Genomic DNA, 111,809 nt, shown 5'->3' with positions numbered 1-111,809 from the left:
GACAGCACGCCGCCCAACCCGAACGAGAACGCCGTGCGTGAAGCGGTTGCCATGTTCCAGGAGTGTGGCTGTAACGGCATCATTGCCATTGGCGGGGGCTCGGCGATCGACCTGGCCAAAGGTGTGGCCGTGTGTGCCAGGCACGACGGCCCATTGAAAAGCTTTGCGGTGATCGAAGGCGGCTTGGCCCGCATTACGGCGGCAACCGCACCGGTAATCGCCGTGCCGACCACGGCGGGCACCGGCAGCGAGGTAGGGCGGGGCGCCATCCTGATTCTCGACGACGGGCGCAAGGTGGGCGTGATCTCACCCCATGTGGTGCCCAAGGCTGCCATCTGCGACCCGGCGCTGACCCTTGGCCTGCCGGCGCAACTCACCGCCGCCACCGGCATGGACGCCATTGCCCACTGCCTGGAAACCTTCATGGCGCCTGCGTTCAACCCGCCCGCTGACGGCATTGCCCTGGATGGGCTGTGGCGCGCCTGGCGCTTCATCGAAACCGCCACCCGCGAGCCCGGCAACCTGGATAGCCGCGTCAACATGATGAGCGCCTCGCTGCAAGGCGCCCTGGCATTCCAGAAGGGCCTGGGCTGCGTACACAGCCTCAGCCACGCACTGGGCGGCATCAACCCACGGCTGCACCACGGCACCCTCAACGCGATCTTCCTGCCCGCCGTCATCACCTTCAACCGCAAGGCCGAGACGGTGCTGAACGAACACAAGATGCAACGCATCGCCCAGGCGATGGGGCTGGCCGACGAAGGCCAGATCGAAGACGCGATCCGCCACATGACTCGTGCGCTGGGCCTGCCGACCGGGCTGCGCGAGCTGGGCGTCAGCGAGGAGCTGTTCCCGCGCATCATCCAGGGTGCGCTGGCCGATCACAGCCACCGCACCAACCCGCGTGAAGCGTCTGCCGAGGACTACCAGTGGCTGCTTGAGGCATCCATGTAGCTCACTGATCCGCTGTTCAACCAAATAACAACAAAAGTGAACGCCCATGACTACCAAATATGCGCAAGCCGAGCTTGGTCGCGAGCCTGAAGCGATCGCGAGCTCGAACCCGTTCAGGAAGTACCAGGTCATCACCGTCAGCCTGCTGCTGGTGATTGGCATCATCAACTACGTCGACCGCAGCGCGCTGTCGATCGCCAACACCTCGATCCAGCGGGACATGATGATCACGCCCTCACAGATGGGCATTCTGTTGTCGGCATTTTCCCTGGCATATGCCTTTTCCCAGTTGCCGCTGGGCATGATCATCGACCGCCTGGGCAGCAAGATTTCGCTGGGGGCTGCACTGCTGGGCTGGTCGGTGGCGCAGACGGCCTCCGGCCTGATCAACAGTTTTTCCGCGTTCATCGGGCTGAGGGTAGTGCTGGGGATCGGCGAGGCGCCGATGTTCCCGTCGGCGGCCAAGGCGCTGGCGGAGTGGTTCGAGGCCGAGAAACGCGGCACGCCGACCGGCATCGTGCTGTCATCGACCTGCATCGGGCCGTGCATTGCGCCGCCGTTGCTGACGCTGCTGATGGTCAACTGGGGCTGGCGAGGCATGTTCATAGTCACCGGAGTGTTCGGCATCCTGGTCGCCGCTTGCTGGTTCGCCTTCTATAAAAGCAAGGAACGTTACCTGGCCGAGTTGCCTGCCGAGGAGCGTGAACGCCTGCTGGCGGCCCAGGCGCAGAAGCAGACGGTGGCAACGGTCAGGCCGAGCATGAAGGCACAACTGGCGGCATGGGCCGAGTTGTTCCGGCACAAGAGCACCTGGGGCGCTGTGCTGGGCTTCATGGGGGTGATCTACATGCTGTGGCTGCATCTGACCTGGTTGCCGGGCTACTTCGAGCGTGAGCACGGGCTGAGCTTGTACAAGACAGCCTGGGTGGTGTCACTGGCCTACGTTTTCGGCGCCCTGGGCACCATTGTGGCGGGCCGGGTGTGCGACCGCCTGGTGAAGAACGGCGCCAGCGTGCTGGGTAGCCGCAAGCGGGTAGTGGTGAGCGCGTTGTTCGCGGCGGCGGCTTTCACCGTGCCGCTATCGTTCGGCAGCGGCTTCATGCTCAGCGTGGCCCTGCTGTGCTGCGCGTTGTTCAGCGTGAACATGGCCAGCTCCACCGCCTGGATGATCGCCAACACCGTCGTGGATAGCCGGCGCGTGGCCTCGTTTGGCTCCATCCAGAATTTCGGCGGTTACCTTGCGGGTTCGGTGGCACCGATCGTGACGGGGTTCAGCATTCAGCAGACCGGGTCGTTTGCCTCGGCGTTCCTGATCAGTGCGGCAGTCGCGGCGGTGGCGGCGATGGCCTACGTATTGCTGCTGAAGCAGCCGGTGTCTGCTGACAGGTAATCCTGTAGGAGCGGCCTTGTGTCGCGATGGGCCGCAACGCGGCCCCGGGGTTTCAGCGCAAATGCACGCATTGCCGGGGCCGCTTTGCGGCCCATCGCGACACAAGGCCGCTCCTACACGGGATTGCGTCAGGCAGGGTCATAACGGTTTGTGATGCCAGACATCATGACAATATATTTATCCTTATCAATGCCACGCTCTAGCATCTGTTGCCCGCCATCGCCCATCAATCAAGAGGTCTTATGAACAATTCGCTCTTCATTCCCCAGCGTACCGCGGCATTGTTGCTGCAGCACTGGCTTAGCGGTGAGCTGCTGGCGGAACTGCCCGCCAGCCTCAAACCCGAGACGTTGAAACAGGGCTATGACAGCCAGGACGAGTTGTTTGCGGCCGCCGCAGGCCAGCGCGCCGGGTGGAAGCTGGGTGTCGGCAGCCCCGCAGCCATGCGTGCAGCCAATTTGTCCCGGCCCTTGATTGGCCAGTTGGAGGCGGGGCGTTGTCATGCTGGTGGTGTGCATATCCGGTTGCCGGCAGTTACACCGGTAACCATCGAATGCGAGGTCGCCTTCGTACTGGATCGCGATATTCCACCCCAGGTTGGGCGGGTGCCAGCCAGCGAAGATATTCGCGCAACCTGCGTCACCTTCGAAGTGGTGCGCTCGCGCTTCGTCGATCGCAAGATTGTTGGGTGGCCAAGCTTCGTGGCGGACAACGTTGGGTTTGAAGCGCTGGTGATTGGCAACAGCCTGGCAGCAGGCATCGATGTGCCGTTGCTGGCTGACCTGGCCGAAACCACCGAGGTATACGTAGACGGCCAGTTGCGGGCGCGGGGCTTGTCTGGCGATGCGGCGACCGACCCGTTGGCATCGCTGGCCCACCTTTATGCGCATGCCGCCGAACGTGGCCAGACCCTGAAAGCAGGCGATGTGGTGACTACAGGGGCCATGTGCCAGCCATTCGACCTGAACGAAACAGGGCATCAGGTTAGCGCCAGGTATCTTGGCCAGGAGCTGTTGTTTACGCTGTAGCGATGCCCCAGCCTTTTCGCGGGTAACCCCGGCGTTGCGATTGTTTGTATGAGTCACCTTGATGCTTTCCCTTAGCGGTACTAATACTAAGAGACTGCCGGGAGGGGGATGAACATGCAGACGCGCTTTGTTGTGGTTCCCGCTGTGCCGCTCAAGAAAGAGATTTACCCGCGTAGTCTTGGCTTTCCCGCGACGTTAGGGGAGGGTTATGACCTTTATGACACACGAGAAAAGCTGCGCCTGACCTTCAACTACCCGACACGCGCCGAGGCGGAATTCGTATGCGCGTCCCGCAACAGTTGCCGGGATGCCGACGCGGCGGATATCGCCGGGATTGGTTGATGCAGTTGAAGCTTCGCGGAACTTGAGTGCGATGCGGTCCAGGTGGGCGCAATTGACTTGCTCAATTTTTTGAGACGTGCGCGGTCCCTGTGGGAGCGGGTTCACCCGCGAACACCGGCGTAGCCGGTGCCATGCACCGCGTTGCATTCTTCGCGGGCACGCCCGCTCCCACAGGGATCGCGCCTGGCCCAGGGTTGGCGCCATTCCAGTAGAGGCCATGGCCTTGCCCAAGGATCGTGAAGCCTGCACGGGTCGGTGTGGGAGCGGGTTCACCCGCGAACACCGGCGTAGCCGGTGCCACGCACCGCATTGCATTCTTCGCGGGCACGCCCGCTCCCACAGGGATCGCGCCTGGCCCAGGGTTGGCGCCATTCCAGTAGAGGCCATGGCCTTGCCCAAGGATCGTGAAGCCTGCACGGGTCGGTGTGGGAGCGGGTTCACCCGCGAACACCGGCGTAGCCGGTGCCACGCACCGCATTGCATTCTTCGCGGGCACGCCCGCTCCCACAGGGATCGCGCCTGGCCCAGGGTTGGCGCCATTCCAGTAGAGGCCATGGCCTTGCCCAAGGATCGTGAAGCCTGCACGGGTCGGTGTGGGAGCGGGTTCACCCGCGAACACCGGCGTAGCCGGTGCCACGCACCGCATTGCATTCTTCGCGGGCACGCCCGCTCCCACAGGGATCGCGCCTGGCCCAGGGTTGGCGCCATTCCAGTAGAGGCCATGGCCTTGCCCAAGGATCGCGAAAGCCTGCACGGGCCGGTGTGGGAGCGGGTTCACCCGCGAACACCGGCGTAGCCGGTGCCATGCACCGCGTTGCATTCGCCGGGCCGGGGGCTTGTGTCATGCGTGTTTGAGCGCTTCCACCAATTGCGCCTTGGTCATGGTGGAGCGCCCCTTGATGTCTTTGCTGCGCGCTTCCTTCATCAGGCTCTGCTTGCTCTGGGTTTCCAGGGAACTGCCCGATGTGCGGGAATGACCCTGGCGTGACTTCGCCGCCCGTTTGGCCGAGTCCGAGCGGGCAGTTTTCTTCTCGCTGGAAGAGGTAGCCTTGCCCGAGCCGCCTTTCTTCTCGCCACCACCGGACTGTTTGTTGACGGTGGCCCAGGCGCGCGCTTCGGCCTGGTCTTCCGGCACGCCTTTGTGCTCGTAGCTTTCCTCGATATGTTCGGCCTTGCGCTTCTGCTTGTCGGTGTACTTGTCCTTGTCGCCGCGTGGCATGGCATTCACTCCCGTCTGGTTTGCATGAGCGGTTGAATGCCGCGGCAACGCCCGAGTGCCCGGTAATCGACCAGCGGTGCCAGGAAACCTGTCGCCCACTCGAAACAGTCATTCAACCGACACATCGAGGCCTTAGGGTTGAGACAGGAACCCGTCCAGGGCTCTGCTCACTGATGTTGCCGTGATGGCGCCGCCAGACGGCTCTACCGTGCGGCTTGCCATTCATTGGTCACAAAGCTGTAACATTGCTGCTGCAAAGTGTGCCGGCCATCACACGGAGCGCTTTTCGATGATACGCCTGATGAAGTCTGCTGCACTCGCCGTTGCCGTTTCTCTTTGCGCCACTTCGGCATCCTTCGCCGCAGAGAACGTCCGCCTGACCGGTTCCGGCGCCAGCTTCCCGGCACCGATCTACCTGACCTGGTTCAAGGCCTTCAGCAAGGAAACCGACGGTGTCACCGTTGACTACCAGTCCAAGGGGAGCGGGGCGGGTGTTCAGGACTTTCTGAACAAGACCGTCGACTTCGCCGCCAGCGACTCGGCAATGAAAGCCGAAGAAATCGCCAAGGTCGGCGAGGGCGTGCAGTTGCTGCCAATGACCGCCGGTGAAATCGTCCTGGCTTACAACCTGCCAGGCAACCCTAAAGGGCTGAAGCTGCCACGCGATGTGTACTCCAACATCTTCCTCGGCAAGATCACCCAGTGGAACGACCCGCAGATCGTCGCGGCCAACCCTGAGCTGAAACTGCCAGCTACCCCGATCACCGTGGTCGTGCGTGCCGACTCCAGTGGTACCACTGCGGTATTCACCAAGCACCTGTCGGCCATCAACGCTGACTTCAAGCAAGCGCTGGGTGAAGGCAACACCGTCAACTGGCCGGCCAGCGACAAGTTCATCAAGTCGCCGAAGAACGACGGCGTAACCGCCACCGTCCGCCAGACCCCAGGCGCCATCGGCTACATCGAATACGGCTTCGCCAAGTTGGCCAAGGTCGACTTCGCCCAGCTGCAGAACAAGGCCGGCCAATATGTCGTGCCGAACGCCGAGAGCGGTGCCGAGGCGCTGGCTGCGGTGCAGATGCCGGAGAACCTGGTGGCCTGGCTGCCTGACCCGGACGGTGCCAAGTCCTACCCGATCACCTCCTACACCTGGATGATCTTCCGCAAGGACAACGGTAACCCGGCCAAGGCCAAGGCCATGCGCGAAATGGTCGAATACAGCCTGACCGAAGGCCAGAAGATCGCCGACTCGATGGGCTACATCCCGCTGCCAGCGTCGGTTGTCGATCAGGTACGCAAAGCGTCCGCCAACATCCAGTAACACGCCCAGGCGCTCCCGGTGTGGTCTGGCGGCCATGCCGGGTGTGTTTGCCCTCTGTCCCGGAACTTGCCAATGAACACTCCTTTTGCCATCCCGGCTAACCCCGACTCCGCGTGCCAGCCACCGTCTGCGAAAGACTTCCTGGTTGATCGCACCTTCCGTGCGCTTGCACGCATCGGTGTGGTGCTGGTGCTGGCGCTGGTCTTCGCGCTGGTCTACGAAGTGGGCCGCAAGGCACTGCCAGGCATCGAGAAGCACGGCTTTGACGTGCTGTTCGGCAGTGTCTGGGACGTCAACCAAGGCAAGTACGGTATTCTGCCAGCGATCTGGGGCACCCTCTACAGCGCCCTGATCGCCCTGTTGATCGCCGGTTTCTTCGGCGTCAGCATGGCCATTTTCCTGACCCAGGACTTCCTCCCGGCCCGGCTGGCGGCGGTGTTCCGCACCATCGTCGAGCTGCTCGCTGCCATCCCCAGCGTCGTCTACGGCCTGTGGGGGATCTATGTGGTCATCCCGGCCATTCGCCCGCTGACCACCTGGCTGAACAGCGAACTGGGCTGGATTCCCTTTTTCGGTACTTCCCTCAGCGGCCCAGGGCTGCTGCCTGCCGCGCTGGTACTGGCGATCATGATTCTGCCGACCATCGCCGCCGTTTCGCAGGACGCCCTGACCAGCGTGCCGATGAAGACCAAGCAGGCCGCCTACGGCCTGGGCGCCACCCACTGGGAGGCCATCCTCAAGGTAATGGTGCCATCGGCAGCCACCGGCATCTTCGGTTCGCTGGTGCTCGGCCTGGGCCGTGCGCTGGGTGAAACCATGGCGCTGGCCATGCTGGTGGGCAATGCCAACAACATTTCCCTGTCCTTGTTCGCCCCGGCCAACACGCTGGCGGCCTTGCTGGCGCTGAACTTCCCGGAGGCCGGCCCGAACGAGATCGAGGTGCTGATGTACGCCGCACTGGTATTGATGTTCATCACCCTGGCGGTGAACGTGCTCGGCTCGATGATCATGCTCTACGCCCAGCGGGGTAACAAATGATGACCAACCTCACCACCCCTGCAAACGCGTTGCCCAGCCTGCAGCGCAAGCTGGAAGGCCGTTCCCTGCGCAGCCTGGTGTTGACCACGCTGGCATGGTTCGCGGCACTGGTGGCCAGCGTGCCGCTGATTTCCGTGCTGTACATGCTGATCACCCGCGGTGGCGCACGCCTCAACCTGGAGGTGTTCACCGAGCTGCCACCCACCGGCTTCGAGATGGGCGGGGGCTTTGGCAACGCCATGGCCGGTACTTTCGTCATGGTCGGCATTGCTGCCGCCATCGCCGTACCGGTCGGTATCCTGGCCGCGGTGTTCCTGGCCGAACTCGGCCCGGACAGCAAGCTGGCCAACGCCGCGCGCTTCGCCGCCAAGATGCTCACCGGCCTGCCGTCGATCCTGGCCGGCGTGTTCGCCTACGCCCTGGTGGTGATGACCACCGGCACCTACTCCGCCCCGGCAGGTGGTGTGGCCCTGGCAGTACTGATGCTGCCCATCGTCGTGCTGACCGCTGAAGAGTCGATGAAGATGGTGCCCAAGATCATGAAGGATGCCGCCTACGGCATGGGCTGCACCCGTGCCCAGGTGATCTGGAAAATCGTCCTGCCCACCGGCCTGCCGGCCATCCTGACCGGCGTCATGCTGGCCGTGGCCCGTGCCGCCGGCGAGACCGCGCCGCTGCTGTTCACCGCGCTGTTCAGCAACTACTGGATCCTGCATGACGGCGACCTGGCAGTCATGAACCCGACGGCCTCGCTGGCCGTACTGATCTACAACTTCTCCGGCATGCCATTCGACAACCAGCTCGAGCTCGCCTGGGCGGCCTCGCTGGTACTGGTGATGATCGTGCTGGTAATCAACATTCTGAGCCGAGTATTCGGCAAGCCCAAGTATTGAGAAAGGGAGCATCCGACCTTGAACGTATCCACTGCGCCAAAAGCCGCTCCCGTGGTCAGCGAAGCCCCCATCGTCATGGACTGCAAGCTGGACAAGATCTTCTACGGCAATTTCATGGCCGTTCGCGACAGCCATGTGCCGATCCGCAAGAACGAGATCACCGGTTTCATCGGGCCGTCCGGCTGCGGCAAGAGTACCGTGCTGCGTAGCCTCAACCGCATGAACGACCTGGTGAAGGGCTTCCGTTTCGAAGGCCATGTGCACTTCCTGGGCCAGGATGTCTACGGCAAGGGCGTCGACCCTGTGGTGGTGCGCCGCTACATCGGCATGGTGTTCCAGCAGCCCAACCCGTTCTCGATGAGCATCTTCGACAACGTCGCCTTCGGCCTGCGCCTGAACCGCTACAAGGGCGACATCGGCGACCGCGTCAAGCACGCACTGCAGGGTGCCGCGCTGTGGGACGAGGTGAAGGACAAGCTCAAGGTCAGCGGCCTGGCCCTGTCCGGCGGCCAGCAACAGCGTCTGTGCATCGCCCGCGCCATCGCCACCGAGCCGGAAGTGCTGCTGCTGGACGAACCCTGCTCGGCACTCGACCCGATTGCCACCCGCCGGGTGGAGGAGCTGATGGTCGAGTTGAAGAAGGACTACACCATCGCCCTGGTGACCCACAACATGCAGCAGGCGATTCGTGTGGCCGACACCACCGCGTTCTTCTCGGTCGACATCTCCAAGGGCACCCGCACCGGCTACCTGGTCGAAATGGGCCCGACCACGCAGATTTTCCAGAACCCGCGTGAGCAGCTGACCGCCGACTACATCAGCGGCAAGTTCAGCTGAGGCCGTACCTGCCAAGGTGGCCGGGTGTTGCAGTCAGGAAGGCTGCAACACCCGGCCGCATTACCTTCCGCCAAGTGTTACCAGGGATTTCCAATGCCAGCGACGCGTCGTCTTGATCTGTCAGCGGTAGAGCGCGCACTGCGTGAGGTGCAGGCCCGCTTTGCCGAACTCAGCCAGCATTTCACCGAACCGCGGGACCCATTCACCGACGAGGTGCTGCTGAATGTGGTTGAAGGCTATGCCCTGATTGACGACTATGTCGCCCGGGGTGTCGACCTTTTCGACCTTCAGCAGCTGAACCTGATGCTGGAGATCAATGCCACCGTGCTGTGCGGCAGCGACCCGGCACGCAGGCTGGAATTTGCCCCGCACCTGGCGGCGACCGAGGCGCACTTTTTCAATAATGTGGAGGGCGGCATCAAGGACCTCTACAACTGGTATTGCTCGTATGGCAGCGACTCGATCTGGAAGCGTGCGGCGGGTGTCTACGTTCGAATTCTGAGCAAGCCGCAGCTGTTCATCGAAGGCAACAACCGCACAGGGTCGCTCATTGTCAGCTACTTGCTGATGCGCGCGGGGCTACCACCATTCGTGCTGTCGCTGGACAACGCCGAGGGTTACTTCAACCCGTCGTCGGTCATACGCAACTCCGCCAAGCATGGGGTCAAGGCTTTGTACGAACTACCCAAGATCAAGAAAAAGTATGCAGCTTTCCTTGAAGCGCACGCGCCCGAGCCCGGCAAGTTCTTCCTCGGCGGCACATCCATGCCTGCGCGTGAGAGGTGCCGCTGATGCAAAGCCCTTCTCTGTTCCAGCGCGGGCGGCAAGCCATCGAGCGCACGTTCAATCGCCCGCAGGTACGCATTTCGTTCGATATCGACGACACGCTCGCCTGCCAGGCCGACCACGCCGCCGCCGAGCACAGCAAGCTGCCGGCGTTCGTCCACCGCTGGTTGGGTGAACCCCTGCGCAGTGGCACGCGCTCGCTGATCCGCGACCTGCGCCGCCAGGGTTGCAGCATCTGGATCTACACCTCGTCGGGGCGCACGCCGTCCTACATCCGCCGTTGGTTGATGCTCTACGGTATCCGCGTCGATGGCGTGGTCAACAGTGACCGGCACCAGCATATCCTGGCCGTGAACGGGCTTGAGAATGCGCCCTCGAAGTTGCCGTCGGCCTTCGATATCGACCTGCATGTCGATGATTCCGAGGGCGTGCGGCTGGAAGGCGTCGACCACGGTTTTCGCGTGGTGGTGGTGTGCCCCAAGGATGAGAACTGGGCGCAGAAGGTGATGGATGCGGCGGTCGATGTCCAGGCACAGCTGGCCTGGCAGCAACCGCACCGCTATGAAATGCCGGTACGGCAGCGTTCGCAGGCCCTCGCTTCCTGAGGGCTTCAAGGTACTTTTCTGGTTACGCCTCTTCGCTACTTGTTGCCCCCCACCTCCATTCGCGGCTTCCCATTTTCAGCTTCGGCTTGACTCGTGAAATTTTTCATGTAATTTTTCATGAAAAATAACTCTAAAAATTTCACGGCAGTCTCAAACGATGAAGATGCACGAAGAGGTTGAAGCCCTCGCGATCCTTATTCACGACCTGCGCAAATTCAAGAACCTGACCCTGGGCGAACTGGCCGAGCGCATCAACCGCTCGGTCGGCTTCCTGTCCCAGGTCGAGCGCGGTGTTTCGCGCCCTACCGTGGCCGACCTCACCGCCATCAGTGAAGCGCTCGGCGTATCCACCGCGTACTTCTACAACCTGAGCAAGCCGCGCAGCGTCAGCTGGGTCACGCGTCCTCACGAGCGGCGCACGCTGTACCTCGAGTCGGGCATTACCGATGTGCTGGCTTCGCCCACCATCGGCGGCGCGTTCTCCATGCTCGACAGCCATCTCGAGCCAGGCGCCAGCAGTGGCGAGCTGTACCTGACTGACCGTTCCGAGCAGGGCTGTTTCGTGCTCGAAGGCGAACTCACGGTCTGGCTGGACCACGGCGACGCCGTGACCCTGCAGGCCAACGACTGCTTCCAGCTGCACCCCCACGCGCAGTTCCGTTACGCCAACCTGACGGAAAAAGCCACCCGCGTGCTCTGGGTCTTCAACTGAATTCGTTCACCTCACAAGGACAAGAAGATGAGTGTCGTCTTTCCGGATCTGCTGACTGAAGTGCGCTCGTTCCGAGCGCAGCACCCAGAAATACGTTATGTCGACCTGATTGCGCTGGATATTCCCGGGCACTTCTACGGCAAGCGCTACCCCATGGACATGCTGGAAAAAGTCGCAGCCGGCGCGCCGCTGAAGTTGCCGCAGAACTGCGTGCTGCTGGGCACCCAGGGTGGCCTCTACCCGATCGGTGACTACTGCTTCGCCGACGGCGACCCGGATGCCGCCCGCCGCCTGGTGCCGGGTACCCTCAAGCCGGTGCGCTGGGAAAAGGAACCGATCGCGCAGATGCTCATCACCTCCGACGGCACTGCCAAGCCCATCGAGTTCGAGCCCCGTGAAGTGCTGGCCCGGGTGATCCAGCGCCTGGCCAGGCGCGGCATTCGCCCGGTGGTGGCCTTCGAGCTGGAGTTCTACCTGTTCGACCGCAAGCTCGACAACGGCCTGCCACAGTACCCACGCGACAAGGCGACCGACGACCACGACGACCAGCCGAACATGCACATCGAGCGGCTGTCGCGTTTCGCACCGGTGCTGCACGAGATGGTCGATGGCGCCAACGAGCAGGGCGTGCCGGCGAACGTCATCACCGCGGAGCTGGGCCCAGGCCAGTTCGAGATCAACTTCTCGCACAGCGACGATGCCATGAGCGCGGCGGACTGGTCGGCGCTGTTCTGCCGCAGTACCCGCGGGATCGCGATGAAGCACGGCTACCGAGCCAGCTTCATGAGCAAGCCGTACCTCGACGCGCCGGGCAGCGGCATGCATGTGCATGTCAGCCTGTACGACAACGCCGGCAACAACATCCTGGCCGGCGATGACCAGCGCAAGCTGCGCCATGCGGTGGCAGGGTGCCTGGAGCTGCTGCCGCACTGCATGCCGATCTTCGCCCCCAACCACAATGCCTACCGCCGTTACGGCGCCATGGTCAACGCGGCGAGCAAGGCCAGCTGGGGTTTCGAAGATCGCGATGCGTGTATTCGCATCCCCGAGTCCGACCCGCGCAACCTGCGCATCGAACACCGCCTCGCCGGTGCCGACGCCAACCCGTACCTGGTGCTGGCGGCCATCCTGACCGGGATGGAGCATGGCCTGGAACGTGGCGTCGAGCCCATTGCCCCGCTGAACGACAACCGCCAGAGCGGCATCGAGTTCCCCAAGGATGCCTTCAGTGCCCTGGCGGCCATGCGTCACCACCCGGAGGTGAACGAGGGCCTGGGCAGTGAGTTCGTGATGGTCTACTGCGAAAACAAATACCAGGAGCAACTGGACTTCATGCGCCACATCGATGCCCGCGAATACCGCTGGTTCCTGTAGGTGCCGAGGTTGGGGCAGCGCCGCTGCACCCTACCTTTCTACCGTTTCAATACAACGCGCAATATGGATTTGCCGGAGGAAGATATGCCACGTGTGCCCGTTATCGGCATTACCGCATGCACCAGCATGATCGAGCTGCATGCAACCCAGACCATCAGCGAGAAGTACGCGCGCGCGGCGGCCAAGGCAGCGTGCGGGCTGCCCATCGTGATACCCAGCCTCGCAGACCTGATGGACAGCGCCGATATTCTCGACGTGGTGGATGGGCTGATCTTCACCGGTTCGCCGTCCAACATCGAACCGTTGCACTACAACGGCCCGGCCAGTGCAGCGGGCACCCATCACGACCCGCTGCGTGATGCCACCACCTTGCCGCTGATGCGTGCGGCCATCGCCGCCGGTGTGCCGGTGCTTGGCATCTGCCGTGGCTTCCAGGAAATGAACGTGGCGCTGGGCGGCACCCTGCACCAGAAGGTGCATGAGACCGGCATGTTCATGGACCACCGCGAAAGCAAGGGTGAGCCCATCGAAAAGCAATACGGCCCGCGTCACGCCCTGCACATAGAGCCCGGCGGCATGCTCGACCGCATGGGCTTACCGGCGGTTATCGATGTCAATTCCATCCACGGCCAGGGCATCGATGTACTGGCCCCCGGGCTGAGGGTGGAGGCGCTGGCACCCGATGGCCTGGTGGAAGCGATTTCGGTCGAGAACAGCAAGGGTTTTGCCCTGGCCGTGCAATGGCACCCCGAGTACCAGGTCATGGACAACCCGCATTACCTGACCATCTTCCAGTCCTTTGGCAAGGCCTGCCGGCATCGCTCGGTATTGCGCCAGATGCTGTTGAAGTCCGCCTGACAGCGATCTTTCCCAATTACAAAAAAGTACCTGCGTGGCACGGCTGCGCAACGTGATGGAGTGAAGTCAATGAGTGAGCAGAATTCCCAGACCCTCGCCTGGCAAGCCATGAGCCGCGACCACCACCTGGCCCCGTTCAGCGATGTTCGGCAACTGGCCGAGAAAGGCCCGCGCATCATCACCTCGGCCAAGGGCGTATACCTCTGGGACAGCGAAGGCCACAAGATTCTCGATGGCATGGCGGGCCTGTGGTGCGTGGCGGTGGGCTATGGGCGCGATGAGCTGGCCGACGTCGCCAGCCAGCAGATGAAGCAGCTGCCGTACTACAACCTGTTCTTCCAGACCGCGCACCCGCCCGCGCTGGAACTGGCCAAGGCGATCACCGATGTGGCCCCGCAAGGCATGACCCATGTGTTCTTCACCGGCTCCGGCTCTGAAGGCAACGACACCGTGCTGCGCATGGTCCGCCATTACTGGGCGCTCAAGGGCCAGAAGAGCAAGAAGGTCATCATCGGCCGCATCAACGGTTACCACGGCTCCACCGTGGCCGGCGCGGGCCTGGGCGGCATGAGCGGCATGCACCAGCAGGGCGGGCTGATCCCGGATATCGTGCATATCCCGCAGCCGTACTGGTATGGCGAAGGCGGCGACATGACCGAGGCCGACTTCGGCGTGTGGGCGGCCGAACAGCTGGAGAAGAAGATCCTCGAAGTTGGCGTGGACAACGTTGCCGCCTTCATCGCCGAACCGATCCAGGGCGCTGGCGGGGTGATCATTCCACCGCAGACCTACTGGCCGAAGGTGAAGGAGATTCTGGCCAGGTACGACATCCTCTTCGTCGCTGACGAAGTGATCTGCGGCTTCGGCCGTACAGGCGAGTGGTTCGGTAGCGACTACTACGACCTCAAGCCTGACCTGATGACCATCGCCAAGGGCCTTACCTCCGGCTATATCCCCATGGGCGGCGTGATCGTGCGAGATGAAGTGGCCAAAGTCATCAGCGAAGGCGGCGACTTCAACCACGGCTTCACTTATTCCGGCCACCCGGTGGCGGCTGCGGTGGGCCTGGAGAACCTGCGGATACTGCGTGATGAAAAGATCATCGAGCAGGTGCACGACAAAACCGCTCCGTACTTGCAACAGCGCCTGCGCGAGCTGGCCGACCACCCGCTGGTAGGCGAGGTACGCGGCCTGGGCATGCTCGGTGCGATCGAACTGGTGAAGGACAAGGCCACCCGCGCGCGTCATGAAGGCAAAGGTGTCGGCATGATCTGTCGCCAGCACTGCTTCGACAACGGGCTGATCATGCGTGCCGTGGGCGACACCATGATCATCGCGCCGCCGCTGGTGATCAGCATCGAGGAGATCGACGAACTGGTGGAGAAGGCCCGCAAGTGCCTGGACTTGACGTACGAGGCTGTTCGGTAAGGGGGGCTGCTGTGCAGCCCATCGCCGGCAAGCCAGCTCCCACAGGTACTGCGCATGACTTGAAGTCGATGCGGTCGAGGTGGGAGCTGGCTTGCCGGCGATGGGCCGCAAGGCGGCCCCGAATTAAACTGCCGGTTCCCGCAATTCCTTGAAGAATCTTGCTTTGTGAAATGAATCATGTACTTTTCAGGGCATCAATTTTTCCCATCCGAAAGTCGCGATTCAACCATGAAAGTGCACGAAGAGATCGAAGGCCTGGCCGTACTGATTCGCGACCTGCGCAAGTTCAAGGGCCTGACACTGGGCGAACTGGCGCAGCGCATCGGCCGTTCGGTGGGCTTTCTGTCCCAGGTCGAACGGGGTGTATCCCGCCCAACCGTGGCCGACCTCACGGCTATCAGCGAAGAGCTCGGCGTCTCCACGGCCTATTTCTACAAGCTGGACCAGCCGCGCGAACTCGAGTGGGTCACCCGCCCTCACGAGCGTCGTACCCTTCACCTGGCCGGTGGCATCACCGATGTGCTGGCATCCCCCACGATAACGGGCGCGTTCTCCATGCTCGACAGCCACCTGGAGCCTGGGGCCAGCAGTGGCGAGGAGTACCTGGACGACAGCTCGGAGCAGGGCTGCTTCGTGCTCGAAGGCGAACTGACCGTCTGGCTGGATGGCGGCGAGCCGGTAACGCTGCGCGCCAGTGACAGTTTTCAGCTGCAACCCCACGCAAGTTTTCGTTACGCCAACCTCACCGACAAGCCCACCCGCGTGCTCTGGGTGTTCAGCTGACAAGAGAAGCCAAGCCATGCTGGCTTTGGCGTCACCAGGCAATCGGTGTGCCGTCCCACGCCCAGAATGTACCGCTCTGGTCGGGGCCGTGTCGGCTCACCAGCGCTAGGATGCATGTCGCTGCAAATGCCGGCGAGAACAGTTTTCCCGGCGGTACATTGCCCTGAAAGGGTTGGGAAAGGCGGGTGTCGGTGGTCCCGGGATGCAGCAATAGTACCGTGGAAGCAGGGTTCAGTCGCTTGAGTTCGATGCTCGCAGTGTGCAGAAGCTGGTTGAGCGCGGCCTTGCTGGCGCGATAGCTATACCATCCGCCAAGATGGTTGTCGCTGATCGACCCGACCCGCGCCGACAGTGCCACATAGGTCATCGGTTGCTGTCGCAACAAGGGAAGCAAGTGCCTGAGCAGCAGGACAGGGGCGAAACAGTTGGTCGTGAAGCTGGCCAGCAGCCCAGCCATGTCCACCTGTGTCAGCGCTTTTTCGGCCCGTGCGGGTGCCTCTTGCAGCACGCCAAGCGTGCACAGTACAAGGTTCAGCTGGTCGCAGCAGGCGCCCACCCGTGCCGCCAGTGTTTGCAGTGCCACTTCGGAACACGCGTCGCAGTCGATGCGAACCAACTGTCTTGGGTGCTCGGCGAACAAAGCATCCAGCGAAGGGCTGCTGGTGGCATGTCGCGAGACGGCAAACACCCGCCCGATGTCGGCGCGCCCCAGCAACTGCGTGCACAGTGCAAGGCCAATTCCCTGGCTGGCTCCGCAGACCAGTACGTTGGCGGGAGATTGAAGGTCATTGATAAGGTTCACTGAACTGCCTCCTTTTCCTGGCATCACCGTATGTCCGCCTGTTCACCACTTACGCCGACATGTCGCTACGGGGTAGACACTAAAAATTGTACAATATGGCTAAAACCTGTACATAATTACCAATGTTGTACAGGTATTTTGGAGTGCTCGAGGTTACCATGGGGCGCACTGCTCGTTGGACCTGGCTTTGCCTGCTACTGACAGGCCTGTCCGAGGCGGCGGACTGGCGAGCGGAGCTGCCGGCAGCGCAACGGCTGGGCTCCGGTGAGTTCACCTGGTTCGGCCTGCGTCTTTACACCGCACAGCTATGGGCAGCAGGTCCGGTTCAGGACTGGAACCGGCCTTTTGCCCTTGAACTCGCCTATCACCGGACGCTGTCCAGAGACATGCTCGTGAAGGCCAGCCTCGAGGAAATGTACCGCCTGGATCCTGATAGCCTGACGCCGCAGCGGCGCGCGGCGTGGTCCCAGGCCATGCAGCAGGCGTTCGTGGATGTACGCCCTGGGATGCGCATCACCGGCTTGTACATGCCGGGGCAGGGCTGCCGTTTCTACGTCGATGGCAAACTCAGCCGGGCGATCGCCGACCCGGCCTTTGCCCGGGCGTTCTTCGCCATCTGGCTCGATCCACGGGCCAGGGATCAACAACTGCGTCAGCGTCTGCTGGAGGGTGTGCCATGAATCTGCGTAGCGGTAACGTTTACCAGCCTGGGGTAACCTGAACGATGCGCCTGGGCCTGGTATTGGGTGACCAGCTGTCGTTCGACCTGGCAAGCCTGAAAGCCCTCGATCCTGCCCGCGATGCTGTGCTGATGGCGGAAGTGGAAGGGGAGGCCAGGTACGTGCCGCATCATCCGCTGAAGATCGTCCTGATCTTCAGCGCCATGCGGCACTTCGCACTGGCACTGCGCGAGCGCGGTTGGCAGGTGCATTATGTGAAACTTGATGATGACGGCAACAGCGGAACCATCGTTGGCGAGTTGCGGCGCTGGCAGCAAGCCCTGAGAGCCACGCATATTCACCTGACCGAGTGCGGAGAGTGGCGCCTGGAGCAGGCGTTGCGCGATGCCTCACTGCCGCTTGTGTGGCATCGCGACACGCGATTTCTCTGTTCTCGCGAAGCCTTCGCGCGCTGGGCCCGGGAACGCGGCCAACTGCGTATGGAGTACTTCTACCGTGGCATGCGCAAGCGTACCGGTCTGCTGCTGGAGCCTGACGGCAGCCCGGCAGGTGGAACCTGGAATCTCGATGGCGACAATCGCAAGGCCTTGCCCCGCCAGCTGCGTGGCCCCTTCGCCGCGCATTTCGAGCAGGACGAGATCACGGCAGCGGTAATAGCCCTGGTACGCCAACGCTTCAGCGACCACTACGGAGCCATCGACGGTTTCGACTACCCGGTGACTCATGCCGAGGCAAGGCAGCTCTGGCAACACTTTCTGGATTTCGGCCTGGCAGCTTTCGGTGACTACCAGGATGCGATGGCCGAGGGCGAGCCGTACCTGTTCCATGCGCGCATCAGTGCGGCGCTGAACATCGGGCTTCTGGACGTACGTTGCCTGTGCGAGGAGGTCGACAAGGCCTGGCGCGAGGGGCGAGTACCGCTCAATGCAGCAGAGGGCTTCATCCGCCAGTTGATCGGCTGGCGCGAGTATGTGCGCGGCATCTACTGGCTGCGCATGCCGGAGTATGCGGCGCTCAACTACCTGGGCAACGAGCGAGCGTTGCCGGAATTCTACTGGACCGGGCGCACCCGCATGCGCTGCATGGAGCAGGCCATCGGCCAGACCCTTCGCCTGGGCTACGCTCACCATATCCAGCGGCTTATGGTCACCGGCAACTTCGCCTTGCTGGCCGGTATCGCCCCAGCCGCGATTTGTGAGTGGTACCTGGCGGTCTACATGGATGCCTTCGACTGGGTCGAGCTGCCCAACACGCTTGGTATGGTGATGTACGCCGACGGCGGCTACCTGGGGTCCAAGCCTTACTGCGCCAGTGGTCGTTATATCCAGCGCATGTCCGACCATTGCAAGGCGTGCAGTTACAGGGTTGACCACGTGACCGAGGTGGATGGCTGCCCGTTCAATGCCTTGTATTGGCATTTTCTGATTCGCCATCGCTCGGAACTTTCGGCTAACCCGCGTCTGGCGCTGGTCTATCGAAGCCTGGATGGCATGGCGGCTGACCGTCGCGATGCCGTGTGGCAGCGTGGCCAGTCACTGCTGGCACAACTCGATGCGGCGCAGCCGATATGAAAAAGGGTCTTTTGCCCAGCAAGATCTGCGTGGTGTGTGGGCGGCCGTTCAACTGGCGCAAGCGCTGGGCGCGTTGCTGGGCGCAGGTGCGCTACTGCTCCGAACGATGCCGCAGGTCAGCACCGCACCGCGAGGCGCGCGAGCAAGGGCAGGGTAGCGGCCCATATCGGCACCAGTAACAGGCCGGTTTCCAGCGTGCCCATGGGCAAGTCGACATTTGCCAACCTCGCCCCGCTCAGATAGGCCAGAGGGCCGCCAACTGCACCCACCAGCGCACCGAGCCGCCAGTGCCTGCCGGCCCATGCCAGGCTGTGGCGCATGCCGCTGGCCAGCACCAGCCACAGCAGCGCAAGCCACAGCGGCAGTGGCCAAGTGTCGAAACCGAACACGCCCAGCGCGCCCAGCACGCTGTCCAGGACACATCCCACCGGCGTTACGCGCAACAGCGCCTTGACCTCTGCGTGGACGTCCGGGCACAGGCTCAGGTGCACGGCCAGGCCAGGAATCACAAGCAACGACAGGAAGGTTTTTTCGGCCCCCAATACGCATAGCCACCAGCCAGCCTGTAGCCACAAGGCATTGGCAAGCAGCCAGCGACGGCTCATCAGGCACTGCCAGGCAAGGGCGCGCGCCGTGCCTGGGGCGCTGCCCAGAGCAGATGCGCGACACCGATGGCGCGCTCCTCAAAACCGCCTTGGCAGTAACACAGGTAGAACTCCCACAGGCGCTGGAACATGTCGTCGTAGCCCAGGTCCGTCAACTCAGCGCGTGCCTGGCGCAGGTTTTCTCGCCAGTGCCGCAGGGTGCGGGCATAGTCCTGACCGAAATCTTCCATGTGCAAGAGGTTGAGTGCGGTGTGCCGGCTGGCAGTTTCCAGCATCACGCTCAACGAAGGCAGGGCGCCACCGGGGAAGATGTAGCGCTGGATGAAATCGACCGACCGCCGCGCCTTTGCATAGCGCTGATCGCGGATGGTGATCGCCTGCAACAGCATCAGCCCGTCGGGCTTGAGTAGCGAGGCGCACTGGCGGAAATACACCGGCAGGTAACGGTGGCCGACAGCCTCGATCATCTCGATCGAGACCAGTTTGTCGAAGGTGCCTTGAAGATCGCGGTAGTCTTCGCGAAGCACTTTCACGCGCTGCTCCAGCCCCAGGGCCTGAACACGTTGCAGGGTATGGCTGTACTGCGCCTCGGAAAGCGTGGTGGTGGTGACCTTGCAGCCATATCGGGTGGCGGCGTGGATTGCCAGGCTGCCCCACCCGCAGCCGATCTCCAGCAGATGGTCGGCAGGGCACAGTTCCAGCTTCTGGCAGATGCGCTCCAGCTTGTGCAACTGAGCTTGTTCCAGCGTCTGTTCAGGGTGTTCGAACCGGGCTGCCGAATACATCATGGTGGGGTCCAGCAGCCGCTCGAACAGGGCATTGCCCAGGTCGTAGTGCGCCAGGATATTGCGGCGGGCACCGCGCCTGCTGTTGCGGTTGAGTTTGTGCTGCAACCGCAGGGCAGGGCGGCCGAAGCGGGCCAGACCACCCTCGAGGGTGTCAAGTACCTCAAGGTTTGCGACAAACAGGCGAGTCACCAGCGCCAGGTCGGGACTTCGCCAATAGCCGTGGATGTAGGCTTCGCCAGCACCGATCGAACCATTGCCGGCTATCAGGCTCCAGGTGATGTCATCAAGGATTTCCACCTCGGCCTGCAGCGGGCTGTCGGCGTCACCGAAGCTCCATTGCTGCCCGTGGCTGAGCAGGCGCAAATGGCCATGGCGCAGCCTGCCCAGGCTGGCGAGCACGGCGTTTCGTGCCAGGCCACCGAACAACGGCCCGAGGCCGGCGAACTTGCTAACGCTCAGGGTGGGGTTCGACATCATCAGGGTCCTCGCAGGAATGGCCGAGCGCCAGGTCACTCTGGCTGGGCGTGTGGTCATGGATGGGCGTGCGTTTGAACAACAGGCGCAGTGCCTGCCAGTAGATGGCCGCGACGGTGCGCAGGCTCATCCAGGGGAAGGCCAGTACGTATCGGTGCACGGCGGCTTTATCCAGCGGCTGGCGCTGCAGGGCCAGGTCGGCCTCGAACACCTTGCTATCGGCTTGCCAGTTCTCCATGTGGATGCGCACATGCTCTGCGTCCAGGGCAAAGTGCAAGCGATAGTCCATGTGCAGTGGCATGAAAGGCGACACATGAAAGGCCTTGGTGACAGTGAAGGGCCTGGCAAGGTTTTCGCTGACCGGCAGCACGTAATGGAAGCGTTCGCGCCATGGCGTGTTTCGCACCTCCAGCAGGATTGCCGTCAGTCGTCCGTCGCGGTCATGGCAGAAATAGAAACTGACCGGGTTGAACGACAGCCCCCAGCAACGCAATTGCGTGAGCAGGTGCACCGGCCCCTCAGGCATCTCTCCCGTCGCGTTGTGCACCAGCGAACGTGCAGCCTGGGCTAGCGTCTCGCCGCGGCGGGTCCGAGCTGGCAGGTAATCTACCGGGTGCCAGCTGAGCGGCGCCAGACGCCAGCGCCACAGCCAACGTGACAGGCCTGTCAGCAAGGCTTGCTCGTCCAGGTCCAGGTAGAACATGCCGATCCTGTAGCGGAAGGCGTGGGGGCGCGGCGCCAGGCGCCGGTGGCTGACCCAGCCCACGCAAAGGCTGCTGTTCACAGGTGCTCTCCGAAATGCGCGGCCACCTTCAACGCACTGACCACGCCATCCTCGTGAAAGCCGTTGCCCCAGTAGGCGCCGCAGAAGTAGCTGTGGCGCTGGCCCTGCAGCTGTTCCTGGCGCGCCTGCGCGGCGCACGCCGCAAGGCTGTATTGCGGATGGTCGTACTGGAAGCGGGCAATGATCTGCGCCGGATCCACCAGCGCGGTCTGGTTGAGGCTCACGCAGAACGTCGTCGGTGCCTGGATGCCTTGCAGAATGCTCATGTTGTAAGTCAGCGCGGCAGGCGCCTGCTGTGGCCCGCCGAGCCGGTAGTTCCAGCTGGCCCAGGCGCGTTTGCGGCGGGGTAGCAGACGGGTATCGGTGTGCAGCACCACATCATTGCTGGCATAGCCGATGGCGCCGAGCACTTCCCGCTCCTGCACGCTCGGCGCTTCCAGCAGCGCCAGGGCCTGGTCGCTGTGGCAGGCAAACACCACATTGTCGTAACGTTCGGTACCGGCAGCGCTCATCAGGGTGACGCCACCTTCGTCGCGGCTGACCCGGTAAACCTTGCAGTCGAGGCGGATGCGCCCGGCAAACGGTCGGCACAGCGGACCGACATAGCTGCGCGAGCCCCCTTCGATCACGCGCCACTGTGGGCGTTGGTTGACCGACAACAAGCCGTGGTTGCGACAGAACCGCACGAAGAACGCAAGTGGGAAGCCGAGCATGTCCGCGCGGGACATCGACCATATCGCCGAGCCCATCGGTACGATGTAATGATCGATGAAACGCTGCCCATACCGCTGCATCTGGAGGTAGGCGCCCAGGGTAGCGTTGGCATCGATACGCTGGTTATCCAGGTCGGCGAGCGCCTGACGGTTGAAACGCAGAATGTCCCTTAGCATCCCCCAGAACCTCGGGGACACCAGGTTGCGGCGTTGGGCAAACAAGGTATTCAGGTCGTGCCCGTTGTATTCCAGGCCGGTGGCCGGATCATGCACGGAGAAACTCATTTCGGTCGGCCGCGAGGCGACTTTCAGGTGCTCGAGCAAGCGTATGAAGTGCGGATAGGTCCAGTCATTGAATACGATGAAGCCGGTATCTATTGCATGGCGTTCACCCTGCCAGATCACGTCGAGGGTATGCGTGTGGCCCCCGATCCATTGCTCGGCTTCGAAAACCGTAACCTCATGCCTGCGTGACAGCAGATGAGCGCAGGATAGCCCTGCGATGCCGCTGCCGATTATTGCTATACGCATGGATCATCATTCCTGTTCATGACGGGCAAGGTGTTGCCCTAGCGCCAGGCGCAGGCGTGCGGGCAGTGCGCCGAGCAGTCGCAATACCAGGGTGAAAAGCAGGGGGAAGTTGATTTCCAGCGGGCGCTCGGGGAGGCGTCTGGCGATATGGCTGGCTGCACGCTGTGCCGACCATAGCTGGGGCATGGGGAAATCGTTGCGACGGGTCAATGGCGTATCTACAAAGCCAGGGCTGACGAGGGTGACGGCGATGCCCTCGCGGGCCAGGTCGATGCGCTGCGATTCCACCAGGTAGCGCACGGCTGCCTTGGACGCGCCATAGGCACCGGCGCGGGGCAGGGCCAGCCAGGTCACCGAACTGCCCATAACTACCAGGTGAGGGTGCTGACCGGCGCGAAGCAAGGGCAGGGCCGCTGCCAGGCAGTAGCTGACGGCAAGGAAATTGGTACGGACCACGCGCTCGACAAGGGCTGGGTCGAAATGGCCCGGTTCCAGGTACTCGCAGGTGCCTGCATTGAGGATCGCCTGGTCCAGCGCTCCCCAGGCCTGCTCGATACGGGTTGCGATCCCGGATACCTGTACAGGGTCGTCGAGGTCGCCGATGGCCAGCAGCACCTGCCCGGGAAAGTGTTCAGCCAACGGCGCGAGACGATCCGCATTGCGTCCGCCCAAGGCAACCTGGTGGCCTTGCTCCAGCAGGCATTGTGCAAGTGCGGCACCGATACCGCTGCTTGCGCCTGTCAGCCAGCAGCGGCTCATGCGACCCTGCCTTTGAGCCATCGAATCGCACGGCCCATTACCGGAACGTGTTCGTAGAGCAGTGCTGCTGCGTCGAAATAATCCTGGTGAAAATGGACCCGTTCATGCCATTGCAGGTAACTGCATCCCTGCAAGGTGATCTGCTCACCAGCGGCCAGGCGTGGATGGCGGAACTGCAGGGTCCAGCGCAGGTAACCTTGCCCGGGCGTCACTTCGTCGACGCTGGAAAAGGCATAGCGGATATCGTGAGCGTTGGCGTACAACTGCGCGAAATAGGCCCGCAGAGCCCGCAGCCCCTGAATCTGATGCAACGGATCGCGAAAGGTGACATCGTCGCTGTACAGCTTTTCAAGGGTGCCGAGGTTGCCCCCGTCGAGGCGGGTGAAATGCTCGGCGAATTGCTGCAGATACGCTGACATGCTGGGCTCCAGGAAATCCTGTACAGAAATGGCTTGCTGTACAGGTATAGCTGAAGTCTAAGCGTAAATCTATACAAGTCAACGGCCTTGTATAGGTTTTGGTCAGCGCTCCGCCTGGCCCAGTTGCCGGCGCAATTCAGCTACCTCGGCCTCCAGCTCGCGTAGCTTTTCCTCGGCGAAAACCTGCGCTGTAACGTCGCGCTGGATGCCGATGTAGTACGTCAACTGGTCCGCTTCGTTGTGCACGGGCGTGATGGACAACTCGTTCCAGAACAGGCTCCCGTCCTTGCGGTAATTGCGCAGCACCTGGCAGCATGGGAGGCCTCCACGGATTGCCTCGCGGATGCTGTCGAGGCCCGCCTGGTCATGATCTTCGCCCTGCAGAAAACGGCAGTCCTGATACAGGATTTCCTCGGCGCGATAACCGGTCAGGCGCTCGAAGGCGGGGTTGACGTAGATGAGGATGCTGTCGTCGCCTTCTTGCTCTGCGACGACGATGCCATCGTTGGAATGCTCGACCATCAGTTGCAGGAGTTTCGCGTTGATCATGGGGCCCACCTACAGGCATTTGTATGCGAAGTGCGCAGCCTGGCCTGCGTGCAGAAGGCCTCGGCGCCGTTTGTTGCATGATGAACCAACGAGGCTCGCCGCAGAAGGTGCATATGGGTTTAGAATGTGCCACCCCCCAGATAAACCCTCATCATGACTGACGCCACCCCAGCCGATTTGTTACCCATGCGCGATGTGGTCAGCCTGACCGGCATCAATCCGGTGACCTTGCGGGCCTGGGAGCGGCGCCATGGGTTGATAAGCCCGCAGCGCACCGAGGGCGGCCATCGGCTGTACACGGCCCGGGATGTCCAGCGCATACGCGACATCTTGCACTGGACCGGCAATGGCGTGCCCATCAGCAAGGTAGGCGACATCCTCGCAGGTCAGCCAGATGCGCCGGTGCAGCAGCACTCGGGCTTCGACGACTGGCGCGTCGCCGTGGAGCGCGCCACCCAGGCATTCGATACACAAGCGTTGGAAGCCATCCACGGGCAGTTGTTCACCATCCTGCCCAAGGCCAGCGTGCTGCGCCAGGTGCTGATGCCGGTCTGGCATGGCCTGGCTTCAGGCATTGCGCCGGGCCAGCGTAGCCAATGGCTGTTTCTGGACATGTTCCTGCGCGCCCGCCTGCTGCTGCGTCTGCAGATGAACCAGGCCGATGCGCCGCGCGTGCTGCTGGCAGGCACCGAGGGGCAAGCCGAACTGCAGGTATTGTGTACCGGGCTGTTGTTGAGCGGCGAACAGCAACGCATCGAAGTTCTCGGGTGCGGGCAGCCGCTGGAAGAAATCCCCATGCTATGTGCGGCGATGCAGCCTGCGGCACTGGTGATCAAGGTTCAGGTGCCGGTGGACCCTGCCTTGGCCAGGCGCCTGCGTTCGCTGCAAATGCAGATCGCTTGTCCGCTGGCCTTGATTGGCGAGGGGCTGGCCGATTCGCCACCCGCCTGGCAAGGCCTGCCGTTGTGTCTGCTGGACGAGCAACGGGCTGATGCCTCAAGCACGCTAGGCGCGTTGCTCAGTGGTGCCCTGGACCTTTGACCGGGGCTCGCTCCAGTCTGCCGTATTGATCCTCGCCTGCTCCTGTGGGTTACGCCAGAAGTCTTGCCTCTGGGCGTAACCCGGTCCTGGGCCGGAATCATCACGCCCCGCGCGCGGGCCCAAAGCACCTGGCAGCCCCCTCCAAGGCAGCGTTTCTGGCTGTTTGCCAGCTTCTGATAATCGCCTCCGACATCCCGTCCCCGTTTCGGAGCGCGCCATGTACAACAATAAGAATCTGTCCCCACGCTTGCTGGCGGCTGTTACCGTCAGCCTGTCGACCCTTTGCCTGAGCAGCCTCGCCCAGGCCGAGATCATGCTGTACGACAAGGACCAGACGACGTTTTCCACCGACGGCTATATCAACGCCTTCTACGTCAACAGCGATGTCGACCGGCAGGGCGAGCAGTTCGATCGCCGCCAGTCACGGGTGAAGATGGGCTTTCTGCCCAACTACCTGGGCTTCAACATGGGCAAGCAGGTGGATGACCTGAAGCTCGGCGCGCGTGCCTCGTTCTGGGTGACCATCAACGACAGCGAAACCAACGGCACCGACACCGCCATCGACGTGCGCCAGTTCTACGGCACCGTGGCCAACCCCGAGTGGGGCGAGGTGCTGATCGGCAAGGACTTCGGGCTGTTCGCCCGTTCCAATATCCTGCTCGACGAACTGCTGGCCGGTTATGGCCAGGTCAGTGACACCCTGGGGCTGGTGGACGGCGGCGGGGTATCGTTCGGCAACATCGGTAGCGGCTACCCGTACCCGTTCCCCACCTCGCAGATCACCTACCGCACGCCAGTGATGGACGGCCTGCGGGTGGCGGTGGGCATCATGGACCCGGTGGACACCAACGACAGCAGCCCGACCGGCAAGGCCTACCAGGAAAACCCGCGTACCGAAAGCGAGATCACCTACCAGTTCGACCTGGGTGGGGCGCAGATCTACAGCTGGGTCAACGGCAGCTACCAGACCTCCGACAACACCGACCCGGCGGTGCAGTCGGTCACCTCCAAAGGTGTCGGCTACGGTGTGCAGGCGAAGATGGGGGGGCTGTCGCTGACCGGCTCGGGGTTCCAGGCCAAGGGCATCAACCCGTTCTTCACCAACAACGCTGGCGAGCCGACCTTGCGCAATGTCGACAGCGATGGCTACCTGCTGCAGGGCTCCTACAAGGTCGGCAAGAACCGGGTGGCGCTGTCCTATGGCAAGACCAAGGACGATGGCAACGGCGCGGTGGGCAGTGGTGCGGATTACGAGACCCGTGGCGTGGCGCTGTTCCATGACGTCAACGACAACCTCAAGCTGGTTGCCGAGTACAACCAGTTTTCCATCGACGGCCATGAAACCAGTGGCCAGAACGAAGACACCGATACCTTTGCGGTGGGGGCGGTGCTCACCTGGTAGCCCTCGGCCTCGGCTCAAGATTGCTGGGGCTGCTGCGCAGCCCTTTCGCGACGCAAGGCCGCTCCCACATGGGCTTGCGCGGTCGATGTGGGAGCGGCCTTGCGTCGCGAAAGGGCCGCGCAGCGGCCCCGGCAATCTTCAGGAAAAGCTATTACAACCATGGAACCGCCCACCCGCTACCCAAGTAGCATTCGTCCTCGATGATCGCCTTCGTACACTCATCACTCAGCCACCCCGCGCCGGAGACCACGATGCAGCAGGCTCACAACGACGGTGTGGTCAGCGCCATGTCCCAGGCAACCGACGCCCGGCAGGCAGCCCAGGAGCTGGCGGCGCAGTTGCTGCACCCGCACCTGGGCTTCGTGCTGTTCTTCTGCTCCGCCGAATACGACCTGCAAGCCTTGGGCGAAGCCTTGGAGCAGGGTTTTGGCGGCATCCGCCTGGTCGGTTGCACCAGCGCCGGCGAAATCACCCCGCTGGGCTACGGCCGCAATTGCATAACGGCAGTCGGGTTCGATCATCGGCACTTTTCCATCGCCACCGAACTGATCGATGAAATGGAGCGCTTCAGCCTGATCGACGCCCAGCAGATGGTCGAGCGCCTGGTCGGCACCTGCCGCAGCAACACCCTGGCGCCGATCAAGGGCCACAGCTTTGCCCTGACCCTGCTCGACGGCCTGTCCAGCCGCGAGGAAATGGTGCTCGCCGCCCTCAGTGCGGCCCTCGGCGATATCCCGCATTTCGGCGGTTCGGCCGGCGACGACAACTACCTGACCCGCACCCACGTGTATTTCGGCGGCGCGTTCCACCACGGCGCCGCGGTGGTGGTGCTGGTCAATACCTGGCTCGACTTCGAAGTGTTCACCACCCACCACATCCTGCCGCGCCAGGAAAAGCTGGTGGTCACCGGTGCCGACAGTGCACAGCGCCGGGTCTTCGAACTGAATGCCGAGCCTGCTGCCGAGGAATACGCCCGGCACATCGGCGTGCCGGTGGCCGAGCTCGATCATCAAGTGTTCGCCGCCCATCCGCTGGGCGTGCGCATCCATGACCAGTATTACGTGCGGGCGATCCAGCAAGTGCACCCGGACCTGAGTCTGAGTTTCTACTGCGCGGTGGAGAACGGCATCGTGCTCACCGCCATGACCCCGGGCCCGCTGTTGCCGAACCTGCACCAGCTGTTCGACGGCTTGCAGCAGCGCCTCGGCCCGCTGCTGCTGACCATCGGTTGCGATTGCTTCCTGCGGCGGCTGGAGCTCGAAGCCCGGCACGGCCTGGAGCCGATCGGCGCGTTCCTGCGCGAGCAGCGGGTGATCGGCTTCAACACCTACGGAGAACAGTTCAATGGCATGCACATCAACCAGACCTTCACCGGGGTCGCCATTGCCCGCAACCGGCCTCCTGTCGGTCGCTGAACTGCAGGCCGAGGTTGCCCGGCTGCAGCACCAGAACCACAAGCTGCAGCGTATCAACGGCGCACTGATCGAGCGTATCGAGTCTGGCGTCACGCGTGGCAACGACCCTTATGCCGCGTTCCAGCATTCGGTGGTGCTGGCCGAGCAGGTGCGCGAACGCACCGAAGCGCTGAACCAGGCCATGGCCGAGCTCAAGGCCGTCAACCACCTGCTCAGCGAGGCCCGGCAGCGGGCCGAGACGGCACACCAGCACCAGATTCGCCTGATCACCGACCATGTGCCGGCGCTGATCGCCTACCTGAATGCCGACCTGGTCTACGAATTCACCAACAAGGTCTATGAAGAATGGTACTGCTGGCCTCGCGGCGTGATGCTGGGTCAGAGCCTGCGCGAGGCCCACAGCGAGCAGCATTACCAGCGCCTGGAGGCCTACGTGGCGCGGGCGCTGGCGGGGGAGAGCGTAACCTTCGAGTTTGCCGAAACCAACATCAACGGCCAGGAACGCTACATGCTGCGCTCCTACGTGCCGAACCGCCTGGCCAATGGCGAAGTGGTGGGCATCTTCGTGTTGATCCGCGACATCACCGAGCGGCGCAATACCGCACAGGCGCTGCACCAGGCGTATCAGCACCTGGAGCAACGGGTACGCGAGCGCACTGCCGAACTGACCAGCCTGAACGAACAGCTGCTGCGCGAAATCGAGGAGCGCAGCCGGGTGGAATCGCGCCTGCGCGAGGCCAAGCGCGAGGCCGAGCAGGCCAACCTGTCGAAAACCAAGTTCCTTGCCGCCGTCAGCCATGACCTGCTGCAGCCACTGAACGCGGCGCGGCTGTTCACCAGTGCCTTGCTCGAACACCGCGAGCCGCACAACAGTGCTCACCTGGTGCGTAATGTCAGCAACTCGCTGGAGGATGTGGAGAACCTGCTAGGTACACTGGTGGATATTTCCAAGCTCGATGCCGGCGTGATCAAGGCCGATGTCGCCCCGTTCGCCCTGCGCGAACTGATGGACAACCTCGCTGCCGAATACGCCCAGGTGGCGCGCAGCGAAGGGCTTGAGCTGCATTTCGTGGGCTGTTCCGCCGTGGTGCGCAGTGACATCCAGCTGCTGGCGCGGATCCTGCGCAACCTGCTCAGCAATGCCATTCGCTATACCCGCAGTGGGCGCGTGGTGCTGGGCTGCCGGCGCCAGCGTGGCGGCTTGCGGATCGAGGTATGGGACAGCGGGATCGGTATCGCCGAAGAGCACCTGGAAGAAATGTTCCAGGAGTTCAGGCGCGGCGATGTGCAGCGCCCGGACCAGGACCGTGGCTTGGGCCTGGGCCTGGCGATCGTGGAAAAGATCGCCGGCATCCTCGGCCACCGGATTCGGGTGCGGTCATGGCTTGGCAAAGGCTCGGTATTCGCGGTCGAAGTGCCGCTGAGCGCCACCGCGCCCAAGGCCCAGCCGAGCCAGGCAATCAGCGAGCCGATGCTCGAACGCCTGCGCGGGGCGCGGGTGTGGGTGCTGGATAACGATGCGGCGATTTGCGCCGGCATGCGTACCCTGCTGGAGGGGTGGGGCTGCCGGGTGGTCACCGCGCTGTCGGAGGAAGACCTGGCGCGCCAGGTGGACAACTACCATGCCGAGGCCGACCTGCTGATCGCCGACTACCACCTGGACAACGACTGCAATGGCGTCGACGCCGTGGCGCGGATCAATGCCCGCCGCGCCCAGCCCTTGCCGGCGATGATGATCACCGCCAACTACAGCAACGAGCTAAAGCAACAGATCCGCGAGCTGGGCCACACCCTGATGCACAAGCCGGTGCGGCCGATGAAGCTGAAGGCGGCGATGAGCCATTTGCTGGGCAGCCAGGGCTAGCCGCGATGCCAGACAGTCAGCGGTATTGGGGCTGCTGCGCAGCCCATCGCCGGCAAGCCGGCTCCCACAGGTACTGCGCAGGACTCGAGAGTTGCGCAGTACCTGTGGGAGCTGGCTTGCCGGCGATGGGCCGCAAGGCGGCCCCCAGATAGCGGTATCAACGCCGCAGGTAATCACCAAAATCGATATCACCGGCACTGAGGATGGCCTGCACCCGGTTGTGCACGTTGAGTTTGCGCAGGATCGCCGAAACATGGGCCTTGACCGTGGTCTCGGCGATATCCAGGGTGTAGGCGATCTGCTTGTTCGACTCGCCCTTGGTCATGCGCTCGAGCACCAGCAGCTGCTTGCGGGTCAGGGCCTGGAGCATCTCCGGCGGGAAGCTCGGGGCATCGTTAAGGCGCCGGCTGGTGCTGCTTTTCTGGGCACGGATGATGTCGGGCGGCAGGTAGACGTTGCCATTGAGGATCTGCTCGATCGCTTCGATCATCTGTGAGCGGGGCGAGGACTTGGTGATGAAACCCACCGCACCATAAGTGATGGCCTGCAGCACGATCTGCTTTTCCTGCTCGGCCGAGACGATCACCACCGGCGTGGTCGGTGCCTCGTTGCGCAGGGTGATCAGGCCATTGAGGCCATGCATGCCGGGCATGTTCAGGTCGAGCAGGATCAGGTCGAGGTCGTCGTGCTCGTGGGTCAGCGCCAGGGCGCTGTCCAGGTCGGCAGTTTCCATGACTTCGCTGCCCTGGAAGCCATCGCTGATAACGTTGTGGATGGCTTCGCGAAACAGGGGGTGATCGTCGGCAATCAGAATTTTGTACATGGCCTTTTCACCTCGTTTTTATTGGATGGAGCGGGCACGCGTTCGCAGGCGATGAATTCAGGGGAAGGGTTCTGGCTGCGCCGGCTGCAGCGGCAGGTTGGCCTGCTGCCAGGCGTCCAGGCCGTCGCGGTACCAATACAGATTCTTATAGCCCAGGGCTTTCGCGCGTTTTACCGCGTTCCAGCTTAACCAGCAATCGGAGCGGCAGTAAAAGACCAGCGGTTGCTCCGTGCGCCCGGCGGTGGCTTGTTGCAGGTTGCGCACGAAGTAATCGTGCCACGCCGGGCTCAGCTCGCCGTCGCCGGTGTTGGCCAGCCAGCGGCTGCCGGGGATGTTGGCGTGGGGTTCATCTTCGATGAAGCGGCCTTGTAGCCATTGGCGGCGGTAGACGTCGATCAGCACCGGCCTTGGTGTGTGCCCCAGCAGGCCTTGCAGGGTGGCGGTGTCGATGACCTGGCCGCCCTCGACCTGTTGTGGGGTCGGGCTGCGGTAGAGGGTGGTGCGATAGCCGTCGGTGGAGAATAGCGGCGTGGTGTCGGCCTGGGCGATGCCCAGCGTCAGGCTCAGGGAAAGCGCCGCCAGCAATGGGCGTGGCAGCCGGGGCAGGGCACGTGGCATGGGGTTTGTCCTTTTTGTTATAGGCCCATTACATGCCAGTGGCGGTGCATTGTGAATGCGACGATCAGACAGCAAAGGCAGTACCAAAGTAGTAGAAAGCCGGGCGCCTCTGGCCTGATCCTGCCCAATATCTGAATGCATGCGCGATCCCTGTGGGAGCGGGTTTACCCGCGAACACCGGCGAAGCCGGTGCCATGCACCGCGTTGTCTTCTTCGCGGGTAAACCCGCTCCCACACGGACCGTGTTCCTTCAGCGGGTTCGGCGAAGGGGCCGGAGGGAGACAGCTGCCAATCAGCGCGGCTTGCGCAGCGCCGCATGCTGGGGGTTGAAGGTAAGGATCGCCAGCAGGGTGAACAGCACGGTCAGCCCCAGGCATACCGCCAGCGCCAGCGGGTTGAAGCGCTCATACAAGGCAAAGCGCACCAGCTCCACGGCATGGGTGAACGGGTTCACTGCACACAGCCAGTACAGCCACTGGCTGGCCTCGCGCATCTTCCACAACGGGTACAGCGCCGAGGACAGGAAGAACAGCGGGAATATCACGAAGTTCATCACCCCGGCAAAGTTCTCCAGCTGGCGAATCGCATTCGACAGCAACAGCCCAAGAGCGCTGAGCATCAGCGCCACCAGCAACAGCGCCGGCAGCGCCAGCAACAGGCCTGCAGCCGGTGGCTGCACGCCATACAACCAGGCGATGGCAAGGAAGGCGTACACCTGCAGCAGGGAGATCAACGAGGTTGCCAGCAGCTTGCTGCCGAGCAGGAAGGGCCGCGGCAATGGGCTGGTCAGCAACACGCGCATGCTGCCCATCTCCCGGTCATAGACCATCGACAGCGAGCCCTGCATGCCGTTGAACAGCAGGATCATGCAGGCAAGGCCCGGGATGATGTACACCTCGTAGGGGATGTAGGTGTCGTAGGGCTCGATGATCGCAATGCCCAGGGCCGCGCGAAAGCCGGCGGCGAACACCAGCAGCCACAGCAGCGGGCGCACCAGGGCGCTGAGAAAACGGGTGCGCTGCAGGACGAAACGCAGGCATTCGCGCAGGAGAATGCCGTTGAAGCACTGCCAGTAAGCGTTCATCGGGCATTGGCTCCTGTGGGGGTGCTGGTCAGGCGGGCAAAGGCATGGTCGAGGTCACCGCCGTGCTCCAGGCTCAGGGCGTCGGCCGTGCCGCTGGCCACCAGGCGCCCTTGATGCAGGATCAGCAGGTCATCGCTGGGCTGCACTTCGTCCAGCAGATGGGTGGTCCACAGCACACTGAGGCGCTGCTCGCGGCACAGCAGCCGCAGGTGCTGGTTGAGCGCCAGGCGGCTGGCCGGGTCAAGGCCGACGCTGGCCTCGTCGAGCAACAGCAAACGCGGTTCATGCAGCAGCGCGCGGGCAATCTCCACCCGGCGTCGATGGCCGATGTTCAGCGCCCGGACCGGCTCACGCCGCCGTTCATCGAGGCCCTGGCGGGCCAGTTCGGCATCGACCCGAATATTGCCCTGGCGCCGCGACAGGCCATGCAGCGAGGCGTGGTAGCGCAGGTTCTGCTCCACGCTCAGGTCAAGGTCCAGGGTGCTTTGCTGGAACACCACGCCCAGCTGGCGCAAGGCCGGGCGTGTGGCGTTGCGCAGCGAGCAGCCGCACACGCGGATGTCGCCATGCTGCAGGTCGTACAACCGGGTGAGCAGGGCGATCAGGGTCGACTTGCCGGCGCCGTTGGGGCCCAGCAAGGCGGCGAAACGCCCGGGCGCCAGGCTGAAGCCGACCTGCCTGAGCGCCTCGCGCTGGCCGTAGGCAAAGCTCACGTCACTGACTTCGAGGGTATTCATGGCGTCACCACCACGCCCCAGGGGTAGCGGCCGACCTTCACCGACTTGAGCACCTTGAGGTTTTTTGCATCGATCACCGAAACGTCGCCACTGACCCCGTTGGTAGCCAGCAACTGGCTCTGGTCCGGGGTGAATGCCAGTTGCCAGACCCGCCGGCCCACCAGCAGGTAGTCGAGTACTTCGTAGGTCTTGGCATCGACCACCGCCACATGGTTGGCCGGGCCCAGGGCGACGAACGCGTACTTGCCATCGGCGCTGAGCTTGATGCCTACCGGCTGGACCTTGTCCGGGTGCACGCCCTTGATCTGGAAGTTGAGGGTTTTCAGCACCTGGCGGCTGGCCACGTCGAGGATGGTCACCGTGCCGCCGATTTCTGCCGAGGCCCACAGCCGCGAGCCGTCCTGGCTGAACTCGACGAAGCGCGGCCGCTGGTCCACCGGGGTGCTGTCCGCCAGGGTCTGGGTGCTGGTGTCGATCCAGTGCAGCATGTTGGTGGTTTCGCTGGTGTTGACCGCCCACTTGCCATCCGGGCTCACCGCCATGCCTTCGGGCTCGATGCCGACGTCGATCTGCCCGAGTACCTTGTCGGTCTGGGTGTCGATCACTGTCACCAGCGCGTCGTCCTCGTTGGACACGTACAACCAGCGGTCGTTGGGGTGCAGGGCGAACTGCTCGGGGTCCTTGCCGGAGGGCAGCTCCTTGATGATCTTGCGGGTGGCCACGTCCATCACCTGCACCCGGTCCGAATCGCTGGCGCAGATGTACAGCAGCGTGTTGTCGTGGGACAGCAGCAGGCCGCGCGGGCGCTGGCCCACCGGCAGGGTCTCGGTGACTTGCAGGGTCTGCATGTCGATCAGGCTGAGGCTGTTGTCCTTCTCGTTCGACACCCAGGCGGTGGCGGCCACGGCGTGCCCGCCGGCAAGCGCCAGGGCGCCCGACAGCAGGCTGGGGTAAAGCAGTGCCCGGTGAAACGGGGAGCGACGCATGGCGAAATCCTTTTTGTTGTGGTTATCGGGTCAGGGGTAGCCGCAGGTCACTTCGGGCTTGTCGTAGCCCAGGCTGTCCATTTCGTTGAACGGGTGCAGGAAGCCCTCCTGCGGCGAGGTGCTGACCAGGGCCCGCGGCTGCACCAGCGGGATTGGCTGGCGCAGCTCGCCGTTCCACGGGCGGTAGCTGAGCTTGCGGCCCTTGAAACCGTCCAGCGGCAACTGCTCGCTGAGCAGCAGTTGCTGCAGGGCGCGGGGGTCGGCCTGGCGCAGTTTGCTCACTGCGCTGGCGATGCTGCGCACGGCCATCCAGGCGGCGAAGTCGCGGTCGTTCATCCAGCGCCCGGCCTGGGCTTCGAAGCGCTTTTGCAACTGCGCCGCGCCGAAGGTTTCCACGGTCTTGTGCCAGCCGGTGGGGGTCAGGCCCTGGGTGCCGGCCACCGGGCGCGGGTACCAGGTCTGGTAGGGCAGGTACTCGCCGAAGTCGCCGTGCTCGTCGGCCACCAGCACCACGTCGTACTCGGCGGTTTGGGTGAACAGCGGCATGTCGGCCTGGGCGCTGCGGCGCTGGTCGTTGTCGAATGTCCAGGCTTTCTCCGCGACCAGCTGCATGCCAAAGCGCTTCATGGACCGGCGCAGGGCCGCCGCGTAGGCGCGGTCGTCGTCGGTCTGGCCGACGATCAACAGCGCTCGCTGCCATTTGCGCAGCACCAGGAACTGCGCCAGGGCATCGGCCAGCATGGCGCGGCTGGGCAGGCTGTGCAGCACATTGCCCAGGCACTGGCTGCTGCGCAGGCTGTCGTCCGGGCTGCCGGCGTTGAACAGCAGGCTGTCGGGCAGGGCGGCAGACAGCGCGCGCAGGCTGGCGGCGGGGGCATTCACCACGAACAGCCGCAGGCCCTGGTTGTGCTGGGCCTTGGCGGCTTGCAGCAGGGCTTCGGGGCTGTCGACGCTGGCATTGGCCAGGTGGAATTCCTGCTTGAGAAAACGCCCGCTGCTGTTGCTGTCGACAATCGCCAGTTCGGCGCCCTGCAGCCCGGCATCGGTGGGCTCGGGAAGGATGTTGGACAGCAGCGGGCCGGGATCGGGGCGATAGCCGAGGTAGCCGATGCGCACCTGCAACGGTTCTGCGGCCTGGGCCTGCGCAGCGGGCGCCGGGCTCGCAGAAAGCGTCGCGGCCAGGGCCAGCAGGCAGGTCAGGGCAAGGTGGGCAGGCTGGCGCATAAGGCAACTCCACGGCAGATGGCGCCAGCATAGGAAGCCCGCCGGGAGGGGGAAATATGCAGAAAGTAGCGCTCGGCCGGTACCAAGGTAGTAATTCACCACACGGGCCCGGGTTTTACGATGAGCCGCAGCCCCCTGCAGGAGAATTGCCCATGCGCCTTGTCAACCTGTCGGCCCTGTGGCGAATCAACCTCTGGGTCACCTGTTGCTTCGCGCTGGTGACGCTGGCCTGTGCCGGGGTGCTGTTGCGCCAGGCGGTGGCTGATGTGGAGCGGGAGTTGCAATCGGCGCAAGCCGTGGTGGCGTACCTCGGGGACACCGCCGAACGCGCCCCGCAGAGCCTGCAACCACGGCTGACGCAAAGCCTGCGCCATGTGCGGGTGCACTGGCTGGCGGCGGATGAACCTGCGCAGCTGCCACAGGAGGCCGGCCTGGATGGCTGGCTGGGCCGCCAGCTGCTTGGCCAGCGCCATGACAGCAGCCGGCTGCTGGAGCTGGGTGACGGCCGCCGGGTAATGATCGCCGTGGATGCGCGGGATGAAATCGACGAAGTCCGCGACTCGCTGCAGCAGTTGTTGGTCCTGTGCGGCCTGGCGTTGTTGCTGAGCTTGTTGACCATCCGCTGGGCGGTGCGGCGGGGCATGGGCCTGCTGGACGAGCTGCTGCAGGCCTTGCGCCAGGTCTCGGGTGGGCAATTGACCGCACGCCTGCGCGAGGCCGGCCTGCCGGAGGCGCGCCAGCTGGCCGAGCATTTCAACCGCATGACCGCGTCTCTGCAGCAGGCCCGGGCCGACAATACCCAACTCACCCAGGCCCTGCTGGCGGTGCAGGAGCAGGAGCGCACCCAGCTGGCGCAGACGCTGCACGACGACCTCGGGCAATACCTGGCGGGTATTCGGGCCCAGCTCTGCCTGCTGCGCATGGTTGCCGACCAGCCGGCCGTGGTGGCGCAGACGACACGTACCCTGGAGCTCGATTGCGAACGCCTGCAGCAAGGTTTCCGCGCCCTGGTACACGACCTGTACCCGCTGGCGCTGCAGCACATGCCGCTGGCCGAAGCCTTTGGCCTGCTGGTGAGCCAATGGCAGGCCAGCCAGGGTATCGATTGCCGCCTGCGGGTCGGCGAGCAGCTGCCGGCGCTGCCCGGGCCGAGCAGGACGCATCTGTATCGCTTGCTGCAGGAGGCATTGACCAACGTCGCCCGGCACGCCGGCGCCAGCCAGGTGCGGGTGCGCCTGCAACGCAGCGCCAAGGGCTTGCGCCTGCTGGTTCGCGACAACGGTTGCGGTGCCAGCCAGCCCCAGCGCCCCGGGGTAGGCCTGCACTCGATGGCCGAGCGCGCCCGCAGCCTGGGCGGTGAACTGCGCATCCTCAGCCGCCCGGGGGCCGGCTGGGCGCTGGACCTGAACATTCCCATGGAGGTGTGATGAATATCGTGTTGGTCGATGACCACGCCGTGGTCCGCCAGGGCTATGCCAGCCTGTTGCGGGCAGTGCTGCCGACAGTACAGGTGCGTGAGGCTGCCAGTGGCGAAGAGGCGCTGGCCCGGGTTCAGGAGCAGGTGCCCAACCTGGTGATCATGGACTTCGGCCTGCCTGGCATCAGCGGCCTGGAAACCACCCGGCGTCTGCGCCAGCGCCTGCCGCAATTGCGGGTGCTGTTCTTCAGCATGCATGACGAACTGCCGCTGGTGCGCCAGGCGCTGGATGCCGGTGCCTCGGGCTACCTGACCAAGAACTCGGCGCCCGAAGTGCTGATCGAGGCGGTGCAGCGGGTGTTGGCCGGGCATGCCTATATCGAACAGCCCCTGGCCACCCAGCTGGCCTGCACCTCACAGCAGAATGCCAGCGACCCGCGCTTGCAGCGCATGACCCAGCGTGAGCTGGAGATTTTCATGATGCTGGCCAAGGGCACACCGGTGCGGGGGATTGCCGAGCAGCTGTGCATCAGCGCCAAGACCGTGTCCAACCACCTGACCTTGCTCAAGAGCAAGTTGCAGGTCAGTTCCCATGCCGAGCTGGTGCATCTGGGGATTGATCTGGGGGTGGTGCGGGTGGCGGGGTGAGGTTTCTTTGAAGGCCAACATATGACTAATGGATTTAGCAGTGACTCTGTGGGAGCGGGTTCACCCGCGAATGAGGCGACTCGGTATATGGCACCGGCTTCGCCGGTGTTCGCGGGTGAACCCGCTCCCACAGGGGAACAATGTGCCCAAGCACGCTTTGCTCAATTGTCCCAGGTGTCGGGGCACCCCTCGCACCCCTCCATGTTGGCCTCCTGAAAATTCCCGTAATGCTGCCGCGCCCCGCGCAAGTCGGCGCGGGCCAGGTTGCTCTGGCCAAACTTGGCCTCCTGCAGGTTGGCATCGCCGAGGTCGGCCTCTTGCAGGTCAGCCTTGCTCAGCCAGGCCATTTCCAGGTCCGCCGCGCGCAGGTTGGCCTGCTGCATCTTCGCCCCTGACAACCTTGCGAACTGCAGGTAGGCCGCGCTGAGGTCGGCCTTGGCAAATTGCGCACCCTGGGCAAACAGGCCCCAGCCCTGAATGGCCACGAGCCGGCCATGGCTCAGGTCGGCCAGGCGCAGGTTGCTCTGCTGCAGGCTGGCGCGCGTCAGGTTGGCGCCTTGCAGTCTGGCCTTTTCTAGGTTGGCCAGGTCCAGCCGGGCATGGCGCAGGTCGGCATCGCGCAGGTCGGCGCCGGCCAGGTTCATCTTGCGCAGGTCCTGGTTGGCCAGGTTGGCTCCCCGCAGGTCGGCCCCCGGGCACTGGCTGGCTTCGGCAATCACGCAGCCGTTGATGATCAGGGGGGTATCGTTGCCAGCGTCGTCGGCATTCTCGGCCATGGCAGGGGCCAGCACGATCAGCAAGGCAAGTGGCAGGTAGTTCATGGCGAAAGGCTCTCAATGTGAAGTCGGGTATGCACCCTGGGGCCGCAGAGCGGCCCCAGTGATGCGTCAACTCAGGCAGTCAACGCTGTGCAGTCTTGTTGTCCCAGTTGGGGATCTTGAACACCCAGAACGAACCGCCCTGGGCCACCGGCTTGGTCAGTTCGGCCATGTCACCGCCCCATAGCGGCACCGCGCCGCCGTAGCCCACGGTCACGCCGATGTACTGCTCGCCGTCCTGTTCCCAGGTGATCGGCGGCGAGACGATGCCGCTGCCGGTCTGGAACTTCCACAGCTCCTTGCCCGTCTTGGCGTCGAAGGCCTTGAAGAAGCCGTCGCCGGTGCCGGTGAACACCAGGTTGCCCTTGGTCGCCAGCACGCCGGCCCACAGCGGCAACTGCTCCTTGTGCTCCCACACCAGCTTGCCGGTGCTCGGGTCCATGGCGCGCAGGGTGCCGACGTGGTCGTCATACATGCGCTTGATGCGGAAGCCCATGCCCAGGTAGGCCGAGCCCTTCTTGTAGTTCACTTCTTCGGTCCAGTACTCCTCCTTCCACTGGTTGCCAGGGATGTAGAACAGGCCGGTGTCCTGGCTGTAGGCCATGGGGTTCCAGTTCTTGCCGCCAAGGAAGGGTGGCGAGACCTCCACCGGCTTGCCCTTGGTTTCTCCCGGCAGCGGCTTGGCCGGGCGCTGCCCGGGGTTTTCCACCGGGCGCCCGGTCTTGAGGTCGATGTGGCTGGCCCAGGTGATGTTGTCGACGAAGGGGAAGGCGTTCTGCAGTTTGCCGTTGCTGCGGTCCACCACATAGAAGAAGCCGTTGCGGTCGGCGTGGCCGGTGGCCTTGACCAGCTTGCCGTCCTTGCCCTTGTAGTCGAACAGCACCAGTTCGTTGTTGCCGGAGAAATCCCAGGCATCGTTGGGCGTGTGCTGGTAGAACCACTTCACCTCACCGGTGCTCGGGTCGACGCCGACCTGCCCTGAGGTATACAGGCTGTCGAAGTCATGCGGGTTGCCGTCCTTCGAGGTGCGCGCCCAGGTGTTCCAGGGGCCAGGGTTGCCGGCGCCGACAATGATGGTGTTGGTCTCGGGGTCGAAGCTGGCGCTTTGCCAAGGCGCGCCGCCGCCGTGGCTCCAGGCTTCGACCTTGCCGGTTTCGGTGGTGGGGTCGTCCGGCCAGGACGGCGCCTTGACGTCACCGGTCGGCGTGCTGTCCTTGCCGTTCAGGCGGCCCATGTGGCCCTCGACGAAGGGCCGCATCCACACCTCTTCGCCGGTGTCCGGGTCGCGGGCGAACAGTTGGCCGACCACGCCGAATTCATCGCCGGAGCTGCCGTGGATCAGCAGTACCTTGCCGCTGGTCTTGTCCTTGATCAGCACCGGGGCGCCGGTCATGGTGTAGCCGGCGGCGTGGTCGCCGAACTTCTTGTTCCACACCACTTTGCCGGTGCGCTTGTCGAGGGCGATGACCCGCGCGTCGAGGGTGCCGAAGTAGATCTTGTCGCCGTAGATCGCTGCGCCGCGGTTGACCACATCGCAGCAGGGGCGAATGTTGTCCGGCAGGCGGTGGTTGTAGGTCCACAGGCGCTTGCCGGTTTTCGCATCGAGGGCGAACACCCGCGAATAGGAGCCGGTGACGTAGACCACGCCGTCGCTGACGATGGCCTGGGATTCCTGGCCGCGTTGTTTCTCGTCGCCGAAGGAATAGGACCACGCCGGGGTCAACTTGAACACGTTCTTGTCATTGACCTGGGCCAATGGGCTCCAGCGCTGGGCGTTGGTACCCATGCCGTACTGCAGCACATCCTGGGTCGTCAGGTGGTCGTTGGCGATGTCTTCCCACGTCACGTTCTTGCTGGCAGGTGCCGCAGGGGTGGTGGCTGCCGTGGCCACGCTGCCCAGGGCCAGGCTACCGGCCAGCAGCAAGGCCCGCACGCTCAGGGCCAGAGGGGAAAGGGCGGGTAGCGTTCTTGTTGTCATGGTTGCAGTTCCCAGTGGAGGTTTTGGCCTGCACAGGGTGGACGGGGCGGGCGTCGCCGGATACGGAAAATGTCCCGCCCTTGCCGGGAATAGTTCCCGCAGGGCACCTCATTTGGCCCTTCGCCACAAGCCCTACTACCAAGGGAGTAAGGCGCGGCCACCAAAGCAGCATTCGGCCGCCTGCGGGCTGTTTCTAAGATGGCGACACGGCCTCTGTGGTTGAGGCCTTGCGTGCATTCGTGAGGGCATAAAAATGACAACAAAACGCAACGTCTTGCTGGCTGCCGGGCTGCTTGCCAGTACAGTGCTGACCGGCACTGCCTGGGCACATGGCAATGTGGTGCCCCAGGCCGTGGAAACCAAGGGCCTGACCCCGATCAAGGACGCTGGCGTAACCCTGGACGGCGATGGCTGGGCGGCGGTCAACCCGTACCGCAGCTCTCCCGAGCACGACAAGGCCGTGGAAATCGGTGCCTCGGCCTACAACCAGAACTGCGCCGCCTGCCATGGCCTGGAGGCCAAGTCGGGGGGCATCGCTCCGGATTTGCGCATGCTCGATGCCGGCGAGGCCGGGGATGAATGGTTCGTCGAGCGTGTACGCCATGGTGCGGTCCGCGACGGCCGGGTGTACATGCCGAAAATGGCCGACTACCTGAGCCAGGAGGCCCTGTGGGCGGTGCGCACCTACCTGGACAGCGTGCACGTCGAGGAGTGACGGCCATGCGTCTGTTGGCGGTGCTGTTGAGCGGCCTGCTGCTGTGTTGCGCAGCGGCGCAGGCGCAGGTGCGCAGCTACGACGCGATCATCGCCGCTGGCGAACTGAAGGTGGCGGTGTACAAGGACTTTGCGCCCTACAGCTTCGAGGACCACGGCCAGCCGCGCGGTGTCGACGTGGAACTGGCGCAGGCCCTGGCCACGGCGTTGGGGGTGCGCTTGCAGCTGATCTGGGCGCCACCTGGGGAGAAGCTCGACGACGATCTGCGCGACTATATCTGGCGTGGCAGCCCGCTGCGCCACCAGCAACTGGCCGACCTGATGATGCGGGTGCCGTACGACCATGCCTACGCGCAGCGGCGCAATGAGGTGGGCGAGCTGGAAAACGCCCAGGTGGTGATGTTCGGCCCCTATCAGGAGGAGCGCTGGCAGGTCGCCTATGATCGCCGCCGCCTGGCCTCGGTGGCCAGTGTCGCGGTGTTCCAGCAACACCCGATCGGGGTCGAGGTGGACAGCGTGCCGTCGTTCTACCTGACTTCCGTGTTCAACGGCATGCTCAGCGCCAGGACCCATCATTACCCCAATGTGCAGCAAGCCTTCGGTGCCATGCAGGCCGGCCAGGTGGACGCGGTGATGGCGATGCGCGGCGAGGTTGACTGGCAACTGCACCAGGCCGCCGACCCGCAACTGGCCCTGGCGGAAAACGCCTACCCGAACCTTGGCAAGCAGGCCTGGGAGATCGGCATGGCGGTGCATGAAAGCAACCGGCAGCTGGCCTATGCGGTGGAGGAGGCGCTTGAGGCGTTGATTCGCGATGGGCGGATGAAGGCGATTTATGCCAGTTATGGCCTGCGTTACCAGGTGCCGGAAATGTATCAGTAACAAGCTTCGCAGGCTTGTGAGTTTGTAAAAGCAACACATCCCCCTGTGGGAGCGGGTTCACCCGCGAAGAATGCGACGCGGTATATGGCACCGGCTTCGCCGGTGTTCGCGGGTGAACCCGCTCCCACAAGGACCGTGCACTGTCAGCCAGGTTTGCGTTGATCAAAAGGAGTGGGCGATGAACTGGCGAGCGACTTTCCTGCTGGCCTGCTGGGTGCCCTGGGCCGCACAAGCCCAGGCCAGCGAGCCGAGTAACCACAAGGACCCGGTGCCGTCGGTGATGTGGGACTTCTACCACAAGCAGCTGCTGGGCCAGGCCGCATTCGTGTTCGATGACCGGGTCAAGCTGCTGGCGCCGCCGTTTGCCGAGGACGCCCGCCAGGTGCCGCTGGAGATCGACGCTCGGGCGTTCAGCGGCGAAGTGGTGCGGATCATCGCCTGGGCCGAACTCAACCCGCTGCCGCGCATTGTCGACTTCCAGCCCGGCGAGCGCGTGCTGCCCTGGTTGTCGATCCGCATCCGCGTCGAACAGGCCACACCGCTGCGTGCCGCGGTGCTGACCCGCGACGGCCTGTGGCATGTCGGCTCGACCCTGATCGATGCTGCCGGCGGCGGTTGTACCGCGCCCAGCGTGGTACGCACTCAGCCCGGCTGGGAGGAACACCTCGGTGAAGTCCTGGGCGGGCGCTACCCGCGCGGCGACAGCAGCCGCTTGCGCCTGCAGGTGGCCCACCCGATGGACAACGGCCTGGTCAGCGGCATTCCCGAATTCTTCCTCAACCATGCCGAGCTGCAAGGCGCGGACGGCCAGCGCCTGGCCAGCCTGGAACTGTACCCGGCGGTCAGCGAAAACCCCAACCTGGGCTTCGACATCCAGGGCCCCGGGCCGACCCGGTTGGTGTTGCAGGACAACAGCGGCAACCAGTTCGAGGCGGCAGTGCCCTGAACGCGTTGCCCGACTCCATCCCTGACCAGAGGCGCCCGTCATGCGTTGCATTCTGCTGTTGCTGCTGTGCCTGGGCCTGCCGGCCTGGGCAGACCTGGACTATCGGCTCAAGCCCCGGCAGATCGCCGAGGGCACCTGGCTGCTGGAGGGCAGCACCGACAATTTCGCCAAGGACAACGGCGGCAATATCGTCAACACCGCGTTCATCGTCACCGACAGCGGGGTGGTGGTGATCGACAGCGGGCCGTCGAAACGCTACGGCGAAGCCTTGCGCCAGGCCATTGCCGCCACCACCGACAAGCCGGTGGTCGAAGTGCTGCTGACCCATCATCACCCCGACCATGTGCTGGGCAACCAGGCCTTTGCCGATGTGCCCATCGGCGCCCTGGCCGATACCGGCGAGCTGTTGCGCCAGCAGGGCGAGGCCATGGCCGAAAACATGTACCGCCTGGTCGGCGACTGGATGCGCGGTACCGAGGTGGTGCTGCCGACCCGGGTGCTGGAGCCGGGTATTCACGAGGTGGGTGGCCACCGCCTGCGGCTGCTGGCGCTGGGCGGGCATACCGGTGCCGACCTGGCGATTCTGGATGAAAACACTGGCGTGCTGTTCGCCGGCGACCTGGTGTTCCACGAGCGCGCGCTGACCACGCCCAACAGCCCGGGGCTGGAGGTGTGGCTGAAGGACCTGGACACCTTGCAAGCGCTGCCCTGGAAGCAGCTGGTACCCGGTCACGGACCGCTGGCCAGCGATGCCCGGCCGTTTGCGCAGATGCGTGATTACCTGGGCTGGCTGGATGGGTTGATGCGTGACGGCGCGGCGCGTGGCGATGACATGGCCGAGATGATCCGCAGCCCGATACCCGAGCGGTTTGCCGGTATCAGCCTGACCCGATACGAGCTGATTCGCAGTGTCAGCCACTTGTACCCCCGCTACGAGCGCCAACAGCTGCGGCGCGTCGACGCCAAACCCCCAATCTGAGGGTGTAACGCGGCCCCCTGTGGGAGCGGCCTTGTGTCGCGAAAGGGGCGCGAAGCGGCCCCAGAATTTGTGCCGATGGCTGAAATCGCCGGGGCTGCCTTGCAGCCCTTTCGCGACACAAGGCCGCTCCCACAGGGGGGAACCGCGTAGGTTCACTGCTACCAAGGAACTAGAAAACTCAGCACTGCGGGCAATTGTTGGCAAGCAGGTCGGGACCAAGAATTCCCGACACACCGGGAAGTTTTCCCGGATACAACAAAAAAACCAAAGGTAGCCGTCATGACCCGATCCACATGTCGTCCCGTGTTCGCCTTGAGCCTGGTGCTCAGCGCCATGCTGCTTGCCGGTGCAGCCCACGCCGCTGTCAGCAATGAAGAAATTCTCCAGGACCCGAAGAACCCGCAGCAGATCGTGACCAATGGCCTGGGCGTGCAGGGCCAGCGCTACAGCCCGCTGAACCTGCTCAATACCGACAACGTCAAGGACCTGCGGCCGGTCTGGGCGTTTTCCTTCGGTGGTGAGAAGCAGCGCGGCCAGCAGGCCCAGCCGCTGGTCAAGGACGGGGTGATGTACCTGACCGGCTCCTACTCGCGGGTGTTCGCCGTGGACGCCCGTACCGGCAAGAAGCTGTGGCAATACGATGCGCGCCTGCCCGATGACATCCGCCCGTGCTGCGACGTGATCAACCGCGGCGTGGCGCTGTACGGCAACCTGGTGTTCTTCGGCACCCTCGATGCCAAGCTGGTGGCGCTGAACAAGGACACTGGCAAGGTGGTATGGAGCAAGAAGGTGGCCGACCACAAGGAAGGCTACTCCATCAGCGCCGCGCCAATGATCGTCAACGGCAAGCTGATCACCGGCGTTGCCGGCGGCGAGTTTGGCGTGGTGGGCAAGATCCAGGCCTACAACCCGGAAAACGGCGAGCTGCTGTGGATGCGCCCGACCGTGGAAGGGCACATGGGCTACGTGTACAAGGACGGCAAGGCGATCGAAAACGGCATTTCCGGCGGCGAGGCAGGCAAGACCTGGCCCGGCGACCTGTGGAAGACCGGTGGTGCGGCGCCTTGGCTGGGCGGTTACTACGACCCGGAAACCAACCTGATCCTGTTCGGCACCGGCAACCCGGCACCGTGGAACTCGCACCTGCGCCCGGGCGACAACCTGTATTCCTCGTCGCGCCTGGCCCTGAACCCCGACGATGGCACCATCAAGTGGCACTTCCAGAGCACGCCGCATGACGGCTGGGACTTCGACGGCGTCAACGAGCTGATCTCGTTCAACTACAAGGACGGCGGCAAGGAGGTCAAGGCCGCCGCCACCGCTGACCGCAACGGCTTCTTCTACGTGCTGGACCGCACCAATGGCAAGTTCATCCGCGGCTTCCCCTTCGTCGACAAGATCACCTGGGCCACCGGCCTGGACAAGGACGGCCGGCCGATCTACAACGAGGCCAGCCGGCCGGGGGCGCCGGGTAGCGAGGCCAAGGGCAGCTCGGTGTTCGTGGCGCCGGCGTTCCTCGGTGCCAAGAACTGGATGCCGATGGCCTACAACAAGGACACCGGGCTGTTCTACGTGCCGTCCAACGAGTGGGGCATGGACATCTGGAACGAAGGCATCGCCTACAAGAAGGGCGCGGCGTTCCTTGGCGCCGGCTTCACCATCAAGCCGCTCAACGAAGACTACATCGGCGTGCTGCGCGCCATCGACCCGGTCAGCGGCAAGGAAGTATGGCGCCACAAGAACTTCGCGCCGCTGTGGGGCGGGGTGCTGACCACAAAGGGCAACCTGGTGTTCACCGGCACGCCGGAAGGCTTCCTGCAGGCGTTCAACGCCAAGACCGGCGACAAGGTCTGGGAGTTCCAGACCGGCTCCGGCGTGCTCGGCTCGCCAGTGACCTGGGAAATGGACGGCGAACAGTACGTTTCGGTGGTTTCCGGCTGGGGCGGCGCGGTGCCGCTGTGGGGCGGCGAAGTGGCCAAGCGGGTCAAGGACTTCAACCAGGGCGGCATGCTCTGGACCTTCAAGCTGCCCAAGCAGCTGCAAACGGCAAGCGCCAGTCGCTAAGCCGATAACCCGCCGCTTGCTGCAGCAGACCCTGCGGCAAGCGGCCCTACTACCAAATGACGAGAGCCCCGCTGCCAACGATGCATTCGCCCGGCAGGCGGGGCTTTTTACCATCGGCCCATCGCCTGTCGCCGGACAGGCATCGACCCGCAGAGGCTCAGCATGATCTACGCACAACCCGGAACCCCAGGCGCCATCGTGTCCTTCAAGCCACGCTACGGCAACTTCATCAACGGTGAATTCGTGCCGCCGCTGGGTGGCCAGTACTTCACCAACAGCTCGCCGGTCAACGGCCAGCCGATTGCCGAGTTCCCGCGCTCCGGCGCCCAGGACATCGAGCAGGCCCTGGACGCCGCGCATGCCGCTGCCGAGGCCTGGGGCAAGACCTCGGTGCAGGACCGCGCCCTGGTGTTGCTGAAGATTGCCGACCGCATCGAACAGAACCTCGAAGTACTGGCCGTTACCGAAAGCTGGGACAACGGCAAGGCCGTGCGCGAAACCCTCAACGCCGACGTGCCGCTGGCGGCGGACCACTTCCGCTATTTCGCCGGCTGCATCCGCGCCCAGGAAGGCGGCGCCGCCGAGATCAACGAAGGCACCGTGGCCTACCATATCCACGAGCCGCTGGGTGTGGTCGGGCAAATCATCCCGTGGAACTTCCCGCTGCTGATGGCCGCCTGGAAGCTCGCCCCGGCCCTGGCCGCCGGCAACTGCGTGGTGCTCAAGCCGGCGGAGCAGACGCCACTGTCGATCACCATTTTCGCCGAGCTGATCGCCGACCTGCTGCCGGCAGGCGTGCTGAACATCGTCCAGGGCTTTGGCCGTGAAGCCGGCGAAGCCCTGGCCACCAGCAAGCGCATCGCCAAGATCGCCTTCACCGGTTCCACCCCGGTGGGCTCGCACATCATGAAGTGCGCGGCCGAGAACATCATCCCGTCCACCGTCGAACTGGGCGGCAAGTCGCCGAACATCTTCTTCGAAGACATCATGCAGGCCGAGCCCGCGTTCATCGAAAAGGCAGCCGAAGGCCTGGTGCTGGCGTTCTTCAACCAGGGCGAGGTGTGCACCTGCCCGTCGCGGGCGCTGATCCAGGAGTCGATCTACGAGCCGTTCATGGCCGAGGTGATGAAGAAGATCGCCAGGATTACCCGTGGCAACCCGCTGGACACCGCGACCATGGTCGGTGCCCAGGCCTCGGAGCAGCAATACGACAAGATCCTTTCCTACCTGCAGGTTGCCCGGGAGGAGGGCGCGCAGTTGCTCACCGGTGGCGCTGCCGAGCGGCTCGACGGCGACCTGGCCAGCGGGTACTACATCCAGCCGACCTTGCTCAAGGGCAACAACAAGATGCGCGTGTTCCAGGAGGAGATCTTCGGCCCGGTGGTGGGCGTGACCACCTTCAAGGACGAAGCCGAAGCCCTGGCGATCGCCAACGACAGCGAGTTTGGCCTGGGCGCGGGGCTTTGGACCCGTGACATCAACCGTGCCTATCGTATGGGCCGTGGGATCAAGGCCGGGCGCGTGTGGACCAACTGCTACCACCTGTACCCGGCGCATGCCGCGTTCGGTGGCTACAAGAAGTCCGGGGTGGGCCGCGAGACGCACAAGATGATGCTCGATCACTACCAGCAGACCAAGAACCTGCTGGTGAGCTACGACATCAACCCGTTGGGCTTCTTCTAAAACCTGGGATGGCCTCGGGGGCTGCTTTGCAGCCCATCGCAGGCAAGCCAGCTCCCACAGGTACTGCACAAGGTTCAAGGCCCATGCAGTACCTGTGGGAGCTGGCTTGCCGGCGATGAGGCCAGCACAGCAACACATTACTCCTCGGCTTGTCGCTGCCTTCCTACCAACGCACCCCGCAAACCTGTCCCAAAGTAGCATTCGGCCCCGCCGCCCCTCGTGCATTAATGCCTCTACCGGAATCGCCCGGCACCAAGAAGAGGAATGCCCCATGTGGACTAAACCCGCCTTTACCGACCTGCGCATCGGCTTCGAAGTGACGATGTACTTCGCCAATCGTTGATGCCTGTCCGGCCATCACCGCGATGGCCGGGTCTTCACTGAGCAAGCCTGTTGTGAACCTGATCGATCGCGAACAAGCCCTGGCCTTGCGCAAGGGCTTTCGCCTGCGCTGGGAGCCGTGCCAGGCGTGCCATGTGCTGCTGTACCCCGAGGGCATCATCGAGCTCAATGCCAGTGCCGGCTGGGTGCTCGAGTTGCTGGACGGCCAGCGCAGCGTGGCGGCTGTCATCGACCGCCTGGCACAGCGCTTCCCCGGTGTGCCGGGGCTCGACGAGGACATCCTGGCGTTCCTGGAGGTGGCCCGTGCCAAGTACTGGATCGAATGAGCCGTGGTCACGCTTTGGTCTGGTTGCTTTCGCTACGGGATGCTTTACGCTGGCGGTTACCTTCCAGAACAATAAGAACAGGCTTACCGATGAGCCAGAGTTTCAGCCCGCTTCGCAAGTTCGTTTCGCCCGAGATCATCTTTGGTGCCGGCTGCCGGCACAATGTCGCCAATTACGCCAAGACCTTCGGTGCGCGCAAGGTGCTGGTGGTCAGCGACCCCGGTGTGATTGCTGCCGGTTGGGTGGCAGACGTGGAGGCCAGCCTGGAGGCCCAGGGCATCGACTACTGCCTGTACAGCGCCGTATCACCCAACCCACGGGTCGAAGAGGTGATGCTCGGTGCCGAGATCTACCGGCAGAACCACTGTGATGTGATTGTCGCGGTCGGCGGCGGCAGCCCGATGGATTGCGGCAAGGCCATCGGCATCGTGGTCGCCCACGGGCGCAGCATCCTCGAATTCGAAGGCGTGGACATGATCCGCGTGCCCAGCCCACCGCTGATCCTGATCCCGACCACGGCCGGCACTTCGGCGGACGTGTCGCAGTTCGTGATCATTTCCAACCAGCAGGAGCGCATGAAGTTCTCCATCGTCAGCAAGGCGGTGGTGCCGGACGTGTCGCTGATCGACCCGCAAACCACCCTGAGCATGGACCCGTTCCTGTCGGCCTGCACCGGTATCGATGCGCTGGTGCATGCCATCGAAGCCTTCGTTTCCACCGGCCACGGCCCGCTGACCGACCCCCATGCGCTGGAGGCCATGCGCCTGATCAACGGCAACCTGGTGGAAATGATCGCCAACCCCACCGATATCGCCCTGCGCGAGAAGATCATGCTGGGCAGCATGCAGGCGGGGCTGGCGTTTTCCAATGCGATCCTGGGTGCGGTCCACGCCATGTCGCACAGCCTGGGCGGGTTCCTCGACCTGCCGCATGGCCTGTGCAATGCGGTGCTGGTGGAACACGTGGTGGCGTTCAACTACAGCTCGGCACCGGAGCGTTTCAAGGTGATTGCCGAAGTGCTGGGTATCGACTGCCGCGGCCTCAACCACCGGCAGATCTGCGCGCGCCTGGTGGAGCACCTGATCGCCCTGAAGCATGCCATCGGCTTCCACGAAACCCTGGGCCTGCACGGGGTGCGCACGGCCGATATCCCGTTCCTGTCGCAACATGCGATGGATGACCCGTGCATCCTCACCAACCCGCGTGCGTCGAGCCAGCGTGATGTCGAGGTGGTCTATGGCGAGGCCCTCTGACGAGCAGCAACGGGCGCTGGCCGGGCTGCTGGGGCTGGGCGACCACTCGGCGCGCAAGAGCCATTACCCGGAGCTGGCGGCGCGCCTGGACGAACTGGAGGCCGAACGCAACCGCTACAAGTGGCTGTTCGAAAACGCCGTGCACGGGATTTTCCAGGCCAGCCTGCAAGACGGCATGCGTGCCGCCAACCCGGCGTTGGCACGCATGCTGGGTTACGACAACCCGCAAGCGTTGCTGTTTCCGTTGACGGACCTTGCCGCCAACCTGTTTGTCGGCGGGGCCGAAGAGTTGCACGCCATCACCGCGACCCTCGCCCGTGAACGCAGCCTGCACGGCTATGAAACCCGCTTGCGGCGCAAGGATGGCAGCCACCTCGATGTGCTGATGAACCTGTTGCTCAAGCCCGGCCAGGAAGGGCTGGTGGAAGGGTTTGTCGCCGACATCACCGAACGCAAGCTGGCCCAGCAGCGCCTGCAGCAACTGAATGACGAACTCGAGCAACGGGTGGCCGCCCGCACCGATGAACTGCTGGAGGCCAACCGCAACCTGCAACAGCAGATCGCCGAGCGCAAACAGATTGCCCGCGCCCTGCGCGATGCCCGCGACGCCGCGGAAACCGCCAACCGCAGCAAGGACAAGTACCTCGCTGCCGCCAGCCATGACCTGCTGCAACCGCTGAATGCCGCGCGGCTGTTGATCTCGACCTTGCGCGAAAGGCCACTGCCAGACGCGGAAAAGGTGCTGGTGGAGCGTACCCACCAGGCCCTGGAGGGCGCCGAAGACCTGCTGACCGACCTGCTGGACATTTCCCGGCTCGACCAGGCGGCGGTCAAGCCGGACGTGGCGCTGTACCGCCTCGACGAACTGTTCGGGCCACTGGTCTCGGAGTTTCGCACGGTGGCCGATGCGGCAGGCCTGAAGCTGCGCGCGCGCATTGGCGACTACGCCATCAGTACCGACCTGCGGCTGATGACGCGTATCCTGCGCAACTTTCTCAGCAACGCCTGCCGTTATACCGACGAGGGCAGGATCCTGCTGGGGGCCAGGCGCCGCGGCGATCACTTGCGCCTGGAGGTGTGGGATACCGGGCGGGGCATCGCGGCGGATCGGCTGCAGGCCATTTTCCTCGAGTTCAACCAACTGGACGTAGGCCGCGCCGCCGACCGCAAGGGCGTGGGCCTGGGGCTGGCGATCGTCGAGCGGATCGCCAAGATTCTCGGCTACCGCATCGAGGTGCGTTCGTGGCCGGGGCGTGGCTCGATGTTCAGCATCGACGTGCCGATCGGCGAAGCCATGCCGCTGCCTATCCACCAGGTCGCGCCGCAGCCGGGCGCCGGCAACCCGTTGCCGGGCCGCCGCCTGCTGGTACTGGACAACGAAGTGAGCATCCTCGAGAGCATGGGCGCGCTGCTCGGGCAGTGGGGCTGCGAAGTGGTTACCGCGACCGATCAGGCCGGGGCCTTGCTGGCCTTGCAGGGGCGGGCACCGGAATTGATCCTGGCGGACTTTCACCTGGACCACGGTGTTGTCGGCTGCGAGGTGGTCAGGCACTTGCGTGAACATTTCGGCGCCGCCATTCCCGCGGTGATCATCACTGCCGACCGCAGCGATCAGTGCCGACGCTCCTTGAACAAGCTCGGTGCGCCGATGCTGAACAAGCCTGTCAAACCGGGGAAGTTGCGTGCGGTATTGAGCCAGTTGCTGGGCTGAAGCCTCAATCCCATGGCCTTGCGCGACAGATAACTGAATTCGCAAGCGATCCTCGTACCCTGTGGGAGCGGCTTTAGCCGCGAAGAATCCAACGCGGTGCATGGCACCGGCTGCGCCGGTGTTCGCGGCTAAAGCCGCTCCCACAGGGGCCCTGCTAATTCAATGAGTCATGTGCAGTTCTATGAGAGCAGCCTTGTGCTGCTCCTACAAGGTGGGGCCCGCAGTGCCAGGTGGCTGTTCCCGAAATGGGACTCTGTGTTGCGGATGTCAGCCTGTCACGGCTCTGCCTGGCTGGTTATCTTACCGGGGCGCCATTGTTTGGGCGAAGTCATACCAAACGCATCCAACCCGAGTAAGGAAAACATCATGGCCTTTCAATACAAGCGACTGGACAAGAATAACGCCGCCGTACTGCTGGTGGATCACCAGACGGGTTTGCTCTCTTTGGTAAGGGATATCGAACCTGACCGTTTCAAGAACAATGTGCTGGCCCTGTCGGACCTGGCCAAATACTTCAAGTTGCCGACCATCCTCACCACCAGCTTCGAGAACGGTCCAAATGGCCCGCTGGTGCCCGAACTCAAGGAGCAGTTCCCTGACGCGCCGTACATCGCGCGCCCGGGCAACATCAATGCCTGGGACAACGAAGACTTCGTCAAGGCGGTCAAGGCCACCGGCAAGAAGCAGCTGATCATCGCCGGTGTGGTGACCGAGGTTTGCGTGGCCTTCCCGGCGCTGTCGGCCCTGGAAGAAGGCTTCGATGTGTTCGTGGTCACCGATGCCTCCGGTACCTTCAACGAACTGACCCGTGATTCGGCCTGGCGCCGGATGGAAGCCGCCGGCGCGCAGCTGATGACCTGGTTCGGCGTGGCCTGCGAGCTGCACCGCGACTGGCGCAACGACATCGAAGGCCTGGGCACGCTGTTCTCCAACCACATCCCGGACTACCGCAACCTGATGACCAGCTTCAGCAAGCTGTCGAAGTAATCCGGCCGGGGAGCCATGCGCGTGCATGGCTCCCCGATCGCTTGTGTCACACGTCAGTTTTGTGCCGCCGGTGCCTGCGCCTCGAGCAGGGCGGTACCGAGCGTTTGGTGATAGTGCCCGGGGCCAAGCAGCCGCAGGATACCGGTCCTTTCCAGCTTGCCAAGCACCTTGCCGTTGGCTTCGCACAGTTTCACCACGATCTGGCGTTCATGCAGTTGCTGGATCACTTCCTCCAGGGTCTGCAGCCCGGTGATATCCATGAAGGGCACCCGCTTCAGGCAAATCACCAGCAGTTCAGGGTCGGTATGCGTTTGTGACAGCGCGCGTTCGAAGGTTTCAGCGGCGCCGAAGAACAGCGGGCCCTCGATGGTGTACACCATCACGCCGGGGGGTAGCGATGCCTGGCCGTTGCTGTGCAGTTCATTGGCCAGTTCCTCTTCGACCACCTGCTGGACTTCGACGGACGATGCCATGCGGCGCATGAACTGAAGCATGGCGAGGATGACGCCGATATTCACGGCGATCACCAGGTCGCTGAACACCGTCAAGGTGAAGGTGACGAGCAGGATGGCGATGTCGGCTCGCGGTGCGCGTTGCAGCATGCGCTTGAAATGCTTCAGCTCGCTCATGTTGTAGGCGACGACGAACAGAATCGCCGCCAGTGCGCAGAGTGGAATGTTCGACGCCAGTGGCGCCAGGAACAGGATGATCAGTACCAGTGTCAGCGCATGGATGATGCCGGCCAGTGGCCCGGTAGCACCATTGCGGATGTTGGTCGCTGTCCGGGCAATCGCACCTGTGGCGGCAAAGCCCCCGAACAGTGGCACTACCAGGTTGGCGACCCCTTGGCCGATCAGTTCCTGGTTCGAGTCGTGCCTGGTCCCTGCCATGCCGTCGGCGACGACAGCCGAGAGCAACGATTCAATGGCCCCCAGCATGGCGATCGCAAACGCTGGCCCGATCAGTTCGATCACCCGCGCCAGGGAGACCTCGGGCCAGGTGAGTGACGGCAAACCTTGTGGGATCGCCCCGAAGGCGGTGCCGATGGTAGCTACGCCGTCGAAATGGAACAGGGATTGGACCAGCGTCGCGAACACCATGGCGACCAGTGGCCCGGGCAGGCGTTTCAGCACGGGCAACCTTGGCGTCAGGATCAGCAAAGCAAGGCTGCATGTTGCAAGCAGCGTCGTGGCAATGTGGAGGTCCGGCAGGGCTTGCAACAGATGCCACAGTTTTTCGTGGAAGTGCCCGCCTTCGATTTCGGGCAGGCCGAAGAAATCACGCCATTGCCCCACCCAGATGATGATGCCGATGCCGGCGGTGAAACCGACGATCACCGGGTCGGGAATGAACTTGATGACTGCGCCCAGGCGGGTAATGCCAAGCACCAGCAGTATGGCGCCAGCCATCATCGTGGCCAGTTGAAGGCCTTCCACTCCGTACTTCGCAGTCACCCCAGCGAGGATCACGATGAAGGCCCCGGTCGGTCCGGCGATCTGCAATCGACAGCCGCCCAGCAAGGAAACCAGCAGCCCGCCTATGATTGCGGTGTAGATGCCTTGCTCCGGCTTGACCCCGGAAGCGATGGCGAAGGCCATGGCGAGGGGCAGCGCGACAACCCCGACGATGAGGCCGGAGACAAGGTTGCGCATCCAGTGTTCACGCTTGAACAGGCCGGCTTTCCAGGCTTCGCGTACCGCAATCATTGCAGGCTCCTTGATAAGGTGCATGCACATAGTATTTAGCATGCCCTGCGCAAGGGGAGCCCCAATGGCATGCCTGGTTCGTTGTTCGCGAGATGGGACACAGTGTCCCGGAATCCAACCTGTCGTCAGTTAATCTGCTTATATATCTTACGGTTGCTCGACTCGCGCACTTGAACGGTAATGTGAGTGTGCTCGCGGATGCGTAGAGACGCCTCCAGCTCATGAATCAACCCGGCCCGGAATGCCATGCGCCCATGCGCGGCTTCCTGGCCGTGTCCCGAGGTGCCGGATGGCTCCACTGATTTCCTATTTCAAGATGGCCTTGAACCCTGGCCGTGGGGTGCTGTTCTTCGCGCTGCGTACCATCGTTGCAGGCCTGTTGTGCCTCTACCTGGCGTTCATCTTCGACCTGGAGCAACCGAAGTGGGCGCTGATGACCGTGATCATCATCAGCCTGCCGTTGGCCGGCATGACCCTCAAGCGCAGTTTCGCTCAGGTACTGGGCACCGCAGCAGGGGCGGCCATGGCGGTGGTGATCATGGCCTTGTTCCCCCAGGCGCCAATGCCTTTCATCGTCTGCCTGGCCCTGTGGCTGGCGTTCTGCACGGCGGGCGGCACGCTGCTGCGCTATACCGATTCGCATGCCTTCGTCCTCAGCGGGTTTACCGCCGTGGTGGTCGCGATGCTGGCCGTGCCGGAACCGGACGGCATCCTCCTGCTGGCCATCACCCGGTTGACCGAAACCCTGCTGGCGGTGGCCTGCGTGGCCGTGGTCAGTTTGTTGAGCGCGCGCCCACAGGCAGTGGCGCAGGGCTACTTCAGCAAGGTCGATAGCCTGGTCAAGCTGATCGCCCGGCACGCCGCCGAGGTGGTGCGCAGCGAAGAGGACGAAGCCGCGCTGCACCAGCGGCAGGCGCAATTGATCAGCGAGATCAGTGCGCTGGAAGGCCTGCGCCGCCATCTCTATTTCGATGCGCCGCACCTGCGCAACGCCGATGGGCTGGTGCAGCTGCTGGCCAACCAACTGGTGTTGCTGGTGTCGCGTCTGCTGGTACTGCGCCAACAGCGCGAGTTGATCAAGCAGCACTGGCAAGGGCCGCTGCCAGAAGAAATCCAGCTGTTGCGCCAGGACGAGCTGGACAACCTGGAGGCACTGGCCCGTGACGGCGTGAAGTTGTCGGCGCAGCGCCGCGAAGCGATCCACCACCTGTACCAGCGCTTCGACGCCGCCGCTGACCGGGTCGAGTTTCTCGACGAGCCCTTGCCCCCGCGCATGCGCTCGCTGGCCTGGGCCCTGCGCTGGGAGCAGGCGCGCCTGCTGCAGCAGCTGAATGAACTGATCGAGCTCAACGAGGCGATCCAGCAGGGCAGGGGCGCCAGTTGCCCCCACGCCCAAGGGCAAGCCAGCGCGCTGCATCTGGACTTCCGCCTGGCCGGCATGAACGCCGTGCGGGCCTTTCTGGCGCTGTTTCTCGCCGGTTGGTTGTGGATCGAAACGGCCTGGGACGGCGCGCGTTCCGGGGTGATCCTGATCGGGGTCATGTGCTCGCTGATGGCGACGCTGCCGCGGCCGTTGCTGGCCAGCCAGAACTACAACCGTGGTCTGCTGGTCGCGCTGCTGTTGTCCGCCGTGTATCAGTTTGCCCTGCTGCCGATGTTCACCGATTTCGAAATGCTTGCCGTGTGCCTGGTGCCGTTGCTGTACCTGGCGGCCGTCGGCCTGGCCAGCCCCATGACCGCGGGCATCGGCATGGGCATCGGGTTGATCAGCCTGTTGATGATCGGGCCGCAGAATGTCGGCGCCTACCACAACAGTGCCATGCAGTGGTTCGAGTTTGCCGGTGGCTATGCGGCGGCTGGGGGGCTGGCGATGGTGGTGTTCGCCCTGGTGTTCCCGTTCAACCCGCAAAAGCGCATGGCCCGGCTATTCCGCCAGACCCGCGAGGATGTGCATGAGTACGTGACGGCACCTGCCAGCGTGGCGCGTCAGTTCGATTTCGAGAGCCGCATGCTGGACCGCCTGTCGGCGATGATCGGCCTGTTGCCCGCCGCCACTGATGCGCGCTCCCGGGAGCTGTTCGATTGCAGCCTGGTGTGCCCGGCGCTGGCCATTGCGCTGGGCCAGGCGCATGCCCAGTGCGTCAACCTCACGGTGCTGCCTGAAGGCACGAGGGCGCGTTTGCGCCTAGGGTTGCAGGAGATGGCGGATCTGATCGGTGCACGCCGGCGGGTGGATGTGGACGGGCTGTTGCGCGAGCTTGCCGAGCTTGCCGAAACCCTCGATGCGCTGCACCAGGCACACGCCGAGGCGGGCCGCGAGACGCTGCGGCAGTTGTTCATCCTGCGGGTCGCGCTATCGGTTGCCGGCCAGTTGCTGCAGCGCTATCGACCGGTGCTGGCAGCGCAGACGTTGCCTGAGGAGGAGGGCGCCTATGCCCGTTGATTTCGAGTTTGGCGGGGTCTACCTGCCGCCGATTGCCCAGGCGTTGTTGCTGGGGTTGCCGTTGTTCCTGGTGCTGGACGCCCTGTTGCGGCGCAGTGGCGTGCTGGCGCGTGTGTGGCACCCGGCGCTGTTGCAGGGCGCCTTGTATGCCGCGATCTGCGCGGCGCTGGTGTTGTCGATGGGAGTGAGTGCCTGAAAATGCCTGTGTTGAAACCTGTTCTTGCCAAAGCCGTGACCCTGGCGGTGCTGGCGCTTGCGGTGGTGCTGGGCTGGTTTGCCTGGGACTACTACACCCGTGCGCCCTGGACCCGTGATGCCCGTGTGCGGGCCGATGTGGTGACCCTGTCGGCCGAGGTGGCAGGGCGCATCATCGAGCTGCCGGTGCAGGACAACCAGTTCGTCAGGCAGGGTGACCTGCTGCTGCAGATCGACCCGGCGCGCTACGAGCTGGCCGTGCTGCATGCTGTGCGAGCCGTCGAAGTCGCGCGTGCGGCGCTGGGCCAGTCGCAGGCCGCCATCGTCGCCAACGAGGCGCAGCTCAAGCAGCGGCGCAGCGAAGAGCAACGCCGACGCAAGCTGCAATCGATGTCGGCAATCTCTGCCGAAGAATGGGAAAAGGCCGGCACCGACGTGGCCGTGGCCCAGGCCGACCTGCTGCGCGAACAGTCCAACCTCGGCCTGGCACAGGCCAACGTGCAACTCGCCGAGGCCACGCTGCAGCAGGCCCGGCTCGACCTGGAGCGCACCCGGGTCAGCGCCCCGGTCAGCGGTTACGTGACCAACCTGCTGACCCGCCAGGGCGACTATGCCCAGCCGGGCATGCCGCTGCTGGCGCTGGTCGACAGTTCGTCGTTCCACGTCAGTGGCTATTTCGAGGAAACCAAGTTGCCGAAAATCAAGGTGGGCAGCCGTGCGCGCATCGCCTTGATGAGTGGCGAGGTGCTGGATGGCACGGTAGAGAGCATCGCCTATGCCATTACCGACCGCGAGAACCAGCCGGGCAACCGCCTGCTGGCCAACGTCAACCCGAGCTACACCTGGGTCAAGCTTGCCCAGCGGATCCCGGTACGGCTGCGCCTGGAGCGCAGTGCCGATGCGCCACCCTTGCGTGCGGGGACCACTGCCACCGTGACCATTCTCGAATAGCTGGGGGTGGGCGATGAGCATGATGTTCGATTTGAATGAGCTGTACCTGTATACCAAGGTGGTCGAGTGTGGCGGTTTCGCATCGGCCGGGCGTGCGCTCGGCTTGCCCAAGTCGCGGCTGAGCCGGCGAGTCGCCAATCTGGAGGACCGCCTGGGGGTGCGCCTGATCCAGCGCTCCACCCGGCAGTTCGCGGTCACCGAAGTGGGGTTGGAGTACTACCATCACTGTATGTCGATGGTCGATCGGGCATTTGCTGCCGAGGACGCGATCCAGCGCAGTCGCGCCGTGCCCAGCGGCATTGTCCGGCTGGCCTGCAGCACCTCGCTGCTGGATGCACGCCTGGCGCCGATGCTTGGGCAGTTCATGGTGCAATGCCCGGCGGTGGAGTTGCTGGTGAAGAGCTACAACCGGCGGGTCGATGTGATCGGCGAGGGCTTCGACCTGGTCCTGAGCGTGCGCCATCAACCGCTGGAAAGCAGCGAACTGGTGATGCGCAAACTGGCGCAGAGCCGCCAGTGCCTGGTGGCTTCGCCCGGCTTGCTGGCGCAGTACGACCGCCCTCTGCAGCCTGCCGACCTGTTTGAACTGCCCAGCCTTGGCTGGGGGGCGAATGTTCAGGAGTACGTCTGGGACCTGGACGGCCCCGAAGGCGGGGTGGCGTCCATTCGCTTCCGCCCACGGTTGGTCTCCGACGATATCGCGGTGCTGTACCAGGGCGCGCTCGCGGGCGTGGGCGTGGTGCTGCTGCCAGCGGATATGGTGAAGGATGACCTGGCCGCCGGGCGTTTGCTGAACGTGCTGGAGAGCTGGGTACCCAGGATGGGCGAGGTAATCGCCCTGTTTCCTTCGCGGCGAGGGCTGACGCCAGCGGTGCGGGAGTTGATCGACTTTCTTGCGGTGGCGTTCGAGCGGTCGGCGTAGCGCCTTTGACCGGGCGCAGCGTTCACCAGGCAGAACGCTGCGGCGCATTTCATCACCTACCGTCCGTTGCGTCGTGCACCTATCATTCAAGCTTTGCAGCCTGTGCAGCAGGGTGGCCACAGGCAACCGTCAATCAGGAGTTTCAATGTCAGAGCGAGCAATCCGCGCTTCGTTTGCAGGCGTGGCGTACCAGGTGAACGTGACAGATGGCCTGCACCAGTGGGCCAGCGATGTTGATGCGGCGGCAGGCGGCGGGGATGTCGGGCCGTCACCCCATGGGCTGTTGCTGTCATCCCTTGGCGCCTGCACTTCCATCACGGTTGCCATGTACGCACAGCGCAAGGAAATGCCGCTGCAAGCCATCGATGTGGATATCCGCATCGAGCAGGAACAACTGGGGCGCGAACCTCGGATCCAGATCGCTCGTGACATTCGCTTGAGCGGGCCGCTGAGCGAAGAGCAACGCACGCGCTTGCTGGAAGTTGCCAATGCCTGCCCCATTCACAAGGTGTTGAGCGGCGAAATCATCATCGCCAGCAAGCTGGTTGGATGAGGCCAGGCGCAGCGTTGCGCCTGCCGGCTGCCGGTAGAGGAGCAGCACATGAGTACACACGAGACCCACAGTGAGCTGTCGCTGTCCAGGGATTGCCCGATCAGCGACGGCGTGCGGGCGATCCAGCGGATCACCTCGCGCAGTGCCGAAGTTGGCGGTGGCATCCCTGTCAGCCGGCTGTTGCCGTCGCGCCAGCGGCGGATGATTGGCGCCTGGTGCTTCCTGGACCACGCCGGCCCGGCGATCTTCGCGTCGGAAAATGGCTTGCGTGTCGGGCCGCACCCGCACATCGGCCTGCAAACCTTTACCTGGATGCTCGAGGGCGAAGTGCTGCACCGCGACAGCCTGGGTAACACCCAGGTGATTCGCCCGGGCGAGGTCAACCTGATGACCGCGGGCTACGGAATCACCCATAGCGAGGAGTCGCTCCCGGGGCAGGACCGGCTGCATGCCGTGCAGCTGTGGATTGCCCTGCCCGAGGCCGCGCGTGAGCGCCCGCCGGCTTTCACCCACCACGCCGGCTTGCCGCGCTGGCAGGCGGGTGGCTTGTGCCTGACGCTGCTGGCCGGGGCATATGGGGCCTACAAGGCACCCACCTGCATCTTCTCGCCGTTGCTGGGGCTGGACCTGGCTGCCGATGTAGCGGTGGACGCCAGGCTTGAGCTCGATACCCGCTTCGAATACGGCGTGCTGCCGCTGACCGGCGAATGGCGCATCAACGGTGAGGACTACAGCGCCAATGAGCTGGCCTACCTGGGCCGTGGCCTGGATGTGCTCGATCTGCAGGCTGCGGCCGGCGCACGTGCCATCTTGCTGGGCGGCGTGCCATTCGAGGAAGAGATCTTCCTGTGGTGGAACTTCGTCGGCCACAGCAAGGCCGAGATCGTCCAGGCCCAGCGCGAGTGGGAGCAGGGCAGTGCCAGGTTCGGCGAGGTGGTTGGCTTTGACGGGCCGCGGCTGACTGCGCCAACCATCCCTTGGCGGGCATGAGGTGCACGACGATGGCGACCCTCGACGCGAATCGGCGCCTGCTGCTTTGCCCGTTGGGGCTCGGCCTGGTGCTTGCGGCGCCTGCCCAGGCCGACAACGCCCTGGGGCAGAAGGACAACATCTTCACCGGTGTCAATGACCGGCAGGCCGTGGAACTGGGCATCCCGCCCGGGCTGGTCGAAGGCGCGCGCCTGGATGCGCTGGTGAGGAATTACTATTTCCAGCGCGATAACCACTCTGACCTGGTACCCCGCGACCCGACCGAATGGGCCCAGGGTTTTCTGTTTTCGTTCCGCTCGGGCTTCACCGATATGCCTGTCGGGTTGGGCGTGGATGCGCACGCCTTCCTCGGCATCAAGCTCGATGGCGGCGGTGGAAGTGGCGGCGCTGGCTTGCTCCCGCTGGACTCATCGCTCAAGCCGGGTGACACGTTTTCCAGTGCCGGCGCGGCGCTCAAGCTGAGGTACCTCGACACCTTGGTGAAGGCCGGCGACCAATTGGTCGAGAACCCGGTGGTGGCGAGCGGCACAAGCCGCCTGTTCCCGCAGACGTATCGTGGCGTCACCCTGAAGAACCATGGCATCGACGACCTGTGGCTGGATGCCGGGTTCGTGGAATCTACCCGGCTGCGCAACCAGAGCGGCCACTCCCACCTGGTCACCGCCTATGGCGCGCGCAACAGCGCGGGTGTGGCGGCGGACCGCGAAAGCCCTCATATCGGCTGGCTTGGCGCGGTGTATGGCCGGCCGCAAGGGTTGCAGCTGACCGTTTATGGCGGCCAGCTGGAAGACATCTGGAATCAGTATTACCTGGGGGTTTCGCAGGTGTTTCGGGTCAATGATGCGCTGCTGCTCAAACCCTACCTGCACTACTTCAAGACCCGGGACCAAGGGCGCAGCCAGCTGGGTGACATCGATAACGACACCTACAGCGCCGGTATCTCCGCGACAGCCTATGGCCAGACCCTGACCCTGGGCTTGCAGAAGGTCGACGGCCGAACGCCGTTCGACTACATCACGCAGAACGACCGTGTCTTCCTTTACCTGAGCAACTCCCAGCAATTTGCCGATTTCAACGGCCCCGGTGAAAAGTCCTGGCGCCTGCAGTACGAAACCAGCCTGGCGCCGCTGGGGGCGCCTGCGATGCAGTTCATCGCGGCCTACACCCGGGGCGAGGCCGACCTCACCCGGGTCGACCCAGCAAGCGTCGGTTATGGCTATATCTACAACCCGGACGGCAAGCACGCCAAGCACTGGGAACGTGACCTTGCCCTCAAGTACCAGGTGCCAGCCGGCCCGGCGAAGGACCTGTCGCTGACCCTGCGCTGGGCAACGCACCGCGAGGGTGATGGCTATACCGCGCCCGGCAATACCCGCGGCAACTCCAGTGCCGATGAGTACCGCTTGATCGTCGATTATCCGATCAGCCTGTTCTGATCGCGTGATGTGCGTCGGCCACGACGCACAGGTCCGCTGAAGGGATGATGCTTGGTCATGCAAGCCCGCTCTCATAGAACTGCACATAACTCATTGAATTAGCAGGGGCGCTGTGGGAGCGGCTTTAGCCGCGAACACCGGCGCAGCCGGTGCCATGCACCGCGTTGGATTCTTCGCGGCTAAAGCCGCTCCCACAGGGTGACGCGGATTGCTTGCGAATTCAGTTCTCTACGCGACAGCGCAGCCGTACTTGTGGGAGCGGGCGTGCCCGCGAAGGGCCGCAAGGCGGCCCCGGCCTGACATCGGCCAGGCGCCGGCATAGCGCCGGTCATTCCCAGATATGTTCGGCCAGAAAGTCGATCAGGCTGCGCACTGAGGGCAACAGGCCGCGGCGGGAAGGGAACACCGCATGGACGATGCCGCAGCGCGGTTCCCATTGCGGCTTGAGCTCCACCAAGCGGCCGTTTTCCAGGTCCTGGTCAACCACCATGAACGGCAATTGCACGATGCCTACACCGTCAAGCGCCGCCTGCCGCAGTGCGCTCATGTCATCGGTGATATAGCGCGGCGTGTGGCGGATTTCGGCATGCGCGCCGTCGGGCCCTTCAAGTTGCCAGATGTGGTCCCTGGGTGGCCCCCAATCCAGGCTCGGCTGCTCACCCAGGTGCTCTGGTTCGACGGGCAGCTGCAGCGCCAGCCGCTCCACCAGCGAGGGGCTCGCGACCAGCCGCTGCGGGCTCCTGGCCAGTGTGCGCATGACCAGGTCGCTGTCCTCCAGCGGCGGGAAGCGCACCCGCAGCGCCAGGTCGAGGCCTTCGCCCAATACATCCACACGGCGGTTGGTGGGTTCCAGGTGCACCTTCACTTTCGGGTTTTCGGCCATGAATCGACTGACCAGCCCGCCAACCCGGTAATGCAGCAGGGTTGTCGGGCAGCTCATGCGCACGGTGCCCTGGGGCTCGGCGCGGGTGCGTTCGACCACCCATCGGGCCGCTTCCGCTTCCACCAGCATGGCCCTGCAATGCTGGAAGAACTCCTGGCCCGTCTCGGTCACCGAAAAGTGTCGGGTGGAACGCTGGAGCAGGCGTACGCCCAGGCGTTCCTCCAGCTGCAGGACGCGCCGGCTGAGTGTTGATTTCGGAATGTTCAGTGCCCGCCCGGCTGGCGCGAAACCGCCGTGCTCGACGACTTGGGCGAAGTAATACAGGTCGTTCAGGTCTTCCATGTTCGATCGTTCACCAGATGGAACTCTGTGACCAATCTATCAGCTCTAGCGCATGCAGGGTGAGAGCACTAACGTTTCCAGATTGGCGTTGAAACATGAATGCCCACAGGAGACCTGGATGAGGCCTTATAGAAAGTCCGCTGCACTGTTGTCGCTGGCGACGACACTGGGCAGCGCAGAAGTCGTGGCCGATGCTGTCAGCCTGCCGCCGTTGCCGCTGGGCAACACCAGCTTCCTGGATGGGGTCGTACGGCCAGGCATGCTGTTCGAACTGCCGATCCAGCACTATCGGTCACCGCGCCCACCGGGGATTACGACCGTGATGCCAGCATCAACGTCGGCAGCAACCTGTGGGTGGTCAGTCCGCATTACGCCTTTACCTGGGAGCTGACCGACCGGCTCGAGGTCAGTGGGCGCCTTCATTACGCCTGGTCGAGCCGCAACGAAGACCCTGCCAGGCGGTTGCAGGCCGACGATATCCAGCCCGGCGAGGCGGTGCACAGCAACTTCTCGGTGTCTTACGCAATCTCCGATGCCTGGCGGGTGGGCCTTGCCGGTTATCACCTGGAGCAGGTATCGGCCGACCGGATCGACGGCCACCGGCAGTCAGCGTCCAAGGAGCGCGTGCTGGCCCTGGGGCCTGGCGTGATGTACAGCAGAGGCAAGCAGGCGTTCTACGCCAACTTCTATGTCGAGCAAGGTGCAAGGAACCGATCCGAGGGCAATCAGCTGACGTTGCGCTACCTGTTGCCCTTCTAGATCGGCACTGGTACGCCCGAATGAAAACCTGTGGGAGCGGGCAAGCCCGCGAAGGGCCGCAAAGCGGCCCCAATTGCCTAAACGACCGGCATTAGGCTACAGCCCGACTGCGTCAGCAACGGTAGGCGATACGCGCAGCTTGCAGAACCGCGCCTGGCGCAAGGCTTGCGCTGTACCTGTGGGAGCGGCTTCAGCCGCGAACACCGGCCAAGCCGGTGCCAGACACCGCGGTTGCGCAATGCCTCACTGCACCTCGCACGCTTCCTGCGAAGGCACACCGTAGGACACGTAGTACGCCAACCCCACGAAGATCGCCCCACCCACCGCATTTCCCAGGAACACGGCCACCAGATTCTCCACCAACTGCCCCCAGCTCAGGTAGCCGGCAAAGATCGCTGCGGGAATCAGGAACATGTTGGCTACCACGTGCTGGAAACCGATGGCGACGAACGCCATGATCGGGAACCAGATGCCGAGAATCTTGCCGCTCATTTCACGGCTGGCATACGACAGCCACACTGCCAGGCACACCAGCCAGTTGCAGCCGATTCCGGACACGAAGGCGTGGAGGAAGTCGGCATTGGTCTTGCTGGTCGCAGCCGCCAACATCTTGTTCAGGTAGGCCCCTTCGGTCAGGCCCAGCAGGTGACCAAAGCACCCGGCAACGAACAGTGCACCCAACAGGTTGGCGAGGGTCACCAGCAGCCAGTTGCGCGCCACGGCGCCTGGGCCGATACGCCGGGCGAACATCGCCAAGGGCAGGCTCATCATGTTGCCGGTGAGCAGTTCGCCACCGGCCAGGATCACCAGGATCAGGCCGATGGGAAATACCGCGGCGCCCAGCAGTGTGCCGAACGAGGCCCACTGTACCGGGATCATGGTGCTGACGTGGATAGCCAGGAGAAACCCCAGCGAAATGAATGCACCTGCGAGAAACCCCAGGACCAGTGTCGCGTGGGTGGATAGATGGGCTTTTTTGACGCCGCTCTCGATGACGAGCTCGGTGATACGGGTGGGGCTGTTGACGGACATTTTGCAAACTCGAACACAGTGACGGCGACGCAACTGGCAGGCACGCCGTGGTGGGGCTTGATCAGTACGGGGTAGGCTGCGCAGCTGGCGCAAAGGTGTAACGCGCACCTTTGGGCCAGCGGCGAAGAGGGCGGCAAGCTACATGAGGCAATTTGACGCGGTCAAATCGATGGAATGGATGAGCTGATAGACCGCGTCGATGAGGCCCGCAGGTCAGCGCGCGTAGATCAGCTTCCCGGCAAACCAGGTCTGCAGCACTTGGGTATCGCGCAGCGTTTCGGCATCGACGTCGAGCACGTCGCGGTCGACCACGATCATGTCGGCCTGCTTGCCGACCTTGAGCGAACCGATCTGCTGCTCCAGGCGCATGGTGCGGGCGGCGTTGAGTGTATAGGCCTGGAACATCACCTGGCGGTCGATGGCTTCAGCAGCGTTGAGCACACCTTTGGGCCCCTTGCGGCTGATGGCCTGGTAGATCGCCTGCCAAGGGTCCGGTGTGGTGATCGGCCAGTCGCTGGCGCCGGCAAGGGTGGCGCCATGCTTGAGCAGCGAACGGGCCGGGAAGGTGTGCATGAAGGCCATGGCGTTCACATACGGCTTGACCAGCTCCATGTTCGATTGGTCGGCGCTGGCCCAGTACAGTTGCATTGCTGCAATCACGTCGAGCTGCTTGAAACGGGCGTATTCCGTGGGGTTGACCATCTGCAAGTGGGTGATGGAATGGGGGATGCCGCTGTGGCGATCACGCCGTGCCTGCTCGATGCCATTGAGCGCCTCGCGCACGGCGCGGTCGCCGATGGCATGCACGTGCACCAGCCAGCCACGGGCGTCGGCGGCACTGACCAGCTCGCCAAAGTGCTTCGGGTCCAGCAGCAGTTCGCCGTGCTTGCCGGAGTTGCTGTAGGGCTCGAGCATCGCCGCCGTTTGCGCTGGCGCTTCGGCAACGCCGTCGGCAAACACCTTGATGCCCGGCAGGGTGAGGTTGTGCACGCCGAGAAATTGCCGGCGTACCTTGTCCAGTTCGTCCAGGTCGGCGGGGCGGGCCCTGGAATCGGCCATCAGCAGGGCGGCGACGTGGGCGGTCAGCTCGCCGCGCGCGGAGAGGTCCTTGTACACCGGCAGCACGCCCAGCGAATGGTTGTTCACATCGGCCCCCGGCAGCTCGTTGGCCAGTGGGTCCATCCAGCCGGTGATGCCCAGCTGCTTGTAATGGTCAAGGGCCATGCGCCCTGCGCTCAGCAGGGTGGCATGGGGCAGCGCGGGCAGCAGGTCGGTCACCGGGTAGTAGCTGGCATCGGCGAGGAAACCGTTTGGTGTTCCGTCCGGGTGTTGGCCGATGGTGTTGCGTGCCTCGGCAGGCAGGGCAGCGATGGTGTCGGCATCGATTGCGGCGCGCTTGAGCATGGCCTGGTTGGCCCAGCCGGTGTGCATGTCGTTGGCGGCGAACAGGATCGGTTGCTCGGCCCATTCGCCGTGGTTGAAGCGCTGTTCCAGCGCCGGAATGTCATTCCAGTAGGCGCCCGCTACACCACCGACGACAAGGAACTCGCCGCGCACGGCCTTGCCGTCGCTGCGCCACTGGCGCAGGCGCCGTTCCAGTTCGTCCAGGGCAACCTGTTCGCCAGCGAGGTCGGCCAGCACCAGTTGCAGGCCACCCTTGATGGCATGCGAGTGGGCGTCGAGCATGCCCGGCATCAGCACCTTGCCGCCCAGGTCGATGACCCGGGTGCCTTTGGCCTTCAGGCGTAGCACGGCCTGGTCGGAACCTACCGCGACGATTTTTTCGCCTTCGACGGCCACGGCCTGCTGCAAGGGCTGGCCGGGCTCGGCGGTGTAGACCTTGGCGTTGTGCAGGATCAGGTCCACTGCCGCGAAACCCGGCATGCAGGTGCAGGCCAGGCCGGCGCTGATTGCCATCTTCAGGAGCTGCTTCATGCTGTGCCTCGTTGTTGTCGTGATGGCGCCGCAGCCTAGCCAGGGGGGCCAGGGCGGATAAAGGCGAGGGCAGGCACAACTTTTTTCGTGATGAGGAAAGAATCCCGAGCCCGTATTTGCCAGGCTGCAAGCAGCGGACCTTGCCGTGCCTATTCAAATCGCCGGCATTTGCGGGTTTGATAGGAGGGGCAGATACTCGCCACCCTCGCATCACTCCCACCGTTTGTGCCGAACAGGAAGAAACCATGGACAAGATGATGGCCCTGACCATCTTCGTCGCTGCCGCCGAACACGGCAGCTTCAGCCGTGCGGCCGAGCAGCTGGGCAAGACGCCGTCTGCCATCACCAAGGCTGTTGCGCACCTGGAGAGCGAACTGGGCGTGCGCCTGTTCGAACGCACCACCCGGCGCATGGCGCTGACCGAGGCCGGTACCTTGTACCTGGAAGGCGCGCGCCAGGCGTTGATGCACCTGCAACGGGTGACCGAGGAAGTGGAGCAGTTGCAGCACGCGCTGCGCGGTACCCTGCGCATTACCGCGCCACCGTCGTTCGGCCCCGCGTTTCTCAACCAGGTGTGTTGCCGCTTCATGCGCGAGCACCCGCAGGTGCGCCTGGAGGTCAACCTCAACGATGCCAACGAAGACCTGATCGATGGCGGCTACGACCTGTCGCTGCGCGACGGCCCCACCGACCAGCCGGAGCTGATCGCCCAGCCGCTGATCGAGAACCGCGTGATCCTTTGCGCCAGCCCTGCCTACCTGGCCCGACACGGCGAGGCGATCACTCTGGAGAACTATGCCCAACACGACTGGCTGCTGTTGCGCCACCCGCTGCTCAACCGCAGCTTCTGGTGGATCGAACACGGCGGCCAGACGCTGCGTGTGCGTCAGCCCACCCCTCGACTGGTGAGCGATAACTTCGACTTCCTGCTGGCCTGCCTGCTCGATGGGCAGGGCTTGCAGTTCGTACCCACCTGGTGTGCCGCCCCCTACTTGACCAACGGGCAGCTGGTGGAGGTGATGCCCGGCTACTGGCGGGCGCTGAGCGCGTTCGGCCCCTGGGTGCACGTGCTTTACCTGCCGCACCGGCGCAATACCCGCAAGGTGCAGGCGTTCATTGCCTTGCTGCATGAGCACCTGCACGGGCAGGGCGCGCAGGCGCTGGCACGGGGCTGAGTTTTTCCATCGGGGCACAAAAGTTGTGCGGGTTGTGGCGATGATCGATTGGGGGACGCCTCGTTAGGCTAGCGGTGCTTGCCTGACCACCGCGGCCTGTACCAGGAGTTCCCCGCCTTGAAGATCCACACCCATGTCAGCGACATCCGCAACCCCCTCGAGCGTGGCCACCAGATAGGTGCGCGCTTCGCCGAGCAGATCCGTACCACCACTGCACTGTACCTGGGCTTTTTCCCGCGGGTTGGCGTGCCCTTGAGTGAGGCGCAGCGCATCGGCGAAAACAGCTTGGCAGCCCTGGAAGCCTGGAGCCCGGGCCTGGCCGCTGAAGTGACCGGCATGGCCAGCGGTGCCGAGCTGCCGCTGTGGCAGCTGGCGAGCCTGAACGCCCGCACTGAAGTACTGGCGGCCCGAACCCGCCACAGCGAATGCTCCACCACCGTGCATGCACCCCGTGGCGCACGTGCGCCGCAGACCCTGCAGACCTGGGATTGGCATGACAGCCTGTGCCCCCATGGCCTGATGCTGGCGCTGCACACCGAGCGCGGCATGAACGTCAAGCTGTTCTGCGAGTTCGGCATGCTCGCCAAGCTTGGTGTGAACAGCGCGGGCCTCGGCCTGCACTTCAATATCCTCCACCACACCAGTGACAACGACAGTGGTGGTGTGCCGGTGCACGCCATCGCCCGGCGTCTGCTGGAGGAGGCCAGCAGTGTCGAGGAGGCCATCGAGCTTGCTCGTTCGGCGCGGGTCAGTGCCTCCACCGTGCTGACAGTGTTCTCCCGCCAGGACCGCAGCCCGCGCGCGGCCAGCATCGAATTGAGCCCCGCGCGCACCGCCTTGGTCCTGCCACGGGAAGACGGCTGGCTGCTGCATACCAATCACTTCCTCGACCCACAGCTGAGCCTGGGCGAGCAGGTCGCCGACCGTGCCGATACCCAATGCCGTCTGGGCCACCTCGAGCAGGTGGTCGGCCAGATGGCCAGCGCTGACCTGCGTGCCCGGGCCGAGGCCATGTGCGGCGCCGAGGGCGACAGGGCGCCGATCTGCTTCCACCCGGACATGGCCATGCCCGATACCGAACGCTGGGAAACCTTGCTCAGCGTCGGCATCGACACCGAACGCTGTGCCCTGCAGTACGTGGCCGGCACGCCTGTGCAACTGGCCAAGGCCGGCTTCGACACTTTCTGAGCCAACCCGGTGCCGCCAGCTCAAGGCGGCGCCGCTGAACGAGAACAACAACAATGCATGCGCAACATTCCCACCCTGCGTCATCCCGTTCCGCCTTGCGAACCTTCTGCGTCTCCGGACTGGGGACGGCGCTGGAATTCTATGACTTCATCATCTACGGCACCGCCGCCGCACTGGTGTTTCCCCAGGTGTTCTTCCCGCAGATGGACCACCTGACAGCCACGTTGGTGGCCTTCAGCGCTTTCGGTGCGGGCTTTCTTGCCCGACCGTTGGGTGGCCTGGTGTTCGGCCACTTCGGTGACCGCATCGGCCGGCAGAAGGTACTGGTTGCCACCTTGCTGCTGATGGGCATGAGCACCTTCCTCATCGGCTGCCTGCCCGGCCATGCCAGCGTCGGCGTGGCCGCGCCGATCCTGCTGGTGCTGCTGCGCCTGGTCCAGGGCTTTGCGGCTGGCGGGGAGTGGGGTGGTGCCGCGCTGTTCGGCATCGAGTCTGCGCCACCGGGGCGGCGCGGGCTGTGGGGTAGCTTCACAAGCATGGGGATTGGCGTGGGTGGCATCCTCGGGGCTGGGGTGTTCGCCATCGTCAGCGCGGCCTTTGACGACAACCTGGTCGATTTCGCCTGGCGCATCCCGTTCTGGCTGGGCGGTACCTTGGTGCTAATCGGCCTGTACGCGCGCCTGAAGGCACCGGCGGCGGCCACCACGCCTGTGACCAAACCTGTACATGCACCGTTGGCCGCGGCCCTGCGCCAACGTCCGCGGCAGCTGTTGCTGTGCACCGGGATCGCCTTCGGTTATTGCACCATCGCCTACATCGGCAGCACCTTCTTCCTGACTTACGCCACGCAGGTGGGCTTCGGCAGTACCGAGGCGTTGATGTTCGACCTGGCGATGTCGGTCGCCATCGTGCTGTCGGCACCGTTGTTCGGCTACCTGTCGGACCGTTTGGGGCGGCGCACGGTGATGTGCTTTGGCGCAGTGGCAATGGCCGTGGGGCTGTTCGTGTTCTTTTCCCTGGTGGGCATGAAGAGCTTCGCCTTCGCCTTGTGCGCCTACAGCCTGACCGGCCTGCTGATGGGCGCGACCCAAGGGCCTATCCCGGCCTTCCTCGGCGAGCAGTTCCCGCGCAGCATGCGCTACTCGGGTATCTCGGCCAGCTACCAGATTGGCGCCGCGCTGGGCGGCGGCACCGCATCGAGCATCGCCACGGCCATCCTGATCCTCACCAACCATGACCCGTTGGGCGTGGCGCTGTATGGCGCGGGGGCACTGGCACTGGTCGCGGTGTGCTCGCTCATGCTGCGCGAGACATCGCGATTGAGCATGGCGCAGATCGATGAGGAGGTGCCGGGGCGCGTGGCGTCTGCGGCATTGGGCAGTCATTGAGGGTATTTGCGCTGCCTGCCATCACCCAGGACAAATTTGAGGGTGTTGGCAGGCTGAAGGCGACAGACGGGCTGCTGGCCGCGCGAGACGATCGGAATGGGTCTGGTCTTGGCCTGACTGATGGCACTTCAGCCACGGCCACCTGCAAAACGAGATCTGCGAAACTGCGGAATAGAGCATTCAAAGTCACTTGCGAAGTTTGGATCCAGTTGCCGATAAAACTTTCCACTCGGTCAAATTACAACAACTTAGCAAACTAACTAACTTGATTTAGTGTACCGCCTGTCGGTCGTTTTGCTTGAGAAATGAACGATTTGGGCGACGCTGACTCCTATTTGCCAGCAGGTGCCTTCAATGTGATTGCACCTCGCGCCTTTCCCCCAGAACTTATGGACGTTCAACCTCATCGGCATCGCAGGGATGCTCATGGGGCTTTTTTTTTCCTGAATAGTGGAGCAATGCCATGCCCAACCGAGGCTCTTCGGGTGAGCCACCGTGTGTATTGAATAATGATCTGCTTTTTCATTTAACGATTCGAATTTGGCTTTGCCGCTGCGATTAAATCGTTCGCACGCCTATTGCAAGGTCATCTAGCGCTAACGCATTACGTGGAGAAAACGTCGTGGAGATTAATACAATTATTAGCCTGTTCGGGCAGAAAGAATCCATGGAGCTGGTGCGGTTGTCGGTGATTTACGTTCATTTACTGGCCTGTTGCATTGCCATCGGCCTGGTATTCGCCAGTGACGCCGAGATGGTCAGGAACTTGTTGAAAGGTCATAAAGAGGCCGGGCATGACAGTAAGCATATGACGAGCTTGCAGAAGTCCGTGGCCAATGCCCTGATATTCTTGTGGCTCACGGGCGCCGCAGTGATTGGAATTGACTACCTTGATAAAGGTATGAACTATTTTGCCAATCCGAAACTTCAAGCGAAGGTCATTATTGTCATGTTGCTGACCTTCAATGGCATGCTGTTGCATCGTTATGTATTGCCTGCCCTGCTCAAAGCGGGCAACTTGCTGGACCTTAATTTTGGCGTGCGGATGTTCGCACTGTTCTCCGGCGCACTGTCGGGTGTGTCCTGGTTGTATGCGGCGATGCTGGGCGTTGGCCGGCCACTGGCCTGGAAATACTCGCTGACCGAGTTGCTGCTGGCTTATCCGGTACTGATCCTGCTTGGCTTTGCCATGATGGCTGCCCTGACCCAGTGGGCACGCAAACGCAGCCAGGCCGAACCGGTTCCAGCGCCTGTCTGGCGACTGGCTGGCATTCCTACCTGATTGCCTGAGTAACGCTTCAATTACGCCGCGAACCGGGAAACCTGGTTCGCGGCGAGCTCGTTTCATGCGCAGCCTCTGGGCGGTTCGGCTGGCGGTTGGTAAAGGCCCGAAGTGATGTGTCGCCTGATCTGGCCTCTTCGCGGGCGCGCCCGCTCCCACAAGGTCCCGCGCAGTTCTGTGGGATATCGCCCGGTCCTTTGGGCTGCGCTGTCGCGTAGAGAACTGAATCCGCAAGCAGTACGCGTACCCTGTGGGAGCGGCTTTAGCCGCGAAGAATCCAACGCGGTGCATGGCACCGGCTGCGCCGGTGTTCGCGGCTAAAGCCGCTCCCACAGAGTCCCCGTTGATTCAATGAGTTATGTGCTGTTCTCCCCATCCGCTGACGGGTCAGGCGCGAACCAATAGAAATATCGCCGGTAGCAGTTGCCCATCGTCAGGCGGCAGGCCGCCTGCATTGGTTTTTTGCGCTCGTTGCAGCGTGGTGGCGATGGTGATTTCCGTTCGCGACTCGATACTCCGCGCCACACCTCCCACCGAGCCTTCACCGAAGCCCAGCAGCGAGCAGCCGTTGTTGATGAGCACGAAGAAAACGATCACCCAGAATGAGCCGCAGTTCATGGTGCAAGCCCCAGGGTGTCGATGGCTGCGCTCGAAACGATGGAAACGCTATCGCCCAGGTCCGCTGCATCAGCGCCTTGTCTCGTTGAGTTGAAAATGGGGGAGGCCATGTACCCGCTCCAGATCTTGCTTGTGGAGCTAATGGTGACGGCGCGGTGATTCAATGAAAAACGATGCTCAGTGATCCAGGATATCGATCCGCTTGATCATTGAACGCAGCGATCAGCGTTGGATTTGAACGTCGCTGCATGGTTGAGGCTCTTAATGCAAAGGACACCGTGAGGGCTCCCTTATGAGCATTGAACGCAGCATCCCTGAGCTCGAGGCCTGGTACGCCCAGTACGACGACATCAGTTACCGCCGTGAGTCGCCGGATGCCTACCACCATGAACTGCTGCGCACCGCCGAGGCGCTGCGTGACGATGGCGCCATCGATTGGGACGACTGGCTGGCACTCAAGGCATTGGCCGATGACGCCCATGTAAATGCTCTGGAAGATGCCGTGCAGGCCCACGTCAGCGACCCAAACGCATGAAAGCGCTGAAGATTGCCACGTTCAACATCAACGGCATTCGTAGCCGGCTGCCGGCACTGCTGGCTTGGCTGGAGCGGGAAAAGCCCGACATCGCCTGCCTGCAGGAACTCAAGGCGGCGGATCAGCAGTTTCCTCGCCAGGCGCTCGAAGCGGCGGGTTATGGTTGCCTCTACCAAGGGCAGCCTTCGTGGAATGGCGTGGCCATTCTGGCGCGGGGCAGCGAACCGCTGGAAGTACGTCGTGGCCTGCCTGGCATGGAGGACGACAACCAGAGCCGCTACCTCGAGGCAGCCGTGCAGGGAGTGCTGGTGGCATGCCTGTATCTGCCGAACGGCAACCCGCAACCGGGGCCGAAATTCGATTACAAGCTCCGCTGGTTCGAAAGCCTGATCGCCCATGTGAAAGGGCTGCATGACAGTGGTCATCCCGCGGTGCTGGCGGGTGATTTCAATGTGGTGCCTACCGACATGGATATCTACAACACGCGCTCCTGGATGAAGGATGCGCTGCTGCAGCCCGAGTCACGTGCGTGCTACCAGAAACTGCTCCAGCAAGGCTGGGTCGATGCCATTCGTCATCTGTATCCGGACGAACGCATCTATACCTTTTGGGATTATTTCCGCAACCACTGGGCCCGCAACGCCGGGTTGCGTATCGACCACCTGCTGCTCAACCCCGAACTCGCGCCTTACCTGAAGCGGGCTGGTGTGGATGCCTGGGTGCGTAACGAACCCAAGGCCAGCGACCATGCACCAGTCTGGATCGAGCTGAGCACGCGTCGTCGGCCGTAGGGCAGTTCGAGCGAACCTTCAACTACCGGAACTACCGCTGGAGCCCGAACCACCGGAGCCTCCGGTCCCGTTGCCGCGTTCCGATCCATTGCTGTCACTACCCGATCGGTCGGTAGTGCCATCGCCACCGGTATTGTCAGTATCATTGCTATCGGTGCCGCCAGAGCCCGTCCCCATGGCATCCGCAGGCGTGCCGGAGCCGGTCGCTCCGCCTTGGCCGTTCATGTGCCCACTGTCATGCGGCTGCGTGCCAGGAGCACGCTGATCGTTCATGTCGGTGGCTGCCAGCACCACAGGTGCGCTGACCCCCAGGTACAGCGCGAGCAGTAACGAATGAGGCTTCATGATCTTCATGGCGATACTCCGTTGCGGGTTGGTCACCTTCTGTTCGGCCTGCATCACCCACGGCCGTGCCGTGAAAGCGACGGAATGCTTGGAGCGCTGACATGCACGGGGGCGGGTTACCCCACGTGAATACTTTGAGGCCCGCGCTTCGATTCCTCTGGCAAGGCCGTGACCTTGATCGCGCGTACCGGTACGGCGAATTTTGCACCCACCTTCGAGAAGCGCTCGAGCAGGTGGAAATTGATCGCTTGCTGGATGTCCATGTACAGGTTGTAGCCGGGGTCCTTGACGATATACACGCACTCGAATTCCAGCGCCTCCTTGCCGAAGCCGCGCAGGTGGGCACGGTCGAAGCGCACCTGCTGCTGTGCCCTGATCGCTTCCTCGACAATGGCGGGTGCTTTCTTCACGGCCTCGGTTGGCGTGTCGTAGGACAGGCCGAACTCGAACACGATCCGTCGTTCCTGCAGGCGCTTGTAGTTCTGGATGGTGCTGCTGATCATGCTGGCGTTGGCCATCACGATCTGCTCGCCGCCCAGGCTGCGGATGCGCGTGGTCTTCAGCCCCACGTGCTCCACCGTGCCGGCCAGCGGGCCGATGACGATGAAGTCGCCAACCTCGAACGGCTTGTCAACGGCGATGGATAGCGAGGCGAACAGGTCGCCGAGGATGTTCTGCACGGCCAGTGCAACGGCGATACCGCCTACCCCCAGGCTGGCGACGAAGGCGGTGATGTTCACGCCCAGGTTGGACAGCATTGCCAGCAGCACCACTGACCACAACAGCACCCGCGCGCCCCATGCCGACAGCGTGGCCAGCGCGCTGCCCTGGTTCAAGCCGTCGGTGCGATGCCGGGCGAAGTAGCGACTCAGGCCCAGGCCGATGGCGCGGTTGGCCCACAGCCCGATCTGCAATGCCGCGACCACGAACCACAGGCTACCGACCCGGGTCAGCCAGCGCTCGGGCAGGTCGAGCATGCTCAGGCCCACCAGCAGCGAGGCGAGGAACAGCAGAAAATTGCTGGTCCCGGCGAGCACTTTGGCCAGCACCTGGCTGAGCGCGCCGTCATGCTCGGACCAGCGCCTGACCCGATGCAGCATGAAACTGATGGCCGCCCGCGCCACGAGGAATGTCAGCAGCGCTACCGTCAGTGCCAGCAACAAATTGAGAACGGAAACTCCGAACAGTGTGGTATCGGTGAACAAGGCGATGATGCGATCACTCATGAGACACTTGCCTCCTTGCGCAGGATTGGGTGACTGGGGGAGCGGCATTGCCGGCGAAGCAGGCAACGCCACTCGTTAGGTGAGCCTCAGCCGTCGGACTGCTCCTCCGGCGGCACCTGGCCTTCGGGCCAGTCGGGCGCTTCCTGCTCCTGTTCCTGTTCAGGCACAGGCTCGCCTGGGTTGTGGGGTACTTCGTCCACGTACGGGTCGGGTGTGTTGGGTTCGATCATGGTCTGGCTCCTCGCCGTTGGGCTTTCAGGCATGGAACCGGGCTTTCAACCCGACTCCACGGCAGTGTTTTTCTTCCAGCCTCGCAGGTTCATGGCGCACAGGCAGCCTTGGAGGAGGATCAGCGCCCAGGCTTGCGCCTGCCACCCCCAGGCGGCCCACAGCACGTTGCTGGCAATGAAGCAGCAGAAACCCAGCTTGCGCCGGCCTGGGCGCCGTGAGCCGATGCACCAGGCGGCAAGTACCGTCAGGACCATGGCGGGCCATTCAAGAAAGTCGATCCAGGCCTCCATCACGCGGCACGCTGTTCGCCCTTGAGCAGTTTCTTCTGCGCTTCCATGGCCTGGCCGAGCTCATCCAGTTCCTGCTTGCCCAGCAGCTTGCGGGCGGTCGGGAACAGCTCGCTTTCTTCCTCCTCGATATGGTGTTCCAACAGTTCCTTCATCACCTTGACCCGCCCGGCGAACTCGACGGTACCGGTCTCGGTTTGCAGCAGGTCCGGCAACACCAGCGAGTCGACGGTGCGGTGCTCTTCCTTGGCTTCGTAATACATCTTCGCTTCTTCCTTGCCGCCGGCCTGCTTGATGGCCGGGTACAGGAGCTCTTCTTCCAGGGCGGTGTGGATGCTTACTTCCTGCTTGATGCGTTCGAGCAACTCGGCGCGCTTCTTCACTGCGCGCTCAGTGGTGGAGGACAGTTCCTCCAGCAGCTTCTTCACCAGCTCATGGTCCTGGATCAACAAATCGATAGCGTTCATGCAACACCTCTTAGGGGCTGGAAAAATCACGATTGCCTTCGATGGAGTAGGGCCCGCGCGCCAAGGTTCAAAGCGGATGATCAACGTACTGGTTTCGCGAAGGCTGCACCCGCAAGGAACCACGCAGGTTGCACCGGCCCGGCAGGGTCACTCCTGCGGGATGATCGAGATCTTGCCGTTGCGCTCGACGATGGCGAACTTGATCTGCCCGACGCTTTCGATGCCCTGGCTGTCCCGCGCCGATTCGAGAATGTCGTCTTCGGTCAGCCGCGCCCGCCGCATTCGGTGGTGGAGAAAGCGCCCATGGTCCACGACCAGTGTCGCGTGGCCGTCGACCAGCCGGGCCAGGCGCCTGGAGTTGAGCTTGGCCAGCGAAAGGCCGACATCCAGGACGATCAGCGTGGCGATCACCAGCATGGCGTTGGTGAACGAGAAGTCCTCGCCGAGCAATGCCTGCTGGGTTGCTTCGCCGATGATCAGCAGCAGGACGAAGTCGAAGGTGGTCAAGTCTGCCAGCGAGCGCCTGCCAGCCACGCGAAACAGCAGCATCAGCGCGATGTACATGCCTGTCGCACGGAGAATGGAGTCCATGGCGCGCTCCTATGGGTAAAGAAAGGTCGAGAAATGCACTGTGCTGTCCGGGCCCGCGCTGACAACACCTTCGAGAGTACCGACGTATTCGCTGCGCAGGGTCAGGTAAAGGGTGGCGATACCCTCTTTGCTGGTGCCGAGCTGGAGCAGAAGCGACCTGCCATGGGAACGCGACACTTGCGGCTCTGGCTGCAGCGTTTCGATGCTGGCTTCGCGTAGCAGGGTCCCCCCGAGCAGCAACATCACAGGCTCCCCGGCAGTACCGCGAACCGTGATGCGCAGGTTGTCGGTGGTGCCGCTGCGGCTGAGGCGCTGATACTCCACATGCACCCGGCCGTCCTCACTCATGACCTGGGCGTCACTGAGCGGACCGTTGCCGAACAACCCGGCCAGGCCCAGCAGCACTACCAGCACCAGCGCGTACCATCCCACCCGTTCGAAACGCCAGACCCGCTGCTGCATTCGCATGTCTTCTTCGACGGGGTGGTGCCTTGAAGCCAGCTCGTCTTCGTCCATGCTCGTAGCCCCTCACGTAGCCCTCAGGCGCGCTCACCGCGCAGCCAGCGTTGGTGGTAATGGGCCAGGTGCGACAACCCGTAGAGCGCGCCTTGGCGGATTACCTCCGCGCGCTCGCCAAAAAAGCGCTGGCTGCGAGTGAACACGGCCAAGGGCTCGCCGGCAAAGGCCCAGGCAAAGCACACCGTGCCCGGGGCGATGGCACCCTGCGGCTCCGGCCCGGCAACACCCGTGCTGGCGATGGCGACGGTGGCGTCGCTGTCTTTCAAGGCGCCGAGCGCCATCTCCCAGGCTACCGCCTCGCTGGTCAGGCCGTAGCGTTCGATAGTCTGTGGGCTGACGCCGAGCAGGCGTTTCTTGGCACTGGGCGAGTACACCACGTAGCCGCTTTCCAGTACCTCACCGGTCCCCGGCACTGCTGCCAGCAGCGCAACCATGGCCCCGGCCGTGCAGGATTCTGCGGTGGTCAGTACCAGCTTGTGGGCCTTGAGGTAATCAAGGGCCTCGAGTACGGGGTCGGTCGTCATGGATAGTCACTCGTGCGTTGTCTTGTGGTGGACGTGTTTCCTGGGGGATTGGTTCATTGCTTGTGCCACCGATCAATGGCGGGGAAAGCTTCCTGAACTTTGTTCCGCTTGCTGGCTTCCTCTGGGTAGGAGGGTGGTAGCGCGGGCCACGCGCTGCTGCCGGAACAACCGGAGGAGAAGTGATCATGACCGAGCCTGTGACCTATTTCTGGATCGCTGTTGCGGCGATCATCGTGTTGCTCGATCTGTGGGCCATCGTCAGTGTTTTCCGCAGTGACAAGAGCGATGTGACGAAGGCGATGTGGGCACTGTTGCTGTTGGCGCTGCCCATTGTCGGCCTTGCCATCTGGGGCGTGCTTGGACCGCGTGGAATCAAACGCGGTACCGGGCCGTCGTCGCCTGAACATAGCAAGGGGTAGGAGGGGAAATGAAGAAAGGATCGGAGACACCTCGCAGCGGAACCCAAGGTGAAGAGGAACGGGACAATGATGCGCAGCGTCCTGATGGGTCAACTGGCACGTCCCATGATTCCACTGCGCAGAAAACAGCTCGTGATGAAACGCAACGCAAGCGGTCCGCGTAACCTGTGGGAGCGGCTTTAGCCGCGAAGAATTCAACGCGGTGCATGGCACCGGCTGCGCCGGTGTTCGCGGCTAAAGCCGCTCCCACAGGTTCCCTGCTAATTCAATGAGTCATGGGCAGTTCGATCATCGCTGTATCCCCCCGAATGCATGGTCAGGTCCCAATGTACCGGCGGCAGCGCCCGGCACGAGGATGACCTTGCGGCAGTCGTCCTGCTTCTGGTCGAACAACTTGTAACCCAACGCCGCTTCTTCCAGGGCCAGACGGTGGGTGACGATCAGTTCCGGTTCCAGGCGCCCGGCCTCGATATGTTCGAGCAGTTCAGGAAGGAATTTCTGCACGTGGGTCTGGCCCATCTTGAACGTCAGGCCCTTGTCGAAGGCATCACCGAACATGAAGGCGTGGATAAAACCCGCATAGACTCCAGGCACGCTGACCACGCCGCCCCGGCGCACCGCGGCGATGCTCTGGCGCAGCGCCTTGCCGCTGCTGCCCTCGATCTTCAGCGTGGTCAGTACTGTTTCGGTGGTACTGCCCTTGGCCTCGAAACCGACCGCGTCGATGACGGCGTCCACGCCGCGCATGCCTGGGGTCAGGCGGATGATGCTGTCGGCCGGGTCATCATCCTGCTCGAAGTTGATCGGCACCACACCGTAGGCGTCGCGAGCGAACGCCAGGCGGTAGTCATTGTCGTCGACCATGAAAATGGTCTGGGCGCCCAGCATGCGCGCGCAGGCTGCGCTCAGCAGGCCGACTGGCCCGGCGCCATAAATGGCTACTGTCGAGCCGGGGCCGACCTGCGCATTGGTAACGGCCTGCCAGGCTGTTGGCAGGATATCCGAGAGGAACAGCACCTTGTCGTCCGGCAGGGCGGTAGGCACCTTGAACGGGCCGACGTTGGCCTTGGGCACCCGCACGAAATCCGCCTGGCCGCCGGGCACGCCGCCATACAGATGGCTATAGCCGAACAGTGCGGCCCCGGGCGGGATGCCTTTCTTGTTGATGATTGCACCGCGGCCGGTGTTGGTGGTTTCGCAAGCGGCAAACTGGTCGAGTTGGCAAAAGAAGCAGCTGCCGCAGGCGATCACGAAGGGAATCACTACGCGGTCACCGACCTGCAGGTTGGTCACCCCGCGGCCGGTATCTTCGACGATGCCCATGAACTCGTGGCCGAAGATATCACCCGGCTCGGTCTGTGGAATCTTGCCATGGTAGAGGTGCAGGTCGGAGCCGCAGATGGCGGTAGCGGTGACCCGGAGGATGATGTCGTCCTCGTCCTGGATGATCGGGTCGGGGACATTGTCGACCCTGACGTCCTGGCTTCCGTGATATGTCAGTGCTCTCATTGGTTCATCTCCTGCAGTGGCGGGTCCGGGTGGTCTATGCAGGGGAAGCCAAGGGGGGAGGTAAAGTTCAGCTGGAATCATCCAGTGGCAAGTTTCAGTGCCACCGGCCCCAGCCAACGTAACGAAGTCGTTGGGGGTGACATGGCATCAGCTGAAAACAGCTACCGGAGGAAACTTTAGCTGCCCTGTCAGGCTCAACCGTGCTCAAGCCGAGCGTAAAGCCATGAACAATAATCCAGCGTCGCAAACAAGCTTTGCCCCGTCGGCCACACCAAGGCAGGTTGCGGGTGTGCTGGCATCGGCCACGTTGATGGTGCTTGCTTCGGGGGTTGCGCCGTATGACCGTGCAGATTGGTGGCTGGAAAACGTTTTGCCGCTGGCACTCCTGCTCACCTTGGCTGCAACCAGCCGGTATTGGCGCTTTTCGTGGCATGCCTACCTGGCAATCGTGGTGATGCTGGCGATTCATGAGCTAGGCGCGCATTTCACCTATGCCAAGGTTCCCTATGACGCTTGGCTGCGTGCGCTTACCGATCACTCTCTGAATGCCTGGATGGGCTGGCAACGCAACCAGTTCGATCGTCTGGTGCATCTGAGCTACGGCCTTCTGTTCGTCTTGCCGATCAGGGAACTGCTCCAGCGCCAGGCCCTTTTGCGGGGCGGCTGGTTGGCGTTGTGCGCTGTTTCTTTCGTGCTTGCGACATCGGCGCTGTACGAACTGCTGGAGTGGATAGGCGGCCAATACCTGGGCGATGACCGGGCACAAGCCTTTCTCGCGACCCAGCAAGACCCTTGGGATGCGCAAAAGGACATGGCCTTGGCTTTGCTCGGCGCACTTTTCACCTTGTTGATCCAGTGGTTTGGGTTACGCAAGCTTTGGGGCAGAAGGGTAGTGTGTCTGGAGGACAGGCACGGCTGACGGGGCAGGACTTGTCGCTGTGTAGGAGCGGCCTTGTGTCGCGAAAGGGCTGCGAAGCAGCCCCAGGGTTTCGGCGCAGATGCATAAGTTGCTGGGGCTGCTTCCGCAGCCCTTTCGCGACACAAGGCCGCTCCTACCAGGCCAGCAGGTAGCATCCAGCGCGATCAGAACTTCAAAAGGCCTCTCCATCACTGGAAAGGCCTTTCGCAAACAGCCTGTGACCAGCGAAAATCCCTAAAGTTTCCGTTGGGAAAACAGTAACTTGGAGAATTTTTCCAAGTCGTGTCACTCGTCGGATTTCCATTGTAAGGCCCTGTGCAGAGCCTCAGGATCGCCTCCGTATCCCTCTGAGGCTTTCACATATGAAGTACTCCTCGATTCTCTTGTTGTCACTTGGCCTGCTGAGCGGCGTTGCGTCGGCAGGCGGCAATACCGAAGCAGGTATAGGTGGCGCATTGGGTGGAGTATTGGGCTCGGTCGTCGGCCAGTCGATCGGCGGCAGCACCGGCTCGGCAATCGGCGCGGGCCTGGGTGGCGCGGCCGGTGGTGCGGTGGGTGCCGACAAGCACAGCCGTGGCGAGGCGGCTATCGGCGGCGCACTGGGTGCAGCTGGCGGTAACGTGGTGGGTCGCCAGATGGGCGGCACCACTGGCAGCATGATCGGCGCAGCAGCCGGTGGCGGTGTGGGTGGTGCCTTGGGCAACCACATGGGCCGGGAATACGATGACGAAAGCGGGCATCGCTATCGTGATTATGACGACGATGACGACGATCGGGGCTGGCGTCGTCACCGCCACGACCGTGGCAATCACTACGGCTGGCGCAACAAACACCGCCACGACGACTGATCCCGCCGAGGCGGTTACGCTGATTCTTTACCTGCTTGGGGCCGCTTTGCGGCCCTTTCGCGACACAAGGCCGCTCCCACAAAGGCTCTGTTCCATGCGCGACAGCGCAGCCGTGAGGCAGAGGGCTGTTGTGGCCTGCCGTGCCTAGTTCGCTGGCAAGAGGATCACGAAGTTCTTTTTCATGTCTTCCAGCACGGTCCATTTGCCCTTGGCGCCCGGTTCGATGATGAACGTGTCGCCAGCGGCCAGTTTGATGGGGGCGCAACCCTCAAGCTCGATGACGCAGCATCCACTCAGGACATGGCAGAACTCCCAAACCTTGTAGTCGATGCGCCACGCTCCGGTGCTGGCTTCCCATTCTCCGGAAATGCGGCCTTGCTGTTCATCGTGATAGTACTTGGACGTCAGCGTATGAGGGGTGCCTTCCACCACCTCTTCAAAAAAGGGAAGGTCGCGTATCGGTTGGATATCCAGTTCGCGGAACACGGTCAGTTTCTTGTTCATGGTTTTTTCTCGAGCAGTTTGTGGTTAGGGCGATACATCAAATAGGCTTCACCGGTTACGCCCAGCATCGGGTGGGGAACGATCTGGCAGGTTTTAACAATTTGAAAACCGTGACGTTCGTAGAAGCGGCGTGCACCGTGGTTTTCTGCATAATCGATCAGGCATAGCCCATTCAGGCCCGACTCCTCGGCGCGCTGCTGGGCGTGGCGAAGAAACTGGACGCCCAGCCCCTGGCTGCGCCAGGCCTCATCCAGGGCCAGGCTGGATATGTACAAGGTGTCGGGTATTTCCATGTCGGAATAAGGCGCGAGGACCGGGTCTGTCTCGACAGGCCTGTCAGGGGTCTCGCGCAAGGCATAGCTATGCATCATGCCGATGACGCGCCCTTCGAAAGTGGCCATCAGGCAGTTCTTGTAGGAAAAGTCGCCCTGTTCTCTGGCATAGCGAGACGCACCGACGCTCAGCAATGCTTCCCCAGGTGCGGCAAGCTTGCTCCATATGTAATCGGCCATGCCCTCCGATGTCAGTTGAAAGAAGCGCGCAATATCGTGCGCGTCCGAGGCTTGAGCGGGCCTGAAGTCGATAGGCATGTACAGTGCTCCCATGGGACCGGGTTGTCAGTTTTCAAGGATTACGCCTTTGGCAGGGAGGCAGGGTAGGCGGGTTGAACGGTGCCCATCATGCTGTGGGCGAACACCGTCAGCACGGTGTGCGACGCTGTCCCATGCGTAAAGGCAGGTTGCCGTCTGATGGCTCAGGCCTGGGGAATCGATCGTGCAGTTACCGGAGGTGGTTAGGCGAGAAACGGGCGATGTGTACGCGCTCTGTGGGAGCGGGCGTGCCCGCGAACACCGGCGTAGCCGGTGCCAGTCTTCGCGTTTGATTCTTCGCGGGCGCGCCCGCTCCTACAAAGATTGCTGTTCGGCTCACCGGCAGCCAAGGATCGATTGTGGGCAGCTGTGGATCACCCCTTTACCTTTTCCTCTTCGCTAGCCTGGAGCACCCCGGCAGCATGCCTTGGCAATGCGATAGAAATCAGGGCAGCCAGCAAAACAAATACTGTGGAGATCCACAGGCAGGCTCCCAGCCCGTAAGCCTGGAATACCCAACCGGAAAGCAGCGTACCGACCAGCCGCCCTAGCGCGTTGGACATGTAATAGAAGCCTACATCCAGCGATACCCCGTCTTCCTTGGCATAGCTGACGATCAAGTAGCTGTGCAGCGACGAATTCACGGCGAACAGCACGCCGAACAGCATCAGCCCGCTCAGTAGCACCACCTGCGCCGACCAGCCTGCCGACAGGCCCAGGGCGATAAGCGCCGGCAGCCCGGCAAGGGCAATCGCCCAGATGAAGGCTGCGCGACCGTCAGGCACATGGCCGCGTTTCTTGCCAGTGATGTGGGGCGCAAGCGACTGGACGATGCCGTAGCCGATTATCCATGCAGCCAGGAAGCCGCCGACCAGCCAGAAGTCCCAGCCAAAAGCCGTGCTCAGGTACACCGGCAATGCCACGACGAACCAGACGTCACGGGCGCCAAAGAGAAACAGCCGTGCGGCCGAGAGAATGTTGATGGCCCGGCTCTTGGACAGCATGTCGCGGAACTTCGGTTTGGCCTTGGCCTTGCCCAGGTCCTTCTTCAGCAGGATCAGGCTGCCGATCCAGATCAACGCCAATACCGCCGCCATCGCCAGCACCGCCAGGGTGAAGCCGAGCAGGGCGAGCAGGGCACCACCAAGGAAGAACCCCACGCCCTTTAGCGCGTTTTTCGAGCCGGTGAGAATGGCTACCCACTTGTACAGGGTGCCTTGCTGGCTGTCCGGCACCAGAAGCTTGATGGAGCTCTTGGCGCTCATCTTGTTCAGGTCCTTGGCGATGCCGGACAGCGCCTGTGCCGCCATCACCCAGGGCACTGTCAGCCAGGCTGCCGGCACCGTGAGCATCAGCAAGGCCAGCACCTGCATGCCCAGGCCGATGTTCATGGTGCGGTTGAGCCCCAGGCGGGCGCCGAGGTAGCCGCCCACCAGGTTGGTGATCACGCCGAACACTTCATAGAACAGGAACAGCGCCGCAATCTGCAGCGGCGTGTAGCCCAGCGAATGGAAGTGCAGTACCACCAGCATGCGCAATGCGCCGTCGGTGAGAGTGAAGGCCCAGTAGTTGCCGGTAACCAGCAGGTACTGACGCACTTGTGCAGGCAGGGCTGACAACGCCTTCATGATTGCCGGTTACTCCGCCGTGCCGACCAAGCGTGCCAGTTCAGCTGCACGGTTGGCGTAGCCCCACTCGTTGTCGTACCAGGCATAGATCTTCAACTGGGTGCCATTGACCACCATGGTGGACAGCGCGTCGATGATCGAAGACCGTGGGTCGGTGCGGTAGTCGATGGACACCAGAGGGCGTTCTTCGTAGCCCAGGATGTCCTTGAGCGGCCCTTCGGCAGCGGCTTTCAGCAGCGCATTGACCTCGTCAACCGTCGTCTCACGTTCCACCTCGAACACGCAGTCGGTGAGCGAGGCGTTGGCCAGCGGTACACGCACAGCGTGACCATTCAGCTTGCCGCGCAGCTCAGGGAAGATCTCGGCGATTGCGGTAGCCGAACCCGTGGTGGTCGGGATCAGGCTCATGCCTGAGGCACGGGCACGACGCAGGTCCTTGTGTGGTGTATCGAGGATGCTCTGGGTGTTGGTGAGGTCGTGAATGGTGGTGATCGAGCCGTGGCGGATGCTCAGGTTCTCGTGAATCACCTTGACCACCGGGGCCAGGCAATTGGTGGTGCAGGAAGCGGCGGTGACGATACGGTGCTGCGCCGGGTCGAACAGGTGCTGGTTGACGCCCATCACCACGTTCAGCGCGCCTTTCTCCTTCACCGGAGCGCAGACCACCACGCGTTTGACGCCCTGATCCAGATAGGCCTGGAGCACCGCTACCGACTTCATCTTGCCGCTGGCCTCGATGACCAGGTCGCAGCCCGACCAGTCAGTGTCGGCGATCGTCTTGTTCGCGGTGACCTTGATGCGCTTGCCCTCGATCACCATCGAGTCGCCTTCTGCCCCGGCTTCACGCTGCCAGCGGCCGTGGACCGAATCGAAGTTGATCAGGTGGGCGTGGGTCTCGGCGTCCCCGGCCGGGTCATTGATCTGGACGAATTCGAATTCCGGCCAGCCCCAGGACGCGCGCAGCGCCAGGCGACCGATACGGCCAAACCCATTGATGCCTACTTTGATTGCCATGGTCTTGTTCTCGAGTTGTGACTTCAGATGGATCGTTGATTGACACGCCTGGACAGTTCCTCGGCCGACTCCTTGCGCTCGGAGTAGCGGTCGACGAGGTAGTCGGCGCGGTCGCGCAACAGCAGGGTGAACTTCACCAGCTCTTCCATGACATCGACGACACGGTCGTAGTACGGGGACGGTTTCATGCGGCCCGTTTCGTCGAACTCCAGGTAGGCCTTGGGTACGGACGACTGGTTGGGGATGGTGAACATGCGCATCCAGCGGCCAAGCACGCGCAACTGGTTGACCACGTTGAACGACTGCGAACCGCCGCATACCTGCATGACCGCAAGGGTCTTGCCCTGGGTCGGCCGTACGGCGCCCATGCTCAGGGGGATCCAGTCGATCTGCGACTTGAACACACCAGTCATCGCGCCATGACGTTCCGGGGAGCACCAGACCATGCCTTCCGACCACAGCACCAGGTCGCGCAACTCCTTGACCATCGGATGGTCATCCGGCGCGTCATCCGCCAATGGCAGCCCGGACGGGTTGAAGATTCGCGTCTCGGCACCGAAGTGCTCCAGCAGGCGGGCGGCTTCTTCGGTCAGCAGGCGGCTGAAGGAGCGTTCGCGGGTCGAGCCGTACAGCAGCAGGATGCGAGGCTTGTGGGTGGACTGCTGCGCGATCGCCAGTTTCTCGGCTGTCGGCAGATCGACCAGGTCGTTGTCGATGTTGGGAATGGGGTGTTCGGTCATGGTTTCACTCCTGGGAAAAGGCACCCGATGGCTGATCGAACCAGCGACGCTTGAGCCACCAGGCCACGCCAACCAGCGAGATCAGTACCGGCACTTCCACCAAGGGCCCGATGACGGTGGCAAACGCGACCGGCGAGGCGAGGCCGAAGGTGGCGATGGCCACCGCAATGGCCAGTTCGAAGTTGTTGCTTGCCGCAGTGAAGGCCAGCGCAGTGGTGCGGGGGTAGTCGGCCTCCAGCAGCTTGCCCATCCAGAAGCTGATGAAGAACATGACCACGAAATAGATGGTCAGCGGGATGGCAATGCGCAGCACGTCCAGCGGCAGTTGCAGCACCATGTCGCCTTTCAGGCTGAACATGGCAACGATGGTCAGCAGCAACGCCACGAGGGTCAGCGGGCTGATTTTCGGAATGAAGTGCTCCTGGTACCAGGTGGCGCCTTTACGGCTGATCAGGGTCTTGCGGGTCAGGAAACCGGCCAGGAACGGGATACCCAGGTAGATCAGCACCGATTGGGCTATATCGAGGAAGCTGGTCTCGATGACGCTACCTTCCAGGCCGAACAGTGGCGGCAGCAGGCCCAGGAAGATCCAGGCGTACACGCTGAAGAACAGGATCTGGAAAATGCTGTTGAAGGCGACCAGGCCGGCCACGTACTGGTTATTGCCGCCGGCGATCTGGTTCCATACCAGCACCATGGCGATGCAACGCGCCAGGCCGATGAGTATCAGGCCGGTCATGTACTCGGGCTTGTCGGAAAGGAACACTACTGCCAGCCCGAACATCAGCACCGGGCCGATCACCCAGTTCTGGATCAGCGACAGGGCGAGGATGCGCTTGTCCTTGAAGACCTGTGGCAACTCCTCGTATTTCACCTTCGCCAATGGCGGGTACATCATGACGATCAGGCCGATTGCGATGGGGATGTTCGTCGAGCCCACCGACAGACTGTGCAGCCACGCTGGCAACCCCTGGAACAGGCTGCCGAGAGCGATCCCCAGGCCCATGGCCAGGAAGATCCAGACCGTCAGGTAGCGGTCGAGGAATGAAAGCCGGCTTTTGCTCATGGTGTATCTCCCTGAACGTCAGAGCGTTCCGATGATCGCCAGCTCGGCCTTGAGCCGGGCGGCATCCAGTTGTTCGAAAGGCAATGCGAGAAATGCCTTTTTCTCGGCAGTGGTCAGCAGCAGGCAGCGACGCGCTGAGGACGGTCACCCATGGTGTCCAGTCGTTTGGCGCTGGTGCTCAACCATTCGCGATTGGCTTCCAGCGTGGTTACCAGGACATCGCGTACCCAGGCGGGCAGTTCTGGATGAAGGCGGTAGTAAACCCATTGGCCCTGCCTGCGGTCTTCAAGCAGGCCGCAGGTGCGCAGTTGTGCGAGGTGGCGAGAAACCTTGGGTTGGCTTTCTTCCAGGGCGCAGATCAGTTCACAGACGCACAGCTCTTCCTCACGAGTGATCAGCAGCATCATCCGAATGCGGTTCTCGTCGGCGAGGCATTTGAAGACCTGGGTCGGGGTCAGCGAGTCAGTCATGGGTGTTCTCGGTGCGGGCAGTTGGTGCCTATGGCGGGGTATTCACTGTATATGTTTTTTCGAATATACGGATTTTCGAATGTATTGCAAGGCCGCCGGATCTGTTCTGCGCACCTTGTGAAAGCAACGGCCTTGCTCAATTCCCAAAGCTGGCGCGATCCCTGTGGGAGCGGCCTTGTGTCGCGAAAGGGCTGCAAAGCAGCCCCAGCAATTTCAACTGTTGCGCATCAAACCTGGGGCCGCTTTGCAGCCCTTTCGCGACACAAGGCCGCTCCCACAGGGTCCCTGTCAACTTGATGAGGCACGGTAGCGTTCTGTCGATCAAGGCTGTGCAAATACGTTTAACATGCTCCAGGCCCGCCCCCATCGTTGAAAGAGATTCGCATGGAGTTACGTCAGCTTCGCTATTTCCTGAGTGTTCTGGAGTACGGCAGCCTTGGCAGGGCTGCGGTCGAGCTAGGGGTTGGCGCCTCGGCTTTGAGCCAGCAGTTGTCGAAGCTGGAGAGCGAGGTGAGTACCCGGCTTTTGACACGTTCGAGCACCGGCGTCGCGCCGACGGCGGCCGGGCTGGCCTTCGAATACCATGCGCGCCTGGCGCTTCGTCAGGCGGAGCATGCTGTCCTGGCGGCACAAAGTGGTCGCATGAGCGGCTATGCCAGCGTGGGGCTGGCACCGACCACTGCATCGATCCTTGGCTTGGCGTTGATCGACAGGATGCGCGAACGCTATCCCGACATCCGGCTGCACCTGGTGGAAATGCTGTCTGGTTATCTGATGAACCAACTCAATGCCCGGCACCTCGACCTGGCGGTGCTGTTCCAGGCAGAGACGGGGCCGCGGCTGGAGGTACGGGCGCTTCTGACGGAGCGGCTGTTCGTGCTGGTTCCCGCGCCACTGGTCAAGGACGGCTGGGGCGAGTCGCTCACGTTGCAACAGATCGCGACGCTGCCGTTGGTTATGCCAAGCACGCAACACGGTCTGCGAACGACGTTGCGCTCGATTTTCGAGCGGGCAGGGCTGGAGGCCAGCATCGTCATGGAAGTCGATGGTTTGTCGCTGTTGATGGATTGCGTGTGTGCGGGCCATGCCGCCACCATCCAGCCCGGCGCGACGGTGGCCCGGGCGCATCAGGCGGGCCTGCGCGTGTTTGCCATCGATGAAGCACAGGCGCAGCGTCGCAACGTAATTGTCAGCCTGACCGATGACGAGCTCTCGCCGGCAGCGTTGGCAACGCGGATCGTACTGCAGGAGGTCGCTCGGGATCTGGTGGAACAGGGCCGATGGCCTGGGGCCCGGCTGCTTTGACCTGGATTCTGAGTTCACTCTTCCAGCCCCTTTAGAAAAACTGAATGCCTCCCCTCGACGATCGCGTTTCGCGCCCTCCAGGCTCTCATTAAAGTCCCTGGTCACGAGGAGCAGCCGAACATTCGGCTCTTCGTGATCTGGAGGCGAAATGATCGATGTGCTAGTCATCGGAGGGGGCAATGCCGCCCTCTGTGCCGCGCTGATGGCGCGAGAGGCCGGAGCCAGCGTGCTGCTGCTCGAGGCCGCACCCCGCGCCTGGCGTGGTGGCAACTCACAACACACGCGTAACCTGCGGTGCATGCATGATGGCCCCCAGGACGTACTGCTCGAGGCGTACCCGGAAGAGGAGTTCTGGCAGGACCTGCTGAAGGTCACCGGTGGCCAGACCGACGAAAAGCTGGCGCGCCTGGTGATTCGCGCATCCTCCAGCTGTCGCGGGTGGATGCGCCGGCATGGCGTGCATTTCCAGCCCTCATTGTCAGGTGCGCTGCACACCGCACGGACCAATGCCTTCTTCATGGGCGGCGGCAAGGCGCTGGTCAATGCCTACTTCCGCAGCGCCGAAAACCTTGGCGTACAGATACGCTACGACGCCCCCGTAGCCGACATAGAACTGCAGGACGGACGCTTCGTTGCGGCCCATGTGCCTGCGCGCGAGGTTCAGGGGCGACACCTGCCTGCCGAGCGCATCGAGGCGCGTACCTGTGTGCTTGCCGCCGGCGGCTTCGAGTCCAACCGTGAGTGGTTGCGCGAGGCGTGGGGGCAGAACGAGCGAGGGGAGTGGCCTTCGGACAACTTCCTTATCCGTGGTACGCGTTTCAATGATGGTGCGCTGTTGCGCCGCATGATCGAACAGGGCGCCGACACGATTGGCGACCCGACCCAGGCACATATGGTGGCGATCGATGCCCGCGCACCGCTATACGACGGCGGCATCTGCACGCGCATCGATTGTGTGTCGCTGGGCGTGGTGGTCAACCGCGACGGCCAGCGCTTCTACGATGAAGGCGAGGATTTCTGGCCCAAGCGCTATGCCATCTGGGGGCGCCTGGTGGCGCATCAGCCAGGGCAGGTCGGGTTTTCGATCATCGACCGGAAAGCCCTCGGGCGCTTCATGCCACCGGTTTTCCCGGGCGCCACCGCCGATAGCCTTGAGGCGTTGGCCGGCCTGCTCGGTTTGCCTGTGCAGGCCTTCCTCGAAACCGTACATGCCTACAACCGAGCCTGCCAGGTGGGCACTTTCGACCACACACGGCTGGACGACTGCCACACCGTTGGCCTGGAACCGGTGAAAAGCCACTGGGCGCGCCCGATCGATACGCCCCCCTACTACGGCTACCCGCTGCGCCCTGGCGTGACTTTCACCTACCTGGGGCTGCGCACCGATGAAACCGCCGCCGTTCATTTCGACGGGCGTCCCAGCCCGAACCTGTTCGTTGCCGGTGAAATGATGGCGGGCAATGTACTGGGCAAGGGCTACACCGCAGGCGTCGGCATGTCCATCGGCACCGCCTTCGGCCGTATCGCCGGAACCAGCGCTGCTGCGGCGGCGGGTTACGAACATCCAGAAAAAGAGAAGAGCCATGACTGCGCAACTGCCTGAACCACGCCAGCCTGATGCCGCCGGGTCGGCCCTCGAACTGATCCCGGTGTTGAACGTCGAGGAGCAGGAAGTGAACCGGCAAATGCGGATATGCAACGCCTGTCGCTACTGCGAGGGCTTTTGCGCAGTTTTCCCGGCAATGACCCGCAGGCTGGAGTTCGGCAAGGCCGACATCCATTACCTGGCCAACCTGTGCCACAACTGCGGCGCTTGCCTGCATGCCTGCCAGTACGCTCAGCCCCACGAATTCGCCGTCAACGTGCCGCAGGCAATGGCCAAGGTGCGCGGGCAGACCTACGCCGAGTACGCATGGCCGGCCCTGTTCGGCCGGCTGTATCGGCACAACGGCGCCTATGTTGCCAGTGCCTTGGCAGTGGCCTTGTCGCTGTTTCTGCTGCTGGCGTTGTGGGTCAATGGCACGCTGCTACCTGGTCGGCTGGCGGGCAATTTCTATGCGATCTTCCCGCACAACACCCTGGCGCTGATGTTCGGTAGCGTCTTTGTCGCTGCAGGCTTGGCTCTGGCGGTGGCGGTACGTCGCTTCTGGCGTTCGGTCTCGCCTGCCGAGGCGCTGGCGCAACCGGCAAAAGGGGCTGTGCTTGAGGCATCAAGCGCGGCGTTGACCCTGAAATACCTGGACGGCGGGCACGGCCAAGGTTGCAACAACGCCGATGATCGCTACACGCTCTGGCGCCGTCGCTTCCATCACTTCACCTTCTACGGCTTCATGCTGTGCTTTGCCGCCACGGTGGTCGCCACCGGGTATCACTATCTGCTGGGCCAGCAGGCGCCGTACCCGCTGCTGAGCGCACCGGTGTTGCTCGGAACCCTGGGCGGAATTGGCTTGATTGTCGGGCCTGCCGGGTTGCTGGCGCTGAACCTGCGCAGGGCGCCGGAGCAGGGCGATGTGGCCCAGCGCCTCATGGACCGGGCCTTCATTCTGCTTCTGCTGTTGGTCAGCGCCACAGGCCTTGCCTTGCTGGGCCTGCGTGATACCGCCGCGATGGCGATCGTGCTGGCGCTTCACCTGGGGACGGTGATGGCGCTGTTCATCACGCTGCCCTATGGCAAGTTTGCCCATGGCCTGTTCCGCAGCGCGGCACTGCTCAAGTTTGCAATCGAGAAGCGCCGCCCCAACAAGCTGGGCCTGGGCGGGGAGTGAACCATGAACTCAGCCTGTATTTCCCCTGCGCCGTGCCGAGCCGGAAGCAAGGCATTTCGTTCAGCGGTTGGGCCACTTGTCCAGCAGGATCGACACGAACTTCTCCGCTGCCGGCGACAGCGACGCCCCTCTGCGGTAGACCAAACCAAGGGTACGGGTTACCTGGGGTTCGATCAGCGGCACGCTGACCAGCGTCGGGTGGTCGGCGCTGGGCATGGCCAGGCTGGGCATGGCCGACACGCCCAGCCCGGCCTCGACCATGCCCAGCGAGGTGGACAGATGCTGAACCTCGTAGAACCACTTGGGCCGCAGGTTGAGCCCGGACAGGGCATGGTCCAGCAGCATCCGGTTACCGCTAAGCCGGCCTACGCCGATCAGGCGGTAGTCGGCCAGTTCTGTCCAGGTGACGGCCTCACGGTTCGCCAGCTTGTGGTCCCTGCGGCAGGCCAGCACGAAGTGCTCCTGTACCAGGGAGACGAACTCGATGTCCGGGTGCTGGCCGCTCATCATGTTGATACCGAAATCGGCCTCACCCCGCAGCACGGCTTCGAGCCCGTCGTTGGCACTGAGGTCCAGCAGACGAATGCGGATCTTGGGGTATTGCTCGTTGTAGTCACGGATCACCGACGGCAGGAAATAGAACGCTGCAGTCGGAATACAGGCGAGGGTTACCTGACCGGTCTGTCGTTCTGCGAGTTCGCGAATGCTCAGGATCGAGTCTTCGAAGTCATCCAGCAGGCGCCTTGCCTTGGGCAGGAAGTCACGCCCGACGCTGGTCAGGCTGACGCGACGAGTAGTGCGTTCCAGCAACGAAGTGCCCAAGCCTTCCTCGAGCTTCTTGATCCGCCGGCTCAAGGCGGGCTGCGACAGGTGCAACGCTTCTGCGGCTTCGTGGAAGCTGCCGAGTTCGGCGATTTTCACGAAAGATCGTATGTCTTGCAGCTCATATTCCATCTCGGATCGCTCTTGGCAGTCGGTTCTGAATTGATGCTTGAATCGCAATAATGGCTACGATATTTGCATTGGATTGATTTATCCATCCCTGTCAATCTTTTGTCCACAGCATCAATGATGTCCATTGATCAACAAGAGTGCGAAATCATGCAACGAATTCCTTGCGTACTCATGCGCGGTGGCACCTCCAAGGGCCCCTTTTTCCACGCATGGGACCTTCCTGCCAATGTGGTCGAACGCGACGAATTGCTGATCAACCTGATGGGTTCCGGGCATGAACTGGAAATCGACGGCATCGGTGGCGGTAGCCCGCAGACCAGCAAGGTAGCGATTGTCAGCCCCTCGCTGCATGCCGACGCCGACGTCGACTACCTGTTCGTGCAGGTCATGGTCGCCCAGCGCCGGGTTGATACCGCGCCCAACTGCGGCAACATGCTGTGCGCCGTTGGCCCGTTCGCCATCGAGCAAGGGCTTGTCAAAGGCCAGGACGGCAAGACGCTGGTGCGTATTCGCAACCTCAACACCGGCACTTTCGTCAATTCGCTGGTGGAAACCCCCGGCGGCATCGTGCGCTATGAAGGCCGCACGGCGATCGATGGCGTACCGGGCACTGCCGCTCCGGTGCACCTGACCTTCCTCGATGCGGTCGGCAGCAAGACCGGCAAGCTGTTCCCGACCGGCAAGGCCAAGGATGTGATCGACGGCGTTGCGGTCACCTGCATCGACATGGCCATGCCGATGATGGTGGTGGAGGCCAGCCAACTGGGCGTCACCGGCTCGGAATCCCCGGCCGAACTCGACGCCAACGGCGAATTGCTCGAGCGCCTCGAGGCGTTGCGGCTGAAAGCCGGCAAGGCCATGGGCCTGGGCGATGTCAGCGGCATGGTCATCCCCAAGCCTGTGCTGGTGTCCAAGCCCCGCTATGACGGCACGTTGCAGGTCCGCTACTTCATGCCGCACAACTGCCACCGTGCCTTGGCCATCACCGGAGCGATAGGGCTGGCGACTGCCTGCGTCAGCCCGGGTACGGTGATCGGCGAACTGCTGGGCGAGGGCGCCGAGCAACTGGCCGAGGTACGCCTGGAACACCCAAGCGGCGGTATCGATGTCGCGCTGTCACGCAGCGGCGCCGATGGCAAGACGATTCAGGCCTCTGTGGTGCGAACCGCCCGGCGGCTGTTCTCAGGCTTCGTTTACGCGCCTACATTCCGCAGGTTGGCGGGGTAGGCCCAGGCGGTAGTCCAGACCTGTACATTCGCAACAAGCGCATCCGCACAATTTCAACAATGGGTGATGCCTCATGAGACTCGCCAAATCGCTGTACTTCCAGATCCTCTGCGCCGTCCTGCTGGGCGTGGTGGTCGGTCACTTCTGGGCGCAACAGGCCGTTGCGCTCAAGCCCCTGGGTGATGCGTTCATCAAGCTGATCAAGATGATGATCGCGCCGGTGGTCTTCTGCACCATCGTCACCGGTATCGCCGGGATGACCGACAAGCGCTCCCTCGGGCGTTTGATGAGCAAGACCTTGCTGCTGTTCCTGGTATTGACCGTCATCAGCCTGATGATCGGCCTGGCAGCGGTTTACCTGTTCCGCCCAGGTGTCGGCATGAACATCGACCCCGCCACGCTAAGCACCGCGGGGCTCGGCCAGTACGCCGCGTCTGCGGCAAAGCTCAGCGTGGTCGATTTCTTCATGCACATCATTCCCGACACCTTCATCGGGGCGTTCAACAAGGGCGAAGTGTTGCCGGTGCTGTTCATCGCGGTGCTCAGCGGTTTTGCCCTGTCGTCCATGGGCGAGAAGGGCAAGCCGGTACTCGATGTGCTGGAATCTGCCTCGACCATGGTGTTTCGCATCTTTGGATACCTGATGCGCTTCGCCCCGGTCGGCGCCTTCGGTGCGCTGGCCTTTACCGTCGGGCAGTACGGCGTGACGTCCCTGGGGGCACTGGCCAAGCTGGTCGGTACGCTCTACATCGCCTGTGCGTTCTTCGTGCTGGTGGTGCTCGGTGGTATCTGCCGTGCCCATGGTTTCAGCCTGTGGAAGCTGCTGCGCTATTTCCGCGAGGAGTTTCTGGTGGTGCTCGGCACCTCGTCCACCGAGCCCGTGCTGCCACGCATGCTGGAGAAACTGGAGAAATTGGGCTGCAAGAAAGGCGTGGTCGGGTTGGTATTGCCAACCGGTTACTCCTTCAACCTCGACGGTACAGCCATCTACCTGTCGTTGGCGGCAGTCTTCATCGCTCAAGCCTGCAACATCGACCTGAGCCTGGGCCAGACGGTGACGATGCTGGCGATCATGCTGTTGTCGTCAAAAGGCGCAGCGGGTGTGACCGGTAGTGGCTTCGTTGCACTGGCTTCGACCTTGACCGTGATTCACGACATTCCGTTGGCAGGGCTTGCCTTGCTGATCGGCATCGATCGCTTCATGTCCGAGGCGCGTGCCCTGACCAGCCTGGCCAGCAACGCCGTGGCCACCGTGGTCATCTCGCTGTCGGAGAATGCCTGTGAACGGGAAACCTTGCTGCGCCGCCTGAACGGCATTCCGGCTGCACCGGACGAGGCGGATATTGCGCAGGCCGACTGGTCTGCCGAGCCTCGGCATCACAGCTGAAAGCCTCTTCCATCTCCCATTGTTGACTTAAAATCCCACTCAGCATCCTGGCGATGCCGAGTGGGGTAGGGGGCCGTCTGCCTTGCCGATGGCCGCGATAGAATAAAAACAAGAGAAAAGACCATGCTCGCACTCCTGGGCCTGATCATGGTGGTGACCTTCACCTACCTGATCATGAGCAAACGCCTGTCGCCAATCGTTGCGCTCACCGTGGTACCCATTGTCTTCGCTTTGATCGGTGGCTTCGCCCCCGAACTGGGCAAGATGATGCTCGATGGCTTGAAAATGGTGGCGCCCTCGGCAGCGCTGTTGCTGTTCGCCATCCTGTTCTTCGGCCTGATGATCGATGCCGGCCTGTTCGACCCGCTGATCCGCAAGATCCTCAAGCGCGTCAATGGCGACCCGGTCAAGATCGCCATCGGTACCGCGCTGCTGTCGCTGCTGGTGGCGCTCGACGGTGACGGCACCACCACCTACATGATTACCTGCGCAGCCATGCTGCCGCTGTACAAGCGCATCGGCATGAACCCGATGATCCTGGCCACGGTATCCATGCTGTCGCTGAGCATCATGAGTGGCATGAGCCCTTGGGGTGGGCCGGCCACCCGGGCCATTGCCGCGCTCGGGCTGGATGCGACCGAGTACTTCATCCCGATGCTGCCGACCGTGATCGGCGGTGCGGCCTGGGTGGTGTTCACCGCCTTCCTGCTGGGCCGCGCCGAGCGCCGACGCATCGGCAACATCGCCCTGGAGTCGGGTGGCGGCAACTGCTACATCAAGGAAATCCTCGGCGACAACCCGCACAAGCGCCCGCGCCTGGCGTATGTGAACCTGGTGCTGGTGATTGCCGTCATGACTGCGCTGGTGATGGGCGTCATGCACTCCGCTCTGTTGTTCATGATCGGTTTCGTCGCAGCGCTGATGATCAACTACCCGCAACTGGATCTGCAGAAAGAGCGCATCCTCGCCCACTCCGGCAACGCCATGACCGTGGTACTGCTGGTATTCGCCGCAGGCATCTTCGCGGGGATCTTCTCGGGCACCAAGATGGTCGATGCACTGGCGCAGACCCTGGTCGACTGGATTCCCGAGGCTTGGAGCCACTGGTTCCCGCTGGTGGTGGCGCTGACCAGCATGCCGCTGACCTTCGTACTGTCCAACGACGCTTACTACTTTGGCGTGGTGCCGATCCTTGCCAACGCTGCGGCCGCCTACGGCATCGACCCGGTTGAAATCGCCCGCGCCTCGGTGCTGGGGCAGCCGGTGCACCTGATGAGCCCGCTGGTGGCCTCGACCTTGCTGCTGGTGGGCATGGTCGATCGCGACATCGGCGACTTCCAGAAGGCCACCGTGAAATGGGCGGTGCTGACATCACTGGTCATCACCGCACTGGCCTTGGTCACGGGTGCCTTGTCCTTCTTCGTCTGATCTGCCTCGGGCGCTGCTGGCGCCCACCTCATCCAAGAACAACAACAGAGTATCGAAAATGTCCCGAACTGTTTTCCGTGGGGCCACCTGTGGCCTGCTCTGCGGCTGGCTGCCTGTGGCCGGCGCTGCCGGATTCATCGACGACGGCAAGCTCAAGCTGCAGCTGCGCAACGTTTACTTCAACGAAAACTTCCGCGACGAACAAGGCATGAGCGCCCGCGCTGCTGCAACTGCAAAGAGCGAGCGTGTGGAATGGGCACAGGGTTTTCTGCTCGACTACCAATCAGGGTTCACCCAAGGCCCGCTGGGGCTGGGGCTCGATGCCCTGGGGCTTGTAGGCGTACGGCTCGATTCGGGCCGCGGGCGCAGCGGTACCGGCTTGCTGCCGGTGCATGACGATGGCCGTGCCGCGGACGAGTTCGCCAGTGCCGGTGTGACGGCCAAGGCGCGACTGGGGCAGACCATCGTCAAGCATGGCACCTTGCTGCCCAAGACACCGGTGCTGGTGTACAACGATGCGCGATTGTTGCCGCAGACCTACCAGGGTACGCAGCTGACCAGTACTGATGTCGATGGCCTGACCCTGACCGCCGGCCACCTGGACCGTTTCAAGCAGCGGGACTCCTCCGACAGCACCGGCCTGTTCCTGGATGGTTACAGTGGCAGCGAGTCTGGCGATTTCAGCTTTGCGGGGGCCGAATATGCCGCCAGCAAGCAGCTGCGCTTGAGCTATTTCCACGGCCAGCTCGAACACTTCTATCGCCAGGACTACCTAGGCCTGATCCACGACCTGCCGTTGGCCGGCGGTATATTGACCACCGACTTGCGCTATTTCAAGAGCCGCGACAGCGGGGCCGCTCATGGTGGTCAGATAGACAATGACATGTTCAGTGGGCAGCTGTCCTATACCCACTCCGGGCACACTGTCGGTGCCGGTTACCAGGTGCTCGACGGCGAGGCAGGGCTGCCATACATCAGCGGCGCGACGGTCTACTCGTTCAGTAACGTCGGCATCGGCAAGTTCATCGAGGAGGAAGAGAAAACCTGGATGGCCAGCTATGCCTACAACTTTGCTGCGGCCGGTGTCCCCGGGCTGACCTTCATGGCGCGCTACCTGAGCGGGGACAACGGTCGCTCGGCTGATGCCGGGCTCAGCGAGTGGGAGCGTGACGTGGAGCTTGCCTATGTGGTGCAATCCGGGCCTGTGAAAGGTCTGGGTGTGAAGCTTCGCAACTACGTCTACCGCTCTGACTTTTCCCGAGGGCGCGACAGCAACCGGATCTACCTGACCTACGATATTGCGATCTGGTAATGCGGCCGTGCGAGCATGCATGCCTCGAGGTGCTTGCTCGCACGCGTTTCATGCTTTGGACGGCTGTGGCGCTTTCTTGCCCAGTCGGATCAGCTCATTGGAGAAGCACAGGCCGAAGAGAATCAGCCCGGCCCCCAGGTACAACGTGTCCCGCGGTACTTCATTGAGCACCACGAACGCCAGCAGTGCGGCAAACAGCGGCTCGGTCAGCTCCAGCGCCTGGACTTGCGAGGGTTTCAGGTACTCGATGGCCTTGGTGGTACAGAAGAAGCCGAGGATGGTCGGCAACGCGGCCAGCGCCAGCAGTGCCATGACCGCCACCAGCGACAGCTCGCCAATGTTGAACCCATCGGTTGCAGCCGGCATCAGCAGGTAGAGGCTGCCGAAAAACAATAGTTGCCGAGTGAAATGCAGCCCCCCGGAAACGCCCATGCGCTTCATGGCAACCGAAAATGCGCCATAACCGCAGCCTCCGATCGAAGCGAGCACTGCACCTTGCAGCGTAAAGCCTTGTTCCAGGTCGGCGCCAAAAATCACGGCAATGCCAGCTATGGTCAAACCGGCGCCTACCGTCGCGTTGGCGGTGATCGGGTCCTTGAGAACTATTCGCCCCAGTAATATCGAAGATATGGACGCGCTTGCCATCAGGATCACCACGACGCCTGCCGCGGCGTAATGGCTATAGGCCGAGGTTTCAAAGTGGAACAACACAAAAATGCCGAGAAATGCGCAAACGGCAGCATGGAACCACTTGGCCGTATGCAGGGGCCGCTTTAGAAACAGGAGCAATGCTGACAGCAACAGGCAGCCGAGGACTGTTTTTATCAGGGCGATGCTGCTGGAGCTGAATCCACTGTTCATCAACACTTTGCTGAGTACGCCGATCGTTGCATTCAATGCAGCGGCGAAGAGTGCAAAGAGTACGCCTTTGCCGAAATGAGATTGCATTTGTACATTCCTTGTTATTGGCTTTATGCCTTCGCCCGGTCGACATGCAGGCGATTGCGGCCCGCCTGCTTGGCGATGTAGAGCGCCCGGTCGGCGCGTTCAATCAGCGATGGTGGGCTTTCGAGGGCCGCTCCATCGGCGCAGGCGATGCCGATGCTGGCGGTCACATGCCCGAAAGGGCTGCCTTTGTGAGGGATAGGTTGCAAGGCCAGGCGCTCGAGCATCAGCCTGGCGACGACGGCCGCTCCGTCGTTGTCGGTATCGGGCAGGATCACGGCCAGTTCCTCACCCCCGTAGCGTGCCAGCAGGTCACGAGGGCGGCGGATGCAGGAAGAGAGCAGGGCAGCCATCTGCTGCAGGCAGGCGTCGCCAGCCGGATGCCCATAGGTGTCGTTGTAGCGTTTGAAATGGTCGATATCGATCATCAGCAAAGCCAGCGTGGTGCCGTTTCGATGGGCGGTGCGGATTTCCTGGGTCAGCGCCTCGTCAAAGCAGCGCCGGTTGGCAAGCCCCGTGAGCGCATCGTGCATTGCCAGGCTTTCGAGTTGTTGATTGCTCTCCAGCAACTGCTGCTGGGTCAGTCGAAGCTCGCTTTCGACCGCACTGCGCCGGCTCATGGCGCGAATCAGCAGCCAGCCAATGGCCCCGATCAGTGCCAGCAGCGCAGCGACCACCAGTGACGACAGCAGCGCCTCGAGCCGCCAGGCCGAGAGTGCTTCCTGCTTGCCCAGCGCGACCGTTGTCACCAGGGGTAGCTTGTCGCTCTTGCGAAACGCATAGAGGCGCTCCACGCCGTCCAGGCTGGAGGTGAACGATGCGGTGCCCGCTGGCTGGTCAACGAGATACTTGGTAAAGATGGGCGACTTCGAAAAGTTGCGCCCCATGTCCTGTTCCCGAAATGGGTAGCGCACCAGCATGGAACCGTCGGTGTAGGCCAGCCCGATGGCACCGTCATGGCCGACATCCAGTTTGCCGAAAAGCTGCAGGAAGTTCTCCACGCCAAGCGTCATGGCGACAACGCCGGCGAACTCGCCGTGGTCATCGTTGAACCGCCGGCTGATGGTGATCACCCATTCCTGGTTGACGCGGCTACGGATTGGCAGCCCGATGAAGGGGTCGCGGGATGGGTCGTCACGGTGGTGGATGAAAAAGGCTCGATCGCTGCTGTTGGCACCGACGGGTGTCGGCTGGTTGGACGACATCAGCCAGCGTCCGTCCCTGGCGTAGATCATGATGCCGCTCATCGGCGGCATCAATGGTTGCTGGCGCTTGACCAGTTGATCCAGACGTTCGATCTGCGCAGGCCCGGCGCCCTCGGTTTCCAGGCGCTCGACCAGGCCGAGCAGCAGCATCGAGCTCTGCCGGACGATACCTTCCGAATAGGTGGACAGTGCCTGGGTCAGGTTCAGGCCATGGACATTGACGTCTTCCAGGGCGCGCTCGCGAGAAGCCATGACCTTCCACAGCGTTAACGAGGCGAGAGAGCAACCGATGACCGATAGCAGTAGCACAACGAGGTGGATGTCACGCTTCACTTCAATTCACACGCCTTTTTCCCTAAAGACCAAGTTGAGCGTCGACACGCTTTAACTAACCAGACGGTCAGGAAGTAACCATTTGGTTCATGTGCAATAATATAACACCGAAGTTGCCGGAGTGTTCGACAGAATTACGCGCTCTGTCAGAACCCGTTTGTTATCTTCCGCCAGGATTTGCAGAAGTGTGAACATGACGAGAGGGCAAGTAACCCTGGACGTAGCGCACGGTCTTTTCCAATGTTCGCGCCATGTCGGGATGTGCCAACTGATACTTTCGTTCCAGTTGCTGGCTGTCACTCATGTCGAAGCGCTGCGTCTGGATGAAGTTCAATGACTCGGCGCTGATCGACAATCGGGTGGCCAGGCCGGGAATCGCCAATAGCCACTTCAGCAACCCTATGGGTACATGGCGGCGGGGTGCCTTGATATCCAGCGTTTGTGCCAATTGCTCGAGCATTCCCTGCAGGTTCGGGGTGTGCTCATACAGCGCCAGGACCTGCCGGTTGGCCATCGACGGGTCGAACGCCACGCAGATCATCATCTTTACCAGGTAATCGACGCTGACCAATGGCAACCAGTGCCTGGCGGAACCAGGGACAGCCTTGAACCGGCCCAGTGCCAGGTTTCGAATGAGGTCGGCCAGAGGTTGCCCTTGAGGGATATGCCCACTTTCGCTATGGCCACACACCGTAGCAGGATGAACGATCGTGTAATCCGCGCCTGCCTCCTGCATGTAGCGGACGACTGCAAAATGGGACTCCAGCTTGCTGCCTTCGTAGCCACCCACACGGCCGTAGACTGCAGGCCAATTGGTGTTTTCAGGGCGCTCGTGATCAACCCCGATACTTGAAAGATGGGTAAGGTTCTGCAGCATATAGCCGCCCACCATCAGCAAGCGAATACGCTGGCTCGCTGCGAGCCTGGCGACTCTCAGCGCCCCTTGTACATTGACTGCGCGGGCCTGCTCCATTGTCAGGCCCCAGGTAAACTGCGCCGCGAGGTGGAAGATCACAGCGACTGAAGCTACGCATTGCCTGTCTGTTTCGCTGAGTCCAAGTCCATCCCTGCTGATGTCTCCTTCAACTGCATTTATATATGCAGGGTTACCTCCCAGTTGGCTTACTTGCGCTTTGAGGCGTTCGATATTTTCAGGGTTGCGCATGAGCACCCAGGTCTTGTGCCCTGTCGCAGTAAGACGGGCCAGCAGATGTTGACCCACAAACCCACTGCCGCCGGTAACGAAGCATTCCACGCTCATATCTGAATCCTTGTCTGGATGATCGGCGCAGGCTAAGGTGTAGAGCGTACTCTACAGTCAAGGAATTTTTACTGTGAATGTTGGAGAGTTGGAGCGCCGGAGTGGCGTCGGCCGCCATACATTGCGCTATTACGAGCAACTCGGGCTTATCGTGGCCCATCGCCAAGCCAACAACTACCGTAGCTACAGCGACCAGACCGTTGTTGATCTGGCCTTTATTCAAAGTGCCCAGAGCGGCGGTTTCTCGCTCGCCGAGATCGGCGACATCCTTGCGGCCAAGCGGGGTAATACGATCGATTGCGCGCAAGGCGCGATGTTGGTAGCCAGCAAGATGGCCGACATTCAAGCGAAGATCACCACGCTGCAAGCCGCCTATGTCCTTCTGGACGCGGAGCGTGCAAAGCTTGAAGCCAGTGCCATTGCCAACGGGCTGACCATTCCTCACCTTCCTGCGATTTAGCGTGGCTCGACGCCGTAGCTTGTTTATTCGCAATTATTTCTCATTTACACTTGTGTCTTGTTTCGGGGCCTACCTCTTATTCAGGATGCATCGTGTCGTTCGATCCCGCCAAACCGACGCTGCTGTCTACTTTGGTACGTCACTATGACGATCTGGTGGACCACATTCGCCGACGCTTCGGCGACAGAAGCATGGCGCGCGATGTAGTGCATGACGTGTGCGTGCAGTTGCTTGAGCGCGGTGAGAAAGACGACGTCCGAACCCCACTGGCCTTGCTACGAAAAATCTCCCACGACACCGCCGTGAGTCGCTATCGTAGCGATCGCCGCCGAGGCGCCTGGGTAGAGGCTATCTCCGAGCTGCCTGAGGTGGCCTGCCCGGCAGCCACCCCGATGACCAGGTATGACAGCGAGCGCGAGTTTCAACTGCTCGTCGACGCTATCACAGACCTCCCACCTCGCTGTCAGGCTGTTTTCGTCATGCACAAGATTCACGAAATCCCCCAGGCAGAAGTAGCCGCTCGCCTCGGTATCTCCATCAAGACAGTGGAAAAGCACCTGCGCCTGGGGTTGGCGGCGTGCAGGCAACGGCTTGGGCGCGATGAGGTGCATCCATGACCAAGCAGCCCGAACAGGCGCCGCTGGACGAGGCCCTGGGGCGACATCGTGAAGAGCTCAAGCAGCTGTTCCCCATGCCGCCGTCCAGGCCTGCGCCCTCGAAAGCGGTGAAGTCGGTAGGTATCACGCTGGCGCTTGCGATCGCCTTTGCAGCCCTGGCGTGGCTTAACCCTGCCTACGAGAGCGAGCGTTTCGCTACCGCCATTGGTGAGCGGCGCGCTGTGCTGCTGAGCGATGGAAGCAAGCTGCTGCTCGACAGTGGCACGCATGTCGATATCAGTTGGCGTCTGCTCAGCCGCGAAGTCGACCTGCGCGCAGGGCAGGCGCTTTTCGATGTGTCCTCGGCCGTGTACCGCCCCTTCGTGGTGTCCGCTGGCCTGGCGAAAGTCGAGGTGCTCGGTACGCTGTTCAATGTTCGCCGCCTGGATAACGACGCGGTGCGTGTGTCCTTGGCCCGTGGGCGCGTGGACGTCACCGCGGCGGCTGCAGCACAAGCGCCTGTCACCCTCAGGCCAGGGCAACAGGTCGACTCGATTGGCGGGCAACTGATGCCGGTTGCGAAGGCCGACGCCTCCAGGGCGATGGCATGGAAAGATGATCGCATCGTGTTCGAGCAGACGCCGCTGGATGAAGCGGTGTCGTTGCTGCGCCTCTATCGCAAGGCCCCCATCGAGCTGAGCGAGCCAAGCCTGGCCGCACTCAAGGTGACAGGGGTGTTCGAGGCGCACAATGTCGACCTGCTACTGGATCTGCTGCCAACCATCCTGCCCGTCGCCGTGCTGCGAGAAGGGGATGGCAGCGTCCGGATTCAACCCAAATCGACAAGAAAATAATTCTCAGGCGCAGGTAGGGTTTCTCGATCCCCATGGCGGCTACTGGAAAAGCCCAACCATAAAAAGGAACTCGAGAAGTGCATTTTCCCCTCCGCAGTCGCCAACTACGCCTGTCATTGCTCGCCAGTAGCCTGCTCATCGCAATGTCGGCCCAGGGCCGGGAAAAGGTGAACGTCGATCTCCCCGCCGCGCCGCTGGGCGAGGCCATCAACGCGCTCGCACAGCAGTCTTCGGTGCAGATCATCTTTGCCAGCGATCTCGGTGCAGGCCGAAACTTGCCTGCGGTGAAAGGGCGGTTCACACCTGAGGAAGCACTTCAAACGCTGCTCAAGGACAGTGGCTTGCAGGTACAGGCCAAGGATGAGCGCACGTTCGTCATCGTCGCGCAGGGTGCCCCTGCATCCAGCCCCGCAACCCAAAGCGTGCCCGTGGAAATGGCGCAGATGGAAATCACCGCCTCGCGCACCAGCAGCAGCCTGGTTTCCGCAACGCGGCAATCCACCGTTCTGGAGCATGAACAACTGCAGGAGCTGCGCCAGGGTTCAGAGAGCCTGGCCACGGTACTCGCCAAGGCGATTCCGGGCATGTCCGACTCCAGCCGCACCGTCACCGAGTATGGCCAGACCCTGCGCGGGCGCAGCATGCTGGTCATGGTCGACGGGGTGCCGCTCAATACCAACCGCGACTCTTCGCGCAACCTGGCCAACATCGACCCGGCACTGATCGAACGGGTCGAAGTCATCCGTGGCAGCAGCGCCATCTACGGCAGCGGCGCCACGGGGGGCATCATCTCCATCACCACACGGCCTGCAGGTGGCGAAAACCGTGCCGAAACCAGCCTGAGCGCCACCTCGCCGCTCACCCGCCTGGGCAGCGATGGCCTGGGGGGGCAGTTCCAGCAGTATTTCGCAGGCTCTCAGGGCGCGGTGGACTACTCGTTCGACTTCGGTACCCGCCACATTGGTGCCTCGTACGATGCGCATGGCGACCGGATCGCCCCGGAGCCCAGTCAAGGCGACCTGTTCGATTCGAACATCTACAACATTGGCGGCAAGCTGGGGCTGCACATCGACGAGAACCAGCGAATCCAGCTTGCAGTCAGCCACTACGACGCCCGCCAGGACACTGACTACGCTACAGACCCAAGCGTCGCGAAACTCCCCGCAGGCTCTGTGCCGGCCAATGCGATCAAGGGCCTGGACCTCGATGAGCAGAACCGCATTCGCAACACCCTGGTGAACCTGGAGTACGAGAATCTCGACATTCTCGGAAGCCGGCTTTCTGCCCAGATGTACTACCGGGACTACTTCACCCGCTTCACCCCGTTCGACGCCCGGGCCGTTGCTACCCGCGGCGGCAACATCGACCAGATCATGCAGAACAGTGAAGTCTTCGGCAGCCGCCTGACCCTGCGCACGCCACTTGGCGACAGCGGCAGTACCGAGCTGGTGTGGGGTGGCGACTATAACCAGGAGCGCAGCGACATGCCGCTCGACGTCTTCGACCCAGCGGCTTATGACGCCAGTGGCGGCCTGGTATTCGACAAGACCGGCAAGCTCACCTACATGCCCCCGCTGAGGACGCGAAGCGCCGGAGCGTTCGCCCAGCTGCAGCATCGCTTCGACGAGCATTGGTCTATCGACGGCGGCCTGCGCTACGAATACTCCACCGCCGAGTTCGATGACTTCGTCCCGTTGTCTGAATCCACGGCTGCCTCCCCGGTGGCGGTGAAGGGTGGCGACATTCATTACGATGCGGTGCTGTCGAACCTGGGCATCGTCTACTCACCGGTACTCGGCCAGGAAATCTACGCCTCCTTCAGCCAGGGTTTCCAATTGCCCGATGTGGGCATTCAGTTGCGCAATGCGCGCCGTGGTTTCGACATCGACGCATCGAACCTGGAGCCGGTCAAGACCAACAACTACGAGCTTGGCTGGCGAGGAGAGCTGGGCAGCAACACCCTCGGTACCTTGGCGCTGTTCTACACCACCTCCAAACTGGGGGATGTGCAAAGTTTCAACAATGGCCTGATTCTGACCCGCACCAAGGAGCGCATCTACGGCGCTGAAGCCAGTGCCGATTGGCTATCGGACGATGCGGTGTGGGGCGCAGGGGGGAGTACGACCTGGATGCGCGGGCGAGAAAAACCGGACGGCAAAGGCTGGCAAGACATGACCGGCTATCGCGTTCCGCCGCTGAAGCTGACCGCCTACGTGCAATACAAGCCGACCCTGGATTGGAGCAACCGCTTGCAAGCCACGTTCTTCGACGCCAAGGACTACAGGCTCGATGGCGTGGACAGCTTTGGTCGACATCAGGTGAGCAGCTATACGACAGTCGACCTGATCAGCCAGTACCAGATCTCCGCTGACGACAAGGTTAGCGTCGGCATCCAGAACCTGTTCAACCGCGACTACTACCCGCTCTACAGCCAATTGCTGCGCAATAACAACAACACCAGCCACTTGCCGGCACCCGGCACTGTGTTGACTGCCAGCTATACGCACAATTGGTAAGGTGCTGAGCAATCACCGGGCCGGTATCGAGCCCGGTGGTCATTTACATGTTTCGCTCTACCAGGCATGAGGAAGGTGGAGCGGGCTATCTATATTGGGCAAATAGCGCTCAGTGCCAATGCTGTGGGCCTGGGGACAGTGTTCAGACAGTTTGCGTTGCTGCTGTACAGGTAAAGCCTGCGGGCTACCCGCTGAAAGCGGCAGTTGATCGTTGCATGCCTGGTGGCATGGCAGGTGCAGTAACTGTGTTGAATACTTTTGAGGTCTGATCACATGGAACCCGTCAGCCTGCTACCCAAGCTCCTTGTTCGCAAGCCCGTCAGCGCTGATGCCGCTGCCATTGCCATCCTTCACATCCGCAGTTGGCAGAGCGCCTATGAAGGGCTGTTGTCGAGCCGTTACCTGAGCGCCCTGGACAGCAGTGTGGAACGCCGTGTGGGTTTCCTGAGGCAGGCAATCGAGTCTGGCAATCCTTCCATTCGCGTAGCCGAATTGAATGGGCAGGTGGTTGGCTGGGTTTCCTTCGGCCCTAGCCGCGATCTGGACGCTGTGGATTGCACTGCCGAACTGATGGCGATCTATTTGGCCCCGACCTTCTGGGCGCATGGCATAGGTACGGCTCTGTGGGCAGAGGCCCTGCAGGCGATAAGGAACAATGGGTATCAGCAGGTCTGCGCATGGGTACTTGATGGCAACGAGCGCGCCAAACGCTTTTACCTCAAGCACGGTTTCACTGCGCAAGCTGCAAGCCAGCGCGTCTTTGAAGAGAACAGTGAGCCACTTGCGATAACTCGCTTTGGCTTGATGCTCGAACCCTGACGAGGCTTTTTCGCTCGCGTGCTTCAGGCCAAATGGCACGAACAAATGGCGAATCGAAGGAGAGCGCACATGGACTTGCTCATTGCCCCGGCAACCCCTGAGGACCTGGCAGGCATCGCGGCCGTGACGGTGAAGGCCTGGCAGACAACGTTTCAGGGCATTCTGCCGGATGCGTTTCTGGCCGGGTTGACCATCGAGGCTCAGCAACAACGGCATCAGGCCCTGTTCGCCGTTAGTGGAGTGAGCTACCACGTGGCCAAGGTAGCGGGCGAGATCGTCGGCTTCTGCTCGGGAGGGCCGAACCGAAGCCCGGGGTTCGGGGAGGCTAACGAGCTCTATGGTCTTTATCTGCTGCCGCATTGGCAAGGACAGGGCGTTGGGCGCCAGCTGCTGCTGGCCGTGGCGATGCAGCTGCAAGCGCCGGGCCGGCAAGGTTTGCTCGCCTGGGTGCTGACGGATAACTCGAATCGGCACTTCTACCGACGCTGCGGTGGCCGGGAGGCGTCTGTACGGTCCATTGAACTGGCAGGGCAATCACGGCCGCTGACGGGTTATCGTTGGTCGTCTGCCCCTCCAGCCGATACCCGAGTGTTCAATCCAGACCATTACCTTGAAACGCTCGGTGGGCGCGTGTTCAGCCAATCGCGCAACGCCGACGCTTGGCGGCTCACCCTGCTGGCGCTGGAGGCTGCGCTAACGCGCAGTGGCCCGAAAGCGCGATTGCTGTTGGTCGTGGGCATGCAAGCTGCGGGGAAAACCACCTGGATCGAGCAGCATCGTGGGGCAGGGGATGATAACGGCTGCCTGTATTTCGATGCAGCACTGCCGCGGCGCGTGCATCGTGCACCAATTCTGGCGTTGGCCGCGCGCGTTGGCGTGCCGGTCTCGGCGGTCTGGGTTCGTGCCTCGGTGGAGCAGGCACTGGCACGCAATGCGTTACGCCGCGCGGATCATCAAGTGCCGCGGGAGAGTATCGAGGCAGTTGCGGCTGCATTCGAGCCGCCTTGCAGGTCAGAGGGGTTTGTCGAGGTTGTCGAAGTAACGGGCAACGATTGAGATGGCCACTCTTCCAATCGCGTGAAGTAGAACCTGGCTTAACCTGGTTCGCCAGCATGGAAGCCTTCCTGGAAAACGGTATTGACCTCGAGTTAAGTGGAGGTTCTAGAGTGTCGTCCGGACGCTCTCGCAACTACCGGAAACGAACTCACAAAGGACCAGGAATGGACACTCCGACCTCACTGCTAATTTTTCAGATCACCTGCTGCATCGGCTTGAGCCTGTGGCTGAGTATCAGCCTGATCAACAACCTGAATGCCTTTGCCAGTTCGGTCGGGGCGATCGGGGCAACCATGTCGATGGCGCCGCTGGCCCAACCGCCCGCAATCAGCCTCCCACTGCTGGGGCGAGCGATGACTTCTCCCTCCCTCCATCGCCTGGCCTTGTCGATCATCGTGCTGATACAGGCAGCCGCCGCCCTCACGGCCTGGGTCGGGTGCTATGAACTGGTGCTTGGCGCCGGCCTGGAGGCTTCACTGCCCTGGTTGAACCTGGCCTTGAGCGCAACGCTCGGGTTCCTGCTTGCGATGCTGCTGGGCGGGATATGGTTCGGCTACTGGATCCGTCAGGAAGGGTTGCAACTGACCCATCTGCTGCTGATGGTCTGGATCCTGCTGCACTTCGTCGTACTCAATGTCCAGTGGGGTTGATCGGTCGATGGATACTTGCAGGATGCCAGGAAGGAGCAACAGATGAAGACGATGATCGTAGGCGCCAGCAGGGGGTTGGGCCGTGCCTTGCTCGAAGGGCTCGGCAAGCCAGGGGACACGCTGATCGGCGTATCCCGCAAACAGCCGGTCGACCTGGTCCTTGCCTCGGGCATCGATCTGCACTGGATCGATGCCGACCTTGCCAAGCCAACGGCGGCTGTAGCACAGATCGCGGATCGAACACCTGCCGATCTGGATGTCCTGATCGGCAACGTGGGCATCTGGGAAGAACACGCCTTCAGCGAGCACTACGCATTCCTCGACGACAGCGACGAATCGATCACCAGGCTGGTCGAGGTGAACATCACCGCCACGCTGCTTCTGCTCAAGCGGCTTATGCCAAAGTTGCTAGGTGCGCCCCGACCGCAGTTGATCCTCACCGGTTCGACCTCGGCCCTTCGCCAGAGCGGGCGCCCGGAGGTGGCGTTCGGCGCTTCCAAGTTCGCCCTCAACGGCATGGCTGATGCGCTACGTGAAGGCTTCAGGGATGACAACCTGGCGGTGACCGTGCTTCACCTGGGTTACCTGAATACCGAAGACTCCCTGAACGCGCCATTGGCACAAGCCGCAGCACGAGGCGAACGGCGCCAGGTACCGGTGCATGATGTGGTCACCATGGTCGACGCGCTGTTGCGCTTGTCCGAGGCTTCGTTCGTAAGGGAGCTGATCTTGCCGGCGATCGGCGATGAGCGCTTCTGACGCCAAAGCTGCCATTCAGCACTCACGTTTGGTGGCTGTGCTGCCTCCGGTACTCGCCCGGTGTCATGCCTGTCCAGACTTTGAAGGCGCGCAGGAAAGAATTGGCATCCATGAACCCGATCAGGAACGCAATTTCTCCTGGGGACAGGGTTGAGCGAGACAGGTAATGGCAAGCCAGGCCCTGACGCGTGTCATTGAGTATCTCCTGATAGTTCAGCGCCTCGTCTGCAAGATGACGCTGGAGTGAGCGCTTGCTCATCGCCAGACGACTGGAGACATCATGGATGCTGCTCCGCCCGCTCGGCAGCATATCGAGCAGCGCGCTGTGTACTCGTTCTTGGGTGGTGGCGCCGGCTTCGAGCTTTGAAAGCCGCGTCCGGAGTTCCGGCTCGAAGAATTGCCACATGGCAACGTTCTCGGTAAGGAAGGGGCGCGCAGCATCTTCTTTGGCGAAGCGAATACGATTGCAGTTGCCTTGTCGCAAGATACATCCCAGGAACTCTTCGCACGGTTTTGCTGGTTCGGGCAGCGCAACCAGCTCTGCCTCCAGCGGGGTGATCGTTTGCCTTGTGGCGAGGCGCGCCAGGTGGGTAAGGAAAACCAGTTCCATCGCAAGGAGGCTGCGCGGGAGCGGACGGTCGTATCCGTAGCATTCGATAAAAACCTCGGTATAAGCGTCGTGGAAGACCACATCCAGTGCCAAGGGACCACACAGACGCTTGTACTCGGCAAGCCGGGTGAGCGCTACGTTGAAGTCCGGGCTGCACAGGCAAGCAAAAAGAGCCGGATCGAAGGCTTCGACTGAAACGGCACCACCGAGTCGCAGTGGTAGATGCGACTCTCCGACCAGCTGCTCAAGGCTTTCGAAAAGTCGAAAATACTCAGGTGGCGAGAGCACGGAGTCCTTGCGGCTGAATAGATCAGCCGGTAGCTCGGCCAAGGCCAGCAGGTCCCCAGGCGCTACTCCCAAATCAGCAATGATCACCTTCCACCCAGCATGCACGGCGAAGTTCTTGGCTTGTTTCATTATCGAGGCATCTCTTTGCAGCGCATTGCCTTGGCACGCAAGTCAGCAAGGCGAACGGGTAGGGCTTCTCTGGCCTTCTCAGGATGCCTTTTCCATTGCCTTGCGGGACATCCTGAGCACCAGTTTGCGAGGCAACAGCGGAACAATCCAGTCGAGCATGACGCGCAACTTGCCTTCATTGAACGCAACCAGTTCACCGCGCTCCATGGCCTGGTAACCGCATTGCGCCACGGATTGTGCCGTCCTGGCATTGTTCCAGGCATCCACACCCTGCAGATCACCTGCGGCGACGAAACCTGTTGCGACTGCTCCCGGGCACAGCGCAGTGGCGGTTACACCGTATTCCCGGGTTTCCTCGGCGATAGCCTGGGTGAAGGATGTCACGAATGCCTTGGTGGCGTAGTAAACCGCCTGCAGGGGGCCTGGTATGAACGAGGCGGTCGACGAGACGTTGAGAATACGCCCGCGTCGACGCAACACCATCGCCTTCAGATAATGATGGGTCAGAGCGGTAAGCGCGGCCATGTTCACTTGCATCATGGCTAGATCGGCAGCGATGTCGCGTTCGACGAACTTCCCGTGGCCACCGAACCCGGCGTTGTTGATCAGAACGTCGATGGACAACCCCAATGCTTCGGTGGCAGCGAATACCCGGTCTGCTGCGCCAGGATCGGCCAGGTCTTCCACGATTACATACACTTTCACGCCGTATCGAGTCTGAAGTTCCTGCTTGATGGACTCCAGCTTGTCACGCGAGCGCGCTACCAGGACGACATCGCCACGCTTGGCCGCATGGAGGCGTGCCAGTTCCAGTCCGATGCCACCCGAGGCGCCAGTGATCAATGCGGTGTCAGTAACCATGTTTTCTCCTTGCTTGAAGCAAAACGTTTGGGCAAGGAGATGTTATGGTGCGGGTTTGGGGATGGCACTAGCACAAGATGCCATGGTTAATTCCGATTGCGCCAAGCTATGGTTCGCGCAACGCGAGCCAAGCGTTATCCATTACTTGATAGCGACTGCTTTCTAACCGAAGCAGACATCAGGTGTAGCCGCAGTCGAGCCGCAGCTGGCATGCTTGTTGATCGCTAGCGGGAAGACGCAGGGAGTCTACGATGGAATGGTCTTGCATAACTTATTACATGGAAATGACCTCGGCTTCCGAGCTGCAGGAAAAACCACAGCGTCACGACCTTCAGATCATCGAATGTGAAGTGCCTCAGGCGGAATTCAATCGGTTTCTCTACAAGCTGGTAGGAACGCCCTGGGAGTGGGGCGATCTTGATAGCTGGAGCAGTTCCGAATGGCAGGCACTCGTTGAACAGGAGTGCCACCGTACCTGGGTTGCCTATCACCGTGGCGCGATAGCTGGCTATTACGAGCTTTATCGCCCCGATGGCTGTAACTGCGAAATCCGCTACTTCGGGTTGGCACCGCAGTTTCTCGGGTGTGGTTTCGGCGGGGCGCTCTTGAGTCACGCTGTTCGATCTGCGTGGGAATGGCAAGGTACAGAGCGGGTGTGGGTACACACATGCACGTTCGACCATCCTGCCGCGCTTGGAAATTATCAGGCGCGCGGATTTCGTGTTTTCAAGCAGGAGGAGACGCAGCCAAGCCAATGAGCGCTGACGCCAGACTGCGAAAGCTCGCCATGGAAGAAGGCGGCCGTTCACGAGTGGCCGTTTTCGACCCCTTGCTGCCGGTGAGCCGAACCGCAATCTCTGTGGGAGCGGGCGCGCCCGCGAAG

111 protein-coding genes and 1 pseudogene (1 of these 112 running past the window's edge) are annotated in these 111,809 nt (G+C 62.7%); 68 read left to right on the top strand and 44 right to left on the bottom strand.

Translation table 11 applies throughout. The annotated features are described in order from the left end of the window. The 4 genes from RYH74_RS16410 to RYH74_RS16395 form a co-directional block, all read left to right on the top strand. A protein-coding gene (locus RYH74_RS16410; protein ID WP_317409756.1) for an iron-containing alcohol dehydrogenase crosses the window boundary here: on the top strand, positions 1-954 show its 3' portion. It extends 189 nt beyond the left edge of the window; only the last 954 of its 1,143 coding nucleotides appear in the window; its start codon lies off the left edge, out of view; it ends in the stop codon at positions 952-954. Positions 955-1,000: 46 nt separating this feature from the next. Beyond that, positions 1,001-2,344 carry an MFS transporter gene (locus RYH74_RS16405; protein ID WP_317409755.1) on the top strand — a complete coding sequence of 448 codons (1,344 nt, stop codon included), beginning with the start codon at positions 1,001-1,003 and terminating at the stop codon, positions 2,342-2,344. A 242-nt stretch (positions 2,345-2,586) separates the two neighbouring features. Beyond that, on the top strand, positions 2,587-3,372 hold the full coding sequence (locus tag RYH74_RS16400; RefSeq protein WP_085663352.1) for a 2-keto-4-pentenoate hydratase: 786 nt from the start codon (positions 2,587-2,589) through the stop codon (positions 3,370-3,372). Between the two features lie 108 nt (positions 3,373-3,480). Next, positions 3,481-3,714, top strand: coding sequence for a hypothetical protein (locus tag RYH74_RS16395; protein WP_075045549.1), 234 nt, complete (start codon positions 3,481-3,483; stop codon positions 3,712-3,714). 841 nt (positions 3,715-4,555) lie between these two features. Here the strand turns inward: RYH74_RS16395 and RYH74_RS16390 are convergent. Continuing rightward, positions 4,556-4,933: a termination factor Rho gene (locus RYH74_RS16390; RefSeq protein ID WP_075045548.1), complete on the bottom strand. Its 378-nt coding sequence runs from the start codon at positions 4,931-4,933 to the stop codon at positions 4,556-4,558. Between the two features lie 289 nt (positions 4,934-5,222). Here RYH74_RS16390 and pstS point away from each other — a divergent pair, with 289 nt between their 5' ends. The 11 genes from pstS to RYH74_RS16335 all read left to right on the top strand — a co-directional run bounded on the left by pstS (position 5,223) and on the right by RYH74_RS16335 (position 15,568). Then, complete coding sequence (gene pstS / locus RYH74_RS16385) at positions 5,223-6,254, top strand: phosphate ABC transporter substrate-binding protein PstS (RefSeq protein WP_025339575.1); 1,032 nt, start codon at positions 5,223-5,225, stop codon at positions 6,252-6,254. A 72-nt stretch (positions 6,255-6,326) separates the two neighbouring features. Continuing rightward, positions 6,327-7,292 (top strand): phosphate ABC transporter permease subunit PstC, encoded by a 966-nt coding sequence (gene pstC, locus RYH74_RS16380; RefSeq protein ID WP_023661148.1) that lies wholly within the window; start codon positions 6,327-6,329, stop codon positions 7,290-7,292. Continuing rightward, positions 7,292-8,185, top strand: coding sequence for a phosphate ABC transporter permease PstA (gene pstA, locus RYH74_RS16375; RefSeq protein ID WP_024086822.1), 894 nt, complete (start codon positions 7,292-7,294; stop codon positions 8,183-8,185). The genes pstC and pstA overlap by 1 nt, the downstream gene beginning before the upstream one ends. Before the next feature lie 75 nt (positions 8,186-8,260). Continuing rightward, complete coding sequence (pstB, locus tag RYH74_RS16370) at positions 8,261-9,022, top strand: phosphate ABC transporter ATP-binding protein PstB (protein ID WP_031324478.1); 762 nt, start codon at positions 8,261-8,263, stop codon at positions 9,020-9,022. 93 nt (positions 9,023-9,115) lie between these two features. Then, on the top strand, positions 9,116-9,814 hold the full coding sequence (locus RYH74_RS16365) for a hypothetical protein (protein WP_075045547.1): 699 nt from the start codon (positions 9,116-9,118) through the stop codon (positions 9,812-9,814). After that, complete coding sequence (locus RYH74_RS16360) at positions 9,814-10,413, top strand: hypothetical protein (RefSeq protein WP_025339573.1); 600 nt, start codon at positions 9,814-9,816, stop codon at positions 10,411-10,413. The genes RYH74_RS16365 and RYH74_RS16360 overlap by 1 nt, the downstream gene beginning before the upstream one ends. A 157-nt stretch (positions 10,414-10,570) precedes the next feature. Next, positions 10,571-11,125: a helix-turn-helix domain-containing protein gene (locus tag RYH74_RS16355; protein WP_015270026.1), complete on the top strand. Its 555-nt coding sequence runs from the start codon at positions 10,571-10,573 to the stop codon at positions 11,123-11,125. A gap of 27 nt (positions 11,126-11,152) precedes the next feature. After that, a complete protein-coding gene (locus RYH74_RS16350) occupies positions 11,153-12,499 on the top strand; it encodes a glutamine synthetase family protein (RefSeq protein WP_061550788.1) in 1,347 nt (448 codons plus the stop codon). A gap of 84 nt (positions 12,500-12,583) precedes the next feature. Beyond that, entirely contained in the window at positions 12,584-13,357 is a 774-nt protein-coding gene (locus tag RYH74_RS16345) for a gamma-glutamyl-gamma-aminobutyrate hydrolase family protein (RefSeq protein WP_025339571.1), read from the top strand. Between the two features lie 69 nt (positions 13,358-13,426). Continuing rightward, complete coding sequence (locus RYH74_RS16340) at positions 13,427-14,785, top strand: aspartate aminotransferase family protein (RefSeq protein WP_075045546.1); 1,359 nt, start codon at positions 13,427-13,429, stop codon at positions 14,783-14,785. 228 nt (positions 14,786-15,013) lie between these two features. After that, on the top strand, positions 15,014-15,568 hold the full coding sequence (locus RYH74_RS16335; protein WP_025339569.1) for a helix-turn-helix domain-containing protein: 555 nt from the start codon (positions 15,014-15,016) through the stop codon (positions 15,566-15,568). A gap of 31 nt (positions 15,569-15,599) precedes the next feature. On the opposite strand, the gene RYH74_RS16330 is transcribed toward RYH74_RS16335, so the two are convergent. Continuing rightward, positions 15,600-16,370 (bottom strand): SDR family NAD(P)-dependent oxidoreductase, encoded by a 771-nt coding sequence (locus tag RYH74_RS16330; protein WP_075045545.1) that lies wholly within the window; start codon positions 16,368-16,370, stop codon positions 15,600-15,602. A gap of 158 nt (positions 16,371-16,528) precedes the next feature. Here RYH74_RS16330 and RYH74_RS16325 point away from each other — a divergent pair, with 158 nt between their 5' ends. The 3 genes from RYH74_RS16325 to RYH74_RS16315 are packed head-to-tail and all read left to right on the top strand — an operon-like array spanning position 16,529 to position 18,800. Then, on the top strand, positions 16,529-17,050 hold the full coding sequence (locus tag RYH74_RS16325; protein WP_075047001.1) for a chalcone isomerase family protein: 522 nt from the start codon (positions 16,529-16,531) through the stop codon (positions 17,048-17,050). 44 nt (positions 17,051-17,094) lie between these two features. Continuing rightward, the gene (locus RYH74_RS16320; protein ID WP_075045544.1) at positions 17,095-18,621 is read left to right on the top strand and encodes a cryptochrome/photolyase family protein; all 1,527 of its coding nucleotides are present in this window, start codon (positions 17,095-17,097) and stop codon (positions 18,619-18,621) included. Then, on the top strand, positions 18,618-18,800 hold the full coding sequence (locus RYH74_RS16315; protein WP_085616094.1) for a DUF2256 domain-containing protein: 183 nt from the start codon (positions 18,618-18,620) through the stop codon (positions 18,798-18,800). The genes RYH74_RS16320 and RYH74_RS16315 overlap by 4 nt, the downstream gene beginning before the upstream one ends. Here RYH74_RS16315 and RYH74_RS16310 read toward each other — a convergent pair. The 7 genes from RYH74_RS16310 to RYH74_RS16280 form a co-directional block, all read right to left on the bottom strand. Next, positions 18,738-19,226 carry a DUF2878 domain-containing protein gene (locus tag RYH74_RS16310; protein WP_075045542.1) on the bottom strand — a complete coding sequence of 163 codons (489 nt, stop codon included), beginning with the start codon at positions 19,224-19,226 and terminating at the stop codon, positions 18,738-18,740. The two genes, RYH74_RS16315 and RYH74_RS16310, sit on opposite strands and share 63 nt — an antisense overlap. Beyond that, positions 19,226-20,488: a cyclopropane-fatty-acyl-phospholipid synthase family protein gene (locus tag RYH74_RS16305; RefSeq protein ID WP_317409754.1), complete on the bottom strand. Its 1,263-nt coding sequence runs from the start codon at positions 20,486-20,488 to the stop codon at positions 19,226-19,228. The genes RYH74_RS16310 and RYH74_RS16305 overlap by 1 nt, the downstream gene beginning before the upstream one ends. Continuing rightward, a complete protein-coding gene (locus RYH74_RS16300; protein ID WP_317409753.1) occupies positions 20,463-21,272 on the bottom strand; it encodes a DUF1365 domain-containing protein in 810 nt (269 codons plus the stop codon). The genes RYH74_RS16305 and RYH74_RS16300 overlap by 26 nt, the downstream gene beginning before the upstream one ends. Then, complete coding sequence (locus RYH74_RS16295) at positions 21,269-22,516, bottom strand: NAD(P)/FAD-dependent oxidoreductase (protein WP_317409752.1); 1,248 nt, start codon at positions 22,514-22,516, stop codon at positions 21,269-21,271. Before RYH74_RS16295 ends, RYH74_RS16300 begins: the two co-directional genes overlap by 4 nt. Before the next feature lie 6 nt (positions 22,517-22,522). Next, positions 22,523-23,275 carry an SDR family NAD(P)-dependent oxidoreductase gene (locus RYH74_RS16290; protein WP_317409751.1) on the bottom strand — a complete coding sequence of 251 codons (753 nt, stop codon included), beginning with the start codon at positions 23,273-23,275 and terminating at the stop codon, positions 22,523-22,525. Continuing rightward, positions 23,272-23,694 (bottom strand): nuclear transport factor 2 family protein, encoded by a 423-nt coding sequence (locus tag RYH74_RS16285; protein WP_075045538.1) that lies wholly within the window; start codon positions 23,692-23,694, stop codon positions 23,272-23,274. Before RYH74_RS16285 ends, RYH74_RS16290 begins: the two co-directional genes overlap by 4 nt. 102 nt (positions 23,695-23,796) lie before the next feature. Beyond that, positions 23,797-24,243: a PAS domain S-box protein gene (locus RYH74_RS16280; RefSeq protein ID WP_046613898.1), complete on the bottom strand. Its 447-nt coding sequence runs from the start codon at positions 24,241-24,243 to the stop codon at positions 23,797-23,799. 153 nt (positions 24,244-24,396) lie between these two features. Here RYH74_RS16280 and RYH74_RS16275 point away from each other — a divergent pair, with 153 nt between their 5' ends. The 4 genes from RYH74_RS16275 to RYH74_RS16260 all read left to right on the top strand — a co-directional run bounded on the left by RYH74_RS16275 (position 24,397) and on the right by RYH74_RS16260 (position 29,965). Beyond that, positions 24,397-25,284: a MerR family transcriptional regulator gene (locus RYH74_RS16275; protein WP_075045537.1), complete on the top strand. Its 888-nt coding sequence runs from the start codon at positions 24,397-24,399 to the stop codon at positions 25,282-25,284. 217 nt (positions 25,285-25,501) lie between these two features. After that, positions 25,502-26,686 (top strand): porin, encoded by a 1,185-nt coding sequence (locus RYH74_RS16270; RefSeq protein ID WP_317409750.1) that lies wholly within the window; start codon positions 25,502-25,504, stop codon positions 26,684-26,686. Between the two features lie 251 nt (positions 26,687-26,937). After that, a complete protein-coding gene (gene nosP / locus RYH74_RS16265) occupies positions 26,938-28,101 on the top strand; it encodes a nitric oxide-sensing protein NosP (protein ID WP_317409749.1) in 1,164 nt (387 codons plus the stop codon). Then, positions 28,070-29,965, top strand: coding sequence for a NahK/ErcS family hybrid sensor histidine kinase/response regulator (locus tag RYH74_RS16260; RefSeq protein ID WP_317409748.1), 1,896 nt, complete (start codon positions 28,070-28,072; stop codon positions 29,963-29,965). Before nosP ends, RYH74_RS16260 begins: the two co-directional genes overlap by 32 nt. A gap of 157 nt (positions 29,966-30,122) precedes the next feature. Here the strand turns inward: RYH74_RS16260 and RYH74_RS16255 are convergent, their stop codons facing one another. From RYH74_RS16255 to RYH74_RS16230, 6 genes are all read right to left on the bottom strand, one after another. Continuing rightward, the gene (locus RYH74_RS16255) at positions 30,123-30,788 is read right to left on the bottom strand and encodes a response regulator transcription factor (protein WP_013972165.1); all 666 of its coding nucleotides are present in this window, start codon (positions 30,786-30,788) and stop codon (positions 30,123-30,125) included. A gap of 57 nt (positions 30,789-30,845) precedes the next feature. Next, positions 30,846-31,406: a PQQ-dependent catabolism-associated CXXCW motif protein gene (locus RYH74_RS16250; RefSeq protein WP_286100075.1), complete on the bottom strand. Its 561-nt coding sequence runs from the start codon at positions 31,404-31,406 to the stop codon at positions 30,846-30,848. Positions 31,407-31,698: 292 nt separating this feature from the next. Continuing rightward, positions 31,699-32,490 (bottom strand): ABC transporter permease, encoded by a 792-nt coding sequence (locus RYH74_RS16245; protein ID WP_013972167.1) that lies wholly within the window; start codon positions 32,488-32,490, stop codon positions 31,699-31,701. Next, positions 32,487-33,227: an ABC transporter ATP-binding protein gene (locus RYH74_RS16240; RefSeq protein WP_085706128.1), complete on the bottom strand. Its 741-nt coding sequence runs from the start codon at positions 33,225-33,227 to the stop codon at positions 32,487-32,489. Before RYH74_RS16240 ends, RYH74_RS16245 begins: the two co-directional genes overlap by 4 nt. After that, positions 33,224-34,213 carry a YVTN family beta-propeller repeat protein gene (locus tag RYH74_RS16235; RefSeq protein ID WP_085588077.1) on the bottom strand — a complete coding sequence of 330 codons (990 nt, stop codon included), beginning with the start codon at positions 34,211-34,213 and terminating at the stop codon, positions 33,224-33,226. Before RYH74_RS16235 ends, RYH74_RS16240 begins: the two co-directional genes overlap by 4 nt. A 30-nt stretch (positions 34,214-34,243) precedes the next feature. Continuing rightward, positions 34,244-35,437: an ABC transporter substrate-binding protein gene (locus RYH74_RS16230; RefSeq protein ID WP_075045531.1), complete on the bottom strand. Its 1,194-nt coding sequence runs from the start codon at positions 35,435-35,437 to the stop codon at positions 34,244-34,246. A gap of 152 nt (positions 35,438-35,589) precedes the next feature. On the opposite strand from RYH74_RS16230, the gene RYH74_RS16225 reads away from it, so the two are divergent. Both RYH74_RS16225 and RYH74_RS16220 read left to right on the top strand, forming a co-directional pair. Then, positions 35,590-36,864: a histidine kinase gene (locus RYH74_RS16225; RefSeq protein WP_025339561.1), complete on the top strand. Its 1,275-nt coding sequence runs from the start codon at positions 35,590-35,592 to the stop codon at positions 36,862-36,864. Then, on the top strand, positions 36,864-37,502 hold the full coding sequence (locus tag RYH74_RS16220) for a response regulator transcription factor (RefSeq protein WP_085663371.1): 639 nt from the start codon (positions 36,864-36,866) through the stop codon (positions 37,500-37,502). The genes RYH74_RS16225 and RYH74_RS16220 overlap by 1 nt, the downstream gene beginning before the upstream one ends. 161 nt (positions 37,503-37,663) lie before the next feature. Here RYH74_RS16220 and RYH74_RS16215 read toward each other — a convergent pair whose 3' ends face one another. After that, positions 37,664-38,323, bottom strand: a complete 660-nt coding sequence (locus RYH74_RS16215; RefSeq protein WP_317409747.1) for a pentapeptide repeat-containing protein — start codon at positions 38,321-38,323, stop codon at positions 37,664-37,666. 79 nt (positions 38,324-38,402) lie between these two features. Next, positions 38,403-40,298: a quinoprotein ethanol dehydrogenase gene (gene exaA, locus RYH74_RS16210; RefSeq protein WP_317409746.1), complete on the bottom strand. Its 1,896-nt coding sequence runs from the start codon at positions 40,296-40,298 to the stop codon at positions 38,403-38,405. 253 nt (positions 40,299-40,551) lie between these two features. Here exaA and pedF point away from each other — a divergent pair, with 253 nt between their 5' ends. The 11 genes from pedF to ycaC all read left to right on the top strand — a co-directional run bounded on the left by pedF (position 40,552) and on the right by ycaC (position 52,185). Beyond that, on the top strand, positions 40,552-41,013 hold the full coding sequence (gene pedF, locus RYH74_RS16205; RefSeq protein WP_286100073.1) for a cytochrome c-550 PedF: 462 nt from the start codon (positions 40,552-40,554) through the stop codon (positions 41,011-41,013). Between the two features lie 5 nt (positions 41,014-41,018). Next, positions 41,019-41,894, top strand: coding sequence for a substrate-binding periplasmic protein (locus RYH74_RS16200; protein ID WP_084785210.1), 876 nt, complete (start codon positions 41,019-41,021; stop codon positions 41,892-41,894). 178 nt (positions 41,895-42,072) lie between these two features. After that, entirely contained in the window at positions 42,073-42,840 is a 768-nt protein-coding gene (locus RYH74_RS16195) for a quinoprotein dehydrogenase-associated SoxYZ-like carrier (protein WP_075045525.1), read from the top strand. 40 nt (positions 42,841-42,880) lie between these two features. Continuing rightward, on the top strand, positions 42,881-43,819 hold the full coding sequence (locus RYH74_RS16190) for a quinoprotein relay system zinc metallohydrolase 1 (RefSeq protein ID WP_286100071.1): 939 nt from the start codon (positions 42,881-42,883) through the stop codon (positions 43,817-43,819). 279 nt (positions 43,820-44,098) lie between these two features. Further along, positions 44,099-45,883 (top strand): PQQ-dependent alcohol dehydrogenase PedH, encoded by a 1,785-nt coding sequence (gene pedH, locus RYH74_RS16185; RefSeq protein WP_317409745.1) that lies wholly within the window; start codon positions 44,099-44,101, stop codon positions 45,881-45,883. 162 nt (positions 45,884-46,045) lie between these two features. Continuing rightward, positions 46,046-47,566: an aldehyde dehydrogenase family protein gene (locus RYH74_RS16180; protein WP_025339552.1), complete on the top strand. Its 1,521-nt coding sequence runs from the start codon at positions 46,046-46,048 to the stop codon at positions 47,564-47,566. Between the two features lie 271 nt (positions 47,567-47,837). Further along, positions 47,838-47,909: a pyrroloquinoline quinone precursor peptide PqqA gene (pqqA, locus tag RYH74_RS16175; protein WP_003253598.1), complete on the top strand. Its 72-nt coding sequence runs from the start codon at positions 47,838-47,840 to the stop codon at positions 47,907-47,909. Positions 47,910-47,961: 52 nt separating this feature from the next. After that, entirely contained in the window at positions 47,962-48,234 is a 273-nt protein-coding gene (gene pqqD / locus RYH74_RS16170) for a pyrroloquinoline quinone biosynthesis peptide chaperone PqqD (RefSeq protein WP_317409744.1), read from the top strand. 89 nt (positions 48,235-48,323) lie between these two features. Continuing rightward, a complete protein-coding gene (gene ercA, locus RYH74_RS16165; protein WP_317409743.1) occupies positions 48,324-49,487 on the top strand; it encodes an alcohol dehydrogenase-like regulatory protein ErcA in 1,164 nt (387 codons plus the stop codon). Next, entirely contained in the window at positions 49,471-51,198 is a 1,728-nt protein-coding gene (locus tag RYH74_RS16160; protein ID WP_317409742.1) for a NahK/ErcS family hybrid sensor histidine kinase/response regulator, read from the top strand. The genes ercA and RYH74_RS16160 overlap by 17 nt, the downstream gene beginning before the upstream one ends. Before the next feature lie 366 nt (positions 51,199-51,564). Beyond that, positions 51,565-52,185: an isochorismate family cysteine hydrolase YcaC gene (gene ycaC / locus RYH74_RS16155; RefSeq protein WP_046613875.1), complete on the top strand. Its 621-nt coding sequence runs from the start codon at positions 51,565-51,567 to the stop codon at positions 52,183-52,185. A 53-nt stretch (positions 52,186-52,238) separates the two neighbouring features. Here ycaC and RYH74_RS16150 read toward each other — a convergent pair whose 3' ends face one another. Further along, positions 52,239-53,891 (bottom strand): SulP family inorganic anion transporter, encoded by a 1,653-nt coding sequence (locus tag RYH74_RS16150; RefSeq protein ID WP_075045523.1) that lies wholly within the window; start codon positions 53,889-53,891, stop codon positions 52,239-52,241. Between the two features lie 289 nt (positions 53,892-54,180). On the opposite strand from RYH74_RS16150, the gene RYH74_RS16145 reads away from it, so the two are divergent. The 7 genes from RYH74_RS16145 (at position 54,181) to RYH74_RS16115 (ending at position 61,381) form a co-directional block, all read left to right on the top strand. Further along, complete coding sequence (locus RYH74_RS16145; protein WP_317409741.1) at positions 54,181-56,334, top strand: FUSC family protein; 2,154 nt, start codon at positions 54,181-54,183, stop codon at positions 56,332-56,334. Beyond that, on the top strand, positions 56,324-56,530 hold the full coding sequence (locus RYH74_RS16140; RefSeq protein ID WP_046613872.1) for a DUF1656 domain-containing protein: 207 nt from the start codon (positions 56,324-56,326) through the stop codon (positions 56,528-56,530). Before RYH74_RS16145 ends, RYH74_RS16140 begins: the two co-directional genes overlap by 11 nt. An 11-nt stretch (positions 56,531-56,541) precedes the next feature. After that, complete coding sequence (locus tag RYH74_RS16135; protein ID WP_085588350.1) at positions 56,542-57,480, top strand: HlyD family secretion protein; 939 nt, start codon at positions 56,542-56,544, stop codon at positions 57,478-57,480. A gap of 22 nt (positions 57,481-57,502) precedes the next feature. Next, positions 57,503-58,402 (top strand): LysR substrate-binding domain-containing protein, encoded by a 900-nt coding sequence (locus RYH74_RS16130; RefSeq protein ID WP_025339543.1) that lies wholly within the window; start codon positions 57,503-57,505, stop codon positions 58,400-58,402. A 145-nt stretch (positions 58,403-58,547) separates the two neighbouring features. Beyond that, entirely contained in the window at positions 58,548-58,955 is a 408-nt protein-coding gene (locus RYH74_RS16125) for an OsmC family protein (RefSeq protein ID WP_085616138.1), read from the top strand. 48 nt (positions 58,956-59,003) lie between these two features. Next, a complete protein-coding gene (locus RYH74_RS16120; protein ID WP_075045519.1) occupies positions 59,004-59,945 on the top strand; it encodes a pirin family protein in 942 nt (313 codons plus the stop codon). 11 nt (positions 59,946-59,956) lie between these two features. Beyond that, positions 59,957-61,381 (top strand): OprD family outer membrane porin, encoded by a 1,425-nt coding sequence (locus RYH74_RS16115; RefSeq protein ID WP_317409740.1) that lies wholly within the window; start codon positions 59,957-59,959, stop codon positions 61,379-61,381. Positions 61,382-61,709: 328 nt separating this feature from the next. Here RYH74_RS16115 and RYH74_RS16110 read toward each other — a convergent pair whose 3' ends face one another. Then, positions 61,710-62,606 (bottom strand): LysR family transcriptional regulator, encoded by an 897-nt coding sequence (locus RYH74_RS16110; protein ID WP_317409739.1) that lies wholly within the window; start codon positions 62,604-62,606, stop codon positions 61,710-61,712. 118 nt (positions 62,607-62,724) lie between these two features. Here RYH74_RS16110 and RYH74_RS16105 point away from each other — a divergent pair. Next, a pseudogene (locus tag RYH74_RS16105) lies at positions 62,725-63,365 on the top strand (transporter). Positions 63,366-63,608: 243 nt separating this feature from the next. Here the strand turns inward: RYH74_RS16105 and RYH74_RS16100 are convergent. Next, entirely contained in the window at positions 63,609-64,397 is a 789-nt protein-coding gene (locus tag RYH74_RS16100) for a formate/nitrite transporter family protein (RefSeq protein WP_286100065.1), read from the bottom strand. A 213-nt stretch (positions 64,398-64,610) separates the two neighbouring features. Beyond that, entirely contained in the window at positions 64,611-66,332 is a 1,722-nt protein-coding gene (locus RYH74_RS16095) for an amidohydrolase (protein WP_075045515.1), read from the bottom strand. A gap of 245 nt (positions 66,333-66,577) precedes the next feature. On the opposite strand from RYH74_RS16095, the gene RYH74_RS16090 reads away from it, so the two are divergent. The 4 genes from RYH74_RS16090 to RYH74_RS16075 all read left to right on the top strand — a co-directional run bounded on the left by RYH74_RS16090 (position 66,578) and on the right by RYH74_RS16075 (position 71,365). Continuing rightward, positions 66,578-67,507 carry a LysR family transcriptional regulator gene (locus RYH74_RS16090; protein ID WP_075045514.1) on the top strand — a complete coding sequence of 310 codons (930 nt, stop codon included), beginning with the start codon at positions 66,578-66,580 and terminating at the stop codon, positions 67,505-67,507. 117 nt (positions 67,508-67,624) lie between these two features. Beyond that, positions 67,625-68,695 carry a C45 family peptidase gene (locus RYH74_RS16085; RefSeq protein WP_317409766.1) on the top strand — a complete coding sequence of 357 codons (1,071 nt, stop codon included), beginning with the start codon at positions 67,625-67,627 and terminating at the stop codon, positions 68,693-68,695. Positions 68,696-68,748: 53 nt separating this feature from the next. After that, entirely contained in the window at positions 68,749-70,083 is a 1,335-nt protein-coding gene (locus RYH74_RS16080) for an MFS transporter (protein WP_075045512.1), read from the top strand. A 667-nt stretch (positions 70,084-70,750) separates the two neighbouring features. Continuing rightward, entirely contained in the window at positions 70,751-71,365 is a 615-nt protein-coding gene (locus RYH74_RS16075; RefSeq protein ID WP_038409376.1) for a hypothetical protein, read from the top strand. Between the two features lie 387 nt (positions 71,366-71,752). Here the strand turns inward: RYH74_RS16075 and RYH74_RS16070 are convergent, their stop codons facing one another. Beyond that, positions 71,753-71,983 carry a hypothetical protein gene (locus RYH74_RS16070; RefSeq protein ID WP_317409738.1) on the bottom strand — a complete coding sequence of 77 codons (231 nt, stop codon included), beginning with the start codon at positions 71,981-71,983 and terminating at the stop codon, positions 71,753-71,755. Between the two features lie 292 nt (positions 71,984-72,275). Here RYH74_RS16070 and RYH74_RS16065 point away from each other — a divergent pair, with 292 nt between their 5' ends. After that, complete coding sequence (locus RYH74_RS16065) at positions 72,276-72,518, top strand: hypothetical protein (protein WP_317409737.1); 243 nt, start codon at positions 72,276-72,278, stop codon at positions 72,516-72,518. After that, positions 72,515-73,309, top strand: coding sequence for an exodeoxyribonuclease III (gene xth, locus RYH74_RS16060; protein WP_317409736.1), 795 nt, complete (start codon positions 72,515-72,517; stop codon positions 73,307-73,309). Before RYH74_RS16065 ends, xth begins: the two co-directional genes overlap by 4 nt. A gap of 18 nt (positions 73,310-73,327) precedes the next feature. Here xth and RYH74_RS16055 read toward each other — a convergent pair whose 3' ends face one another. From RYH74_RS16055 to RYH74_RS16020, 8 genes are all read right to left on the bottom strand, one after another. Beyond that, on the bottom strand, positions 73,328-73,663 hold the full coding sequence (locus RYH74_RS16055) for a hypothetical protein (protein ID WP_025339515.1): 336 nt from the start codon (positions 73,661-73,663) through the stop codon (positions 73,328-73,330). 107 nt (positions 73,664-73,770) lie between these two features. Beyond that, on the bottom strand, positions 73,771-74,880 hold the full coding sequence (locus RYH74_RS16050; protein WP_075045507.1) for a mechanosensitive ion channel family protein: 1,110 nt from the start codon (positions 74,878-74,880) through the stop codon (positions 73,771-73,773). An 86-nt stretch (positions 74,881-74,966) separates the two neighbouring features. After that, positions 74,967-75,110 (bottom strand): hypothetical protein, encoded by a 144-nt coding sequence (locus tag RYH74_RS16045; protein ID WP_158091154.1) that lies wholly within the window; start codon positions 75,108-75,110, stop codon positions 74,967-74,969. Between the two features lie 45 nt (positions 75,111-75,155). Continuing rightward, positions 75,156-75,401 (bottom strand): hypothetical protein, encoded by a 246-nt coding sequence (locus tag RYH74_RS16040; protein WP_025339513.1) that lies wholly within the window; start codon positions 75,399-75,401, stop codon positions 75,156-75,158. Next, positions 75,401-75,865: a hemerythrin domain-containing protein gene (locus RYH74_RS16035; RefSeq protein ID WP_025339512.1), complete on the bottom strand. Its 465-nt coding sequence runs from the start codon at positions 75,863-75,865 to the stop codon at positions 75,401-75,403. Before RYH74_RS16035 ends, RYH74_RS16040 begins: the two co-directional genes overlap by 1 nt. Before the next feature lie 147 nt (positions 75,866-76,012). Beyond that, positions 76,013-76,456, bottom strand: a complete 444-nt coding sequence (locus RYH74_RS16030) for a DUF421 domain-containing protein (RefSeq protein ID WP_025339511.1) — start codon at positions 76,454-76,456, stop codon at positions 76,013-76,015. Between the two features lie 9 nt (positions 76,457-76,465). Further along, complete coding sequence (locus tag RYH74_RS16025; RefSeq protein ID WP_075045506.1) at positions 76,466-76,972, bottom strand: hypothetical protein; 507 nt, start codon at positions 76,970-76,972, stop codon at positions 76,466-76,468. Positions 76,973-76,995: 23 nt separating this feature from the next. Further along, positions 76,996-77,499 carry a CinA family protein gene (locus RYH74_RS16020; RefSeq protein ID WP_075045505.1) on the bottom strand — a complete coding sequence of 168 codons (504 nt, stop codon included), beginning with the start codon at positions 77,497-77,499 and terminating at the stop codon, positions 76,996-76,998. Positions 77,500-77,684: 185 nt separating this feature from the next. Here RYH74_RS16020 and RYH74_RS16015 point away from each other — a divergent pair, with 185 nt between their 5' ends. Continuing rightward, entirely contained in the window at positions 77,685-77,918 is a 234-nt protein-coding gene (locus RYH74_RS16015) for a PLDc N-terminal domain-containing protein (protein ID WP_004376302.1), read from the top strand. A 288-nt stretch (positions 77,919-78,206) separates the two neighbouring features. Here RYH74_RS16015 and RYH74_RS16010 read toward each other — a convergent pair whose 3' ends face one another. Further along, positions 78,207-79,427, bottom strand: coding sequence for a zinc-dependent alcohol dehydrogenase (locus RYH74_RS16010; RefSeq protein WP_317409735.1), 1,221 nt, complete (start codon positions 79,425-79,427; stop codon positions 78,207-78,209). A gap of 223 nt (positions 79,428-79,650) precedes the next feature. Between RYH74_RS16010 and RYH74_RS16005 the strand changes: the two genes are divergently transcribed. Both RYH74_RS16005 and RYH74_RS16000 read left to right on the top strand, forming a co-directional pair. Continuing rightward, positions 79,651-80,346, top strand: coding sequence for a DUF2238 domain-containing protein (locus RYH74_RS16005; RefSeq protein ID WP_317409734.1), 696 nt, complete (start codon positions 79,651-79,653; stop codon positions 80,344-80,346). Positions 80,347-80,708: 362 nt separating this feature from the next. After that, positions 80,709-81,194: a glycine zipper domain-containing protein gene (locus RYH74_RS16000; RefSeq protein ID WP_075045502.1), complete on the top strand. Its 486-nt coding sequence runs from the start codon at positions 80,709-80,711 to the stop codon at positions 81,192-81,194. Between the two features lie 144 nt (positions 81,195-81,338). Here the strand turns inward: RYH74_RS16000 and RYH74_RS15995 are convergent, their stop codons facing one another. The 7 genes from RYH74_RS15995 to RYH74_RS15965 form a co-directional block, all read right to left on the bottom strand. Continuing rightward, positions 81,339-81,698 carry a cupin domain-containing protein gene (locus RYH74_RS15995; RefSeq protein WP_025339506.1) on the bottom strand — a complete coding sequence of 120 codons (360 nt, stop codon included), beginning with the start codon at positions 81,696-81,698 and terminating at the stop codon, positions 81,339-81,341. Then, positions 81,695-82,288 carry a GNAT family N-acetyltransferase gene (locus RYH74_RS15990; RefSeq protein WP_286100056.1) on the bottom strand — a complete coding sequence of 198 codons (594 nt, stop codon included), beginning with the start codon at positions 82,286-82,288 and terminating at the stop codon, positions 81,695-81,697. The genes RYH74_RS15995 and RYH74_RS15990 overlap by 4 nt, the downstream gene beginning before the upstream one ends. A gap of 374 nt (positions 82,289-82,662) precedes the next feature. Next, the gene (gene arsJ / locus RYH74_RS15985; protein WP_317409733.1) at positions 82,663-83,916 is read right to left on the bottom strand and encodes an organoarsenical effux MFS transporter ArsJ; all 1,254 of its coding nucleotides are present in this window, start codon (positions 83,914-83,916) and stop codon (positions 82,663-82,665) included. A gap of 9 nt (positions 83,917-83,925) precedes the next feature. Further along, complete coding sequence (locus RYH74_RS15980; protein WP_317409732.1) at positions 83,926-84,930, bottom strand: ArsJ-associated glyceraldehyde-3-phosphate dehydrogenase; 1,005 nt, start codon at positions 84,928-84,930, stop codon at positions 83,926-83,928. A gap of 23 nt (positions 84,931-84,953) precedes the next feature. Continuing rightward, complete coding sequence (gene arsH / locus RYH74_RS15975; protein ID WP_317409731.1) at positions 84,954-85,670, bottom strand: arsenical resistance protein ArsH; 717 nt, start codon at positions 85,668-85,670, stop codon at positions 84,954-84,956. Positions 85,671-85,674: 4 nt separating this feature from the next. Continuing rightward, positions 85,675-86,736, bottom strand: coding sequence for an ACR3 family arsenite efflux transporter (arsB, locus tag RYH74_RS15970; RefSeq protein ID WP_075045498.1), 1,062 nt, complete (start codon positions 86,734-86,736; stop codon positions 85,675-85,677). Between the two features lie 113 nt (positions 86,737-86,849). After that, complete coding sequence (locus tag RYH74_RS15965) at positions 86,850-87,206, bottom strand: metalloregulator ArsR/SmtB family transcription factor (protein WP_075045497.1); 357 nt, start codon at positions 87,204-87,206, stop codon at positions 86,850-86,852. A gap of 384 nt (positions 87,207-87,590) precedes the next feature. Between RYH74_RS15965 and RYH74_RS15960 the strand changes: the two genes are divergently transcribed. The 3 genes from RYH74_RS15960 to tcuB all read left to right on the top strand — a co-directional run bounded on the left by RYH74_RS15960 (position 87,591) and on the right by tcuB (position 91,276). Beyond that, positions 87,591-88,511, top strand: a complete 921-nt coding sequence (locus RYH74_RS15960) for a LysR family transcriptional regulator (protein ID WP_025339500.1) — start codon at positions 87,591-87,593, stop codon at positions 88,509-88,511. Between the two features lie 148 nt (positions 88,512-88,659). After that, positions 88,660-90,114: an FAD-dependent tricarballylate dehydrogenase TcuA gene (tcuA, locus tag RYH74_RS15955; protein ID WP_317409730.1), complete on the top strand. Its 1,455-nt coding sequence runs from the start codon at positions 88,660-88,662 to the stop codon at positions 90,112-90,114. Then, positions 90,095-91,276 carry a tricarballylate utilization 4Fe-4S protein TcuB gene (gene tcuB / locus RYH74_RS15950; RefSeq protein WP_075045494.1) on the top strand — a complete coding sequence of 394 codons (1,182 nt, stop codon included), beginning with the start codon at positions 90,095-90,097 and terminating at the stop codon, positions 91,274-91,276. Before tcuA ends, tcuB begins: the two co-directional genes overlap by 20 nt. Positions 91,277-91,336: 60 nt before the next feature. On the opposite strand, the gene RYH74_RS15945 is transcribed toward tcuB, so the two are convergent. Then, positions 91,337-92,230 (bottom strand): LysR family transcriptional regulator, encoded by an 894-nt coding sequence (locus tag RYH74_RS15945; RefSeq protein WP_013972231.1) that lies wholly within the window; start codon positions 92,228-92,230, stop codon positions 91,337-91,339. 147 nt (positions 92,231-92,377) lie between these two features. On the opposite strand from RYH74_RS15945, the gene RYH74_RS15940 reads away from it, so the two are divergent. The 4 genes from RYH74_RS15940 to RYH74_RS15925 all read left to right on the top strand — a co-directional run bounded on the left by RYH74_RS15940 (position 92,378) and on the right by RYH74_RS15925 (position 97,584). Continuing rightward, positions 92,378-93,457 carry a 4-oxalomesaconate tautomerase gene (locus tag RYH74_RS15940; protein WP_003256767.1) on the top strand — a complete coding sequence of 360 codons (1,080 nt, stop codon included), beginning with the start codon at positions 92,378-92,380 and terminating at the stop codon, positions 93,455-93,457. A gap of 73 nt (positions 93,458-93,530) precedes the next feature. Further along, positions 93,531-94,844, top strand: a complete 1,314-nt coding sequence (dctA, locus tag RYH74_RS15935; protein WP_025339496.1) for a C4-dicarboxylate transporter DctA — start codon at positions 93,531-93,533, stop codon at positions 94,842-94,844. A gap of 123 nt (positions 94,845-94,967) precedes the next feature. After that, on the top strand, positions 94,968-96,272 hold the full coding sequence (locus RYH74_RS15930) for a CitMHS family transporter (protein WP_075045493.1): 1,305 nt from the start codon (positions 94,968-94,970) through the stop codon (positions 96,270-96,272). 58 nt (positions 96,273-96,330) lie between these two features. Continuing rightward, positions 96,331-97,584 (top strand): OprD family porin, encoded by a 1,254-nt coding sequence (locus RYH74_RS15925; protein ID WP_317409729.1) that lies wholly within the window; start codon positions 96,331-96,333, stop codon positions 97,582-97,584. 48 nt (positions 97,585-97,632) lie between these two features. On the opposite strand, the gene RYH74_RS15920 is transcribed toward RYH74_RS15925, so the two are convergent. The 3 genes from RYH74_RS15920 to RYH74_RS15910 form a co-directional block, all read right to left on the bottom strand. Beyond that, positions 97,633-98,532: a DMT family transporter gene (locus RYH74_RS15920; protein ID WP_075045491.1), complete on the bottom strand. Its 900-nt coding sequence runs from the start codon at positions 98,530-98,532 to the stop codon at positions 97,633-97,635. A 23-nt stretch (positions 98,533-98,555) separates the two neighbouring features. Continuing rightward, complete coding sequence (locus RYH74_RS15915; protein WP_137164229.1) at positions 98,556-100,067, bottom strand: sensor domain-containing diguanylate cyclase; 1,512 nt, start codon at positions 100,065-100,067, stop codon at positions 98,556-98,558. A 160-nt stretch (positions 100,068-100,227) separates the two neighbouring features. Further along, positions 100,228-101,328: an SDR family oxidoreductase gene (locus tag RYH74_RS15910; protein WP_317409728.1), complete on the bottom strand. Its 1,101-nt coding sequence runs from the start codon at positions 101,326-101,328 to the stop codon at positions 100,228-100,230. A 73-nt stretch (positions 101,329-101,401) separates the two neighbouring features. Between RYH74_RS15910 and RYH74_RS15905 the strand changes: the two genes are divergently transcribed. The 8 genes from RYH74_RS15905 to RYH74_RS15870 all read left to right on the top strand — a co-directional run bounded on the left by RYH74_RS15905 (position 101,402) and on the right by RYH74_RS15870 (position 109,038). Further along, positions 101,402-101,788, top strand: coding sequence for a MerR family transcriptional regulator (locus RYH74_RS15905; protein ID WP_050706059.1), 387 nt, complete (start codon positions 101,402-101,404; stop codon positions 101,786-101,788). A gap of 92 nt (positions 101,789-101,880) precedes the next feature. Next, positions 101,881-102,405 (top strand): RNA polymerase sigma factor, encoded by a 525-nt coding sequence (locus RYH74_RS15900; RefSeq protein WP_025339489.1) that lies wholly within the window; start codon positions 101,881-101,883, stop codon positions 102,403-102,405. Then, positions 102,402-103,238 carry a FecR family protein gene (locus RYH74_RS15895; protein WP_317409727.1) on the top strand — a complete coding sequence of 279 codons (837 nt, stop codon included), beginning with the start codon at positions 102,402-102,404 and terminating at the stop codon, positions 103,236-103,238. The genes RYH74_RS15900 and RYH74_RS15895 overlap by 4 nt, the downstream gene beginning before the upstream one ends. A 77-nt stretch (positions 103,239-103,315) precedes the next feature. Beyond that, complete coding sequence (locus RYH74_RS15890) at positions 103,316-105,754, top strand: TonB-dependent receptor (RefSeq protein WP_317409726.1); 2,439 nt, start codon at positions 103,316-103,318, stop codon at positions 105,752-105,754. A 273-nt stretch (positions 105,755-106,027) separates the two neighbouring features. Then, positions 106,028-106,573 (top strand): GNAT family N-acetyltransferase, encoded by a 546-nt coding sequence (locus RYH74_RS15885; RefSeq protein ID WP_085616201.1) that lies wholly within the window; start codon positions 106,028-106,030, stop codon positions 106,571-106,573. 69 nt (positions 106,574-106,642) lie between these two features. Further along, complete coding sequence (locus tag RYH74_RS15880) at positions 106,643-107,629, top strand: GNAT family N-acetyltransferase (RefSeq protein WP_317409725.1); 987 nt, start codon at positions 106,643-106,645, stop codon at positions 107,627-107,629. Positions 107,630-107,793: 164 nt separating this feature from the next. Then, positions 107,794-108,279: a DUF2165 domain-containing protein gene (locus RYH74_RS15875; RefSeq protein WP_317409724.1), complete on the top strand. Its 486-nt coding sequence runs from the start codon at positions 107,794-107,796 to the stop codon at positions 108,277-108,279. A 42-nt stretch (positions 108,280-108,321) separates the two neighbouring features. After that, complete coding sequence (locus RYH74_RS15870) at positions 108,322-109,038, top strand: SDR family oxidoreductase (RefSeq protein ID WP_317409723.1); 717 nt, start codon at positions 108,322-108,324, stop codon at positions 109,036-109,038. Between the two features lie 22 nt (positions 109,039-109,060). On the opposite strand, the gene RYH74_RS15865 is transcribed toward RYH74_RS15870, so the two are convergent. Continuing rightward, positions 109,061-110,065 (bottom strand): AraC family transcriptional regulator, encoded by a 1,005-nt coding sequence (locus RYH74_RS15865; protein ID WP_317409722.1) that lies wholly within the window; start codon positions 110,063-110,065, stop codon positions 109,061-109,063. A gap of 78 nt (positions 110,066-110,143) precedes the next feature. Beyond that, the gene (locus tag RYH74_RS15860; RefSeq protein WP_274078440.1) at positions 110,144-110,926 is read right to left on the bottom strand and encodes an SDR family NAD(P)-dependent oxidoreductase; all 783 of its coding nucleotides are present in this window, start codon (positions 110,924-110,926) and stop codon (positions 110,144-110,146) included. A 251-nt stretch (positions 110,927-111,177) separates the two neighbouring features. Between RYH74_RS15860 and RYH74_RS15855 the strand changes: the two genes are divergently transcribed. Continuing rightward, positions 111,178-111,684, top strand: coding sequence for a GNAT family N-acetyltransferase (locus tag RYH74_RS15855; protein ID WP_317409721.1), 507 nt, complete (start codon positions 111,178-111,180; stop codon positions 111,682-111,684). Positions 111,685-111,809: the final 125 nt, after the last annotated feature.

The sequence above is a fragment of the Pseudomonas sp. LSJ-87 genome (assembly GCF_032971465.1).
Classification (GTDB): Bacteria; Pseudomonadota; Gammaproteobacteria; order Pseudomonadales; family Pseudomonadaceae; genus Aquipseudomonas; species Aquipseudomonas putida_Z.
The sequence above is the reverse complement of the archived record's forward strand: the minus strand, read 5'-3'. Positions and strand labels throughout refer to the sequence as shown.

Excerpts from the sequence above, each read along its gene's own strand:
- nosP (WP_317409749.1), top strand. The coding sequence starts at position 26,938 with ATGCAGCAGGCTCACAACGACGGTGTGGTCAGCGCCATGTCCCAGGCA.
- RYH74_RS16310 (WP_075045542.1), bottom strand. The coding sequence starts at position 19,226 with ATGAGCCGTCGCTGGCTGCTTGCCAATGCCTTGTGGCTACAGGCTGGC.
- RYH74_RS16180 (WP_025339552.1), top strand. The coding sequence starts at position 46,046 with ATGATCTACGCACAACCCGGAACCCCAGGCGCCATCGTGTCCTTCAAG.
- RYH74_RS16250 (WP_286100075.1), bottom strand. The coding sequence starts at position 31,406 with ATGCCACGTGCCCTGCCCCGGCTGCCACGCCCATTGCTGGCGGCGCTT.
- RYH74_RS15920 (WP_075045491.1), bottom strand. The coding sequence starts at position 98,532 with ATGCAATCTCATTTCGGCAAAGGCGTACTCTTTGCACTCTTCGCCGCT.
- RYH74_RS16015 (WP_004376302.1), top strand. The coding sequence starts at position 77,685 with ATGACCGAGCCTGTGACCTATTTCTGGATCGCTGTTGCGGCGATCATC.
- ycaC (WP_046613875.1), top strand. The coding sequence starts at position 51,565 with ATGGCCTTTCAATACAAGCGACTGGACAAGAATAACGCCGCCGTACTG.
- RYH74_RS16280 (WP_046613898.1), bottom strand. The coding sequence starts at position 24,243 with ATGATCAACGCGAAACTCCTGCAACTGATGGTCGAGCATTCCAACGAT.
- RYH74_RS16245 (WP_013972167.1), bottom strand. The coding sequence starts at position 32,490 with ATGAACGCTTACTGGCAGTGCTTCAACGGCATTCTCCTGCGCGAATGC.
- RYH74_RS16225 (WP_025339561.1), top strand. The coding sequence starts at position 35,590 with ATGCGCCTTGTCAACCTGTCGGCCCTGTGGCGAATCAACCTCTGGGTC.
- RYH74_RS16195 (WP_075045525.1), top strand. The coding sequence starts at position 42,073 with ATGAACTGGCGAGCGACTTTCCTGCTGGCCTGCTGGGTGCCCTGGGCC.
- RYH74_RS16270 (WP_317409750.1), top strand. The coding sequence starts at position 25,502 with ATGTACAACAATAAGAATCTGTCCCCACGCTTGCTGGCGGCTGTTACC.
- RYH74_RS16335 (WP_025339569.1), top strand. The coding sequence starts at position 15,014 with ATGAAAGTGCACGAAGAGATCGAAGGCCTGGCCGTACTGATTCGCGAC.
- RYH74_RS16010 (WP_317409735.1), bottom strand. The coding sequence starts at position 79,427 with ATGAGAGCACTGACATATCACGGAAGCCAGGACGTCAGGGTCGACAAT.
- RYH74_RS16395 (WP_075045549.1), top strand. The coding sequence starts at position 3,481 with ATGAACATGCAGACGCGCTTTGTTGTGGTTCCCGCTGTGCCGCTCAAG.
- pedF (WP_286100073.1), top strand. The coding sequence starts at position 40,552 with ATGACAACAAAACGCAACGTCTTGCTGGCTGCCGGGCTGCTTGCCAGT.
- RYH74_RS16150 (WP_075045523.1), bottom strand. The coding sequence starts at position 53,891 with ATGATTGCGGTACGCGAAGCCTGGAAAGCCGGCCTGTTCAAGCGTGAA.
- pedH (WP_317409745.1), top strand. The coding sequence starts at position 44,099 with ATGACCCGATCCACATGTCGTCCCGTGTTCGCCTTGAGCCTGGTGCTC.
- RYH74_RS16140 (WP_046613872.1), top strand. The coding sequence starts at position 56,324 with ATGCCCGTTGATTTCGAGTTTGGCGGGGTCTACCTGCCGCCGATTGCC.
- RYH74_RS16235 (WP_085588077.1), bottom strand. The coding sequence starts at position 34,213 with ATGCGTCGCTCCCCGTTTCACCGGGCACTGCTTTACCCCAGCCTGCTG.
- RYH74_RS16400 (WP_085663352.1), top strand. The coding sequence starts at position 2,587 with ATGAACAATTCGCTCTTCATTCCCCAGCGTACCGCGGCATTGTTGCTG.
- RYH74_RS16030 (WP_025339511.1), bottom strand. The coding sequence starts at position 76,456 with ATGGACTCCATTCTCCGTGCGACAGGCATGTACATCGCGCTGATGCTG.
- RYH74_RS15990 (WP_286100056.1), bottom strand. The coding sequence starts at position 82,288 with ATGCCTATCGACTTCAGGCCCGCTCAAGCCTCGGACGCGCACGATATT.
- RYH74_RS16090 (WP_075045514.1), top strand. The coding sequence starts at position 66,578 with ATGGACAAGATGATGGCCCTGACCATCTTCGTCGCTGCCGCCGAACAC.
- RYH74_RS16110 (WP_317409739.1), bottom strand. The coding sequence starts at position 62,606 with ATGGAAGACCTGAACGACCTGTATTACTTCGCCCAAGTCGTCGAGCAC.
- RYH74_RS15995 (WP_025339506.1), bottom strand. The coding sequence starts at position 81,698 with ATGAACAAGAAACTGACCGTGTTCCGCGAACTGGATATCCAACCGATA.
- RYH74_RS16285 (WP_075045538.1), bottom strand. The coding sequence starts at position 23,694 with ATGTCAGCGTATCTGCAGCAATTCGCCGAGCATTTCACCCGCCTCGAC.
- RYH74_RS15855 (WP_317409721.1), top strand. The coding sequence starts at position 111,178 with ATGGAATGGTCTTGCATAACTTATTACATGGAAATGACCTCGGCTTCC.
- RYH74_RS15930 (WP_075045493.1), top strand. The coding sequence starts at position 94,968 with ATGCTCGCACTCCTGGGCCTGATCATGGTGGTGACCTTCACCTACCTG.
- RYH74_RS16115 (WP_317409740.1), top strand. The coding sequence starts at position 59,957 with ATGGCGACCCTCGACGCGAATCGGCGCCTGCTGCTTTGCCCGTTGGGG.
- RYH74_RS16240 (WP_085706128.1), bottom strand. The coding sequence starts at position 33,227 with ATGAATACCCTCGAAGTCAGTGACGTGAGCTTTGCCTACGGCCAGCGC.
- RYH74_RS15865 (WP_317409722.1), bottom strand. The coding sequence starts at position 110,065 with ATGAAACAAGCCAAGAACTTCGCCGTGCATGCTGGGTGGAAGGTGATC.
- RYH74_RS16125 (WP_085616138.1), top strand. The coding sequence starts at position 58,548 with ATGTCAGAGCGAGCAATCCGCGCTTCGTTTGCAGGCGTGGCGTACCAG.
- pstC (WP_023661148.1), top strand. The coding sequence starts at position 6,327 with ATGAACACTCCTTTTGCCATCCCGGCTAACCCCGACTCCGCGTGCCAG.
- arsB (WP_075045498.1), bottom strand. The coding sequence starts at position 86,736 with ATGAGCAAAAGCCGGCTTTCATTCCTCGACCGCTACCTGACGGTCTGG.
- RYH74_RS16230 (WP_075045531.1), bottom strand. The coding sequence starts at position 35,437 with ATGCGCCAGCCTGCCCACCTTGCCCTGACCTGCCTGCTGGCCCTGGCC.
- RYH74_RS15880 (WP_317409725.1), top strand. The coding sequence starts at position 106,643 with ATGGACTTGCTCATTGCCCCGGCAACCCCTGAGGACCTGGCAGGCATC.
- pstS (WP_025339575.1), top strand. The coding sequence starts at position 5,223 with ATGATACGCCTGATGAAGTCTGCTGCACTCGCCGTTGCCGTTTCTCTT.
- RYH74_RS16160 (WP_317409742.1), top strand. The coding sequence starts at position 49,471 with ATGGCGAGGCCCTCTGACGAGCAGCAACGGGCGCTGGCCGGGCTGCTG.
- RYH74_RS16100 (WP_286100065.1), bottom strand. The coding sequence starts at position 64,397 with ATGTCCGTCAACAGCCCCACCCGTATCACCGAGCTCGTCATCGAGAGC.
- RYH74_RS16050 (WP_075045507.1), bottom strand. The coding sequence starts at position 74,880 with ATGAGTGATCGCATCATCGCCTTGTTCACCGATACCACACTGTTCGGA.
- RYH74_RS16025 (WP_075045506.1), bottom strand. The coding sequence starts at position 76,972 with ATGGACGAAGACGAGCTGGCTTCAAGGCACCACCCCGTCGAAGAAGAC.
- dctA (WP_025339496.1), top strand. The coding sequence starts at position 93,531 with ATGAGACTCGCCAAATCGCTGTACTTCCAGATCCTCTGCGCCGTCCTG.
- RYH74_RS16405 (WP_317409755.1), top strand. The coding sequence starts at position 1,001 with ATGACTACCAAATATGCGCAAGCCGAGCTTGGTCGCGAGCCTGAAGCG.
- RYH74_RS16355 (WP_015270026.1), top strand. The coding sequence starts at position 10,571 with ATGAAGATGCACGAAGAGGTTGAAGCCCTCGCGATCCTTATTCACGAC.
- RYH74_RS16320 (WP_075045544.1), top strand. The coding sequence starts at position 17,095 with ATGCGCCTGGGCCTGGTATTGGGTGACCAGCTGTCGTTCGACCTGGCA.
- RYH74_RS16360 (WP_025339573.1), top strand. The coding sequence starts at position 9,814 with ATGCAAAGCCCTTCTCTGTTCCAGCGCGGGCGGCAAGCCATCGAGCGC.
- RYH74_RS16390 (WP_075045548.1), bottom strand. The coding sequence starts at position 4,933 with ATGCCACGCGGCGACAAGGACAAGTACACCGACAAGCAGAAGCGCAAG.
- RYH74_RS16000 (WP_075045502.1), top strand. The coding sequence starts at position 80,709 with ATGAAGTACTCCTCGATTCTCTTGTTGTCACTTGGCCTGCTGAGCGGC.
- RYH74_RS16145 (WP_317409741.1), top strand. The coding sequence starts at position 54,181 with ATGGCTCCACTGATTTCCTATTTCAAGATGGCCTTGAACCCTGGCCGT.
- RYH74_RS16255 (WP_013972165.1), bottom strand. The coding sequence starts at position 30,788 with ATGTACAAAATTCTGATTGCCGACGATCACCCCCTGTTTCGCGAAGCC.
- RYH74_RS16315 (WP_085616094.1), top strand. The coding sequence starts at position 18,618 with ATGAAAAAGGGTCTTTTGCCCAGCAAGATCTGCGTGGTGTGTGGGCGG.
- RYH74_RS16130 (WP_025339543.1), top strand. The coding sequence starts at position 57,503 with ATGTTCGATTTGAATGAGCTGTACCTGTATACCAAGGTGGTCGAGTGT.
- RYH74_RS16365 (WP_075045547.1), top strand. The coding sequence starts at position 9,116 with ATGCCAGCGACGCGTCGTCTTGATCTGTCAGCGGTAGAGCGCGCACTG.
- arsJ (WP_317409733.1), bottom strand. The coding sequence starts at position 83,916 with ATGAAGGCGTTGTCAGCCCTGCCTGCACAAGTGCGTCAGTACCTGCTG.
- arsH (WP_317409731.1), bottom strand. The coding sequence starts at position 85,670 with ATGACCGAACACCCCATTCCCAACATCGACAACGACCTGGTCGATCTG.
- RYH74_RS15860 (WP_274078440.1), bottom strand. The coding sequence starts at position 110,926 with ATGGTTACTGACACCGCATTGATCACTGGCGCCTCGGGTGGCATCGGA.
- RYH74_RS16340 (WP_075045546.1), top strand. The coding sequence starts at position 13,427 with ATGAGTGAGCAGAATTCCCAGACCCTCGCCTGGCAAGCCATGAGCCGC.
- RYH74_RS15945 (WP_013972231.1), bottom strand. The coding sequence starts at position 92,230 with ATGGAATATGAGCTGCAAGACATACGATCTTTCGTGAAAATCGCCGAA.
- RYH74_RS15965 (WP_075045497.1), bottom strand. The coding sequence starts at position 87,206 with ATGACTGACTCGCTGACCCCGACCCAGGTCTTCAAATGCCTCGCCGAC.
- RYH74_RS16095 (WP_075045515.1), bottom strand. The coding sequence starts at position 66,332 with ATGAAGCAGCTCCTGAAGATGGCAATCAGCGCCGGCCTGGCCTGCACC.
- RYH74_RS15875 (WP_317409724.1), top strand. The coding sequence starts at position 107,794 with ATGGACACTCCGACCTCACTGCTAATTTTTCAGATCACCTGCTGCATC.
- RYH74_RS16345 (WP_025339571.1), top strand. The coding sequence starts at position 12,584 with ATGCCACGTGTGCCCGTTATCGGCATTACCGCATGCACCAGCATGATC.
- RYH74_RS16190 (WP_286100071.1), top strand. The coding sequence starts at position 42,881 with ATGCGTTGCATTCTGCTGTTGCTGCTGTGCCTGGGCCTGCCGGCCTGG.
- RYH74_RS16120 (WP_075045519.1), top strand. The coding sequence starts at position 59,004 with ATGAGTACACACGAGACCCACAGTGAGCTGTCGCTGTCCAGGGATTGC.
- pstB (WP_031324478.1), top strand. The coding sequence starts at position 8,261 with ATGGACTGCAAGCTGGACAAGATCTTCTACGGCAATTTCATGGCCGTT.
- RYH74_RS16215 (WP_317409747.1), bottom strand. The coding sequence starts at position 38,323 with ATGAACTACCTGCCACTTGCCTTGCTGATCGTGCTGGCCCCTGCCATG.
- RYH74_RS16080 (WP_075045512.1), top strand. The coding sequence starts at position 68,749 with ATGCATGCGCAACATTCCCACCCTGCGTCATCCCGTTCCGCCTTGCGA.
- RYH74_RS16220 (WP_085663371.1), top strand. The coding sequence starts at position 36,864 with ATGAATATCGTGTTGGTCGATGACCACGCCGTGGTCCGCCAGGGCTAT.
- exaA (WP_317409746.1), bottom strand. The coding sequence starts at position 40,298 with ATGACAACAAGAACGCTACCCGCCCTTTCCCCTCTGGCCCTGAGCGTG.
- tcuA (WP_317409730.1), top strand. The coding sequence starts at position 88,660 with ATGATCGATGTGCTAGTCATCGGAGGGGGCAATGCCGCCCTCTGTGCC.
- tcuB (WP_075045494.1), top strand. The coding sequence starts at position 90,095 with ATGACTGCGCAACTGCCTGAACCACGCCAGCCTGATGCCGCCGGGTCG.
- RYH74_RS16200 (WP_084785210.1), top strand. The coding sequence starts at position 41,019 with ATGCGTCTGTTGGCGGTGCTGTTGAGCGGCCTGCTGCTGTGTTGCGCA.
- RYH74_RS15885 (WP_085616201.1), top strand. The coding sequence starts at position 106,028 with ATGGAACCCGTCAGCCTGCTACCCAAGCTCCTTGTTCGCAAGCCCGTC.
- RYH74_RS15980 (WP_317409732.1), bottom strand. The coding sequence starts at position 84,930 with ATGGCAATCAAAGTAGGCATCAATGGGTTTGGCCGTATCGGTCGCCTG.
- RYH74_RS15895 (WP_317409727.1), top strand. The coding sequence starts at position 102,402 with ATGACCAAGCAGCCCGAACAGGCGCCGCTGGACGAGGCCCTGGGGCGA.
- xth (WP_317409736.1), top strand. The coding sequence starts at position 72,515 with ATGAAAGCGCTGAAGATTGCCACGTTCAACATCAACGGCATTCGTAGC.
- RYH74_RS16055 (WP_025339515.1), bottom strand. The coding sequence starts at position 73,663 with ATGAAGATCATGAAGCCTCATTCGTTACTGCTCGCGCTGTACCTGGGG.
- RYH74_RS15925 (WP_317409729.1), top strand. The coding sequence starts at position 96,331 with ATGTCCCGAACTGTTTTCCGTGGGGCCACCTGTGGCCTGCTCTGCGGC.
- pstA (WP_024086822.1), top strand. The coding sequence starts at position 7,292 with ATGACCAACCTCACCACCCCTGCAAACGCGTTGCCCAGCCTGCAGCGC.
- ercA (WP_317409743.1), top strand. The coding sequence starts at position 48,324 with ATGAGCCAGAGTTTCAGCCCGCTTCGCAAGTTCGTTTCGCCCGAGATC.
- RYH74_RS16325 (WP_075047001.1), top strand. The coding sequence starts at position 16,529 with ATGGGGCGCACTGCTCGTTGGACCTGGCTTTGCCTGCTACTGACAGGC.
- RYH74_RS16295 (WP_317409752.1), bottom strand. The coding sequence starts at position 22,516 with ATGCGTATAGCAATAATCGGCAGCGGCATCGCAGGGCTATCCTGCGCT.
- RYH74_RS16350 (WP_061550788.1), top strand. The coding sequence starts at position 11,153 with ATGAGTGTCGTCTTTCCGGATCTGCTGACTGAAGTGCGCTCGTTCCGA.
- RYH74_RS15940 (WP_003256767.1), top strand. The coding sequence starts at position 92,378 with ATGCAACGAATTCCTTGCGTACTCATGCGCGGTGGCACCTCCAAGGGC.
- RYH74_RS16290 (WP_317409751.1), bottom strand. The coding sequence starts at position 23,275 with ATGAGCCGCTGCTGGCTGACAGGCGCAAGCAGCGGTATCGGTGCCGCA.
- RYH74_RS16305 (WP_317409754.1), bottom strand. The coding sequence starts at position 20,488 with ATGTCGAACCCCACCCTGAGCGTTAGCAAGTTCGCCGGCCTCGGGCCG.
- RYH74_RS16040 (WP_025339513.1), bottom strand. The coding sequence starts at position 75,401 with ATGGAGGCCTGGATCGACTTTCTTGAATGGCCCGCCATGGTCCTGACG.
- RYH74_RS16005 (WP_317409734.1), top strand. The coding sequence starts at position 79,651 with ATGAACAATAATCCAGCGTCGCAAACAAGCTTTGCCCCGTCGGCCACA.
- RYH74_RS15960 (WP_025339500.1), top strand. The coding sequence starts at position 87,591 with ATGGAGTTACGTCAGCTTCGCTATTTCCTGAGTGTTCTGGAGTACGGC.
- RYH74_RS16070 (WP_317409738.1), bottom strand. The coding sequence starts at position 71,983 with ATGAACTGCGGCTCATTCTGGGTGATCGTTTTCTTCGTGCTCATCAAC.
- RYH74_RS15910 (WP_317409728.1), bottom strand. The coding sequence starts at position 101,328 with ATGAGCGTGGAATGCTTCGTTACCGGCGGCAGTGGGTTTGTGGGTCAA.
- RYH74_RS16275 (WP_075045537.1), top strand. The coding sequence starts at position 24,397 with ATGACTGACGCCACCCCAGCCGATTTGTTACCCATGCGCGATGTGGTC.
- RYH74_RS15870 (WP_317409723.1), top strand. The coding sequence starts at position 108,322 with ATGAAGACGATGATCGTAGGCGCCAGCAGGGGGTTGGGCCGTGCCTTG.
- RYH74_RS16065 (WP_317409737.1), top strand. The coding sequence starts at position 72,276 with ATGAGCATTGAACGCAGCATCCCTGAGCTCGAGGCCTGGTACGCCCAG.
- RYH74_RS16075 (WP_038409376.1), top strand. The coding sequence starts at position 70,751 with ATGGAGCTGGTGCGGTTGTCGGTGATTTACGTTCATTTACTGGCCTGT.
- RYH74_RS16020 (WP_075045505.1), bottom strand. The coding sequence starts at position 77,499 with ATGACGACCGACCCCGTACTCGAGGCCCTTGATTACCTCAAGGCCCAC.
- RYH74_RS16035 (WP_025339512.1), bottom strand. The coding sequence starts at position 75,865 with ATGAACGCTATCGATTTGTTGATCCAGGACCATGAGCTGGTGAAGAAG.
- RYH74_RS16045 (WP_158091154.1), bottom strand. The coding sequence starts at position 75,110 with ATGATCGAACCCAACACACCCGACCCGTACGTGGACGAAGTACCCCAC.